Annotated in this window: 78 protein-coding genes and 1 other RNA gene; 37 read left to right on the forward strand and 42 right to left on the reverse strand. The window is 41.4% G+C overall.

Going from position 1 to position 88,327, the window contains the following annotated elements; translation table 11 throughout:
• Window positions 1–144 precede the first annotated feature (144 nt).
• Entirely contained in the window at window positions 145–1,644 is a 1,500-nt protein-coding gene (locus Q7U33_RS07025; protein WP_304859044.1) for a sensor histidine kinase, read from the reverse strand.
• Between the two features lie 273 nt (window positions 1,645–1,917).
• Here Q7U33_RS07025 and Q7U33_RS07030 point away from each other — a divergent pair, with 273 nt between their 5' ends.
• The 5 genes from Q7U33_RS07030 to recR all read left to right on the forward strand — a co-directional run bounded on the left by Q7U33_RS07030 (window position 1,918) and on the right by recR (window position 5,940).
• Entirely contained in the window at window positions 1,918–2,982 is a 1,065-nt protein-coding gene (locus Q7U33_RS07030; RefSeq protein WP_304859047.1) for an HD domain-containing phosphohydrolase, read from the forward strand.
• A gap of 108 nt (window positions 2,983–3,090) precedes the next feature.
• Window positions 3,091–3,187, forward strand: an RNA gene (ffs, locus tag Q7U33_RS07035) — signal recognition particle sRNA small type.
• Between the two features lie 90 nt (window positions 3,188–3,277).
• Window positions 3,278–4,984 carry a DNA polymerase III subunit gamma/tau gene (gene dnaX, locus Q7U33_RS07040; RefSeq protein ID WP_304859050.1) on the forward strand — a complete coding sequence of 569 codons (1,707 nt, stop codon included), beginning with the start codon at window positions 3,278–3,280 and terminating at the stop codon, window positions 4,982–4,984.
• A 19-nt stretch (window positions 4,985–5,003) separates the two neighbouring features.
• Complete coding sequence (locus Q7U33_RS07045; RefSeq protein WP_304859053.1) at window positions 5,004–5,312, forward strand: YbaB/EbfC family nucleoid-associated protein; 309 nt, start codon at window positions 5,004–5,006, stop codon at window positions 5,310–5,312.
• Between the two features lie 25 nt (window positions 5,313–5,337).
• Window positions 5,338–5,940, forward strand: a complete 603-nt coding sequence (gene recR / locus Q7U33_RS07050) for a recombination mediator RecR (RefSeq protein ID WP_304859056.1) — start codon at window positions 5,338–5,340, stop codon at window positions 5,938–5,940.
• 102 nt (window positions 5,941–6,042) lie between these two features.
• On the opposite strand, the gene Q7U33_RS07055 is transcribed toward recR, so the two are convergent.
• The 16 genes from Q7U33_RS07055 to gltX form a co-directional block, all read right to left on the reverse strand.
• Window positions 6,043–6,681 carry an HAD family hydrolase gene (locus tag Q7U33_RS07055; RefSeq protein ID WP_304859058.1) on the reverse strand — a complete coding sequence of 213 codons (639 nt, stop codon included), beginning with the start codon at window positions 6,679–6,681 and terminating at the stop codon, window positions 6,043–6,045.
• A gap of 2 nt (window positions 6,682–6,683) precedes the next feature.
• A complete protein-coding gene (gene ubiG, locus Q7U33_RS07060) occupies window positions 6,684–7,412 on the reverse strand; it encodes a bifunctional 2-polyprenyl-6-hydroxyphenol methylase/3-demethylubiquinol 3-O-methyltransferase UbiG (protein ID WP_304859060.1) in 729 nt (242 codons plus the stop codon).
• Window positions 7,379–8,731 carry a TRZ/ATZ family hydrolase gene (locus Q7U33_RS07065; protein WP_304859063.1) on the reverse strand — a complete coding sequence of 451 codons (1,353 nt, stop codon included), beginning with the start codon at window positions 8,729–8,731 and terminating at the stop codon, window positions 7,379–7,381. The genes ubiG and Q7U33_RS07065 overlap by 34 nt, the downstream gene beginning before the upstream one ends.
• A gap of 59 nt (window positions 8,732–8,790) precedes the next feature.
• Complete coding sequence (locus Q7U33_RS07070; RefSeq protein WP_304859065.1) at window positions 8,791–9,879, reverse strand: outer membrane beta-barrel protein; 1,089 nt, start codon at window positions 9,877–9,879, stop codon at window positions 8,791–8,793.
• A 126-nt stretch (window positions 9,880–10,005) separates the two neighbouring features.
• A complete protein-coding gene (locus Q7U33_RS07075) occupies window positions 10,006–10,692 on the reverse strand; it encodes a (5-formylfuran-3-yl)methyl phosphate synthase (RefSeq protein ID WP_304859067.1) in 687 nt (228 codons plus the stop codon).
• A 141-nt stretch (window positions 10,693–10,833) separates the two neighbouring features.
• Window positions 10,834–11,409, reverse strand: coding sequence for a DUF447 domain-containing protein (locus tag Q7U33_RS07080; protein ID WP_304859069.1), 576 nt, complete (start codon window positions 11,407–11,409; stop codon window positions 10,834–10,836).
• 68 nt (window positions 11,410–11,477) lie between these two features.
• A complete protein-coding gene (locus tag Q7U33_RS07085; RefSeq protein ID WP_304859071.1) occupies window positions 11,478–12,890 on the reverse strand; it encodes a DUF6513 domain-containing protein in 1,413 nt (470 codons plus the stop codon).
• A gap of 1 nt (window position 12,891) precedes the next feature.
• Window positions 12,892–13,449 carry a flavoprotein gene (locus Q7U33_RS07090; protein WP_304859073.1) on the reverse strand — a complete coding sequence of 186 codons (558 nt, stop codon included), beginning with the start codon at window positions 13,447–13,449 and terminating at the stop codon, window positions 12,892–12,894.
• A 177-nt stretch (window positions 13,450–13,626) separates the two neighbouring features.
• Window positions 13,627–14,958 (reverse strand): adenylosuccinate synthase, encoded by a 1,332-nt coding sequence (locus Q7U33_RS07095; protein WP_304859076.1) that lies wholly within the window; start codon window positions 14,956–14,958, stop codon window positions 13,627–13,629.
• A gap of 70 nt (window positions 14,959–15,028) precedes the next feature.
• Window positions 15,029–16,192: an ATP phosphoribosyltransferase regulatory subunit gene (locus tag Q7U33_RS07100; protein WP_304859079.1), complete on the reverse strand. Its 1,164-nt coding sequence runs from the start codon at window positions 16,190–16,192 to the stop codon at window positions 15,029–15,031.
• A 9-nt stretch (window positions 16,193–16,201) separates the two neighbouring features.
• Window positions 16,202–16,387, reverse strand: a complete 186-nt coding sequence (locus tag Q7U33_RS07105; protein WP_304859082.1) for a DUF2065 domain-containing protein — start codon at window positions 16,385–16,387, stop codon at window positions 16,202–16,204.
• 9 nt (window positions 16,388–16,396) lie between these two features.
• Complete coding sequence (gene hflC / locus Q7U33_RS07110) at window positions 16,397–17,269, reverse strand: protease modulator HflC (RefSeq protein ID WP_304859085.1); 873 nt, start codon at window positions 17,267–17,269, stop codon at window positions 16,397–16,399.
• Between the two features lie 9 nt (window positions 17,270–17,278).
• Window positions 17,279–18,484, reverse strand: coding sequence for an FtsH protease activity modulator HflK (gene hflK / locus Q7U33_RS07115; RefSeq protein WP_304859087.1), 1,206 nt, complete (start codon window positions 18,482–18,484; stop codon window positions 17,279–17,281).
• Window positions 18,485–18,625: 141 nt separating this feature from the next.
• Window positions 18,626–19,762, reverse strand: a complete 1,137-nt coding sequence (gene hflX / locus Q7U33_RS07120) for a GTPase HflX (protein ID WP_304859089.1) — start codon at window positions 19,760–19,762, stop codon at window positions 18,626–18,628.
• 3 nt (window positions 19,763–19,765) lie between these two features.
• A complete protein-coding gene (gene hfq, locus Q7U33_RS07125) occupies window positions 19,766–20,002 on the reverse strand; it encodes an RNA chaperone Hfq (RefSeq protein WP_304859092.1) in 237 nt (78 codons plus the stop codon).
• 123 nt (window positions 20,003–20,125) lie between these two features.
• Entirely contained in the window at window positions 20,126–21,520 is a 1,395-nt protein-coding gene (gene gltX / locus Q7U33_RS07130) for a glutamate--tRNA ligase (protein WP_304859094.1), read from the reverse strand.
• Between the two features lie 260 nt (window positions 21,521–21,780).
• On the opposite strand from gltX, the gene Q7U33_RS07135 reads away from it, so the two are divergent.
• A complete protein-coding gene (locus tag Q7U33_RS07135; protein WP_304859097.1) occupies window positions 21,781–23,439 on the forward strand; it encodes a hypothetical protein in 1,659 nt (552 codons plus the stop codon).
• A 21-nt stretch (window positions 23,440–23,460) separates the two neighbouring features.
• On the opposite strand, the gene Q7U33_RS07140 is transcribed toward Q7U33_RS07135, so the two are convergent.
• Genes Q7U33_RS07140 through Q7U33_RS07150 form a run of 3 tightly spaced genes read right to left on the reverse strand, consistent with a single transcriptional unit; the run spans window position 23,461 to window position 29,264 of the window.
• Window positions 23,461–24,903, reverse strand: a complete 1,443-nt coding sequence (locus tag Q7U33_RS07140; protein ID WP_304859099.1) for an efflux transporter outer membrane subunit — start codon at window positions 24,901–24,903, stop codon at window positions 23,461–23,463.
• A complete protein-coding gene (locus tag Q7U33_RS07145; RefSeq protein WP_304859101.1) occupies window positions 24,900–28,055 on the reverse strand; it encodes an efflux RND transporter permease subunit in 3,156 nt (1,051 codons plus the stop codon). Before Q7U33_RS07145 ends, Q7U33_RS07140 begins: the two co-directional genes overlap by 4 nt.
• Window positions 28,056–28,100: 45 nt before the next feature.
• Window positions 28,101–29,264, reverse strand: coding sequence for an efflux RND transporter periplasmic adaptor subunit (locus Q7U33_RS07150; RefSeq protein WP_370651996.1), 1,164 nt, complete (start codon window positions 29,262–29,264; stop codon window positions 28,101–28,103).
• Between the two features lie 265 nt (window positions 29,265–29,529).
• Between Q7U33_RS07150 and Q7U33_RS07155 the strand changes: the two genes are divergently transcribed.
• On the forward strand, window positions 29,530–30,153 hold the full coding sequence (locus Q7U33_RS07155; protein WP_304859105.1) for a TetR family transcriptional regulator: 624 nt from the start codon (window positions 29,530–29,532) through the stop codon (window positions 30,151–30,153).
• A 108-nt stretch (window positions 30,154–30,261) separates the two neighbouring features.
• Window positions 30,262–30,585: a hypothetical protein gene (locus Q7U33_RS07160; RefSeq protein WP_304859107.1), complete on the forward strand. Its 324-nt coding sequence runs from the start codon at window positions 30,262–30,264 to the stop codon at window positions 30,583–30,585.
• A gap of 4 nt (window positions 30,586–30,589) precedes the next feature.
• Here Q7U33_RS07160 and rimO read toward each other — a convergent pair whose 3' ends face one another.
• The 4 genes from rimO to rluD all read right to left on the reverse strand — a co-directional run bounded on the left by rimO (window position 30,590) and on the right by rluD (window position 35,010).
• Window positions 30,590–31,945, reverse strand: a complete 1,356-nt coding sequence (rimO, locus tag Q7U33_RS07165; RefSeq protein ID WP_304859109.1) for a 30S ribosomal protein S12 methylthiotransferase RimO — start codon at window positions 31,943–31,945, stop codon at window positions 30,590–30,592.
• Between the two features lie 199 nt (window positions 31,946–32,144).
• Window positions 32,145–33,038, reverse strand: a complete 894-nt coding sequence (locus Q7U33_RS07170; RefSeq protein WP_304859111.1) for a ZIP family metal transporter — start codon at window positions 33,036–33,038, stop codon at window positions 32,145–32,147.
• A 30-nt stretch (window positions 33,039–33,068) separates the two neighbouring features.
• Entirely contained in the window at window positions 33,069–33,863 is a 795-nt protein-coding gene (gene pgeF, locus Q7U33_RS07175) for a peptidoglycan editing factor PgeF (RefSeq protein ID WP_304859113.1), read from the reverse strand.
• 37 nt (window positions 33,864–33,900) lie between these two features.
• Entirely contained in the window at window positions 33,901–35,010 is a 1,110-nt protein-coding gene (gene rluD, locus Q7U33_RS07180) for a 23S rRNA pseudouridine(1911/1915/1917) synthase RluD (protein ID WP_304859116.1), read from the reverse strand.
• A 37-nt stretch (window positions 35,011–35,047) separates the two neighbouring features.
• On the opposite strand from rluD, the gene Q7U33_RS07185 reads away from it, so the two are divergent.
• From Q7U33_RS07185 to Q7U33_RS07195, 3 genes are all read left to right on the forward strand, one after another.
• On the forward strand, window positions 35,048–35,851 hold the full coding sequence (locus Q7U33_RS07185; protein WP_304859118.1) for an outer membrane protein assembly factor BamD: 804 nt from the start codon (window positions 35,048–35,050) through the stop codon (window positions 35,849–35,851).
• Window positions 35,852–35,883: 32 nt separating this feature from the next.
• Window positions 35,884–36,216, forward strand: a complete 333-nt coding sequence (locus tag Q7U33_RS07190; RefSeq protein WP_304859120.1) for a hypothetical protein — start codon at window positions 35,884–35,886, stop codon at window positions 36,214–36,216.
• Window positions 36,217–36,880: 664 nt separating this feature from the next.
• Window positions 36,881–39,955, forward strand: coding sequence for a methyl-accepting chemotaxis protein (locus Q7U33_RS07195; protein WP_304859122.1), 3,075 nt, complete (start codon window positions 36,881–36,883; stop codon window positions 39,953–39,955).
• Window positions 39,956–40,157: 202 nt separating this feature from the next.
• Here Q7U33_RS07195 and der read toward each other — a convergent pair whose 3' ends face one another.
• From der to ndk, 12 genes are all read right to left on the reverse strand, one after another.
• Window positions 40,158–41,612 (reverse strand): ribosome biogenesis GTPase Der, encoded by a 1,455-nt coding sequence (gene der / locus Q7U33_RS07200; protein WP_304859124.1) that lies wholly within the window; start codon window positions 41,610–41,612, stop codon window positions 40,158–40,160.
• Between the two features lie 104 nt (window positions 41,613–41,716).
• Complete coding sequence (bamB, locus tag Q7U33_RS07205) at window positions 41,717–42,895, reverse strand: outer membrane protein assembly factor BamB (protein WP_304859127.1); 1,179 nt, start codon at window positions 42,893–42,895, stop codon at window positions 41,717–41,719.
• A gap of 3 nt (window positions 42,896–42,898) precedes the next feature.
• On the reverse strand, window positions 42,899–43,525 hold the full coding sequence (locus Q7U33_RS07210; protein WP_304859130.1) for a tetratricopeptide repeat protein: 627 nt from the start codon (window positions 43,523–43,525) through the stop codon (window positions 42,899–42,901).
• Window positions 43,526–43,587: 62 nt separating this feature from the next.
• Window positions 43,588–44,391 (reverse strand): ATP-binding cassette domain-containing protein, encoded by an 804-nt coding sequence (locus Q7U33_RS07215; RefSeq protein WP_304859132.1) that lies wholly within the window; start codon window positions 44,389–44,391, stop codon window positions 43,588–43,590.
• Window positions 44,388–45,278 (reverse strand): ABC transporter ATP-binding protein, encoded by an 891-nt coding sequence (locus Q7U33_RS07220; protein ID WP_304859219.1) that lies wholly within the window; start codon window positions 45,276–45,278, stop codon window positions 44,388–44,390. Before Q7U33_RS07220 ends, Q7U33_RS07215 begins: the two co-directional genes overlap by 4 nt.
• A gap of 3 nt (window positions 45,279–45,281) precedes the next feature.
• A complete protein-coding gene (locus Q7U33_RS07225) occupies window positions 45,282–46,034 on the reverse strand; it encodes an SIMPL domain-containing protein (protein WP_304859136.1) in 753 nt (250 codons plus the stop codon).
• Between the two features lie 53 nt (window positions 46,035–46,087).
• Entirely contained in the window at window positions 46,088–47,353 is a 1,266-nt protein-coding gene (hisS, locus tag Q7U33_RS07230) for a histidine--tRNA ligase (protein ID WP_304859138.1), read from the reverse strand.
• Between the two features lie 21 nt (window positions 47,354–47,374).
• Complete coding sequence (gene ispG, locus Q7U33_RS07235; RefSeq protein ID WP_304859141.1) at window positions 47,375–48,682, reverse strand: flavodoxin-dependent (E)-4-hydroxy-3-methylbut-2-enyl-diphosphate synthase; 1,308 nt, start codon at window positions 48,680–48,682, stop codon at window positions 47,375–47,377.
• Between the two features lie 15 nt (window positions 48,683–48,697).
• Entirely contained in the window at window positions 48,698–49,696 is a 999-nt protein-coding gene (locus Q7U33_RS07240) for a RodZ domain-containing protein (protein ID WP_304859143.1), read from the reverse strand.
• The gene (gene pilW / locus Q7U33_RS07245; protein ID WP_304859146.1) at window positions 49,696–50,496 is read right to left on the reverse strand and encodes a type IV pilus biogenesis/stability protein PilW; all 801 of its coding nucleotides are present in this window, start codon (window positions 50,494–50,496) and stop codon (window positions 49,696–49,698) included. The genes Q7U33_RS07240 and pilW overlap by 1 nt, the downstream gene beginning before the upstream one ends.
• Window positions 50,497–50,511: 15 nt before the next feature.
• Entirely contained in the window at window positions 50,512–51,615 is a 1,104-nt protein-coding gene (gene rlmN, locus Q7U33_RS07250) for a 23S rRNA (adenine(2503)-C(2))-methyltransferase RlmN (protein ID WP_304859149.1), read from the reverse strand.
• 100 nt (window positions 51,616–51,715) lie between these two features.
• Window positions 51,716–52,123, reverse strand: coding sequence for a nucleoside-diphosphate kinase (gene ndk, locus Q7U33_RS07255; protein WP_304859151.1), 408 nt, complete (start codon window positions 52,121–52,123; stop codon window positions 51,716–51,718).
• 139 nt (window positions 52,124–52,262) lie between these two features.
• Between ndk and Q7U33_RS07260 the strand changes: the two genes are divergently transcribed.
• The 6 genes from Q7U33_RS07260 (at window position 52,263) to Q7U33_RS07285 (ending at window position 59,291) form a co-directional block, all read left to right on the forward strand.
• A complete protein-coding gene (locus Q7U33_RS07260; protein ID WP_304859153.1) occupies window positions 52,263–53,537 on the forward strand; it encodes a formylmethanofuran dehydrogenase in 1,275 nt (424 codons plus the stop codon).
• On the forward strand, window positions 53,534–55,210 hold the full coding sequence (locus tag Q7U33_RS07265) for a formylmethanofuran dehydrogenase subunit A (protein ID WP_304859156.1): 1,677 nt from the start codon (window positions 53,534–53,536) through the stop codon (window positions 55,208–55,210). The genes Q7U33_RS07260 and Q7U33_RS07265 overlap by 4 nt, the downstream gene beginning before the upstream one ends.
• Before the next feature lie 27 nt (window positions 55,211–55,237).
• Complete coding sequence (locus tag Q7U33_RS07270; RefSeq protein ID WP_304859159.1) at window positions 55,238–55,897, forward strand: pyridoxamine 5'-phosphate oxidase family protein; 660 nt, start codon at window positions 55,238–55,240, stop codon at window positions 55,895–55,897.
• A 6-nt stretch (window positions 55,898–55,903) separates the two neighbouring features.
• Window positions 55,904–56,812 carry a formylmethanofuran--tetrahydromethanopterin N-formyltransferase gene (fhcD, locus tag Q7U33_RS07275; RefSeq protein ID WP_304859221.1) on the forward strand — a complete coding sequence of 303 codons (909 nt, stop codon included), beginning with the start codon at window positions 55,904–55,906 and terminating at the stop codon, window positions 56,810–56,812.
• A complete protein-coding gene (locus Q7U33_RS07280) occupies window positions 56,809–57,618 on the forward strand; it encodes a formylmethanofuran dehydrogenase subunit C (protein WP_304859162.1) in 810 nt (269 codons plus the stop codon). The genes fhcD and Q7U33_RS07280 overlap by 4 nt, the downstream gene beginning before the upstream one ends.
• 128 nt (window positions 57,619–57,746) lie before the next feature.
• Entirely contained in the window at window positions 57,747–59,291 is a 1,545-nt protein-coding gene (locus Q7U33_RS07285) for a diguanylate cyclase (RefSeq protein ID WP_304859165.1), read from the forward strand.
• 171 nt (window positions 59,292–59,462) lie between these two features.
• Here the strand turns inward: Q7U33_RS07285 and Q7U33_RS07290 are convergent, their stop codons facing one another.
• Window positions 59,463–60,080 carry a hypothetical protein gene (locus Q7U33_RS07290; protein WP_304859167.1) on the reverse strand — a complete coding sequence of 206 codons (618 nt, stop codon included), beginning with the start codon at window positions 60,078–60,080 and terminating at the stop codon, window positions 59,463–59,465.
• 377 nt (window positions 60,081–60,457) lie between these two features.
• Here Q7U33_RS07290 and Q7U33_RS07295 point away from each other — a divergent pair, with 377 nt between their 5' ends.
• From Q7U33_RS07295 to Q7U33_RS07380, 18 genes are all read left to right on the forward strand, one after another.
• The gene (locus Q7U33_RS07295; RefSeq protein ID WP_304859170.1) at window positions 60,458–61,387 is read left to right on the forward strand and encodes a rhodanese-related sulfurtransferase; all 930 of its coding nucleotides are present in this window, start codon (window positions 60,458–60,460) and stop codon (window positions 61,385–61,387) included.
• The gene (locus Q7U33_RS07300; RefSeq protein ID WP_304859172.1) at window positions 61,388–62,062 is read left to right on the forward strand and encodes a hypothetical protein; all 675 of its coding nucleotides are present in this window, start codon (window positions 61,388–61,390) and stop codon (window positions 62,060–62,062) included.
• 84 nt (window positions 62,063–62,146) lie between these two features.
• Complete coding sequence (locus Q7U33_RS07305; protein ID WP_370651997.1) at window positions 62,147–62,638, forward strand: peroxiredoxin; 492 nt, start codon at window positions 62,147–62,149, stop codon at window positions 62,636–62,638.
• Between the two features lie 76 nt (window positions 62,639–62,714).
• Window positions 62,715–63,470, forward strand: a complete 756-nt coding sequence (locus tag Q7U33_RS07310) for an endonuclease/exonuclease/phosphatase family protein (protein WP_304859175.1) — start codon at window positions 62,715–62,717, stop codon at window positions 63,468–63,470.
• A gap of 5 nt (window positions 63,471–63,475) precedes the next feature.
• Window positions 63,476–64,630: a cardiolipin synthase ClsB gene (gene clsB / locus Q7U33_RS07315; protein WP_304859177.1), complete on the forward strand. Its 1,155-nt coding sequence runs from the start codon at window positions 63,476–63,478 to the stop codon at window positions 64,628–64,630.
• 196 nt (window positions 64,631–64,826) lie between these two features.
• Entirely contained in the window at window positions 64,827–65,900 is a 1,074-nt protein-coding gene (locus tag Q7U33_RS07320; protein WP_304859179.1) for a cyclopropane-fatty-acyl-phospholipid synthase family protein, read from the forward strand.
• Window positions 65,901–65,919: 19 nt separating this feature from the next.
• Window positions 65,920–66,429: a DUF2878 domain-containing protein gene (locus tag Q7U33_RS07325; RefSeq protein WP_304859182.1), complete on the forward strand. Its 510-nt coding sequence runs from the start codon at window positions 65,920–65,922 to the stop codon at window positions 66,427–66,429.
• Window positions 66,430–66,433: 4 nt separating this feature from the next.
• Window positions 66,434–67,207 carry a DUF1295 domain-containing protein gene (locus Q7U33_RS07330; protein ID WP_304859185.1) on the forward strand — a complete coding sequence of 258 codons (774 nt, stop codon included), beginning with the start codon at window positions 66,434–66,436 and terminating at the stop codon, window positions 67,205–67,207.
• A 33-nt stretch (window positions 67,208–67,240) separates the two neighbouring features.
• Complete coding sequence (locus tag Q7U33_RS07335) at window positions 67,241–67,888, forward strand: DUF6134 family protein (RefSeq protein ID WP_304859188.1); 648 nt, start codon at window positions 67,241–67,243, stop codon at window positions 67,886–67,888.
• A gap of 38 nt (window positions 67,889–67,926) precedes the next feature.
• A complete protein-coding gene (locus Q7U33_RS07340) occupies window positions 67,927–68,433 on the forward strand; it encodes a lipocalin family protein (RefSeq protein WP_304859190.1) in 507 nt (168 codons plus the stop codon).
• 45 nt (window positions 68,434–68,478) lie between these two features.
• Entirely contained in the window at window positions 68,479–69,423 is a 945-nt protein-coding gene (locus Q7U33_RS07345; RefSeq protein ID WP_304859193.1) for an acyl-CoA desaturase, read from the forward strand.
• 71 nt (window positions 69,424–69,494) lie between these two features.
• On the forward strand, window positions 69,495–70,748 hold the full coding sequence (locus Q7U33_RS07350; RefSeq protein ID WP_304859194.1) for an NAD(P)/FAD-dependent oxidoreductase: 1,254 nt from the start codon (window positions 69,495–69,497) through the stop codon (window positions 70,746–70,748).
• Window positions 70,735–71,529 carry a DUF1365 domain-containing protein gene (locus tag Q7U33_RS07355; protein WP_304859196.1) on the forward strand — a complete coding sequence of 265 codons (795 nt, stop codon included), beginning with the start codon at window positions 70,735–70,737 and terminating at the stop codon, window positions 71,527–71,529. The genes Q7U33_RS07350 and Q7U33_RS07355 overlap by 14 nt, the downstream gene beginning before the upstream one ends.
• 14 nt (window positions 71,530–71,543) lie before the next feature.
• Window positions 71,544–72,824, forward strand: a complete 1,281-nt coding sequence (locus Q7U33_RS07360; RefSeq protein ID WP_304859198.1) for a cyclopropane-fatty-acyl-phospholipid synthase family protein — start codon at window positions 71,544–71,546, stop codon at window positions 72,822–72,824.
• A gap of 129 nt (window positions 72,825–72,953) precedes the next feature.
• Window positions 72,954–73,700, forward strand: coding sequence for a tRNA (5-methylaminomethyl-2-thiouridine)(34)-methyltransferase MnmD (gene mnmD, locus Q7U33_RS07365; protein WP_304859200.1), 747 nt, complete (start codon window positions 72,954–72,956; stop codon window positions 73,698–73,700).
• The gene (mnmC, locus tag Q7U33_RS07370; protein WP_304859201.1) at window positions 73,693–74,931 is read left to right on the forward strand and encodes an FAD-dependent 5-carboxymethylaminomethyl-2-thiouridine(34) oxidoreductase MnmC; all 1,239 of its coding nucleotides are present in this window, start codon (window positions 73,693–73,695) and stop codon (window positions 74,929–74,931) included. The genes mnmD and mnmC overlap by 8 nt, the downstream gene beginning before the upstream one ends.
• Before the next feature lie 9 nt (window positions 74,932–74,940).
• Entirely contained in the window at window positions 74,941–77,049 is a 2,109-nt protein-coding gene (locus Q7U33_RS07375) for a tetratricopeptide repeat protein (protein ID WP_304859203.1), read from the forward strand.
• 132 nt (window positions 77,050–77,181) lie between these two features.
• Window positions 77,182–78,285, forward strand: a complete 1,104-nt coding sequence (locus Q7U33_RS07380; RefSeq protein ID WP_304859205.1) for a PilT/PilU family type 4a pilus ATPase — start codon at window positions 77,182–77,184, stop codon at window positions 78,283–78,285.
• 166 nt (window positions 78,286–78,451) lie between these two features.
• On the opposite strand, the gene Q7U33_RS07385 is transcribed toward Q7U33_RS07380, so the two are convergent.
• On the reverse strand, window positions 78,452–80,899 hold the full coding sequence (locus tag Q7U33_RS07385) for a chemotaxis protein CheW (RefSeq protein WP_304859206.1): 2,448 nt from the start codon (window positions 80,897–80,899) through the stop codon (window positions 78,452–78,454).
• Window positions 80,900–81,353: 454 nt separating this feature from the next.
• Between Q7U33_RS07385 and Q7U33_RS07390 the strand changes: the two genes are divergently transcribed.
• Window positions 81,354–83,477 (forward strand): bifunctional diguanylate cyclase/phosphodiesterase, encoded by a 2,124-nt coding sequence (locus Q7U33_RS07390; RefSeq protein ID WP_304859209.1) that lies wholly within the window; start codon window positions 81,354–81,356, stop codon window positions 83,475–83,477.
• 254 nt (window positions 83,478–83,731) lie between these two features.
• Here Q7U33_RS07390 and Q7U33_RS07395 read toward each other — a convergent pair whose 3' ends face one another.
• Window positions 83,732–84,625 (reverse strand): DMT family transporter, encoded by an 894-nt coding sequence (locus Q7U33_RS07395; protein ID WP_304859211.1) that lies wholly within the window; start codon window positions 84,623–84,625, stop codon window positions 83,732–83,734.
• A 14-nt stretch (window positions 84,626–84,639) separates the two neighbouring features.
• Here Q7U33_RS07395 and dapC point away from each other — a divergent pair, with 14 nt between their 5' ends.
• Window positions 84,640–85,842 (forward strand): succinyldiaminopimelate transaminase, encoded by a 1,203-nt coding sequence (gene dapC / locus Q7U33_RS07400; protein ID WP_304859213.1) that lies wholly within the window; start codon window positions 84,640–84,642, stop codon window positions 85,840–85,842.
• Window positions 85,843–85,911: 69 nt separating this feature from the next.
• On the opposite strand, the gene Q7U33_RS07405 is transcribed toward dapC, so the two are convergent.
• From Q7U33_RS07405 to miaA, 3 genes are read right to left on the reverse strand one after another with little or no spacing between them, the layout of a single operon-like run.
• A complete protein-coding gene (locus tag Q7U33_RS07405) occupies window positions 85,912–86,841 on the reverse strand; it encodes a DUF2157 domain-containing protein (RefSeq protein WP_304859215.1) in 930 nt (309 codons plus the stop codon).
• Window positions 86,842–86,850: 9 nt separating this feature from the next.
• Complete coding sequence (locus tag Q7U33_RS07410) at window positions 86,851–87,438, reverse strand: hypothetical protein (protein WP_304859217.1); 588 nt, start codon at window positions 87,436–87,438, stop codon at window positions 86,851–86,853.
• Window positions 87,438–88,322, reverse strand: coding sequence for a tRNA (adenosine(37)-N6)-dimethylallyltransferase MiaA (gene miaA, locus Q7U33_RS07415; RefSeq protein WP_304859223.1), 885 nt, complete (start codon window positions 88,320–88,322; stop codon window positions 87,438–87,440). The genes Q7U33_RS07410 and miaA overlap by 1 nt, the downstream gene beginning before the upstream one ends.
• Between the last annotated feature and the right edge of the window lie 5 nt (window positions 88,323–88,327).

The raw sequence follows: 88,327 nt of genomic DNA on the forward strand, positions 1-88,327 counted from the left end.
AAAATTGCATGATCATCCGCGATAATGACTTTTATTTTATGTTTTTTACTCATCACTCACACCATCGTTTCATTTTTGAACAACAATCCACGCAAAGCTATTGCATACACACGTAATAATATTTTTAGCAAAATTCTTCAGCCACTACTCTATGGGCAATGTGACCGTAATTGCAGTGCCATTATCTGCAAGTTTATCAATATCAAAGCTACCGTATAAGGCAGCAACTCGCTCTTGCATCCCTCTCAAACCAAAAGAGTTCGGTTTATAAGTATCTGCAAAATCAATGCCCACGCCATTATCACTAATTTTCATGATTATTTCACCATAATGTAGATTCAACTCCACATTCACAGCTGTTGCATTTGCATGCTTCGCAATATTAGACATCGACTCTTGGCAAATCCGAAATAAAGTAATTGCTTGATCAGGCGTCACCATAATCTCTGATTGATTGGTCGTAAAGGTACACGACACACCCACTTGCTTTTCAAACTCTTTAGCCTGCCACTCGAGCGCTGCAACAATCCCCAAGTCTAATATATTAGGCCTCAGATCACTCGATATTTTATGGATAGCTTCAAATGTATTATCTACAATAGACTCTAAACCTTTTGCCTGCTCAACAGAAACTGTCTGGCCTGCTGTTAATCGATTAATGATAGAGGCCAAGCTAATTTTAATTGCAGTTAAATTACCCCCTAAATCATCATGAATCTCTCGAGCGATTCTAGTACGCTCTAACTCTTTAATTTGATTCATGTGCACAGTTAGTCGGGCCAACTCATGGCGCGATTCTTGCAGTTCATACTTTTCATTTCTGCTTTGAGTGATATTAATCATAATACCAACCCATTGAATAACCCCATCATTTAAAACTTTTGGGATTGCTCGCAGATTAATCCACTTATTATCCTGCCAATCATTAATCCAGACTCTTCCCTCCCAATCTAACTGAGTAAGCTCATCTGCAGAAAGTTTTAAACGCTTTCTTAATGAGGCTCTATCTCTTGGGTTCATCATAGCAAAAAATAGCTTTGACTCCTGCATCAAGTCAGATGCATTCAAACCTAGCAATGCTTTACAAGCGTCACTAAGATAGCTAAAAACAACATCACCATTAGGATCAAGCTGTAACTGAAAAACTAAGCCTGGCGTATTCGAAATAATGGCCTCCACTCTTGACTCACTATCCATTAAAACTTGATTAAAATTACTTTTACACTCGCGGCAATCACTCACTGATATTGGTGAAAAATCATTTTTAATGATTAATAAAAAAGTTTTCTGGGCTAGCTCAATCAACTTAACACGTAACTGATCATGGCCTTTGTGTCCAATAATAGGCGTCTGATCCTGCATCAATCGTAAGAATTTTTTGTCATTTCGATGAGCATAAAAATGTGCTTTTAAAGTTGTGTTACTCACACCCAGTACATCTAAAAGCTTATGTGCTTGTAACTCATGCAAATCACAATTTGTATTGCTTATTACACTTTGATTGGCATAAATAAGCTTCATATCTGAAGCATCAAGCAGATAAATTTCATCCGCGATTGCATGAAATAGTTCATTCAGGAATTGTGGGTTCTCATTTAAAAACACAGGTAGAGACTCTTGAGGTACTTTAATCGAAACAGTCATTTGATTAAACCTTATATTTTCAATGAATGAGAAAAATACTAAATCGCAAAAATAAGCTTAGGCATAAAACTTATTATACATTTAAGTATTCATACAAAAGACCTAGGTATCACTCAAAGTGCTAATATTGACGATTGTGTTGGTACTTAAATTTTTATTTTTACATTCAAAGTGATTGATTGCAAATCTCAAAAAAAACACCTACACACTTTTTTTCTTACCCATTTTTAAGTCATAATTATGGGGTGTTTTAATACTAGCCGATGAGAAAACATGCGCATATTGTTAATTGACAACACTGAACTTAACATCACATTACTGAAGCATCTCATTAAAAAGATTCCAGAATACGAACCCATTGCATTTACTAATCCTCTCAAGGCACTTATCTGGTGCAGAGATAATGAGCCTGATTTAGTTGTCGTCAATTATGGAATGCCCGAAATGGATGGCATCCAATTCACTCAGCAATTCAGAGGTTTCGTCAACAACGCTGAGATTCCAGTCTTAATGGTGACAGCTAACAGTGACACGTCAATACGCCAAAAAGCACTTGCTAGCGGAGTGACTGACTTTCTCAACAAACCTTTAGATAATATTGAATTTATCACTCGCGCAAGAAACATGCTTGCATTACGCCAAAGCCAAAAAGCATTAATAGATCGTGCCGCATGGCTAGACGATGAAGTACGCAAAGCGACTGCAAAAATTAAAGATCAAGAACGTGAAACGATATTCTGCCTAGCAAAAGCCGCTGAATATCGCGACCCAGAAACTGGTGCTCACATTCAGCGTATGGCGCATTATTCTAAACATATTGCACACGTGCTTGGTTTGTCTCTTCAAAAACAGGAATTACTACTTGAAGCCGCGCCAATGCATGACATTGGTAAAGTTGGGATTCCTGATGCAATTTTGCTTAAACCAGGCCGCCTAACGCCAGAAGAGTTTGTAATCATGAAGCAGCATGCAACTATTGGTTACGAATTACTCAATGCAAACAGCACTCATTTGCTTAAAATCGCTGCGGAAATTGCACTGACGCATCATGAAAAGTTTGATGGGAGCGGCTACCCTAATGGCTTATCTGGTGAAAACATTCCTTTATTTGGCCGTATTGTTGCTGTAGCGGATGTATTTGATGCGCTCACCTCAGAACGCCCTTACAAAAAAGCATGGTCTATTGAAGACGCTTGCAAACTACTAAGAGAGGGTAGTGGCCAACATTTTGACCCCATCTGTGTGGATGCTTTCTTTAGTGACTTTGATGAAATCATGAACATTAAAAATACCTTCTTAGATGAAGCCATTGAAGCTGAAAACCACGCTCTATTTTAATGCAAACAAAAGACTTAACTAGCAGCAATATTTTTGAATCACAATAACATACACAAATATCAACAAAGCACTAACGTAAACCTAGCAAAGTATTGTAAAATTCCGTCTGGCGGGCCTCCCCGCATTGTGAAGTAGCCAATCTGGTCAGGTGCGGAAGCAAGCAGCCACAACTATTAAGCAAGTGCCGGGGTCAAGGCTCGCCTCCTCTTCTCTTTAGCCAAAGCACAATTAAAAAGTTAAAGAATCTCCTAATAATTTAAAGACGAAAATACAATTTTCAGCTAAAGTTTAGGCTATGTCATATCAAGTGCTCGCGCGTAAATGGCGCCCAAAATCGTTTGAAACACTGGTCGGTCAAGACCACGTAGTCCGTGCGCTCACCAATGCTCTTGAACAAAACCGATTGCACCATGCTTACTTGTTTACTGGCACACGTGGTGTCGGCAAAACCACACTAGCGCGTATTCTGGCAAAATCTCTCAATTGCGAAACTGGCATCACAGCAAAGCCTTGTGGTGTTTGCAATGCCTGCACAGAAATTGATAAAGGTCGGTTCGTTGATTTAATCGAAGTGGATGCGGCAAGTAATACCCAAGTAGATGCAATGCGCGATTTACTTGATAACGCACAATATGCGCCAACCGCTGGTCGCTTCAAAGTGTATATCATTGATGAAGTACACATGCTTTCAAAGAGCGCATTCAATGCCATGCTTAAAACGCTGGAAGAGCCGCCCGCTCACGTTAAGTTTATTCTAGCAACTACAGACCCTCAAAAAGTACCAGTGACGGTACTGTCACGTTGCTTACAATTCAATTTACGTCAAATGGCTGGCACTTCCATTACAGGCCATTTACAGAATATCCTGACCCAAGAAAACATTACCTTTGAACCAACCGCACTTCACTTAATTTCGCGTGCAGCTGCTGGCAGCATGCGTGATGCACTCTCCCTCACAGATCAAGCCATCGCTTATGGTGGTCAAACAGTGAACGAGTCAGAAGTCCGCGCCATGCTGGGAGCCATTGATCAAAGCTACTTATATCAACTATTAGATGCACTACTCGCTAATGACGGCAACAGTCTGATTAATCAAGCAAAAGCAATGGAAGAACGTAGCATATCATTTGATGCGGCACTTAATGATTTCGCTCAATTACTACATCAAGTTGCTGTCGCACAAACTGTCCCTGAAAGCGTCGCTAACGACCTTCCAGAACGCGAAGCACTATTAGGATTAGCACAAAAAATTCAGCCTGAAACTTTACAGCTCTATTATCAAATCGCCTTACTAGGACGTCGCGACATCGGCTTAGCACCTGATGAGTTTGCTGGCTTTACCATGAGTTTGTTGCGTATGCTAGCATTTACACCAAACGAGAATAGCGCATCGGCTAACAAGACTAAAACACCGAGCCCTATCAACAACACACCTGTTAGCAGTGCTCCAGATAGAAACGCACGTACAGCAACACCCGTCGTGCAAGCTGCAAGTCCAATCAAGCAGCAAGCAGTTACTGAGATTGAAGATGCTACACCTATAAACGAAAAAACACAGATAGAAGCTAACGTACCAGCGCCTATCGATGCTGAAAGCACCTCAGTTTCTACGCAAGCAAACAACAATACCTTTAATGGTAATTGGCGTGCCTTAGTTGACGCATTAAAACTTGGGCTTGCCAGAGAGTTAGCCAAACACTGTGAACTAGTTGCCTATGATGAACACAATATTTCACTAAGCGTGCCAGAAAGCCAAAAACACTTAGTTTCACCTAATTATCAAGAAAAATTAACAACCGCCATTGGTCAGCATTTTGACCGTAAAATCAAATTGCAATTTAGCATAGGCGGCACAGGTAACACCCCTGCTAAACAGATTTTTCAAGAAAAAGCACAAGCACAGGCCAATGCAGAAAACGCAATAGAAGAAGATAGCTTTGTACAAGCGCTGATTGATGATTTTGGCGCAACAATTATTCCCAACAGCATCAAACCAATTTAATTAAATTAAGGAGAACACTATGATGAAAGGTGGCATGGGCAATCTAATGAAACAAGCCCAGCAAATGCAAGCTAACATGCAAAAAGCGCAAGAAGAGCTCGCTAACATTGAAGTTGAAGGTATTGCAGCCAACGGCTTGGTTAAAGTACAAATGACCTGTAAAAATGAAGTGAAACGCGTTACCTTAGATGACAGCGTGATGGATGATAAAGAGACTTTAGAAGATTTATTAGTCATCGCACTCAAAGATGCTACAGCAAAAGCTGAGGCTACCTCTTCTTCGCGCCTATCAAGCTTTATGCCTGCTGGTATGAAACTGCCATTCTAAGTATCAGCCCTAATTTAAGACCTTGATGAAGAACCCGCCTGCCCTTGAACAACTGATTGATAGCTTACGTTGCTTACCAGGCGTGGGGCCAAAGTCGGCACAGCGCATGGCCTATTATCTTTTGCAACGTGATAGGCAAGGCGCAAATGGCTTAGCTTTAGCCCTAAACAATGCACTACAGGTCGTTGACCACTGTAAACTTTGCAATACATTTAGTGAGCAGCCGATTTGTCCGCTGTGTGAATCAGCACAACGAGACAAAACAGTGCTATGTGTAGTAGAAATGCCAACAGACCTTATTATGCTAGAAAATACGCGTGCTTACACTGGCATGTATTTTGTGCTGATGGGTAGGCTGTCTCCATTGGATGGTATTGGTCCTAAAGAGATTCATCTAGATAAACTCATTAAACGTGCCCATGATGGCATTGTAGAAGAAGTCATTTTAGCAACCAACTACACCGTAGAAGGTGATGCAACGGCTCATTACATCAGTGAGTTATTACGTGTACGCGGCATAAAAGTTAGCCGTATTGCGCGTGGCATGCCAATGGGCGGCGAGATTGAATACGTGGATTCAGGAACGTTGGCACAAGCCATGCTAGAGCGTAGAAGCGTATTCAAATAACGCTCAATCGATGGCAGCCTAACAACACAGCTAAGACTCAAGAACGAGTCTTAGCAAGTAGAAGCTATCAAAAAACCTAAACAAAATTAATGTTAACAATCGCTAGATTAATCCTAAAAAATCCAGTGGTTTATTAATCATCCTATCTGCACCCCAAGCTGCCGGTTGATCGGTCTCTGCCAAGTATCCATATAAAGCCACCACAGTTCGCATCCCTGCGGCCTTCCCTGCCTGAATATCACGCTCAGCGTCACCTACATACCAACATTGTGCTGGATTTACATCAACCTGCTTGCAAGCCATCAACAAAGTATCAGGATATGGTTTAGGTCGCGGTGCATCATCACCGCTAACTACGCATGCAGCACGCGCCAGCAAACCGATACTATGCATTAAAGGCTGTGTAAAACGGCGAGGCTTATTCGTTACAACCCCCCAAGGGATATGCTTAGCCTCCAGAGAAATCAACAACTCAGCAATACCATCAAAGAGAATTGGTTGTCGCGTTAAGACTTGGTCATAAATGGCGAGATATTCATCGCGCATCTCTGCAAAATCAGCATCATCAACTGTTAAATCAAATCCTACCGCTAACAAACCTTTAGAGCCATGTGAGGCGTAAGGCCTGATAACCTCTAACGACAACTCTACTAAGCCGTGACGCAATCGTTGCAAGTTGAGCGCGTAAGCAAGGTCGTGCGCGGTATCGACTAAAGTACCGTCTAAATCAAATAAAATCATGATTAATCATCACTAAGTTCTGTATGTATTAGATAGTTGACTGAAACATCATCACCTAAAGAATACTGCTGTGTAAAAGGCTGATAGCTCATTCCGCGCATACCAGATACCGTTAAACCATTTTGTCTTACCCAAGCTGACAGCTCAGATGGCTTAATAAACTTGGCATAATCATGCGTACCCTTGGGTAACATATTCAATAGGTACTCTGCGCCCAGTACCGCAAATAAATACGCTTTAGGGTTACGGTTAATGGTTGAAAAAAACACCGCACCGCCAGGCTTAACCAATTTTGCACACGCCGCCACGATAGAGGCTGGGTCGGGTACATGCTCTAGCATTTCCATACAAGTCACTACATCAAAACTCGCAGGCTGCTCAAGTGCTAACTGCTCTACTGACGTGAGCATATAGCTAACTTTTGCACCGCTCTCTAACTGATGCAATTTAGCGACATTGAGTGCTTTTTCACCCAAATCAATTCCTGAGACATCAGCACCTTTAAAGTACATGGATTCAGACAAAATCCCGCCACCACAACCAACATCAAGCACACGCTTACCACTCAAGCCAGCCAAGCTGTCGATGTAGTTTAAACGCAGTGGGTTAATTTCATGTAAAGGCTTAAATTCACTATTCTTATCCCACCATTTATGGGCAAGTTCGCCAAATTTCTGCAGTTCTAGTACATCTGCATTTAATGTTTGTATTGTCTTAGCTTCGGTTGCCATGTTTGGATAATTTCCTTTAACTCTACTGGTTCTATATTCGCAAATGTTCCATGACTGTAACGCAACTCACCTGCCACCCAAGTATGGGTTACATGTTCACGACCACAGCTATAAACCAAATGCGAGACTGGGTCATAACAAGGTGATATTGAAAAGTCGCTCAGTTTAACGGCCACTAAATCCGCTTGCTTCCCTATTTCGATACTACCAATCTTATGATCTAATCCCATCGCTTTGGCTGCATTAATCGTCACCATTTCAATTGCCTGATATGCAGGCAGTATAGAGGCATCTTCATTGGCACCTTTTGACAACAAAGCAGCAAGGCGCATCTCGCTAAACATATCAAGGCGATTATTGCTCGCAGCGCTGTCAGTACCGATACATACATTGACATTATTTTTTAATAAAGCATTGATTGGCGCAACACCGCTGCCTAACTTTAAGTTAGACGTTGGACAGTGTGCAATATGGCATCCATACTCGGCTAACATATCAATTTCATGTGGCAATAAATGTACGCCGTGTGCGGCGACAAAACCTGGCCCTAGCAAACCAAGATCAGCAATTCTTTTGATGGGTCTCACACCGTAGCCAGACTCACTCTGGCTAAGTTCATCACGAGTTTCATGTAAGTGCGTATGTATCCCCAAGCCCAACTGCTCTGCATAGGTCAATACTTTTTCAAAAGTCTGATTAGATATCGTATAAGGGGCATGTGGCGCCAATGATGAGCTTATCAATGGATTACTGCGCCAACTATCATGCGCTTCAAAACCTTTTTGCAAATAATCATCTGCATCAGCGGCATAATTCGTTGGAAACTCAAGCACAGTTAGCCCTAAATGCGCCCGAATACCAGCTTTGCTAACAGCCATCGCCGTAGCTTGTGGGTAAAAGTACATATCATTAAAACAAGTAGTGCCGCCACTTAACATTTCAGCACTGGCAAGCAAAGATGCATCTGCAACATAACGCTCTGTTACGATTGCACGCTCGGCTGGCCAGATATGATCATTTAGCCAAACCATTAGCGGCAGATCATCTGCAATTCCACGCATTAAGGTCATTGCAGCGTGCGTATGCCCATTAATCAAGCCTGGAATTAAAACATGATCATTTAAAACTACTGACTCACTTGCTGTATATTTCACTCGAGCTTGGGCTGTTGGTAGTACGTCCACAATGATTTGATGATTAATCACAACAGAGTAAAACTCATGTAATGAATTACTTGAGTCTACAGGAACAACCCAGCGAGCTTCTATCATCAGCTCAACGTGGGTAATGGGTATCGGCAATTGTTCTTGTTTTGTCATAGCATCTCATTCTACCAATAAAAAAGCCCCGCAGAGCGGGGCTTTTTAAAACCAGAAAATTATTTACAACCTTTTTCCATTGAACGTGTTGCTTCAATCTCAACACGGCGGTTTGGAGCTAAACATTCGATTAACGCTTTACGACCTTTTACGCCGTCGCAATCCACCAATGGAATCATCTCACCTTTACCAACAGCAACTAGACGATCAGCTTCAACACCTTGAGCAATCAAATAATCACGTACTTGGTTAGCACGTTTTTCAGAAAGTTTTTGGTTGTAAGCTTCACTACCAAGTTTATCTGTATGACCAACCACTTTAACACTTGCAAAGATTTTATTCTCTTTCATTTTAGGCACAACTTCGTTGTCTAAAACGCTAGTATCTTTTAGCTTAGCTTCATCAAAAGCAAACAATTTAGAAGCTTCAATCGTGATTGTTTCATATTGTGGTTCACACACTGGCGCTGGCGCAGGCTCTGCAGCAGCAACTGGCGCAGGTGCAATTGGTGCTGGCTCTGGCTCAACTGCAGCAACTGGCATTACTGCTGGTGCGCCAAAACGGAAGATACCGCCTAAGCTTACTAGCGTGTTACCAATTGTTCTTGTGTCTCTATCAAAAGCACCGTTATCTGTAGTTGTTTTTGCACGGCTCAATTGATGACGTACATCGGCTTGCAAGCCAAATGAATCACTAAACAAATACTGTGCACCTAAACCCACATTTGCCATCCATGAAGTTTTTTTAGCATCAACGTCTGCTGAAGCGTGGCTATAGTCAACATCGTTACGTGCTACACCTAAACCAGCTAACAAGAATGGACGGAATTTTTCACGGCTAAACATGTATAAAGCATCAACGCCTAAAGTTGTTTGTTTATAACGGCCACCAACACCAGCAATACCAGTATCTTCACTTGCGCGGTTATAACCTACTCCACCTTGAATATCCCAGTGCTCAGATAATTCTTTACCAAGCTTGATAAACGCGCCACCGCCGTTATTAGCTTCTAGGTCGTTATCTGTATCCATGTGACTAATACCTGGTAGTGCGTACCAAGCACCGCGGTACATATCTTCTGCAGATACAGCAAATGCTGCTAAACCTAATGTCGCTGCAACAGCGATATTTAAGATATTCTTTTTCATTCTTATTGCTCCTTGTTAATGAAACTTTTGTTGTATTGATGATACCTAGATAGGCGATGTAACGCAACCTACAACTTGTTGTATTTACTAGCTTTCAGCTAACTTTGTTGTTTAAATACAACAAAGTTACAGCCGTTTACGAATTAATTTTATTTTATCACCGTCTAAGCTTAGTTTACGTTGATCGCCTACACACACCCCACCTCTAAAACCAATATATGTTGGAGTGTACATAGCTACTTTTTCTAGATGTTGTATTTTTAGAGATCCCGCCAGTCCAAAAACCATAGCATGATCTTTAACTTGTCTAGAAAATGACATTATTTGCTTATCAGTATAATAATGCATGAAGGTTGCACCATTTTTCTGTGAGGTGTCTAACATTACCCCATAAAAACCTGCATTTTTAATTAGATCAACCAAATGTCTTGGGTACGTCGTTTCAGCAAATAAAACTGCAATTAACTTGACGCCATTCTTTGCAACTTCGGCCAAGGCATCCAAACATGGTTGATAGTCTTCTGATTCAAAAAAGCCTATCTTAACAAAATCAACGTTTGTGTTGGCAACGGCCAACACCTCTTGCAAGATTAAATCTGCTTGCATAGGCAAATCCCCAACCGTTGCACTAGTCAACTGTTGTGCGTGAGTTCTGTGCGTATTCACAAAATTCACGACTTCTTGGATAGTAGCAATAGGCAATGCACCTAATGCGCCCTGTTGAGGGTCTTTTAAATCAATCAAGTCAGCTCCATGCATCAAAGCTAATTGTGCTTCATCAATATCTGTCACGCTAATCAATAATTGTGTCATGCAATTGCAATTCTTAAACCGATGTTATTCATAAATTAGGCCGAATTTCCTTAAGATTAAGTATTCTTATGGCAAGTTCTTTTAAGCTAGATTCTCTTAAGCTAGGTATTCTTAAAGCAAACTCCATTAAACCAAGTTCATTTAAGCTAAATTTTCAGAGTTAAGCGCAGCTTTATGATTTTGCACCACTTCAATCAACCAACCCCAAGCTTCTAGCTCTCTTGGCCCAGCTGTTTTCTCAATGGCAATGGTTAGATAATCCATTTCTTGGCAAATTTTTTCTAGTGGCAATCTTTTTAAACGGCTAACTAGAACTGCTAGCTCAATCACTGCTGCCTGCGCTCGGTTAAATCCTTGAAAGGGTTGATGATAGGCCTCATGAACTACCTCTAGAAAAAGTTGCGGACGTATATCGTCGTCCTCAAATTTCACTAATTTCAGTTCTTTATGTGCTAATACCTCAGTTAATCTAACGCTATTAATCTTGGTAGCTGGCGTTAAACTGCCAACTGGCCTAGAAGTCAAGGTTGCAGCAAACACACGCACATCATCTGTTAAATTAACAACTGCATGCCCCGTTGCTAATATATTCGATAACGTTGTAGATGGTTTAAATGGCGAAATGACAACCAAGCCATCTTGCATACGTATACCAAACGGCGTAACGTGGGCGACGCCTTGGGCATCTACAGAGCTAACGATGGTTTCATAAATCATGCTTTAACTTTCATTGTACTGCGAGTGTTATTACGCTTACGGTTAACAATCACTCACTCGCAAATTTCCTAAACATCTTTTTTTGCACGCTTTTCTTTGATAGAAGTTTCACGATGCGCTACTTTAGCGCCAACATCGGTACGCTTAGCATTAATACCCCAGTCTAACTCCTGATCTTGCACGTAGCGTTTACCCAACTGCCATGCGATTTGCGCGCGAGCCAACTCAACGCCTAGATAAAAAGCATGCGAAGCATCGTTATCCACTTTTAAATCTGGATACAACACAAAGGGATCAAGCGCATCGTAGATACCATCTCGGTTGTAAACATGTAGCCCCTGCTCACTCACCTGAATGCGAAAGCTAGGGTCTTTGATTTGTGATGCAATCTCTTTGATCTCGTCTGCACTGTAGGTAAACGGACGTCTATCATGTAGCCCTAGCAAACTATTACTGTAACCACGTGGCAACCTGTCATCACGTTTTGCAGCATACATCGTGCGCCTGGCAATATCGGCCTCTGGTATAGCATTGATCGCGTGAGGACTCACTGAAGTTGCTAACACAGCACTCACATTAAGCTCACTAATCATCCCGAACAGCAGTGCATTGATTCCCGTTGTGTCTGCATCGGTCAGTTCCGTGAGGTTACCGATGCCCATCATGATATCTATATCAGGGTATTTCTTACGGAGCTGATGGTAGCGAACAATCGAATCAGTCAACCCAAAGTGTATAGGATCAAGAATTGCATCAGCAATAAAAGGTTTACCTAGTTTAATACATGCATCTATAGCACGATACAACGAAGGTAAGCTATGCGGCTTTGCTGGAATCAAGATTGGCGTAGCAGCCACTTCTTGCGCGATCCAAAGTGTTTTTTCAGTGAGACTTAACAGATAATCAGCACCAGCATGCCCAGCTTTGAGTAAATCATCCGTGTTTAGAGAGTCAACACTTACATTTATGCCCTCTAATTTAAGTGCCTTAATGGTTTCCGCAAGATGAGGAAATGGAACAGCTGGTAGACAGCCTAGATCAATGACATTTGCACCCTGCGCCTGATATTGCAGCGCTTTTTGCAAGATGCCTTCAACACTTAAATACGGTGCATCTACAATCTCAGCGAATATTTTTACTTGATATTGGCTCAAGTCTGGTACCGCGCCTTGATGCCCGAAATATTGGGGCAGATCTTTTAAATCTGCTGGGCCACGCTCTACAGGAACGCCATATTTAGCCTCAAGCATCGTCAAATCACCTTGGCACAAACCTGGCACAATCACTTTATCTGCATCACCAGTTTCTTTGACTCTACGCGCAATTAAATCTGGGGTCATTAACGCAGCAACAGAAACACCAATTTGCTCTACACGGTACTTAAAAGGCGGCGTTTTTGGGTTATTTTGTACTTCACTCAGCACCTTGTTCAGACTTTTTTCGGCAAGCTTACCCGTTAAAAAAAGTAGATTTTTCGTCATGCTAGTCAGTTTGCAATGCCAACTGCAAATGCTGTTGAATGCACTTACTTAAGCTATCCATATCTTCAACCACACTGGTCATTTCAAACGATTTAAGTTTTGTAATATTGTCTAAATCAATCTTACGTGGATAAACTTTAACAACGTTGTCTCGTGGTGCTTCTGACTCAAGCTCTGGCGCAGTATCACATGCAAAGACAATACTAGGCACACGTGTTTTTCCTGCTTGCGCAAATAAATTAGTGACTAAGCTATCAGAAAAACCATAAGCCATTTTAGCGATTGTGTTTGAAGTGGCTGGCGCAATCACTAAGCTATGATATTTACCTTGATAAAACAACTCAACAGGCACACTACTCGCTGTCTTATCCTGATAAATACGATGACCAGCAGCATTTAACTCTTGATGAAAACCATATTGCTGAATGATTTCTGCCCCAGCCCTACTTAGAAAAACATCAACGTTTTCTAATGTGTTTAAAATTGCAATTGACTCACGCAAATAGTGCCCAGAGCCTGTAATCGCCCATGCCAAACGTTGACTTTTCTTATCTATCATTTTTAACCAAACATATACTTTGAAGAACACATGACAATCACTACACAAGAAAAAACACCAGACTACTTCTTTGCAAAACATCTACAAAGATCATCTGGCGCACTGATTATTTTCAGCTTTTATTGTGTCAATAGGTGCTAATTAACTTTAATTGCATTCGCACCAAACAATTATTAATTAAGCAAAAGGATGCTCAATAACAATCGTTTCGTCACGTTCAGGGCCTGTAGAAACGATGGCAATCGGCACGCCACATAACGCTTCTAAGCGTTTCAGGTAGTTTTGTGCATTTTTAGGTAAACCATCCCACGTTTTTACACCAAAAGTGGTTTCTGTCCAGCCTGGAACAGTTTCATAAATCGGTTTACATCCAGCTACATCATCTGCACCAATCGGTAATAAATCGATTTTTTTACCATCCAACTCATAACCTGTACAAATATTAAGCGCTTGAATGCCATCTAACACATCTAGCTTAGTGATACATAAACCAGTTAAGCCGTTAATCATTGCAGAGCGACGCAATGCCGCCGCATCAAACCAACCACAACGACGTTTACGTTTAGTCACAGTGCCAATCTCTTGACCTTTATTCGACATTTGATAACCAGGTAGTCCCTGTGTTTCGATATCCAACTCACTAGGGAAAGGTCCGCCACCTACACGTGTTGTGTAAGCCTTAGTGATGCCCAATACATAATGCAACATATTCGCGCCAACGCCTGTGCCTGCAGATGCCTGCCCTGCAATACAATTACTTGACGTTACATACGGGTAAGTACCGTGGTCGATATCTAATAACGTACCTTGTGCACCTTCAAATAATAGATTTTCACCTTTAGCGTTAGCTGTATAAATTTCTGCTGATACATCAGCAATCATCGGTTTTAATGCAATTGCATGCTGCATACTTGCATCATATTGTTGATTAAAATCAACAGGTTTGGCATCAAGGTAATTTGTTAGCACAAAATTATGGTAATCCATTACTTCGCGTAATTTTTCTGAAAAACGCTCAGGATAAAACAAGTCATATACACGTAAAGCGCGACGTGCCACTTTATCTTCGTATGTTGGGCCAATCCCCTTACCTGTGGTGCCAATCTTTTTATCTGTGCTACGTTTAGCTTCGCGCGCAACATCTACAGCCACATGATGGCTCATAATCAATGGACAACCTGGGCTCACTTTTAGACGATTACTCACTTCTAAACCATCTTTTTCTAAAGCAGCAATTTCTTTAAGCAAATGCCCAGCATCTAAAACTACGCCATTGCCGATGTAGCAATTAACACCTGCACGTACGATGCCAGAAGGAACAAGATTAAGCTTATAGATACGTTGCGCATCACCCTGCCCAACCACTAAAGTGTGCCCTGCATTATGGCCACCTTGAAAACGCACAACACCTTGTGCATGATCCGTTAACCAATCAACAATCTTCCCTTTGCCTTCGTCGCCCCACTGCGTACCAATGACGACTACATTTTTTGCTGCTTTATTTGCCATAACGTTTACTTTGATTAAATATTAATTTTTAGAATAGAGATGTTGACTAAGACAAAACCGTTTACAACGACTAGTTATTCACCACATCAACAACATGCCAGCCTGAATTGTAATGCTCAAGCTTACGATTGCAATTAAGTTCAGCGAGGTCTACATCTGATCCAGCTAGCGCTTCAATCACAACATGACCTTCATTTCTTAGGCTTTCAATTTTACTTACAAGTGAAGTATCTTCTGAGGCTGGTGCATAAATTGCCATCTCAGATTTAGCAGGCGGCAAAGCACTTACCACACCACGTAAATCAAGGCTGAATCCAGTCGCCGGACGAGCACGTCCAAAAGATTGCCCAACCTCATCATAGCGACCACCTAATGCCAGCGGGCCTTTGTAACCTTGTGCATACGCAGCAAATACAATACCACTATGATAGTGATACCCACGCAACTCGCTCAGGTCAAAACTAACACTAGCACCGAGTTGACCAATCGCATTACTGACCTGTTGCAAACTATCTAACGCCTTTTTAATAGCTGGTGTTGCAGGTAAGACATTAAATGCTTTAGCTAAAATCGCCTTATCGCCATTAAGCTCTGTTAGGTTCAGCAACGCTTCTCTTGTTGTATGATCTAACGCTTTTGTCAACGATGCTACTGCGGGCTGATCTTTACTTTGCAATGCAGCGTATAAATCCTGCTCTAACTTTGGGCCGATTTGACTGGCTTCAACCAAGCTTCCAAATACATTAACATGGCTAAAATCAAGATGAACCTCATCAATACCAATCGCTTGCAATGCTTTAATCAATAAGCGTTGAATCTCAATATCACTTTCGATGCCAGCATGACCATAAAGCTCGGCACCAATTTGCAATGGCTCACGGGTCAACGCTAGCCCATCAGGTTTAGTGCGCAGTACGCTACCCGCGTAACACAAGCGCGTAATGCCTTGATGATTTAACAGGTGCGCATCAATTCTGGCCGCCTGCGGTGTCATATCCGCACGTACCCCCATGAGCCGTCCAGTTAACTGATCAACCACTTTAAATGTGGCTAAATCTAAATCATGACCGACCCCTGTAATTAATGACTCCATGTACTCCAACATTGGCGGAATCACATACTGATAGCCATGCACTTTAAACAGGTCTAACAATTTACGACGTAAAACTTCAATTCGCATAGCCTCTGCGGGCAATACATCTTCAATATATTCAGGTAACAACCAATTACGCATATTTATCAATCATTTACTTAAAAAAATTAAGAGCAAGCCGCCTACAATGGATATCAAACCAACGAAGCGGAGTTGCCCATCTTTTAATGTTACCATTTTTATAAAAGTTTCTCGCCAGACTTGAGGCATTAGCATCGGGAGCAACCCCTCAAGTATCAACATCAACCCTAAAGCAGCTAACAAATAGTCGCTCACCACAACCTGCTATTTTCTGTTTGGGTTACGCATATATTTAAAGAAGTCTGAATTAGGATCCAGCACCATTACGTCACTCTTACTCTTGAAGCTGTTTTTATAAGCCTCTTGACTACGATAGAACGCATAGAACTCTGGGTTACGGCTATAAGACTGATTGTAAATTTCACCAGCTTTTGCATCACCCTCACCCTTGGTTTTTTGTGCTTCACGATAGGCCTCAGCGATAATCACCTCACGTTGCTTATCAGCATCTGCACGAATTTTCTCTGAAGCAGCGGCACCTTCTGAACGCAATTGATTAGCTAAACGCTTACGCTCTGCAATCATACGATCAAATACAGACTTACTGATTTCCTCAGCATAATCAACACGCTTCAATCGCACATCGACAACTGTAATACCCATTTGACGAGCTTCAACATCTGCTGTCTTACGTAAGTTATCCATGACTGCTCCACGCTCACCAGCAATCACATCACGCACTGTACGTTTACCGAATTCAGTACGCAAACCTGCATTCACCACTTTAGATAACCTATCCTCAGCAGCAGCCTCGCCACCTTCTTTAATGGATACATAGTATTTTACAGGATCAATAATGCGCCATTTAACAAACGAATCCACCATCATGTATTTGTTTTCGCTAGTAATAAATTTTGCTGGCTGCTCCCAATCCAGTGTCAAAATACGATTATCAAAGTACTTAAGGTTATCCACAAACGGGACTTTAAAATAGAGGCCTGGATCTTTCTTAACAGATACAATCTCACCTAACCTTTGAACAATGACATACTGTGTTTGCTTCACTGTGAAGGCCGAAGCTGATAGCAACATCAACCCTACAATCACTAAAATAATAATATTTTTTGCCTTATTCATCACTTTTCCTTATCTACTTTCTCTATCTCGGCTGCGAAAAGCTTCTCTCGAGCGCTCTGTAGTAGCTGTTGCTGAATCAAAAGCTGCGCCTGATTCAGTTTGTGGATTTAATGATTGCATAGATTGAGACTGAGGCACATTAGATGCACCAGTTGCATTAATCAGTTTATCTAGCGGCAAATACAATAGGCTGTTACCAGCTTTTTGATCAACAATCACTTTACTTGTATTAGATAAAATTTGCTCTTGCGCATCTAAATACAAACGCTGACGTGTGACTTCTGGTGCATTGTTATATTGCGCTAAAATCTGATCGAATCGACTAGTATTACCTCTAGCTTCACTTTCAACTTTTAACTTATAACCAGCGGCTTCAGATAAGAGGCGTGAAGCAGTACCGCGTGCCTTTGGAATCACATCATTAGCGTAGGCTTGACCTTCGTTAATTTGACGTTGATTATCTTGGTTTGCACGGTTAACGTCTTCAAAAGCCTCTTGCACTTGCTCTGGAGGTTGAGCACTCTGTAGTGACACACTGATAATCTTAACACCTGATTTATAACTATCTAAGATTGACTGCATGCGCTCAGATGTATCAGCCAAGCCTTTCTGTAGCAAATCATCCAGTTTGTTTTTACCTACAACTTCACGAATAGCTGATTCAGCTGCGGACATCACTGCAGTATCGGTTGAACGGTTATTGAATAAGTAATACTTCGCATTGTTTAAGTTATATTGGACTGCAAACTGCAAATCAATAATGTTTTCATCTTCAGTGAGCATTAAAGCTTCTTTAGGCAACTTGGTTTTACCGCCTCCAGTGCCTTCTACACGGCTTCTATAACCAACTTCAAGCCTACGCACTTGCTCCATGTTGACGACTTCTACAGACTCAATCGGATAAGGCAAGTGCCAACGAGGACCAGGCTCAGTCGTCTCATCCAACGCTTTACCAAAACGTGTCACCACGCCAGTAGAACCTTGGTCAACAATATAGAATCCAGAACCAAGCCAAATAAGCAGGACAAGTCCAATAATCGGCACGATTGGCAAATTAATGTCCCCTGATGACGGACGTTTTGGCTGGGAATTTGATTGATTACTGCCGTTTTTCCCAAACATCGCATTAATCTTACGGCTTAAATCACGCATCACTTCATCAAGGTCAGGTGGCCCTTCATTATTTTGCTGTCTCCAGCCAGGGAATTTAATCATTCATCACTCCAACACTAAAAATTGAATTACTTTAAACTTTGAAACTTTAAACTTCGGCTTCAAGCCTAAATCTTAATTTAAGCAATGCACCTATTTAAAAAATAGCACATCAAACTTCATATCTTGCCATTTAATTACTACTTAAACAAAAGCACTTTCTTCAGTACTTTGCTTTTGTAGATACTGGTAATGTTCTGCCATGGCTAATCTCAGAAACTCTAGCCCTTCGCCTGTTTTTGCTGAAACATGTAAGCTTGTAATTCTATCATACTCATCACGGTCAATAGCAGGCTCCAAACCCACGCGATCTATTTGGTTATACACTAAAATCTGCGGCACTTCAGAAGCGCCGATCTCATGTAACACCTTATTCACTTGGGCAATCTGCTCATCACGGTTAGTGCTAGCTGTATCTACAATATGCAATAGTAAATCAGCCTGCACAGCCTCTTCCAGCGTCGCGCCAAAAGCCTCAACCAATGCATGCGGCAAATGTTTAATGAAACCAACTGTATCCGAAAGCACCACAGAGCCGCAATCTGGAATATAAATCTTATGTGTTGTTGTATCTAAAGTTGCGAAAAGCTGATCTGCGGCATAGATATTGGCTTTAGTCAGCCGATTAAAAATCGTAGACTTTCCTGCATTGGTGTAACCCACCAAAGACACAGTCATCACATTGGATCGTTTACGTGCTCTACGCTGCATGCCACGTTGCGATTTTAATTTAAGCAACTTCTCTCGCAATTGCTTAACACGCACACGCAACATGCGGCGATCTAGCTCAAGCTGTGTTTCACCGGGGCCGCCACGTACACCGATACCACCTTTTTGGCGCTCTAAGTGAGTCCAGCCACGCACTAAACGTGTGGAAAGATGCTCAAGCTGAGCGAGTTCAACTTGTAACTTACCTTCATGCGTCTGAGCACGCTGGCTGAATATATCTAAAATCAAGCCAGTTCTATCCACGACGCGCGCTTGTAACAAGCGCTCTAAGTTACGTTGTTGCGACGGTGTTAAATCATGATTAAAGACGGCAACATTGGATTCAGTTGCCTGCATCATTTGCGCCAACTCATCAGCCTTACCACTACCAATAAACAACTTAGCATCAGGGGCAGACCGCTTCCCCTCGACCTTACCCAGCACAGCAAGTCCTGCACTCAAGCTCAACTGACGAAGTTCTTCTAAACTTTCTTCGTAATCATTTTCGCCAAAATCAACACTGACCAATATGGCAGCTTCGCCACCGCTTGGTCTTTCAAATAAATCTTTCAACGCTTAATCATCACCTTCAGACATATTAATACTGACCGCACGCGCAGGTACAATCGTTGAAATTGCATGCTTATATACCATTTGTGTCACAGTATTTTTAAGCAGAATAACGTATTGGTCAAAGGAATCCACTTGACCTTGCAACTTGATACCATTTACAAGATAAATAGATACTGCCACATGCTCTTTACGTAATGCATTGAGAAATGGGTCTTGTAACATTTGCCCTTTTTGATTCATAACGTCTCCTATTGTTTGGAGTTAAATAAAATTGACCACTAGCGACTATTTAAGGCCGTATACAAATATCTTACTCTCGTTAAGATATAGAACAACCAAATTCGTTCTTTAATTTAATTAAATTTAAAATTTAGCGTCTTTAATTCGCGCCATCACCTCATCTCTGCCAAGTAAAACCATCACTTGGTCAATACTGGGAGACTGCGCGATACCAGTTAACATCACCCGTAAAGGCATTGCCACTTTTGGAAATTTTAACTGAAACTCAGTCACCACATCATTCAAGGCATGGTGAATTGCCTCTGCCTGCCACTCCACTGACACTAAAACATCGGTAAGTTTCTGCATGGCTGGCTTAATTTCTGCTGTTAAATGCTTTTCTGCCGCCGCTTGATCAACTAATGGTTTCTGATAAAAATAGACGACACTATTAGCTAATTCGTTTAAGGTATGTGCGCGCTCTTTGTATAGGTCAATCACTGCCGCTAGATTAGGGGTTACCGTGACCTGTACACCTAATTTAGCAAGGCGCTTAGTCACATCATTCACAAGGTAATCAGAGCTTGCCTGTTTAATATAGTGCGCATTAAGCCATCTAAGCTTTTCAGTATTAAATTGTGCGGCAGACGGCGTGATATGATCTAAATCGAACCACTCACAAAACTGTTGCATACCAAAGACTTCTTCATCGCCATGACTCCAGCCTAATCTCGCTAAATAATTAAGCACTGCTTCTGGCAAATAACCCTCATCATCGTACTGCATCACGCTCACAGCGCCATGACGTTTAGATAACTTCTGGCCATCATCCCCAAGAATCATTGATAAATGCGCATATTGAGGGATAGTTGCACCAAGGGCTTTAAGCATATTGATCTGGCGTGGCGTGTTATTCACATGATCGTCACCGCGAATCACTTGCGTAATGCCCATTTCCCAATCATCTACCACAACACAAAAGTTGTATGTAGGTGTTCCGTCGGCGCGTGCGATAATCAAATCATCTAACTCTTGGTTTGCGATGCTAATTTCACCTTTTACCAAATCATTCCATACCACATCACCGTCTTTCGGGTTCTTAAAGCGGATGACCGCAGGAACATCTTGCGGAGGTGCTGGCAAAACCTTGCCCTCCTCTGGACGCCAACGACCATCATAACGAGGCTTAACACCTTGCTGCATTTGAGTCTCACGTAGCGCTTCAAGCTCTTCTTTACTGCAATAACAATAGTAAGCACTGCCTTCATCCAGCATTTTTTGAATCACTTCTTTATAGCGATCCATACGCTGCATTTGATAAAAAGGCCCCTCGTTATAATCCAAACCTAGCCAATGCATGCCGTCAAGAATAGCTTGCACAGCCTCAGGCGTACTACGGGCAACATCGGTATCTTCGATACGCAGAATAAAGTCTCCTTTGTGCTTTTTAGCAAAAGCCCATGAGAACAAAGCGGTACGAGCACCACCAATATGAAGAAAGCCTGTTGGACTAGGAGCAAAACGTGTACGAACTGTCATATTTATTGATTTTTTACTATCTATGTTGTTAGGGCAACATTTTATCATGCTCACAAGGAGTCTAAAAAATTAAAAACAGATTAATACGCCAATCTATTAATGCTCTGCTATACAGTACTGTATTAATAAAAACTGTGAACACACTGCCAATTAAATAAAATATGGCACAATAGTTGCTTTTAGCACCATACCTAGTGAAAGAATGTAGTTAAAAAATGGCTTTTCTCCAAAACTTATTCAAGAATACATCGCAACCTAAGATGAAAACATCGATGGCATGGATGAGTCAAATCAAAGGCATGGACGACATCTCGACCATCGAATTCGCAACAGCTAAGTTAGGAGATGAATTCAAAACTAACGCTTTTAGTAACCCAGCTAACTTGGAAGCACTATTCACCATCGACGAAAATACACACATTATTGTCGAAAGAATCACAACACATTTTATTCATATTGAACATATCAGTGCTGAGTTAGAGGAGCGTGTATCTAATGCTGTGTTTTTTTATCATCGCCAGTTATTCTTAATTCACTTCTCGTTAATTGACCACTTTTACGATCAATACCAAAAACATATACATGTTTTACTAGCGCGCGCAATTAGAAATGCAACACAAATGATTAAATGGCGCTATTACAACTATCAAAGCGCGCCAGCAAATGTCTGGCTACAGGTATCTCAACTATATTTACTCGCTGAAAACCTATCTCTTTTAAACGCAAAAATTCAACCTTATACGGATCTTGAACCTACTTCAATATCTAACGCTTACATACAAGTTTGCATGCTGGGCACTCTTGAAAGCCTTAGCTTAAAATGTGAACAAATTGAATTGGTTTGTAAAATGCTTAGCGTATGGGCATCGAAAACCACTGTAGATAAAATATTTGATGAGCAACAGCATCTTTTTTATGTGGATACAACTAGTAACAAGCCCGCAAAACGTATCCGTACTTTTAAACCAGCTAGCACTTATCGTTACTGGAATTTTGATAACGTCATTTCAAAAATAGAGCTTTGCATGTCTCTAATTGAATTCAACATTTCACCCAAACAACCTTTTATGAAAGAACTGGTTTCTCATAAAGATGCCTTCACAACATTTGAAACCCTCAGTACTGAGTGGTCAAGGGTTGATTACAGCCGCCAACGTAGAACGGAGGAGCGCAACAATACCGCATCGGTTGCAACAGTATTTTTTGGTTTTAAAGAAGTTTGTGAACAGCTCAAGCAGGTTGAAAACATTAAGATGCAACGTGGTGAGCGTGGCTATCTAGGTGAAAAATCGTTTGAGGAAAGATTGGCGTCTCACAACATTAACCGCAACGAACCCAATATTATTTATATGGATTTAACTACGGACCATTCAAGCATCATAGACCAATCCAATAAAGGTTTAGGTTTACATGTCAGCAAACATGCCCATGAGGTGAGTTTGGGAATGCTAATCGGCATTTCTACCAAAGAGCAAAGAAACAACACAAAGCTTGGTGTTATTAAAAACATCAGACCCGTTGTAAATGGAGAGTTGCACTTAGGCGTAGAACTGTTAAGCAATATTGGCTTTTACTCTCAAGCAGAAAATATGGGGCTAAAAACACAGAAAGTAGCTATCACAACAGGCGAACTTAGTATTAAAGACAACTACTTTGCTAACACTGTGTTCGCTGACACAAGTAGCTTTTTAGACAGCAGTTTCGGCACAGACCCCAGCAATTTCATCTGCATTTTCTTACCTAAGGAACAATCATTGTCTAAACTAGAGACCCTGATTATCCCTAAGCTCCAATACAACAAGAATGATATTTTCAAAGTACAAATACTGGGTGAAGAGATACTTTTAAGATTCACCAAATCATTTGAACGTCATGGTAACTGGGTACGCGTTACATTTACCACAGACATCAGCAAATAATCAAAAGTACCGCGTTAGTGATTACTGAGTTTCTGCTGCTTGCCAACCACCACCTAACACTTTGAACAAATCTACGGATGCACTCAACCTTGCTTGGCGCGCTTGCACAAAAGCCAAGCTTGCTTCGTTATAGGTACGTTGTGCATCTAATACTTCAATATACGCAGAATAGCCAGATTGGTATCTATTTTCAGACAAAGTCAGCATTTTCTTGGCAGAATCTTGACTAGTTAGTAAAGACTGCTCACGTTGTGTTTGTTGACGCAAATTGACTAATGCATCATTTACTTCAGTAAACGCCGTTTGAATCGTACGCTCATAGGTGGCTAGCGTTTTTTTCTGTTTAGCGGCTTCTTGGTCAACTCTTGCATTTAGCCTTCCACCATTGAATATTGGCAGGTTTAAGCTAAGTCCTCCAGTCCAAATACGGGCTGCGGACTTCAATACATCTTGTAACTCAAGGCTTTCACCACCCCAATTTGCAGTGAGTGAAATGCTTGGATATAAGGCTGCTTTCGCTACGGCAATATTGGCATTTGCAGCTACCATTTGCGCCTCAGCTTGACGCACATCAGGACGCGACTCCAACAAACTAGAAGGCAAACCAATGGGTGGAACTGGGGGTATCGGCAATGCCATCATGTCTGCTTGAGCCAGATCCAATCCCCTTACTGCCAAATTCAAGTCGCCAGTTAACAGCGCCAATTGATTCAAGCTTAATGACTGTAAGCGCTTTAAATCTAAAATTTGTGCACGTAAATTGGCACCAGCAACTTCAGCTTGATAAACATCCAGCGCTGAAACAATTCCGCCTTCTAAACGACGCTTTGTTAGCGCCAAACTTTCGTCTCGACTGACTAAATTTTGTTCAGCAATCTGAATTTGCTTTTCTAAACTTCGCAATGACAGATACTGATTAGCCACCAAGCCAGTTAGAGATAGCTCAACGGTGTCTTTGGCATAACGAGTAGATAAAGCAGAAGCTCTCGCAGATTCTTTAGTTCGACTCAACTTACCCCAAAAATCCAGCTCAAAATTAGTACCAAATTTAAAGTTGTAGCTCTCGCGAGGATTGTCAGCAAATACAGGGAATGCGCCAGCCTCCGTTACTCGTGAGCGTGTGCCACCAGCATCTAGATCAACTGAAGGAAACAGAAGCGTACCTGCCTCTTTCATCACAGCATCTGCTTGCTCAATATTAGCGACAGCTACTTTAATATCAGTATTATGTTTTAAAGCATTAGAAATTAAGGTATTAAGCGTTTCATCTTGATACAGCGTCCACCAGTCTTTTTCGATCTGGTTCTGTGCTGCATCTTGGCTCATTTCAATATAACGATCTGGTGTATCGACTTTAGGTCTTAGATAATCTGGCCATACTAAAGACTGACATCCAGACAACATCAAGCTACCAACCAAATAGAAAACTGGTTTAATTAAATAGTTATTTTTTTTCTGTTTCATACAGCACCCTTATTCTCAGCATCTCCTGAAGTCACAACTGCTAGCTCGTCGTCGGGCACTTCATGGTGTTTTCTATGTACATTCTTATTACTTAGCCACGTAAAGAATAGTGGAATAAAAATCGTAGCGACAAAAGTTGCTAGCAACATACCACCAAACACACCTGTACCCATTGATTGTCGAGCAGCCGCACCTGCACCTGTTGCAATGACCAATGGCACAATACCTAACACAAACGCCATTGAAGTCATCACGATTGGCCTAAACCGCAACCTTGCAGCCTCAAGCGCAGCTTCAGCAACTGGCATGCCCTCTTCCATTTTCTGGCTTGCAAACTCCACAATCAAAATCGCGTTTTTAGCAGCCAAACCAACGAGTGTAATTAAACCAATCTGGAAGTAAATGTCATTTGGCATACCTCTTAGTAACACTGATAGCAATGCACCAGCTAAAGCAAAAGGCACGGCCATAATGACAGCAAGTGGTAAAGCCCATGTTTCAAACTGTGCAGCCAAAATCAAGAACACCATAATGATGGCAAAACCAAACGCAAACACAGCAGCCGAGCCTGTTCTTTTTTCTTGATAGGCTTGGCCTGTCCAAGCAATTTGATAGCCATCTGGTAAGCTTGCTTCTGCAATCTTTTCGACCATCTCAATGGCATCACCAGAGCTCACACCTGATGAACCTTTGCCTAAGACTTTAGCTGAAAGCAAACCGTTGTAACGCTCTAGTTGCTCAGCGCCAACAATATAACTCACTTTGCTCAATGCCGATAACGGCACCATCAAACCTTTATCAGAACGCACATAAACTTTACCTAAGTCCTCTGCTTTCATGCGGTATTCTGCTTCCGCTTGTAACTGCACTCGATAAGTACGACCTGATTTATTAAAATCATTCACATACAAGGACCCCATCGTGCTTTGTAAGGTATCGTAAATACTAGATACTGGTACACCCTGAGAAATCGCTTTAGCCTCATCCACTTCTAAAAATAGTTGTGGTACGGTAGGCCTAAAGAATGTATTAATCTCAGTCAACCTTGGCTCTTTTTTCAGCTCCTCAATCAAGTTATTCACAACAGCCGCCAATCTTGCAGGGTCTGAGTCACCTCGTGTCTGTACGTACAATTCAAAACCACCAGAACTACCCAAACCACGAATTGCTGGTGGATTAAATGCAATCGCCATTCCATCAGGCTGCTGCATGCCAATTCCAAACAATTTTTTCACAATGTCATCAGCCGTAGCCTCACGTGCAGACCAGTCTTTTAGTCGCACAAACATTGTGGCGGCACTAGTCTTATTACCACCTCCGATTAAATCGAAGCCATTTACAGCAAACTCATGCGCAACGGCAGGATCCTGAGCAATCGCAGCCCTTACATTCTCTGTCGTTTGGCTTGTGCGACTTAACGTTGCACCATCTGGCATGATTACTGCAGAAATCACATAACCCTGATCCTCAGGCGGCACAAAGCTTCCTGGTATCACTTTCAACAACACTGCCACCAAAGCAATAATTGCAGCAAACACAATAGTGCCGATTATTTTATGATGTAAAGTTAAATTGACTGTTGCGGTGTACAGATGGGTAAAACGTAAAAAAGTACGGTTAAACGCTTTAAAGAAGGCCGACTCTCCGTGTGTTTTCTTTAACAGTACGGCACATAATGCAGGGGTTAACGTCAATGCAACAACGCCTGAAATCACAACGGCTACAGCAACAGTCACCGCAAATTGCCTGTACATTTCACCTGCAATACCCCCTAAGAAGGCAACAGGAATAAACACTGCACACAACACCAGCACAATCGCTACAACCGCCGCTGAAACTTGTTCCATTGACTTAACTGCAGCTTTAATCGGCGACAGATTTTCTTCTTCCATCAACCGTTCTACGTTCTCCAACACCACAATCGCATCATCCACCACAATCCCGATTGATAGCACCATCGCGAACAATGTCAGCGTGTTAATGGAGAACCCAAACAACCATAAACCAGCAAAAGTACCAATTAAGGAAATAGGCACCGCGATAATAGGAATCAGAGTAGCACGCCAGCTTTGTAAGAATAAAAATACGACAAGCACAACGAGCACCATCGCTTCGCCCAATGTTTTGAGCACCTCTATAATAGATGCTTTCACAAAATCACTAGTGTCATAAGGCACTTCCCAATCAATACCTTCTGGGAAACGTTGTTTCAACTCCGACATTTGAGCTTTAACTGCCTCTGCCGTATCTAAGGCATTAGCACCAGTTTGCAAGAAAATAGGGATACCTACACCTGGTGTACCATCCAAAGTGGTACGAACGTTATAACTCTGCGAACCAAGCTCGATACGTGCAACATCTTTTAAATGAAGCACACCACGCTGACCATCAGCACGAATAATAATATTGCCAAATTCAGCAGGGTCAATTAAGCGGCCTTTTGCGGTCACGGTATACACTAATTGCTGATTAGATGGAGATGGATCCTGACCAATTTTACCTGCCGCGTATTGCGCATTTTGTGATCGAATTGCATTAGCAATATCAGTCGTTGTTACTCCTAATTGCGCCATACGATCAGGACGCAGCCAGATACGCATTGAATAATCTTGTGCGCCAAAAATAGTTGCATCACCAACGCCTTTAATACGCTTAATTTCATCAAGCACATTCAATGTAGCGTAGTTACTTAAAAATAAAGTGTCATACTTTTTCTGCTTATCTGTCAGCATCACAACCAACAAGATGTCGTTAGATCGTTTCTGAACAACTAAACCAGTTCTTCTAACTTCATCAGGTAAACGTGGCAGAGCGATATTCACCCGATTGCTTACGTTGAAAGTAGCCTGATTAACATCAGTACCCACCTCAAACGTAGCCGTAATCGTCAAAGTACCACTAGAATCTGCACTAGAGTTGAAATACAACAATCCTTCAACACCGCTTAACTGCTCCTCAATTGGAGCGGCCACTGTTTTAGAGAGTGTTTCAGCACTTGCACCAGGGTAAGTTGCTGTAATTAATACCGTTGGCGGCGCAATTTGCGGATACTGTGCAATCGGTAACTTTAGTGCTGCAGCTAAACCTGCAAGCACGATGATGATAGACAATACGCTCGCAAAAATAGGCCGCGTAATAAAAAATTTACTCATATAGATTCTCGATTAAGCCTGTTGTTTTAGCTATTAGTAATAAACTTATTTAGAACCAGCTGATTCATTAGTTTCCAGCGCTGAGCTAGCACCAGATTCGCTTAGCGGATGCGGAGATACTGTTGCACCAGGACGCAACTTGATAATATTATCGACGATTACTTTATCTCCAACTTCCAGACCACTTAAGATTACCCAGTCTTTACCAACCCAATTACCAGCAACAATCGGTTTAATCATCACTTCATTTTTATCATTGGCTATATACACAAACTTGCCTTGATCATTACTTAAGACTGCCGTTTGTGGCACAACAAACACACCATCTTTTTTCCCAGTGATGACTCTAATGCGAACAAACTGACCAGGTAACAAACGTTTATCATCGTTATCAAAGGTAGCACGTAGCAACTGAGTGCCTAATTCCGGGTCGATACCACTAGCCGCAAAGTTTAACTGACCTGATTTTGGGTACTCTTCCCCGCTAGGCAGAATCAACCTTACATCCTTAACGCTTTTTTGCGTCAACGGACCTCCCAACTGCGCCAACTCAGCATCAGACAAACTAAACCTTACCCAAATTGGACTAATCTGACTGACAGTGCTTAATAGACTTGTATTAGCGCTAATTAAAGCACCTTCTGACAACTCAAATCTGCCAGCCACACCAGATAAAGGTGATGTTACTGTCGTGTAAGATAAGTTCAACTCAGCCTCACGCACGGCAGATTCATATTGAGCCAGACCAGCTAACGCCAATGTACTATCAGAGCTAGCATTATCTGCCTCACGCTGACTTACTGACTGAGTTGCAACTAGCGCTTGTAAACGTTGGGATTCACGCTGTGCTTGGTCTAATCTTGCTTTTTGTTGTGCCAATTGTGCTTTGGCATTTGATAACGCAATTTGATAAGGCACAGGATCAATTAAAAACATTGCCTGACCAGCTTTTATTGGTGCGCCTTCTTCAAATAGCTTTTTAAGCAGAATACCGCCAACCCGCGGTCTAATCTCTACTTCTTTAGCACCTTCTGTTTGGGCAACGGCTTCAGCACTCATCGGTACACTAGTTGGCTCCATAGTAACTACACTGACTGGCATTGGTGGCATACCTTGTGCTGGTACAGGATTTTCCTGCTTACTACAAGCAGCAAGCATAGACATAGCGAGAATACCAATAAGCGCCAACATCATTCCAGATGTGACCATGATTCGTTTAACATGAGCACTATGTCCGTTTATAGACTGTATGCGAATATGCTGTTGATTATAATTTGCAGCCTTAGTTACCATTGAAAACTCCACGTTTATTTTTATAACTTATTAATTATTCTATGTTTTTATTGAAAACAATAGCCATCTGCACTTGCTTACATACAGATTTGTATGTATATTATATACAAACAGAAATGTATGTAAATGCCTAAATGATTTAAAATACGAACTAAATACAGTTTTTAACTACGGAATTAATATGGTCAGAAAAACCAAAGAAGATGCAGAACTAACTCGCCAAAAGATTGTAGATGCAGCACGCTCTGTATTTCTTGCACGAGGCGTGAGCAAATCTACATTGGAACATATTGCATCACAAGCCAATGTGACGCGCGGTGCCGTGTACTGGCACTTTAATAATAAAGCAGAAATTTTTCATGCAATTCGCGAGCAAGTGTTTCTACCGCTGATTGACCGTATGGATGACACATTAGCGATCACAAGTGATAACTCACAAAACCCCCTTGATCAAATTGAAGCAAGCCTATGCCATACAATACATGAGCTTAATGACAATATTGAGATGCGTGAAATCTACGAAATCATGATGATAAAATGCGAATACGTAGATGAGTTTGCATTGGTGCTTCATCAAATATTAAACAACTGCTCAAGCTTAATTCAAAAAATTGAAATTGCTTACGAGCGCGCACAATCACAAAATCTATTAGCCAGCAAACTGACACCCCGAGCACTTGCACTTGATACTCACCTGTTCTTTGGCGGATTGTTACATATGTGGATTAAAGATGCTGATGGCACTAAATTTAGATACCAAGCGATTGAACTCATTAAATCGCATATCAATTTACGTAGGAAATAGAATGTAAGAAATCTATAGAAAATTTTACAAAAATTCTTCTTACAGAAAATTCTTGTGGTTCAGTAATTGTAGAGATACCATACGCACATATTAAGCGTTGGAGGCATTGTGGCTATTTATACTGGTGAAATTTACGGTAAACAAACCGCAAGCAAGTTTGTGATGTACAACGTGCTAAAAGTGAGCAAGCAACTTGTTACTTTACAAAATATCGACAATCCACTAAGCCTTTTTGAAACAACTGAACAAAAACTAAGCGCATCAGGTTATATCCGTGTCAGTCAAACACCATTTATCGACTTGGAATCCACAACACCAAAACGTCGCAAAGCAGCAAAAAAACCCACTCGTTGCCCACTTACTTTTGATTTTTTAGAAGATCGTGCGGATAGTGAACGTCCTGCACCTATCATGCAGGACTTATTTGGCTAGCATTTTAGCTACGTGGAGGTCCACCTCTTAGATCATGACCATCTGCACTGTAAATTTCCACTTCCACAAAGTCACCCGGCGTTAAACCTTCAGCATCCTCTAAATAGACAACACCATCAATCTCTGGTGCATCTGCTTTAGTACGACCGATAGCTTCGATATTACCTTCAACATCGGTCACGATCTCATCAACTAGCACAGTTTGAATGCTACCAATTTTGGCGTGTACTTTAGCTGCACTAATCCGTTCCTGCACTTCCATAAAGCGGCTTAGGCGCTCTTGTTTCACTTCTTCAGGCACTTGATCTGGCAAGGCATTGGCTGCAGCACCATCCACAGCGGAATAAGCAAAACAGCCAACTCTATCTAACTGCGCCTCTTCCATAAAGTCTAGCAACTGCTTAAAGTCATCTTCAGTTTCTCCAGGGAACCCAGCAATAAATGTACTACGAATCGTAATATCTGGACAGATTTCACGCCACGCTTTAATGCGTGCTAAGTTACTTTCACTGCTTGCTGGACGCTTCATGGCTTTTAAGATGCGTGGGCTGGCATGCTGAAATGGCACGTCCAAATAAGGCAGAATCAGGCCATCTGCCATCAGTGGAATCACTTCGTCCACATGCGGATATGGGTATACATAATGCAGACGAACCCAAACACCCAGTTCACTCAAAGCTTGCGTTAACTCTGTCATGCGGGTCTTCACTGGGCGACCATTCCAGAAACCTGGTCGATATTTAACATCAACTCCATACGCTGAAGTATCTTGCGAAATCACTAAAATCTCGCTCACGCCAGCATTGACTAGATTCTCAGCTTCGTTAAGCACTTCACCAATCGGGCGACTAACCAAGTCACCACGCATGCTAGGAATAATACAGAAACTACAACGGTGGTTACAGCCTTCAGAAATTTTAAGGTACGCATAATGCTGAGGAGTAAGTCTTACACCTTGTGGTGGTACTAAATCAATAAACGGCTCATGCGGTTTAGGCAGATTGGCATGCACTGCGGTCATTACCTCTTCTAACGCATGCGGGCCTGTTACTGCAAGTACGCTAGGGTGAGCTGCTTCAACCACGCCCTTTTTGGCGCCTAAACAACCAGTCACAATGACTTTACCATTTTTATTAATCGCTTCACCAATAGCATCCAATGACTCTTCAACGGCGCTATCAATAAAACCACAGGTATTGACTACTACTAAATCGGCTTCATCGTAACTACCAGAAATTTCATAGCCTTCTGCCCGCAATTGGGTGAGAATACGTTCTGCATCTGAGCCAGCTTTAGGGCAGCCTAACGATACAAAGCCTACTTTAGGCGTGGTGTTTTTGCGTGTAGTACTCATTGTCATAAAAACCTATAAATCTTAAAAATTAATTCAAATGTATATTATTGCGATTGCTTGGATGTATGTTGTTATTTTAATGGCCGCGACTGAAAAATCAGTGACTGCAGGCTTACTTACGTTTACATTCTATGGACTACTTCCCTGCGCCCTACTGCTGTGGCTGCTTGGTGTAAAACATCGTCGCCATCAACAAAACAAACAATCAATGGATGAAATATCCCACCAACAGGATAGTACCAACCCCCAAGGCGATGAGTAGCACCTGACTTAACGTCGCTTTTAGTTCAGTGCGCTTATGTAAGCTAGGAATTAAATCAGCCACTGCCACATACAACATACTTGCAGCTGCCAACCCTAAAATATAAGGAATCCAACTCATCACATATTGCAATGCAAAATAAGCAATCAGGCCACCCACCAAGGTTGCCAAGCTTGATACTAAATTAAAAATCAACGCCTGTTTTTTACTATAGCCAGAATGTAACAATATTAAAAAATCACCCACTTCTTGTGGAATCTCATGCGAGATAATCGCAAGGGCTGTGACCACGCCCAACTTAACATCCACTAAAAATGCTGCTGCAATTAACACACCATCTACAAAGTTATGAAATGTGTCGCCAATCATAATCATCATGCCGCTACGACCACTATCATGCTGATGATGTGCATGTGCGTGAACTTGCATTAATGAGGGTGCTTTTGCCTTAGATGCCACCTTATACTTTGTGCCGCCCGCATCAGGTTGAGGATGTGTTAATGGACAATTTTCTTCACTATGGATGGCATGTACTTCACAATGATCACCATGACAATGCCGCCAAATCACCAATTTCTCTAGCACAAAGAACAGTAGCAACCCAAATAATAGCGTTGCAGAGATACTTTCTATACTACTCGCTTCACTAAAAGCATGCGGAAGAATTTCTAGAAAAACTGCCCCTAACATTGCACCAATTGCATAGCTAACAAGCATAGGAATCCAAGCAGTACGTAGGCTTAATGCGAACAATGCCGCTAAAGATACGCTCAACACTCCACCGATAAAGCTAGAAATGATGATCCATGCAAGAATGGGTAACTCTGGAATTGTCATGCAACACTTTTTATATATGAAAGACCGCTATTATAACTGAGCTACCGTCATATCAGCGTTTGATTCCAACCAAATCATGCTTGCCATACGTCCCGTCACGTTATCGCGCCTAAAAGAGAAAAAACGAGCTTCATCTGTGTAAGTACAAAAGTCTTCATTTACACTGGCACCATATACTTGCGTCACGCCAATGTTATTAAGTCGCTGCTGTGCAATTAGGTATAGATTACAAAGCCATTTGCCATTCGGATCTTGGTAATTAATCGATTTAAACGCCAATTCAGCTTGGCTATCTTTTTCGATAAACTGCTCACGAACATCAATACCTACTTCAAACGCATCTGGGCCAATGGCAGGGCCTAACCATACCAATATATCACTGGGCGATACCTGCATTTTATTAACGGCAGCCTCTATCACACCATCACATAAGCCTCTCCAGCCAGCATGCACAGCAGCAACTACTGTTCCCTTTTTATCACAAAGTAACACAGGCAAACAGTCGGCCGTCATCGTGACACACACAACATTTTCTTTTGTCGTAAATGACGCATCCGCGTTTTGCACACAAGTGCTTGTGGCAGCATCAATCACATCTACACCATGCACCTGATTTACCCAAACTGGCTCACTTGGTAAATATGGACTTAATAACTGACGATTTTTCGCAACTGCGAGCGGGTCATCTTGTACATGGGCACCCAAATTCAGATTAGTGAATGGAGCAAGACTTACACCACCAAGCCGTGTTGTTTGTAACGCCTTCACATTAGTCGGTGCAGGCCAATTTAGGTTAATGAATGTAATAGGTGCAAGATTTGTCATGGTTAATCCAGAGACTAGAATTAAACGTGATTAATAGTTAAGCGTCATCTTCTAAATCAAGATCAGCATCATCTTCCTCATCGCCATCGTCAAACAGATCTTCATCATCATATTCATAGTCCTCATCAGAAAGATAAGGCTCCATGCTTAACTCAAAATCTTCCTCATCATCACGTACATCTTCATGACGCATGGCTTCTAACAATACTTTCATATCATCTGCTAGCTCAATTTGCCATTCCACAAACTCATTAGTGGCAGGATGAACTAAGCCAAGCTTGATTGCATGTAGCGCCTGACGGTTAAACTGACTCACTGCATCACGCAACGTTTGCGTCATCGCGCGAATCGGTACAATGCCACGGAAGCCATAAACAGGATCACCAACTAAAGGCGCTTTTAGGTGCTGCATATGCACGCGAATCTGGTGGGTGCGGCCAGTTTCCAAGTTGCAACGTAGATAAGTTTGCACAGAAAAACGCTCTAATATTTCATATCGTGTAACAGCAGGCTTACCCATTCTGTTAATCGCCATTTTTGTGCGTGAGCGTGGATCGCGACCAAGTGGCTGATCGACTACACCATTACGCCACAATTGTCCCCAAACAATCGCACGATACTCACGTTTGACTGTGCGCGCTTGTAACTGACGCACCAAATTTGTTTGTGCACTTAACGTTTTAGCCACAACGAGCAAGCCACTCGTTTCCTTGTCTAAACGATGCACAATACCTGCACGGGGCACATCATGTAATTGCGGTGCATGGAACAGTAAAGCATTCAGCAAAGTACCTTCCCAATTACCAGCGGCTGGATGTACAACCATGCCAGCAGGTTTATTCACAACTAATATATGCTCATCTTCATAAACAATATCAAGTGGGATATCCTGCGCAGTAAATGCATAGGTCTCCGGTTTAACCTGCACATCAACCAACACTTTCTCTCCTCCCCACACTTTGGTTTTGGAAGTACTGGGTTTACCATCTACCGTAACTAACCCAGACTTAATCCAAGCCTGTAACCTAGAACGTGAATGTTCAGGTAGCAGACGTTGCAAAGCAACATCTAGACGTAAGCCGCCTAACTCGGAAGAAATGGTCAGTGAAATTAGGTTACTAAGAGATTGTTGAGTAGCGTCTGTCATCGGTTATAATTGTGTAAATTCTTAAAGGTGGTTTTGCATGAAGTATATCTCAATTTTAGCTTTTACCTTCCTAGTCAGTGGCTGTGCAATTTTTGGCGCACCAACCGAACTTGACGATACAAAAGGCTGGACAGCTGAACGCATCTATCAAGAAGGTGCTGCAAAAATGCAAGACAAAGACTATGACAAAGCCATCGTTTATTTCCAAAAGCTTGAGTCTCGTTATCCGCATGGCAAGTTTGCCACTCAAGCACAGCTTGAAACCGCTTATGCGCATTATAAAAAACAAGATCCTATTTCAGCCGTCGCTGCAGCTGACCGTTTTATTAAACTTCATCCGAACCATCCAAACGTAGATTATGCATACTACCTAAAAGGTCTAGCGGTATTTAACGAACGCGGCATCATAGAAAAATTTACTAAACAACAAGTGAGCGATCGCGACCCACGCGCCTTGAAGGATTCTTTTGCTACATTTAAGGAACTAGTCACACGCTATCCTAAAAGCCGTTATGTCAAAGATTCAACGCAACGCATGATATACCTTGCAAATAGTCTTTCAGACCATGAGCTTCACGTCGCTCGTTACTACATGAAACGACAAGCCTACGTAGCAGCAGTTAACCGCGCTAAGTATGTACTGGAATACTACCCACAATCACCATACATTGAAGAGGCCTTAGTGATAATGATCAGTGCTTATGATTTAATGGATATGGATGATTTAAAAAACGACACACTGAGAATCTTAAAAACCAATTATCCAGACAGTGTAATGCTGGGTAAAGGCGTACCTAATGATGAACGCGTTTGGTGGAAATTCTGGGAAAGTTTATATTGAACTAAATCAAACTATGTTTATCCATAATTTTAATGAAGTACTTTAATAAATTACCAGGTTTCATTAAAACGCCATCAGGGCTAGAGTGGATTTTATTCAAGAAAATACCACTAATTTTTAGCATTGGTACTGCAATACCATTCATCCCGATGCTATTCATCTATTTTGGTAGCGATTCTTTAAGTAGAGATCAACAACAAATAATCTATCAATTACTGGGCGTATTATTCAGCGTCTGGTTTTTTGTTGGAGCAATCGCGATTGGTTGCATTGTTGTGATGATCATGAAAGGACCTGCCTATGTAGCTGACCCCTATGAGCTCCCTAGCGAGAACAAGAAACTAGAACAACACCCTCATTTGTAATTTCACCTAGTTTAGTAGAAATTCCACTCACTGATTTTTACTGTAGCTAAAAAAGTTTTAGACATTACGTTAGTAATCTAATCAGCTATCAAATTCCCATTCTTAAGCTTCCATAATTTCTAAATTGATTTAAAACCCCATCTTCTTTACCATCACTATATTTCTCTAAAAAAGGCGATGATTGATTCTTTTTTAATCATTAGCATTTTTTAATATCCATGTAAAACTTAGTAATGATTGCTATTCATGAGTGAATTGTGTTTAATTACTACATTAATCTATAAGAGTGAATTAATTTTCACGCCACTTTAAGATTAACCAAGTTGTTAAATTAAGTTAGATAACCATCACTTTTAGCTACTTAATAACTCTGTCTAATAATATGTGTAATTTGCAACGACGCACTTTACATAGGCCTTGACTCTGAGCAATAACAACTTAAATGCTAACCTGCTCTCCAACGAGGGGGAGTTTGGACTGTGTGTTTAGGCAAGCAATCAACACAGTCAAATTTATTCCAACGTGGGAATAAGTCTTAATAAAGCATAATCATAACCAAACTAGGTGATGAATTGCTCCCATGGATGCTAGCAGTATTGCGTATACAAATGATTTCGATTGTATCGTTACACTGCGTCAATAAATTTAGGTTAAGGATATAACTATGAACAAAGTGAACTCTTTTAAAATTGGCAACTTGTTAAATCATCTAAGCTATAAAAGAAAATTCACCCTACTCGGTTTTGTCACGATTTTACCTCTACTGGTATTACTGTTCATCAACATCGACCGACTGAACTCAGACAAGAAAATTACGCAAACTGAGCTTCAAGGTATCACTTATTTAAACCCGCTACGTAACTTCATTGAAAATGTGCAAGCACATCGTGGCATGACCAACTCCTATCTATCAGGCAACGAAAGCTTTGCGGAAAAAATAGATGCTAACGAGAAAAAGTCAGGCGACTTTATTTTAAGTATTGATAAGATCGACACCAAACTTGGTGCAGAGTTTAGTACAACAGAAAATTGGAATAAGATTAAGAAGGACTGGGATAAAATAAAATCTAATTGGACACAAATAAAATCCCAATCATTAAAAGTCACTCCACAGGAAAGCTTTGCAGAACACACTGACTTAATTAACCAACTACTTGGATTCTCATTGCAAGTAGCCGATGCAAGTACACTTTCATTAGATCCGCAAATCAATACCTATTATTTAATGGATATTGTTTACTTAAGAACTATCAATGTGATTGAAAATATGGCAAAAATTCGTGGCTTAGGCGCTGGTGTTGCATCTAGACAATTTGCGGATAGTGACGAAAAACTAAAACTTTCCATACTCACAAATCAAGTAGAAGCCTCGTTAAAAAGTTACGAACACGATATGTTCGTACTTAAGGATTATGAGAGTACTTACAATCAAATCAAACCAGTAATGAGTTCATTGCAAAAATCAATTTCGGAACTAAACCTACTGGTTAAAACAGAAATTATTGACACTGAAGCCATAAATTTAGATTCAAAAATCTATTTTGACAACGCCACCCAATCCATTAATAAAGGCTATCAAGCCTATGATGAACTTAGCAGCCTACTGGATGGCCTGCTGATTGAACGTTTAGCGCAACAAGAAAAACAACTCTGGATAGTCTTGTCTATCGCAGCGCTGACAATTCTGATTGTAGGCTTCTTGTTGTTCACAGTTGCTAGAAATATTATTCAAGCGACAAGCCAAACTAAAGACTTAATGAATAACCTCGCACAAGGCAAACTATCACAGCATGCTGAGTCAAAAGTATTCAGTCGCGATGAAATGGGCGATGTCATGCAATCAGCCTACAGTTTAGAGCAAACTATTAAAAACCTTATCGATGCCATGCAAGCGGTTAGTCATCAACACAACATTGGTGAAATAGACGCAACCTTGAATGCTCATCAATTTAATGGCGTCTATGCTGAAATGGCCACGGGAATTAACAAAATGGTGGCTGACCATATTGAAATGAACAAAAAGTCGATTGCTGTTGTGAAGGCATTCGGAGAAGGTGACCTCACCCAAGAACTAGAAAAGTTCCCTGGTAAAAAAGCATTTGTTAATGAAGCTATTGAACAAGTAAGAACCAATATTAACGCACTTGTGGTTGACACTAACATATTGGTAAATGCAGCCATTCAGGGAGAACTCTCAACACGCGCTGATGCAAGCCGCCATCAGGGAGATTTCCGTAAAATTGTTCAAGGAATTAATAATACATTAGATGCCGTCATCAACCCATTAAACATGGCAGCCCAGTATGTTGATGACATTGCAAAAGGTAATATTCCCGCCAAAATTACAGACACCTATAACGGCGATTTTAACGCGATTAAAAACAACCTTAACCAATGTATCGATGCCGTTAATGCAATGATTGCAGATACAGCAATGCTGGTGGATGCCGCAGAAAAAGGTGAACTCTCAACACGCGCTGATGTAGATCGTCATCAAGGGGATTTCCGCAAGATCGTGGAGGGTGTTAACAATGCCTTAGACTACGTAATTAATCCACTAAACATAGCCGCTCAGTACGTTGATCGAATCTCAAAAGGTGACATTCCTAAACACATTAACGAACAATACAATGGTGATTTTAATGTTATTAAAAATAACCTTAACACCTGTATCGATGCGGTTAACCGCCTAGTATCTGATGCTAACATGCTAGCAGATGCAGCATCAGAAGGTCGCATTAGCACTCGAGCCGATGCAAGCCAACATCAAGGTGACTTCCGTAAAGTAGTAGAAGGTGTAAACGCAACACTAGAAACCATTGTAGAGCCTATCATTGCAGTCAAAGATGCCATTGAAACCATTACCACTGCTGCGAATGAAATATCTACTGGCAACAATGACCTTTCAAGCCGGACCGAGCAACAAGCATCTAGCCTAGAAGAAACCGCGGCCAGCATGGAAGAACTCGCAAGCACAGTTAAGCATAATGCAGAAAATGCAAAACAGGCTAATCAACTTGCACTTACAGCCTCAAATGTAGCGATTAAAGGGGGTAAAGTTGTTTCAGATGTCGTGACCACAATGATTGCTATCAACGACAGTTCTCGTAAGATCGAAGACATTATCTCGGTCATTGATGGCATTGCTTTCCAAACCAACATCCTCGCATTAAATGCAGCGGTTGAGGCTGCTAGAGCTGGTGAACAAGGTCGAGGATTTGCGGTAGTTGCTGGTGAAGTGCGGAGCCTTGCTCAACGCTCAGCAAGTGCTGCCAAGGAGATTAAAGACCTGATTACCGATTCAGTGAGTAAAACAACTGAAGGTACCACACTGGTTCAGAATGCTGGTCAAACCATGGAGGAAGTGGTTGTTTCAGTGAAACATGTAGCTGACATTATTGGTGAAATCGCAGCAGCATCGATTGAGCAAGCCACAGGCATAGATCAAGTCAATGAGGCGGTTACCAGCATGGACGAATCTACTCAACAAAACGCAGCTTTAGTAGAACAAGCGGCAGCAGCGGCTGAGTCATTAGTAGAACAAGCTAACCAATTAGCTACTGCAATCAGTGCTTTTAAACTAGATAGCACTAAGAACACCACTCATGTGCATAACAACTTGATACCCACTCACAATAATATTGCACTATCCGTTGTGAGGAGTCACCCTAGAACAACCCCTACAAAGTCGATAATGAGTAAACAATCGGACAGCAACGGAGATTGGGAAGAGTTCTAGTACAGGCCTCGGACGCTAGGCATATCAGATATGCTAGCGTCTGTGACAAGTTGAAATGATGACTACATAACATTTATGGCGTCACATACAACTATTAAGTACTAAATTACGTATTAAAAATATGAGTTGCCAATATAAGTTTATTAAATCCTCTTACTGAATTGATACGCTGAATTTCCTATCAATCAGTTAAAACAGAGTATTAATGCTTCTTCGCTTGACGATCTTTATCTTCAACTTCTTTTTTTGCTTTTAGTTCAGCACGTTGCGCAGTCTTACGACGACGCATGCTCACAATACCTTCACCAGACTTACGTTTATCCTCTTCTTCAGCAAACGGGTTGTGTCCTTGTTTATACTGAACGCGTAATGGAGTACCTGATAATTGAAATGATCTACGGAATGTTTTCTCTAAAAAGCGAGTATAAGCATCTTTAACACCATCTACATGGCTACCATGAATCACCACAATAGGTGGGTTGCTACCTCCCTGATGCGCATAACGTAATTTTGGACGAATACCTTTACTAATTGGCGGCTGATGCTGTTGCATTGCATCAATTAGAACACGTGTAAGTTGAGGTGTTGCAAGCTTAGCAAAAGCAGCTTTATAAGCCACATCCACTGATGTAAACAACTCAGGTAGGCCTTTTTTACGCAAGGCTGAAATGTAATGAAACTCAGCAAAATCTAAGAACTGTAACTTACGGTCAATTTCACGCTTAACCCAATCGCGCTCATCGTCCTTCAAACCATCCCATTTATTAATAGCAACGACTAAAGCACGACCCGCGTCTAAAATGTAAGCGGCTACGTGCGCGTCTTGCTCGGTAATACCTTCTTGGGCATCCACCACAAGAATCACCACATTTGCCTCTTCAATTGCCTGTATGGTTTTAATAACAGAGAACTTCTCGATAGCTTCAAAGACACGACCACGTTTACGTACACCAGCAGTATCAATCAGCGTGTAGTGTTTACCGTTCTTTTCTAAATCAATATGAATAGAATCACGGGTAGTACCAGGCTCATCAAATGCAATCACGCGCTCTTCACCCAGCAACGCATTCACCAAGGTAGACTTACCCACGTTAGGGCGGCCAACAATCGCTACTTTAGGAATTCTATCGCCTGTGTAATCGGTAACAGGCTCTTCTTCTACTACTTTAAAGTTTTCTAAAGCTAACTCAACTATGTCACGCACACCCTCACCGTGTGCAGAAGAGATTGAAAGCGGATAACCTAAACCTAATTCATGGAAATCAGCACTCACAATTGCTTTTTGCATGCCTTCAGTTTTGTTCACTGCCAGTAATACTGGGCACTTAGTTTTACGTAAGCGATTAGCGATTTCCATGTCCTGCGGTGAAACACCTTGACGTCCATCAACCAAAAAGATGATAGCGTCAGCTTCATCAATCGCTTGTAGCGTTTGTTTCGCCATAGCTTTAAGAATGCCACTGTCGGTATTTGGCTCAAAACCACCCGTATCTACTACTAAATAAGGCTGGCTTGCACCAATACCTCGTCCATAATGTCTATCACGGGTTAAGCCAGGTAAATCAGCGACAAGCGCATCACGACTTTTTGTTAATCGATTAAATAATGTTGATTTGCCGACGTTAGGTCGGCCAACCAAAACAATGGTAGGTATCATGTGAGCCTTCTATAAAGCATTGAAGCTAATCGATAAATTCAATCATCAATTAGCTCAATTAATTTTTAATTCTAATGAAAAGCGATTAAACCAAATAAATCATCTTACTTAATTTGGATCGCATACAATCCGCCACCACGAGACTGCGCTAGTAAGGTGTCACTGTTAATAGTGACTATCTGCGGCATAATCGGTGTGTCATCTGTTTTAATTCTGGCAGAAAATGCACCATCTTCACGTTTGAGAAAGTGAACGTAACCTTCTATATCCCCAACTGCGACAATATCACCCATCGGTAAAGGTGCAGTCAGCTGTCTATTTTTAAGTGCAGCCTGTCGCCAAAAAGTTTTACCTGTCGTGTAATCAAGTGCGTAAATTGAGCCGATCGCATGAGACACGTAAATACGTGCATCTTCATGGTTCAATCCAGCTAGGCTTGATATGTCTCGGTTCCAAACAAGCCGTCCAGTTGCACGATCTACTGCGGCAATACGACCTTGATAAGCAACCGCATACACCAGTGGCCCGTCAACCACAGGCAAGCTCGTAATATCTGCAATACGCTCAATCTCTGTGACGCCTTTAGGCTGTGCAACAGAAGCTTCCCATAGCAACTTACCATTATCAGCGCGAATAGCCGCTAATTTCCCGCCAGCAAAACCCGCATAGACTGCACCACCATCAACAACGATACCTGCACTACTGCGCAAGGTAAGTGCTGGACTAGTTCGGTCATATACCCACTTCCTACTACCATCATCTGCGTTAATGCCATAAATACGACTATCCCCAGTGCGTACAATGACCATACCATCGTAATATCTAGGTGCACTTAATACCTCACTACTAAGTCTCGACATCCATTGTAATTTACCAGCAAGATCATATGCATAGATTGCGCCTTTTTGGGTACCGACCAGCACTAAACTGCCGCCAACACCAACGCCACCTGTTAGCTTTTCTCCGACCTTAAGGTGCCATAATTCTTTACCGCTTGTCGCATCTAACTTCACAAGATCGCCTTCAGCACTGGCTGCATATACAAAGCCCGCCTCAACTAAAGGTGAGAAGTCATAATTACCAGCGGAGCCAAGCTTAGTCTGCCAAACCACCTTTGCTGTAGCACTAGTCTCAAACTCAGTTAAAGGCTCTATATCCACCAACTCTCGACCGAATACACGTTCTGATAAGTCAGTTTTGAGATCGGTAATTGCTGTACAAGCAGGCAATAGCACTAAGCTACATAAAACCAATAATATTTTTGATTGTTTAATAAAACACATTAATCACGAACCTAGCGAATCAAGTTTTTGTTGCGTCAGATGACGATATCTACCTTGTGCATCAAGCTGAGTAAGCGCATGTTCATAAGCGGCTTTGGCTTCGGCTGTTTTACCCATATCAAGTAATACATCACCCTTTAAATCAGAAAACAAACCATCAAAACCAGCATCGTGTTTTGCCTCTAGCACTTTTAAAGCTGCATCGAAGTTATTTTCTTCTGACAAAATATTTGCCAATTGCAAACTGGCAATAGCACTCACAGACGTTTCTTTCGCATTGCTAATCGCCCACTCCAACTGTGCTTTTGCACTTTTAATCTCATTTGCTTCGTAATTTGCTTTAGCTGCAAATACCGCTGCGCGTCCTGCATATGGCGTTGCACTGTATTTGTCCATGAGTACTGCAGATTTTGTTTGTATCGCTTTTAAATCTTTGGCATCAACCACTTGTAAAGCCTGGTACTCTGTAGAAGCATCAACAGCTTGTTTTGTTTGGTAGTATGTCCAGCCTTGGTAAGCTGCGTAAGCGACTAACAAACCAATCACAAGGTTACTTACCATTTTTCCGTAAGTTTTCCACCATGCTTTTAGCTCATCTATCTGTTCTTGTTCTTCTAAATCGTATGCCATTCTTCGTCCTAATTTATTTAATTCAAACCTAATATTTAATTCAAAAATCTATGCTTTTCTGGTCAACCATTCACCACTTTTTTACCAGGAATTGCTGCCAATAAATTCTGTGTATATGCATGTTGGGGCTGCTCATAAATATCAGCCACTTCTCCTTGCTCAACTACCCGCCCCTGATGCATCACCACAATGTCGTCCGCTATATGACGCACAACGCGCAAATCATGGCTAATAAAGATATAGCTAAGTGCCATTTCTTGCTGCAACTCTTTAAGTAACAACAATATTTGCGCTTGTATCGACACATCCAATGCAGATACAGGCTCATCACACACCACGACTTTGGGTTGCAACACTAAGGCTCGTGCAATACCAATACGTTGCCTTTGACCACCAGAAAACTCATGCGGATATTTTTGCATATCCGCTTCAGTTAAACCAACGCGATTCAACATGGCAACAACTTTTGTTTGCCGTTCAGCCGCGCTACCCAATCCATGAATCAGTAAACCCTCACCTACTAAGTCACCCACACGCATACGTGGGTTGAGTGAGGCAAAAGGGTCCTGAAACACCATCTGTAAATCTTTACGAACAGATCGAAGCGACTCTGCGTCCAGCTTAGCTAAATCTTTTCCAGAAAAAATCACTTCGCCACTATCAATGGATTGCAATTGTAACAGACATCTCGCCAAGGTGGATTTGCCACTACCAGATTCACCTACAACAGCCAATGTTTTACCTGTACGCAGCTTAATACTGACATCATTTAAAGCCTTTACCGAGCTTTTCCCAAAACCAAACCGCCCACTACGTTGCGTGTAGGTCTTAGTTAAATGATTGGCTTCCAGAATATATTCACTCATCTTACTGCACCAATAGACTGAGTGTTATTTTCTGGCAACCAAGCGTAATCAATTGGTTTTAAATCTTTTTTACCTTCAGCATCAGGAACGCAAGCAAGTAAGGCTCTAGTATAAGGGTGTTGAGGGTTAGTTAGCACCTGTGCTTTACTTCCTGCTTCAACAATTTCACCTCTAAACATCACGACAACATTATCAGCAATATCTGCCACCACACCAAAATCATGCGTAATAAAGAGCATCCCCATATTCATGCGTGTTTTAAGGTCATCCAGTAATTTCAATATCTGTGCCTGAACCGTCACATCCAGCGCAGTAGTAGGTTCATCTGCAATCAGTAAGCGCGGCTCGCAGGCAATACTCATGGCAATCATCACACGCTGGCGCTGTCCACCAGATAGTTCATCTGGATAGCTTCCAGCACGGTTAGACGGAATGCCGACCATTTCCAGTAAAGCTGCAATCTTAGCCTTTAGTGCTTCGCCTTTTAAACCCAAGTGCGTGGTCAAGCTTTCGCCAATTTGATAACCAACTGTCAATACAGGATTAAGCGATGTCATCGGCTCCTGAAAAATCATGGCGATCTTAGCGCCACGGATTTTTTGCAGTGCTTTCTCACTTAGCAATGCAATATCTTGCACACCAGACTCTTTATCGTTAAATAACACTTTGCCAGTATTAAGCTGTAGCTGCTGAGATAACAAACCCATGACCGATAATGCAGTAAGACTTTTACCACTTCCAGACTCCCCAACGACACAAGTAGTCTTACCAGCTTCAATCGAAAAACTGACATCATTGACCAATAAACGTGATGGAGATTTCTTGGGTGAAATACTGACATGCTGAAGCTGTAGTAAAGGCTGGACTGTATTAACAGGGTTGGTCATCATTTATTCAATGCTATAAACAATAGTCACAACAACGCGAGCAATTTTTTCGATAGTCGATTTATCGTAGACGCCGCCATAACTGTCATCACCTGCGTCACCGCCCACAGGTAAAATATAAAATGCACCCTGCGAAGCGGATTTCATCACCCCTACTTTTACACCGTCTTGTTTTACAAACTCAGTGGCACGGCTACGTGCATTTTTTGTAGCGGCTGCAATTAATGACATCTTAATATCCTCTAAGTCACTGACTAAGTATGACGGTGCTCTGGCAACTACAGGGTGACTTTCTGCCCGTAATTGCAACAAAGCTTTATTTGCATTGGTAATTTTGTTTAAATCTTTAGTCACCACACGAATCGTTTGATATGCGTCGAAGCCATTTTGCACTTGCCGTGGAATATCCTTAATAAACACTTCATCATAATGCGGATTCAAGGTTTCGATATCGACACTCCAAGTGTTAGCATCTAGCCCTTGCTTTAATAAAAAAGCCTCAACAACCTGACGCTCTGCTGCCAGCTTTTCTAAAGCCGCAGCCTGCGTAGCTTGGGTAACGCCAATACTTAACTCCCACTCTGCGCTATCTGCTTTAATTGGCTTTTCAGCCAAGCCTTTGACTGTAATCGATTGTTGACCAGACATCGCCCGCTTACCTTGTACGCCTAAGATAAAAGCGGCCGCAGACATACCGATTGCTAAAAAGATACCCAATGCAACCATCGCTTTAAACAAATTATTTTGCTCATTCATTGGACGTACCTTTTAATTAATTATTTAACTAAATTAGTTATTAAATATTGAGCTTAATTGGCGGTTAAATACTCAATCGCGGCCTCAACACTAAGCCTCTGTTGCTCGCCTTTCACAGTCGCTAACATCGGCTTTAATGTGACCTGATTATTAGCCACTTCATCATCACCCAATATCAAAGCATACTTGGCATGACTTCTATCTGCTTTTTTCATTTGTGACTTAAAGCTGCCACCGCCAGCGTGTAATACCACTTGAAGATTAGCATTGCGCAAGCACTCAGCAATACTAAATGCCGCACTTTCAGCTTGCTCACCTACGTTAACAAGATACACATCAGGTGCGTCATCTGCATGAATGCCGTATTCTTGCATTAACAAGAATACACGCTCTAAGCCAATGCCAAATCCACATGCAGGGGTTGCATCGCCACCTAAACGCTCTACCAAGGTATCATAGCGACCACCACCAGCAATTGTTCCTTGTGCACCCAACTTTGTTGTCACCCACTCAAACACCGTGCGATTATAATAATCTAAACCGCGCACTAAACGCGGATTGATTGTATAAGGCACACGAGCATCGTTAAGTCTTTTACACAGACCCTCAAAATGTGCGCGAGTTTCACCCCCCAAACAATCAATTAGCTTTGGTGCACTTTCGCACATCGCTTGCATACGGGGATTTTTAGTATCCAGAATACGCAATGGATTAGTATGCAAACGTCGCTTAGCATCCTCATCTAGCAAATCTGCATGTTGTTCAAAGTAAGCAATCAGCACATTACGGTATTCAGCGCGCTCATGCGCATCGCCTATGCTGTTGATTTGGAGCTCTACATCCTGAATCCCAAGTTCACGCCATAACCTAGCCAACAACACGATTTGTTCGGCATCCACTTCTGGTGTATCAAACCCAAAAGCTTCAACACCAATTTGATGAAATTGGCGCTGACGGCCTTTTTGTACATTTTCATGGCGGAACATTGCACCTGTGTACCATAAACGCTGCGGGCCATTATAAGTAAGGTTATGCTCAACAACAGCACGCACACAGCCTGCGGTACCTTCTGGGCGCAAGGTAAGCTTGTCACCGTTAAGCGCGTCTTCCCATGCGTACATTTCTTTTTCTACAATATCAGTGTGCTCACCGACACTACGTACAAATAACTCGGTAGGCTCCACTAAAGGCATACGGATATTTTTATATCCATATTGCGCCAATACACGACGAGCTGTGTCTTCAAGTTTGAACCATAAAGGCGTAGCCTCAGGCAGAATGTCGTAAAAACCTTTAATACTTTGAAATTTGTTACTCATGAACTTTTTTATTGCCTATTATTAATTGACTGCTTGTATTGGAATCGTCTTTTGTACAGTTGCCATGTTTTGCAGAGTTGTTAAGCGTAGCTTGCCACCTTCAGCATAGTTTTTTTGCACGTAAGCTTCAACAATCGCTTGAAACTCTTCTGCGATATGATCGCCTTTTAGTGTGACAGTTTTTTCACCGTCAACAAACACAGGTGCTACTGGCACTTCACCTGTGCCAGGCAAGCTAATGCCAACATTCGCTAATTTAGACTCACCAGGGCCATTCACCACACACCCCATCACCGCTACGCTCATATTCTCAACACCAGCGTACTGATCGCGCCAAATTGGCATTTGATTACGCAGATAGGTTTGAATTTGCATAGCAAGTTCTTGGAAATAAGTAGAGGTGGTACGACCACAGCCTGGGCAAGCGGTCACCAACGGCGTAAATGAGCGTATACCCATCGTTTGCAAAATTTCTTGTGCAACCACCACTTCTTTAGTCCGTGACTCATTTGGCTCTGGCGTTAATGAAACTCTAATCGTATTGCCAATACCTTGTTGTAACAACAAAGCTAAAGCGGCCGTTGAAGCAACGATACCTTTAGAGCCCATACCCGCTTCAGTCAGCCCCAAATGCAAGGGATAGTCACTGCGACTGGCTAGCTCTGTGTAAACTTTCACTAAATCTTGCACATCACTGACTTTGCATGAAATGATGATTTGATTAGGAGACAACCCTAAGGCTACTGCTTGCTCAGCGCTCTCAAGCGCAGACTGTATTAACGCTTCACGCATTAAAGCATCTGCAGTTAGCGGCTCTGACAGCTTGGCATTATCATCCATCATTTGCGCCATTTTGGCTTGATCTAAGCTGCCCCAGTTAACACCAATACGCACTGATTTTTTGTGCTTTATAGCTGCCTCAATCATTGCAGCAAACTGCTCATCACGCTTTGATCCCTTACCTACATTACCAGGATTAATGCGGTATTTTGCCAAAGATTCAGCACAATCAGGATATTGAGCAAGTAACTTGTGTCCGTTGTAATGAAAATCCCCAACCAGCGGGACATTACAACCTAACTTATCTAAGCCACGACGAATATTGCCAACTTGTGCAGCAGCCTCGGGAGAGTTAACGGTTATACGAACAACTTCTGAGCCTGCCTGCCATAATTCATATACTTGTTTAATGGTGGCATCAGCATCGGCTGTATCAGTATTAGTCATACTTTGCACAACCACAGGTGACGGCAATGTATTTAACAGTCCACCACCTACTGGCACATGGCCAACCATCACTTGCAAAGTGTTACGGGCTTTATTTTGCATAAACAAACTCAATGACTACTCCAAACTAATACGTGCAATATTGTTTCGAGTGTAACCAACCAAATCTACAGCTTGTCCAGAAACGTTAACCGTTGTGGCTTTGGCATTACCAATCACCACATTAAATGGTGGTTGAAAACTAAGCAATTGCGTTTCACCTGCGTTCAATGTACTTTCATAAAGCACTTGACCATCCTTACCACTCACACGCACCCAAGTTTCCTCTGTCACTGCCATACTCACTTTTTTTGCAGACAAAGCGGCAGCTTTAAGCTCAGACTTGGTTTGAGGCTCTAGTCTTGTTGCAGACTCAGGTTTAGCTTGCGCTACTGGCTCTGCAATAATCGCGGGAACAGCTTGCGCAGACACGGCTGATTGAGTCAGTTGTAATTGCTGATTACTATTAGACTGATTAGTAACACTTGTATCAGTAATCGAATGTGGTACATCTTCAGGCTGACGCTCTGCGGCTGGTAAAGCGACCTCAGGCAAAGAAATTTCTAATGAATTTTGCTCATCCATAGGCTGATCTGTCGTTAAGGCAATCGATTGCTGCACTTCGTTATCTGACAACTTGAATTGGTCTGGCAAATACTCAAGATACACAAACCAAGCGAGTAAAAAGAATAAAACTACAATACTACCTATAATATAAACAAGCCAATGCTGACTGTCTTTAGTAAGTGGCACTGGCTGCATCGAAGAATTAACGGCTAGTTGGCTAGGTGCTTGTGTTGGTGATAGTTGACGATAGATATCTAACAAGGGTGTAGCATCTATTTCTAATAGCCGTGCATAATTGCGGATAAAACCACGTGTAATCATTGCATCTGGTAGCAAATCAAAGGCATCTCGCTCAAGTGCATCAATTTGCTTCACACTGTAACGCAAACTATCTGACACATCTTGCTGCGACAGTTTCTTTTCATTTCTAGCTGCCTGTAAAATAGCACCTAATGACGCAGCCACTGGAGCTTCTGCACTTACCTCTTCAATCTGTTGTGTATCTGTCATTAATAATTTCCACTCTGTAACAACTTAGCTTGTTCTGAATCTGGATATTGACGCCTCAACTCAAGTGCATAACTTGACTCATCATCTCGATCACCCAGTAGTCGTGCTATTCTGACAGACAGCCATAATAGCTCTGGCCCAGGCCTACTGAGCATTGCGTTTTGCAAGGTAGTTTTTGCACTAGTCACATCATTTCGGTTAAATTGAATGAGCGCAAGCTGATAAGCTGCAGAGTGAAACAAAGGCTCAATTTGTAGAGCGCGCTGAAAATAAGCTTCTGCATTACGCATATCTTGTTTACGTAACGAACAGATACCTGCATTGGTGTAAGCCATTGCAGGCGTTGCGTATAATGGGTTTTTTACGGCAGCCATAAACTCTTTAATCGACTCATCGATTCGCCCACGAGAGCACAAGAAACTACCAAAATTATTATGTGACTCCGAGTTGTTAGGCTCAATCTGTATAGACTGCTTAAAGTTCTTTTCAGCCAAGTCATCTTGACCAAGGGCGGAGTGCACCATCCCTAAGCCGTTATAAGCCAAGCCGAAAGTTGGGTCGATTTTAGTGGCTATCGTAAACTCCTCCAACGCCACTTCAAAATTTCTCTGTTGAAAATAAACAGAACCTAAGTCGTTGTGCGCACGTGCGCGAGCTCTTGCATTTTCTATATCGTATGATTGCTGTTGTTGACTGACACATGCGACTAAAATACCAGAAACCAAAAAAACCAAAATCAACTGGCGGTCAAACAATTTAAAGGCTATAAATTGCCTAATTAATAACTGTATTAAGTTCATTTAACACTCACCTCTTTAGCCAACAGATTCTATAGGAATGTGCTTAGCTGTACGTTTTGTTTTATCTAGCACTTTACCTGCCAACTGACCACAGGCAGCATCAATATCATCACCGCGCGTTTTACGCACAGTCACAACATACCCTGCCTGCATCAAAATATCACGGAAAACACGAATATGATTTGGCTTAGACGTATCATAACCGCTATTAGGGAACGGATTAAATGGAATTAAATTAAATTTACAAGAAACGTTTTTCACCAACGCTAAGAGCTGATGCGCATGCTCAACCGTATCATTTACGCCGTCTAACATCACGTATTCAAATGTTACAAAATCTCGCGGTGCTTTCTCCAAATATCGATTACAAGCCGCCATTAATTCTTTAAGGGGATATTTTTTGTTAATTGGCACAATCACATCGCGCAATGCATCATTTGGCGCATGCAGAGACACTGCCAACGCAACTGGACAATCCTCTTTCAAACGATCCATCGCTGGCACCAAACCGCTGGTAGATAAAGTCACACGGCGACGACTTAAACCATAAGCACTATCGTCTAGCATAATTTGCATCGCCGTGACTACATTGTCGTAGTTAGCCAAAGGCTCACCCATGCCCATCATCACCACATTACTAATAATGCGATCATTGGCAGACAACATGTCGTAACCAGTCTCTTCTCGCAATGACTTGTTCGCAATGGCAAGCTGACCAATAATTTCGGCAACACTTAAGTTGCGATTAAAACCTTGACGCCCAGTAGAGCAAAACGTGCACTCAAGTGCACAACCAACTTGGCTAGAAACACATAAAGTACCGCGATCATCCTCTGGGATAAAGACAGTTTCAATACTATTTGCAGTATCCGTACCAATCAGCCACTTATGTGTGCCATCATTTGATACTTGTGCTAACTGCACTGTCGGCAAAGTAATCTCTGCATCGACAGCGAGTTTTTCACGCAGGCTTTTAGCAATATCAGTCATCTGCTCAAAATCATGCACGCCAAAGTGGTGCATCCAACGCATTAACTGCTTGGCACGAAAAGGTTTTTCACCTCTTTCAGCAAACCATTGAGCTAGCTGTGTTTGATTGTAATTGAGCAAATTGACCAAAATTATTTACGCCTTAATATTAACTTCCAATTAATTTCTTCTAGGTTGCAAAACACGCTTTTGTATAACAAAGTGATGTAACGCAACCTGAATAATTAAATTACTTACCGAAGAAGTAAGCGATTTCGATTGCTGCATTTTCAGCAGAATCAGAACCATGCACTGCATTTGCGTCGATGCTTTCTGCAAAATCAGCACGGATAGTACCAGCAGCAGCTTCTTTAGGGTTTGTTGCACCCATCAAGTCACGGTTAACTTGCACTGCGTTTTCGCCTTCTAATGCTTGAATCATTACTGGACCAGAAATCATGAATTTTACCAAGTCAGCAAAGAATGGACGCTCTTTGTGAACTGCGTAAAAGCCTTCAGCTTCAGCTTGTGTTAATTGCGCCATTTTCGCTTCAACAATTTTCAAACCAGCGTTTTCAAAACGTGTGTAAATTTTACCGATTACATTTTTTGCCACTGCATCAGGTTTGATGATAGAAAGCGTACGTTGAACTGCCATAATTACTCCATTAAATATACTTATTGAAAAGACCGTTAAAATACCATTTTTAGCACTTAAAATAAACCAACATTTTATGTTATGGTGTTAATTAAATGAGTTTTAGAATCACACTTGATGTGTCAAAATTGGCGTTATTATGAAAAACAATTTAAATTCACCCCTCCCGATCTCTGTTACTTGTCCTGCATGCGGCATGCTTTGTGATGACTTATCACTCAACGACATAACACCGGTATCAATTAAAAACGGTTGCGCCAAAAGCATTGCATTTTTTGAGCAATCTTTTAAATCAAGCAACGAAAGTGCCTGTACGCCAAGCTTATCTGGCAAGCCAACCGATTTAAACACTGCGATTAAAGCAGCCGCGGAAATCTTAGCAAAAAGTCAAGCACCGCTCTTTGCTGGACTCGGCACTGAGGTACAAGGCATGCGCGCCATCATGCGCCTAGCCGCAAAAAGCAATGCAAGCTTAGATCATATGCATAGCGAGTCAACCGTGCGCAACACGCTCACTATGCAAAACGGTGGTTGGCTAACAACGACGCTCTCAGAAATTAAAAATCGTGCTGATGTGATTTTAGCCATCGGGACAGATATTGCTAGTAGTCACCCACGTTTCTTCGAGAAGCTGGTATGGGACTCAACCAGCCTTTTCAGCAAACCGACACCTGAAGTCATTTACTTAGGTGTGCCTGAAGAAAAAGCTAAAGCAGGCACTTCACCTGACGGCAAACAGGCAAGCGTAATCGGCAACGACACTAGCAAAGTGCCTGAAATCATCAACGCACTTAATGCCATGTTAATCAATAAAAAAATTAACGCAGAAACTATTGGCGGCATTTCAGTAGCTACGCTTCAGGCATTAATAGAAAAACTAAAAGCGGCTCAATATGCAGTGATTGTATGGTCTGCAAGTAGCTTTAAATTCAGTCATGCAGAACTCACGATTCAAAGCATCGTGCAACTCATTAACCAGCTCAACGAAACAACCCGTGCTGCTGGCCTGCCACTCAACTCTGGTGATGGTGATTCTTCAGTGAACAATACAAGTGCGTGGTTAAGTGGATATCCAACCAGAAATCGCTTCGTAAATGGCAAACCAGAGTATGACAATTATCACTTCTCAACACAAAAGCAACTACAAAACAGTGATGCGTTGCTATGGGTCAGCACATTTAACCCAGTGAGCCCACCCCAAACAACATTACCTAACATCGTGATTGGGCACCCTGACACCAAATTTGATGGCACCCCTGATGTGTTTATTCCTGTTGGCATTCCTGGAGTTGACCATGCAGGCTCAATGTTCCGTATGGACAGCTCCATCACGCTACCATTAAAAAAATTACGCAATAATGAATTACCCAACTTGAGTGAGGTAATAAATAGAATTGAGGCAGAATTAGCATGATCACTTTACTCAAGAATGGCAAAATCTACGACCCAGCTCACAACAAAGATGGCGTGGTAGAGGATATTTATATCTATCAAGGCCGCATCGTACCGAAACCACTCGATCACACAAAAGTCACCCAAACTTATGATCTAAGTGGCAAAGTAGTCATGGCTGGTGCTATTGACATGCACAGCCATATCGGTGGTGGTAAGGTCAACATTGCGCGTATGATGTTGCCCGAGTATCAACAAAAACAAATGCAGGAAATTAAAAACCTGAGCGAACCAGAAGCGCATATCTGCACGCCATATTGCAGCCATCACGCTACACCAACGGCTACAGATACTGGATTTAGATATATCGAAATGGGCTACACCGCCGCTTTTGAACCTGCAATTTCGCCTATCAACGCACGTCAGGCGCATTTGGAGATGGGCGACACCCCGATGATTGATAAGGGTGGCTATGCGATGCTGGGTAATGATGATTACTTTTTGCGTATGCTGGCGGCTAAAAAAGACCAAAAAGCCATTAACGATTATGTCGCTTGGATATTACATGCCACACAAGCCATTGGCATTAAAGTTGTGAATCCAGGTGGCATTAGTGCGTTTAAATTTAACCAACGCAGACTTAACTTAGATGAAAATCATCAACATTACCAAGTAAGCCCACGTGAAGTATTGCAAAGCCTAAGTCGCGCTGTGCATGAACTTGGTATTGCTAAACCTTTACACGTACATTGCAATAACTTAGGTGCAGCTGGTAACTTTGAAACCACACTTAACACCATGGGTGCAAGTAATGGCCTGCCTATGCACTTAACGCATATCCAGTTTCATAGCTATGGTACTGAGGGTGATAAAAAATTCTCATCAGCGGCGGCACAAATTGCAGAAGCACTCAATAAAAACAAAAACATCAGTGCTGACGTTGGTCAAATATTGTTTAATCAAACAGTCACCGCTTCTGGCGACTCTATGATGCAGCACTTGAATGCTAAGCATGCCAATCCTAAAAAATCTGTGATTATGGATATTGAGTGTGATGCGGGCTGTGGTGTATTGCCATTTAAATATCGCGACCAAAACTACGTGAATGCATTGCAATGGGCAATCGGCTTGGAGATTTTCTTATCAGTTGAAGATCCATGGCGTATTTTCTTAACCACAGACCATCCGAACGGTGCACCGTTTACTAGCTACCCGCATCTGATTCGTTTACTGATGGACAAAACCTTTAGAAACGAAGCGTTTGCAAAACTGAACCTAGATGCACAATCAATGAGCAACCTCACCAGCTTAAATCGTGAATATAGCTTATACGAAATCGCCATTATGACGCGTGCTGGTGCAAGTAAACTAATTGGCCTAAACGACCGCGGTCATTTAGGTGTGGGAGCGAACGCAGACATTACGGTTTACACAGACCAAGAGAATCGCGAGGCTATGTTTGCCAAACCCGATTACGTATTCAAAAATGGTGAGTTAGTCGTTAAAAATGGTACCGTTGTTAAAGTGGTATGGGGCGCTACGCATACCGCAAAACCAGCGTTTGACATTGGTGTAGAAAAAGACCTAAAAGACTATTTCGACCGTTATCAAACTATAGGCTTAGACAACTTCAAAATTAGCGATGCCGAGATTTTTGATGACGGCAGAGGCAGTGTTGTCGTGAACAAGAACTAACAAGCTAACTTACTGAAAAGGAACGATATGAGTAGGTTATATGGCGAGCAACACCGTCAATTGCAAGATGAGTTTGCCACGCGAAAAATGGCAGACCGCGTTGAGGAGTTGGCTTGTAAAACTGAGTTTGATGAAGAGTCAAAAGGCTTTATCGAACACATGGACATGTTCTTCTTATCAACAGTAGACCATCAAGGCCGCCCTACGGTGTCTTACAAAGGTGGTGATGCTGGTTTTGTGAAAGTAATTGATAGTAAAACCTTAGCTTTTCCGAGCTACGATGGCAATGGCATGTTCTTCTCTATGGGAAATATCAGTACGCAGCCACAAGTTGGTTTGCTGTTTATCTCATTTGAAGCACCGCATCGCATCCGTGTACAAGGTAGTGCGACAATTTCTCGTACTGACCCGCTCATGGCTGAATACAAAGAAGCTGACTTTATTGTTCGTGTGACATTATCTGAGTTATGGCAAAATTGCCCGCGCTACATTCACCAGCGCACTAAAGTGCGTGATTCACGCTATGTGCCACGTGAGCATTGTGAAACACCGATTGCCGAATGGAAGCGCTTGGATTTGGTTCAAGATATACTGCCAGAAGCTGATGTTACTAAAGTAAAAGAACTAGGTACCATTCAAATTGAAGAATGGATTGATAAAATTAAAACTGCTGACCCTACGGCTTAAATGATGATGTTGCTAAATACTATACAAATTGACGATACTTTTGCCGAAGCTTTTAACATGCGCGGCACACGCGTAATTATTACCGCGCAAAACCTAAAATGGGCATATCATGCCGCCAACGCCATGACTGGCTTTGCAACCTCAGTGATTGGCTGTGGTGTTGAGGCTGGTATTGAACGTGAGCTAAGGACCGAAGAAACGCCAGATGGCAGACCGGGCGTAAGTATTCTTATGTTTGCAATGGGTAGCAAAGTGCTCATGCAACAACTAGAAACTCGGATGGGCCAATGTATTTTGACTTGTCCGACTGCTGCTGCTTTTTCAGGTATTGATGGCGAAGATAAAATCAGTCTAGGCAAACACCTACGCTATTTTGGTGATGGCTTTCAAACCTCTAAACTGATAGATGGAAAACGCTACTGGCGCATTCCAGTGATGGATGGTGAGTTTATTACTGAAGAAACCACCGGCATGGTACGTGCAATTGGTGGTGGTAACTTTTTGATTCTCGCCACATCGCAACCAGCCGCCCTAGCTGCAGCCGAGGTTGCCATTGAAGCCATGAAAAAAGTACCTAACGTGATTATGCCGTTCCCTGGTGGCGTGGTGCGGTCTGGCTCTAAAGTCGGCAGTAAATATAAAACCATGTTTGCATCGACCAACGATGCATTCTGCCCTACGCTAAAAGGTGCTACCAATACCGAGCTTTCACCAGAAATTGAAAGCGTGATGGAAATTGTGATTGATGGTTTAACTTTTGAAGACATCGCACTCTCCATGAAAGTAGGTATTGAAGCGATTTGTAACCTAGGTGCCGAAAGTGGCGTTAAACGTATTTCAGCAGGTAACTATGGTGGCAAGCTTGGCCCTCATCTTTTCAAATTACATGATATTTTAAACGGCAGCAACTCATGAACGCGCTCACCTTTACATTAAAAAATACACTCAATTTTTCGGTTAATTGCAGTGTGTTAACCCCAAATAGTTTAGAAAACAAATCAATCACCGATATTGCAAATATTAAAGTAACTTATGGCAATAGCACTTTACTAGTCAGCGATTTATTTGAAGTAACAGGTAGCGACTCAGCGCATATTGTCTTTAAAAACCCATCAAATAAGATGGACTATATTGGCGCCAATATGTCTTCAGGAAAAATTACGATTGAAGGTAACGCTGGTGCTTATTTAGGTTTTACCATGAAAAGTGGTGAAATTCACTGTACTGGCAGTGTTGAAAGCTATGCCGCATGCAATATGGTAGGTGGTTTATTAACAATCGACGCTAACGTAGGCGACTTTTTAGGAGCAGGCTCCGAAGGTCTACGCAAAGGCATGCGTGGCGGCACGGTTATTATTAAAGGTAATGCTGGTGACCGTGTAGGTGACCAAATGCGTAGAGGCTTGATTTTGATTGAAGGCAATGCTGGCGACTACTGCGGTAGCCGCATGATTGCAGGTACGATTGGTGTATTAGGTAATGTTGGTGCGTATACCGCATTTAATATGCACCGTGGCACACTATTACTGAAAAATACACCAAGCCTACATGCTACAGTTCAAGACTGTGGCACACACACATTGCCATACCTGAGCTTATTATTTAAATCGTTTAAAAAACACAATACGCCATTTAGCCAATTAAGCTCGCAACGTGTGCAGCGCTTTGTGGGGGATGCTGCCTATAAAGGCAATGGTGAGATACTCATTCTAAATGCCTAGCATTTAATCTAAGTACAAGAACATGCTGATTCGCAATATGAAATTAGTTGAGCTTTATACTGAGCCGCTTGTCGTATCGTATCAATTAAACTCAATATTAAGTTAGTAAAGCATTTCTTTATCAAACTATGCGTAGATGCTGCACATTCAATCAGTTAAAAATTGCAATTTTAATTAGTTGCGCTTACTACGCACTAGCGTTATTAGGCGTATATCAAACGGTAAGTGCGCAAGGCATCGCGATTGTGTGGCTTGCAAATGCAGTTATTTTATCAGCGCTTCTGATACTTCCTTATCGCCAATGGCCGCTCATTTTAATGGGCACCTTACTCGCTGAAATTGCTGCTGACATCCCCACGTTTCCATTGTGGACTGCCGCGTCATTTGGATTTACAAATATACTGGAAGTCACACTTGCCGCCACACTCATTCGCCGTGTCAGTGGCGAAAACTTTGATTTTGATAAATTAAGACGAGGTGGCTATTTTTTACTATTTGGACCGTTAATTGCATGTGCTCTTGCAGGCTTAATCGGTGCAACTATTAATATAAAACTTGGAAATTCTGTCCTAGACTATTCAAAATTTTGGTTAGTTTGGTGGTTTGGCGATGCACTAGGCTTAATTCTATTGACACCAATGATCGTAGTCGTTTGGCGTTTATTAGAAAAAGGTATCCCTAAAATACCTAACAAAATTATTTTTGAAGCGACACTATTTTCATTAACGCTTATTTTCATAGGCATTTATGCATTTTCTGGAAAACATGAACAGCTACAGTTTCTGATTAGCCCACTGCTATTACTATCGTTAGGTATTTACGCTGCCATTAGATTCGGTGTACTAGGTGCTACTTTTACCGTGACTATTGTGGCTATGCTGGCAGTATATCAACTCACACGCGAGATATACCCATACTCAACTACATCTGTGCAACAAGCGGTATGGTTAACACAAGAATATTTAGCACTTATCTCGGTTGTTTCAGTTGGGCTGGCCATTCTTATGCGTGAAATTAACAACCAACGCCGAGCACTTGAAGAAAAAGAATATGCATTAAGAATGCATAACAGCACGTTAGAGTCGCATGTCTATGATCGCACCTTACTGCTTGAAAAGGCTAACAATGCTTTGCATGAAGCAAATATACAACTTGCACACATTGCCTCAGTTGATGAACTCACTGGTATAGCAAATCGCCAGCACTTTAGAACTGAAGCGCAACGTGAACTTAATCGTTTGAAACAGGATAATCAAACAGCATCGATGATTTTAATCGATTTAGATTACTTTAAACGGGTTAACGACACGTATGGTCATGGCGCAGGCGACTTTGTATTGCAGTCAATCGCAGAGCCCATCCGGCAATCACTTAGGCCAAAAGACCTACTTGGCAGAATGGGTGGTGAGGAATTTTTTATACTGCTCTCTGAAACAGACCTCAATAGCGCAACAAATATCGCAGAGCGCATACGTCTCGCGCTTGAAAGTTTAGTGTTAAATTACGATGGCAACCTCATAAAGATTACAGCAAGTATGGGCGTGGCTGAATTAAATAAGCATGAAAATTGGAGCAATCTAGAGGATCTGGATGATTTAACACGCCGCGCAGACCAAGCACTTTACCGTGCAAAAGAGCATGGTAGGAATTGTGTTGAGACCGCAACAGAATAGTCCATATAGAATGAGTGGCAAAACTCGTATAACTTATATGGATCTATTAGTTACTAGATTAAGTCTAGTAACTAATATTTACTGTTTTTAATTAAGTCCTGTTTCAGCTAAAAATCGATTAAAACATTCATTCACAATCACTTCAGCATTGATATCCACAGCCTTATAGTTTTAAGCCTTCCATTTTTCAAGAGGCATTTTGTTATTTGCTGAATTGGCACAACTGAAGGTTTTAATTGCATGCAACTTACCTTCCTTTTTCTCCAGCACGTTTACTTGTAGATGATAGTTCAAAGCATAATCTTGGCTAGTAAGAAAAGATACATAACCTAACTCCCATAATGGTGTATTCACCGCAATAGATAGCTCGCGATTATTTGGGGTAGATGGTTGCGCTTTAATAGTGAGGTAGTCAGACAGTTTTTTGGCAAGTGCTAAATCAGCACCTTTGCCTGCCGATACTACATAACTATCTGGTAAGGCTTGTTGTAAGTTCTGACTAAAAGACTGCATAATCTGCATATTAGCTTGCATTTGTTGTGCATTTACAGCACCAGCACCACTACCTACAGCGCTGGAAATCACTGATGCAACCACAAAATTTCCCATCGCCTGTGCTTTTGTTCTTTCTGAAAGTTCTGCGGGTTTTGTAATCGGTGCAACTGCGACATAACTATTTAATATAGCGTCACTTAATGTACTTTTAGGTGTGACGGACGTTGTCGAACAAGCTGATATGCCAACCGCAAGTGATGCAGATATTACAAGGGCTAAAGCTGATTTTTGCATCGTTAGTTAATTCCTAAGTTTACGTTAAAAATAATGAGATAAAACTGCTCAACTTTATTCTTCAAGTTTATATTGCTGTTTGGTTTTAAAATTTAGGCGTCATGGCAATCAGCGATCATCTTTAATGCATCAAGATATGTTGTTTAATAAACATCATGATATTTTTCAGGGATGATATACGACACGATTGCTTCAGAGTTAATTAAGGCTTTGAGTTAACAATTGTTTACAATAAAAGTGTATTTAAATTAACCATAGGCTGATTTAAATGAAATACTGATACCACAAGTTTGATAGCACTGAGACATTGATGTAGATAAACATTGTTTTATAAAATCATCTGTTAAAATAGCGTATTACATATCACTGCAACTGTCATGCCTAAGTACTTAACCGCTGCCCTTTACAAATTTGTTAGCTTGCCTGAATATCAAGCTTTGCAAGCCCCTATTCTTGCTGCTTGCAAAATTCACCATATCAAAGGCACGTTGCTGCTAGCAGAAGAAGGCATTAATGGCACCATAGCAGGCTTATCAGATCACATTCATCTTCTACTGAACTATCTACGCACAGACCCATTATTTGCAGGTAAATTTTCAGATTTAGAACATAAAGAGTCTTTTGCCGATGAACATCCGTTTTATCGCATGAAGGTAAAACTGAAGAAAGAAATTGTTACGCTTGGTGTGCCTGGCGTCAGCCCTACTAAGAAAGTAGGGACTTATGTGAAACCTGAAGACTGGAATGCCCTGATTTCAGATCCTGATGTTGTATTAATTGACACTCGCAATGACTACGAAGTAGATATTGGAACATTCAAAGGGGCCATTGACCCCAAAACAACCACTTTCCGTGAGTTTCCAGAATATGTAGCCAAAAACTTTGATAAAACCAAACATAAAAAAGTCGCCATGTTCTGCACAGGCGGGATTCGTTGCGAAAAAGCATCTTCTTATATGCTGGACCAAGGTTTTGATGAGGTCTATCACTTACAAGGTGGAATATTAAAGTATCTGGAAACGGTGCCAGAAGAGCAAAGCATGTGGCAAGGTGAATGCTTTGTATTTGATCAACGTGTCGCTGTAAAACATAACTTAGAAGTTGGGAATTTTGATCAGTGCTATGCCTGTCGGCACCCGCTATCGCCTGCTGAAATGAAAAGTGAACAATACGTTGCTGGTATTTCCTGCCCTCATTGTTACGATAAAGTATCTGAGGAAAAGCGCGTAAGATTATCAGAAAGACAAAAACAAGTTGCCTTAGCAAAACAGCGTGGCGAAACGCATATTGGTGAAAAACAAAAATAAATGAGTACTGCTCGTGAAAAAGAAGCAGTCAGCGCCTACTTCAAGTTACTTGAGAAAAAAGGCGCAAAAGGTGGCATGCTTTATAAGCGCTCGTTGTTTTTAGATCAGTTTATTCCCTTACTAAAAAATCAGCCGCTTGAACGCACAAGCTATACTAAAGCGATTGAAAAAGTAATCAAAACGATTCCTGCGGATATCTGGCATGACAGCCTGAATACAGCTAGAGAGTTCTTCCCATTTTGGATGCAAGATATCAAAGCAATTGCAGCGTTCAGCCGGCAAGGTGGTTTTGATATACAGCCACTTAAATGGCAGCCTCTACCTACCTCACTAAAAACACTCACTGATCAATTAAAAACTGCGAAATTCGACATCACAGAAACCAGGCATTTGCACACTTATTCTCAGGCGTTGAAAGACAAAGGTGCAAATAAACAACTACTAGATAATAGGCTAAACCTTGCTAAAATATTAATTTTACAATTAAGAGGCGCGCCAACTGATGATGCAAGGATTTACCGTGTTGCTGTTGATGTGACGTTACCTTTATTTAAAATTGATGAGAACAAGCAGTTATTTTTATTAGTCATCCGTGAGTTTTATCAATATTGGATAGAAAATCCTGATAAGAATCTGGGCCCCAATCAGGGAGTAGAAGTAACATTTATTGAATGAGTTAATCATGTCTGACCTATCAATGCTACCAGCAGATCTTGTCGTACCAACCGATGACAACGCGGCACAACATCTCGAAGGAATATGCCTACCACCCCTACATTGACAGGCACAGACAAGGTTAATATTAATTTAGGTAAGCTAATGGGTAGATATGTTATATACATTTACCCGATGACAGGACGTCCAGAGACGCCCTTGCCTGATGGCTGGGATCAAATACCTGGAGCACGCGGCTGCACACCACAATCCTGTGCATTTCGCGACCATTATGCTGAGTTACAAGCACTTAATGTCAATGTATTCGGTCTTAGTAGCCAATCAACAGAACACCAACTTGAAGCCCGCAATCGGTTACACCTTCCATTTCAGTTATTAAGCGACCATACACTCCAACTGAGAGATCAACTCAAGCTACCAATCTTTTCAGTACTCGGCATGACGTTGTACAAACGTTTAACCATGATTATTAACAATGGACAGATTGAAAAAGTGTTTTACCCTGTTTTTCCGCCAGATCGCAATGCTGATGATGTGATCACTTGGTTGCATGCCCATCCGTTAGCTATTAAATAGAAAGTTCCATAACTCTGTGCTAGCATGGAACTAAGCATTATCTCAACTGCATCAAAATCAATGAAGTGAAATTAACGTGCACAACACACTCCGCATTGCCACTTTCAACATCCATAAAGGATTAACGCATTTTAATACCAGTTTCTCGTTACATCAGCAGCGTGACTTATTACGTAAACTACACGCAGATGTTGTGTTTCTACAAGAGGTCCGCGATGTGCACAATGAACATAGCAAACGTTTTGATGCTTGGCCAACTGCTGGGCAAATCGAGTTTTTAGCGGATTCCGTATGGAAAGATTACGCTTATGGCAAAAATTCGGTGTACCCCGCTGGCCATCATGGCAATGCTTTATTGTCTAAATTTCCGATTATCAAAACAACGAATATCGACATTTCTGCACACAGCACAGAGGAACGTGGCATGCTGCATACCGAAATCAGTATACCAAATTGGAATGAGCCCTTACACACCATCTGTGTACATTTAGGCTTATTTGCAAGGTGGCGTAAACAGCAACTTATGGTGATTAAAGATTATATTCAACAACATATTCCCTTACATTCTCCATTAATTGTTGCAGGTGATTTTAACGATTGGGGCATGCGCTCTGGCAAAGACTTTGCACATCAAGTTGGGTTACAGGAGGTGTTTGATCATCATACTGGCAAGCCAGCACGCAGCTTTCCATCTTGGCTACCAATTCTCAGGTTGGATCGTATTTATACGCGTGGGTTTAAAATTCAGCATGTAGAAGTTCACTCTGGTGCGCATTTTGTTAAACTATCTGACCACGCAATGTTGTCTGCAACCTTAATCAAAGGTCATTAAGCATTATGTATTTCATCAGCGGAAATCATATTCAGCTGTTACGAAGCGGTGTTGAGTACTTTCCTGCCCTAGAGCATGCAATTGACAATGCACAACACAGCATCTATTTACAAACCTATATTTACGAAGCAGATGAAGTAGGGACACGTATTGCTAATGCCATGATTAACGCTGTGAACCGCAGAGTTTCAGTGCACTTACTGATTGATGGGTTCGGCTCAAAAATGTTACCAAAGCCGTACATTGAATCTCTAAGAACCGCTGGCATTAATGTCATGGTTTATCGCCAAAAGGTATCGCCATGGACGTTTAAGAAAAACCGACTCCGCAGACTGCATCAAAAAGTAGCCGTCATAGACGATATAGTCGCATTTGTTGGCGGAATAAACATTATTGATGACCATAATGTACCGCATCAAACTGCGCCTAGAATTGATTACGCTGTCTGCGTACAAGGTGCCTTACTACCTATTATTTCCAATAACGTGAAAAAACTATGGCAACGTTTGGCATGGCTACACTTTCATAGCAAACCCATATTGACCCCTAACCCTCGGACGCCAACGCACTATACAAAAGTAAGCATTAAGGCTGCTTTTGTAACGCGTGACAACATATTACACAGAAGTGATATTGAGACTGCTTATTTACGAGCCATTGAGAGTGCTAAACATGAAATCATTATTGCCAATGCTTATTTTATTCCTGGCCGAAGATTCCGTAAGGCGTTAATCAGCGCAGCTAAACGTGGTGTAAAAGTCAAACTACTGCTGCAAGGCCGCAAAGAATACTTTTTAATGTTTGCAACCCATGCTTTTTATCATGTTTTTTTGAAGAATGGCATTGAAATTTATGAATATCGAAAAAGTTTTATGCATAGCAAAGTCGCAGTGATTGACCAAGAATGGTCAACTGTAGGCTCATCAAATATCGACCCATTTAGCTTATTTTTAGCAAGAGAAGCCAATGTCTTTGTGAAAGATAAACATTTCTCCACGGCCCTGCATGAAGACATTCATACGGCTATTCATGATGGCGCTTATCAAATTAAAGTCAATGAGTGGGCCAAAGGCAATAGTGCAAAACGCTTTCTTTCTTGGATTGCATATGGCCTAGTACGTTTATTTTTAGGCATCATTGGTTACACCGATCAGCATTAAACGCAACACACCTCCCAACTTGCGTTATCTCAATTAATAATCTTTCTTAGCTATAAAATTTCATTGAACTTAATCTAGCGAGACTTGACCAATAAGGTCGAGTATTTATAAAAATAACTGCACATTAGCTGTATTGAACCTCTATACAGCCAACGATATGTAGCTTCTTGCAAAAATAAAACAAAGAAAGATCACTATGCAGCTTACAAGCTTAGCCATTAATCTTGCAGAGAATGGTAAATTTCCAGATAGCTTAATCCGATATGGTATTCGAAGGCTTTCTAAACAGCGCTTAGCTGAAATCAATGCAACTGATTGTGAAAAAAGTGCTGAAATACAATCCAAGTTTATTGAGGCAATGAACACAGCGCCACTTGCTCTAGTACCAGAGCTTGCTAACGCGCAACATTATGAGGTTCCATCTGATTTTTTTTCTTTATGCTTAGGTACACACAAAAAGTACAGTAGTTGCTTTTGGTTGCCAGAAACAAAATCTCTAACGGAAGCTGAGGCGAATGCTTTAGATTTAAGTTGTACACATGCAGATTTAAAAGACGGGCAAGCAATACTAGAGCTGGGTTGTGGCTGGGGTTCACTTACACTGTGGATGGCTGCTCGGTACCCTAACAGTAAAATCACAGCCGTTTCCAACTCAAACTCTCAGCGTGAATATATTGCAGCACGCGCAAAAGAAAGAGGTTTGAATAATATACGCGTGATTACATGCGATATGAATCGCTTTGATCCATCTGATTACGCTAATGAGCAGTTCCATCCAAAAAATGGCTTTGACCGAGTAGTGTCAGTTGAGATGTTTGAGCATATGCGTAATCACAAGGCCTTATATAAGAAGATTCATGATTGGCTAAGTCCTGGCGGTAAATTCTTTATGCATATTTTTGTACATAGAAGTACCCCCTATTTATTTGAGGTACAGGGTGATGATGACTGGATGAGCCAGTTTTTCTTTTCTGGCGGCATGATGCCCAGTGATGACTTACCATTGAGCTTTCAATCAGACCTACAATTAGTCAAACGATGGCGTTGGGATGGCACGCATTATGAAAAAACAGCCAATGCATGGCTTGAAAACATGGATAAGCATCACGACGAGATGACTGCCATACTAGAACATACATATGGAGCTGAGCAGATTGAGCAGTGGCGCAACCGTTGGCGCATCTTCTTTATGGCTTGTGCTGAGCTGTTTGGCTATAAAAATGGTCAGGAATGGTGGGTATCGCACTACCAATTTGAACGTCCATCTTAATATATTGCAAAGATAACGCATGCTAGTACTTAATTTTATTCTATTCCAAATTGCATGGTTTGCCTGTGTACTTGGCGCTGCGATGGCAAAGCCATGGTTAGGTGTTTTGATAACGGCAGTGATATTGGCTTGGCATTTATACCAATCGAAAAATCTGAGTAGCGAGCTAAAGTTACTTGTTTACACAGTCATGATTGGTGCTTTATTAGATCAGGCCTTGGTTTCATTTAACTTAGTCAATTACTTATATCATGGCTGGCATCAATCTATCGTACCAGTATGGATTTTGGCGCTTTGGTTAGCATTTGCGACTACGCTGAATATGAGTCTTAGATGGATGCAGACGCGATATTTCGTAGGCTTTATTTTTGGCATGATTGGTGGACCTTTAGCTTACCTAGCGGCGGAAAAATTAGGTGCAGTAACAATCACCAGCCAGTTATCTTTCGTTGTACTGGCAATTGGCTGGGCTATGATTACTCCCACCTTACTTTACATTGCTCGACGCATTAATGCTGTGAAGAGGTGATGAGATGCCTTTATTAGATATTTATTTAAACGGTTTGTGGGCAATGTTAGGATTTGGCTTATTCGGCTGGATATTCAGTGTTTTCAGAAACAACGTGACGCATGTTGATAGCATGTGGAGTTTGTTTTTTCTAGTTGCGGGTTTCGCCTATATTGAGTCGTTCAGCACAATAAGTGACAGAGGCATACTTATTTCGTGCTTAGTGATTATCTGGGCGTTACGTTTATGCATTTATTTAACATGGCGCAACTGGGGCCCGCATGAGGACCACCGCTACGCTGCAATACGTAAAAACAATGCACCGAATTTCAAATGGAGCAGCATCTATATCATATTTGGTTTACAAGCTGTATTGGCTTGGGTTATTTCATTACCAATTTTAGGCGGAGTCACTTCTACAACACCTTTAAATATTATCGATATGGTGGGCATACTATTCGCTATGTTTGGTATTGCTTGGGAAACGACAGCAGACTGGCAATTAAGCAGATTTAAGCGAAATGTCGCCAACAAGCATAAAGTACTTAATACTGGGGTTTGGCGTTACACCCGACACCCTAATTACTTTGGCGAAGCTTGTGTATGGTGGGGATTCTTCCTGATTGCACTTGCAGGCGGTGCTTGGTGGTCAATTATTTCAGCGATATTAATGACCCTATTACTACTTAAAGTGAGCGGTGTTGCACTCTTAGAAAAAGATATTGCAGAACGCCGTCCCGAATATCTGCGCTACATCAAAACAACTAATGCATTTATACCTGGTAAACCAAGAAATTAGCACCTACAAATATACGATAGCGCCTAAAAACCAATGAAACGAATACCTTTATTTAATCATATGCTGTTTACACTGCTACTCTTAGTAGTATCTAGCAGTGCCTATACCAAAGAATGGGCATTTGATGTGTACTTGGATAAAACCAAAATCGGCGAACACACATTCAAATTAAGTGAAGACAAAACGCTCACTAGCGAAGCAAAGTTTAATGTAAAAGTACTGTTTATTAATGCTTACCAGTACGACCATCAGGCAATAGAAAGTTGGGATAAAAATTGCATTAAAAGTTTAGAGGCCGACACCTTAGAAAACAAAATAAAAACGGTGGTGAAAGGACAGCGCAATGCTGACTATTTTGAAGTAAACAATGGAAAAGAGACCAAAAGCCTGCCCTTTTGCACCATGACATTTGCCTACTGGAACCAAAAAATATTAGAACAATCCAAGTTACTGAATCCACAAAATGCTGAGTTTCTAGATGTCTCATTTAAAAAATTCGGTAAAGCGATATTAGATGTCAAAGGCAAAGCAACAGAAACACTTCACTATAAACTGAACGGCAGTTTGGATGGGAAACCCAAGCTCAACATTGAGTTATGGTACACAACGGATCAACAGGAGTGGGTGGGCTTAAAATCAGTTACGCCTGAAGGCTATAACATTTATTACCAATTAAAATGAATTTCTATATGATTAATATCAGTAAAAGGCTTGTCATTATGTCTCTATTAACAGGCCTGATAAGTGCTTGTGCAAGTAAACAGCTAAATCCTATCGCTACAGTGCCTCAAGTAGATTTGCCTAAGTTCATGGGGGATTGGTATGTGATAGCTGCCATTCCAACCGCTATCGAGACAGAGTCTTACAATGCGATTGAAAGTTACAAAATTGATAAAGACGGCACTATTGCTACTACATTCACGTTTAATAAAGGCAGTCTAAACGGACCGCATAAAAAATATGAACCTCGTGGTTTTGTAGTGAAAGATACAGGTAACGCAACATGGGGCATGCAATTTGTTTGGCCTATTAAAGCTGAATACCTAATCGCTTACCTTGATGAAAATTACACACAAACTGTGATTGCACGAAATGCCAGAGATTATGTGTGGATTATGGCTAGATCTCCGAAGATAAGCAAAGATGACCAAAAAAAACTGACTGACTTTGTCAAAGATTTAGGTTATGACGTGAGTAAACTTAGACAAGTGCCTCACAACAATTAATACAGTTAAGTATCTACAGACATCAGCAAATAAATAGCAATCACTATGTTTAAAAAATTAATTTCGTGGTTTGATAATCAATCAGTCCAACTTCATGCGCCTAGAGATATTGTTAAAAACCAATGGCAAACGATTGATTGGTTACGCGTAATTCCTTTCATTTTGATTCATGTCGCATGCATTGCTGTTTTCTGGGTTGGAGTAAGTTGGTTTGCAGTTAGCTTTGCTATCGGGTTTTATTTAATTCGTATGTTTGCAATTACCGCTTTTTATCATCGCTACTTTTCACACAAAGCGTTCCGCACTACCCGTTTCTTTCAATTCATTTTGGCACTGATTGGTGCCACTGCAGTACAGCGTGGTCCTATTTGGTGGGCATCTCATCATCGACATCACCATTTGTATTCTGATGAATCTGAAGATGCTCACTCGCCTGTGCAACATGGCTTTTTATGGAGCCACATCGGATGGTTTCTATCATCGAAAAATTTTACAGCTCACCTAGAGAACGTCAAAGAATTGTCTAAATTTAGTGAACTTCGCTTTTTAGATCGTTTTGACGCTGTTATTCCCGTGTTGGTAGCAATCAGTATCTATTTATTAGGATATTGGCTAGAAAGTACCTACCCAAGCTTAAATACTAACGGGATGCAATTGCTCATTTGGGGATTTGCGATTTCGACAGTGGTGCTTTATCACGCAACATTTACCGTTAACTCACTGTCCCATGTCTGGGGAAAACGTCGTTATGCCACGTCTGATCAAAGTAGAAACAACTTTTGGATTGCATTAGCCACACTTGGTGAAGGTTGGCATAACAATCATCATCATTACCCAGGTTCTGCCAAGCAAGGATTTTACTGGTGGGAAGTAGATTTAACCTATTACGGCCTAAAGATATTGGCAATGTGTGGGTTGATATGGGATTTACGTATGGTACCTGCATCGATAAGAGAGTCTCGTAAAATTAAACAAGAATCCAAGATTTAATAGTCCTAATTAACACTTAACCAAATAAGACCTACGCGGTTTTTAGTTTAACCTCTTTGAAAGACCTCAGTTTGAAAATAGCGATTATAGGAAGCGGGATTGCAGGTAATACGATTGCACACCACCTGCATGCAAAACATGACATCACCGTATTTGAGGCTGAAAGTCATATTGGCGGCCATACTCATACGCATCAAATTCAGCATGAAGGTAAATCTGTCAATGTCGATACAGGTTTTATTGTATTTAATGATCGCACCTACCCTAACTTTATCAATTTATTGAATGAGCTAAACGTTGCGTGGCAACCGAGCAGCATGAGCTTTAGCGTACGCTGTGAAAACACAGGCCTAGAATATAACGGTACTAGCCTGAATAGCCTGTTTGCACAACGTATTAATCTATTCAAACCTTCGTTCCACCGCATGATTCGTGACATTTTACGATTCAATAAAACATCACTGGAGCTATTGGATGATGGAAATGAAATAAAACTTGGTGACTACTTAAGACAAGGCAACTATAGCCAACAATTTATAGATCAGTATATTGTGCCAATGGGTGCAGCTATCTGGTCAACCGATGCAAAACAAATGCTTTCGTTTCCGGCGCGTTTTTTTGTACGATTTTTTCATCACCATGGCATGTTAACCGTCAATGATAGACCTCAATGGCGCACTATTTCAGGTGGGTCAGCCAGTTATGTATATGCATTAACGGCACCGTTTAAGCATAAAATCAGGCTCAACACACCAGTAGAAAGTGTACGCCGCTTAAAAACGTCCGTGCGTGTAAAACCAATCAATGGTGAAGAGGAAAAATTTGATTTTGTCTTTTTTGCGTGTCATAGCGACCAAGCACTGAAGATGCTATTAGATAAAACAGCAGAGGAAACACAAATACTTGGTGCAATCCCCTATCAAGAGAACACCATATTTTTACACCATGACACCAATCTGATGCCAAAAAGAAAACTTGCATGGGCAGCATGGAATTATCACGTGACTAACCTAGCATCAAACAAGGTTGCGGTGACTTACAACATGAACATACTGCAAGGTTTGCAATCCGTAGAGCCTTTATTGGTGACACTCAACCATACCCATGATATTCATCCAGACAAAGTGATTAAACGCTTAACCTATATGCACCCTGTCTATACCCTAGCAGGTGCCGCTGCACAGGCAAGACATGATGAGATAAGTGGCGTAAACCGCACTGCTTATGCTGGTGCTTATTGGCGAAATGGTTTTCATGAAGACGGTGTGGTGAGCGCGTTAGAAGCACTCAAGCATTTTGAGCAGTACATCAATGCATCTAAATAAATTATCTAGTAGTGCTATTTATGAGGGTTGGGTATCTCACAAGCGCTTCAAGCCCAAGGCCCATGGCTTTGGCTATCAGGTATTTATGATGTTTTTAAACTTAGATGACCTGCCATCATTATTTAAAAACAATACGTTTTGGTCTTTTGAGTCTAGAAATTTTGCATGGTTTAAACGTGCCGACTATTTTGGGGATCCAAACAAATTACTAAAAGACGAAATCAGCCAATTCGTTGAGGTCAACACAGGAAAAAAGCCAAATGGTCCAATCTGCATGTTAACGAATATGCGTTATTTTGGTTATTGTTTTAACCCCGTCACATTTTATTACTGTTTTGAAGATGACGGAGAAACATTACAGGCAGTTGTAAGCCACATTACCAATACGCCTTGGAATGAATCATTTGCCTATGTGCATGATTACTCAAAAAACAGAACTGTAAAATTTACAAACAATGGCGAACTTTCTATTTTTAAGTTTAGTAAAGCATTTCATGTGTCGCCATTTATGCCAATGAATATTGATTATGACTGGGCGTTTCAACTAGAAGAAGAACAATTGCATATACACATGAAAAATCTTCAAGACGAACATCTAATCTTTAATGCCACACTGTCGCTAACTCGAACAGAACTTACCCCGTATAAACTCAATATACTGCTCATCAAATACCCGTTGATGACAATTAAAGTAGTACTAGCCATTTATTGGAACGCATTAAAACTGTGGCTGAAACGATTACCGTTTCATTCACATCCGAACTCAACCCATCAACCTTGATGCTCTAAAAATTCATGACAACACCCACCCTACAACAAGAAAAACTAACTACCAGCCTACGCCCAAAGAATCGGGCAAAGTGGGTTGCTGATTTAGCAAAACATAAAATTCTGCAACGACTGAAGCATTTGCATACAGGTCAATTAACCTTGATAGATGGTGAAGAAATTCACAGCTTTGGCCAAGCATCCACTGAGTTGCATGCGGTGATTAAGGTTCATGATAGTCGATTTTATGGTGAAATTGCTTTTGGCGGCAGTATCGGTGCTGGTGAAGCTTATATGCTAGGCTACTGGACCACGGATCACCTCACTGAATTGGTCAGGATTATGTGTATCAATCAATCAGTGATGGATGCACTAGAAGGTGGCTACCAATGGTTGACCAGGCCGATTCTCAAGGTATTACATTGGCTAAATAGCAATACGACAGAAGGTAGTCGTAAAAATATTGCAGCACATTATGACTTAGGCAATGAGTTGTTTCAGTTATTTTTAGATCCAACGATGATGTACTCCAGCGCGATATTTAATCACCAAACACAGACATTACAACAGGCATCTGAATTAAAACTAAAAACCATTTGCGATAAACTCGATTTAAAACCAACTGACCACGTGGTTGAAATTGGGACTGGCTGGGGTGGTTTTGCGATTTATGCGGCAAAGCATTACGGTTGCAAAATCACGACAACTACGATCTCTAAGCAACAATATGCGCTAGCAAAATTGCGCGTGGAAGCGGCTGGGCTTAGTGACAAAATCACATTATTACTTGAAGATTATCGCCATTTAGATGGTGTGTTTGATAAATTAGTCTCCATTGAAATGATTGAGGCAGTTGGACATCAGTTTTATGACACTTACTTTGCAAAAGTAGGTGCATTACTCAAACCTGACGGGCTTGCCTTGATTCAGGCAATTACGATCACCGATCAACGTTACGAGTCGGCTAAATCTTCAGTAGACTTTATTCAACGCTATATTTTCCCAGGCTCGTGCATCCCATCTAACACTGCTATGCTTAATAGCATTACGCGGATGAGTGATATGAGATTAATTGATCTTGAAGATATTGGTCCACACTATGCAACGACACTGAGCATGTGGCGGATGAATTTCTTTAAAAATATCAACCAAGTACGTGCATTAGGTTACTCAGAAGAATTCATCAAAATGTGGGAGTTCTATTTCTGCTACTGTGAAGGTGGCTTTATCGAACGCGCCCTAGGCGATGTCCACCTATTGTTAGCCAAGCCAAATAATAAAAGAGACACGCTCACACTAAAAGACTAGAACTAGTATTCAGCGCTTCTTAGTTACCTGACTTGATAGTAGTCTGACTTGCGCTGCCTTTATGGTTTAAAATTGCGGTCAACTTGCTAATACGCTATTTGGCCTTAATTTAAATCGATATTAAAACGCATGTCAGACAACAGCACACCTCATTCAGGCAACGAAGATAGCACCATCCCTGCAGAACTAACATGGGTAGATGGTTTACCCTACTCATCCAAGTTTCAAGATGTTTATTTTTCTAGTGATAACGGCTTATTAGAAACGGAATATGTTTTTTTACAAGGAAACGACTTATCTACACGCTGGCAACAGGTTGATATAAAAAACTTTACCATTATTGAAACTGGGTTTGGCACAGGCTTAAACTTTTTATGTGCGGCTAAGCTATGGCTTGCAACAGCACCGGAGCATGCGGTATTGCATTTTGTTAGCGTAGAGAAATACCCACTTAGCTTGAGTGATATCTCAACCGCGTTAGCATTGTGGCCAGAACTCTCTGAATTAAGTACTCCTCTGATTCATCAATACGAGTCCTTGATGAATACAACATCTATTAGCCTGTACAACCATAGAATCCAACTGTCTGTATATACAGGCGATGCCACCGAACAATTAGCACGCATCACTCATGTTGCTGATGCTTGGTTTCTGGATGGTTTCTCTCCTGCTAAGAACCCAGAGATGTGGCACAGCGGCTTGTTCTCAGAAATGGCAAAACATGCCAAACGCTCAACCACATTCGCAACATTTACCAGTGCTGGAGATGTAAGGCGAGACTTAATCAACGCAGGTTTTAAGGTAAACAAGCGCACAGGGTTTGGTAAAAAACGTGAAATGCTTTGTGGGGAATTCATAGGTAAGCCACATGACTAATAGTGCAATTGTAATTGGTGGTGGCATAGCTGGCTGTAGCAGTGCTTATGGACTCGCTAAACAAGGCATTAAAGTCACGCTCATTGAGCGTAATTCAGAAATTGCCAGTGCTGCCTCAGGCAATCCGCTCGCGATGTTATACCCACGCTTAAGTGGTGATGATCTAAGTAGCCAATTTGCGTTGGATAGCTACCTATATAGCTTAGCGTTTTATCAATCTCTTAATCTGCCTGCCTCTGACTTTTCGATGTGTGGCATGTTGCAACTTGGGTTTAACGCTAGGGAGCTATCGCGCATTAAAAAAGTGGCCACGCGCAATTACCCAGCAAGCGTATTTCATTATGTGTCGCATGCCGAAGCTAGCGCCATCGCTGGCATCCCGATTGACCATGACGCATTATATTTCCCAACCGCGGCGTGGATACAACCAAAAAACCTATGTAAGCATTTAACCCAGCACCCAAACATTACGATTATCAATACACATCTAGTCAGTCAATTTATTAAACAAGCGTACGGTTTTGAGGTTTACAGTCAGAAACAATTACTAGCAACCGCAGATGTACTGATCATTGCGAATGCTAACGATGCACAAATACTATTGCCTGATCTACCGCTAAACACTAAAGCAGTACGTGGTCAGGTGAGTGTGCTGGATTCAACGATTAATAGCCGCAAAGTGAACACCATTATTTGCAGCGATGGCTACTTAAGCCCATCCGCTTATACCGCACAATCTCATTGCTTAGGAGCCTCATTTTCTGACACAGAAAACACCCTAGCCGAACCGCTTGATTTAACACTGGCAAAGGCAGACCATATTTCTAACTTAAATAAACTCAACAACATCTCACCAGCACTCTATCAGGACTTGAAACAAAACCTGACTGGGGGTCGCGTTTCTTACCGATGTTCCACCAGCGACTACTGGCCGTTAGTGGGTGAATTAATCGATGGTGCTAATCTCACAAAAAACCCTGTAAGACCAAGTGCATCGACTGAATCACTACCATGGGTATCAGGTTTATATATCAATGCAGCACACGGTAGCAAAGGGTTCACCAGTGCGCCATTATGTGCAGAGCTACTAGCAAGTATTATTTGCCATCAGCCTTTACCCGTTAGCAATGAACTGGCTTACCAACTTAACCCCAATCGATTCTTGCTCAAAACGTTAGGATTAAAGAAATTGGCAAAAACCATCGCCTCTCAGCATAAAATTTCAGGTTAAAATGAGTCTATGGCGCAATCTTATTATCTAGCAGCAGTTCAACATCATCGTGTAGGCCAATTAACAGAAGCAGAGTCGCTTTACCAACAAGTGCTGTCTAAGCAACCGAACCATGCTGATGCACACCATATGCTAGGCCTTGTGTATTATCAAACCAATCGGGCTGCACTCGCGGTGTCACATATTGAACAAGCGCTCGCCATTAGTCCTAAACAGGTGGAATATTTAAACCACTACGGTTTAGCATTACGCGAAAACGGCCAAGTTGATGCTGCTATCAAAAGTTTTCAACAAGCGATTTTATTGCAGCCTAAAGACCTAGACATCCAACTTAACCTTGGCAACACAATGCTGGCTGCTAACCGGTTAGAAGAAGCTGCAGGCTACTACCGGCGTGTATTAAGAGTGAGACCAAAAGCTGATGACATACGTGAGGCACTTTGTCACTGCTTATCATCACTGGGGAATCAAGCACATGCACTTGGCAATTTCATTCAAGCGGAAGCCTGCTTTCAGGAAGCCTTACTATTTAACCCACAAGATGCGGCACTGCTATATAACCTAGGTAACGCACAACGCGAGTTAGGTAAACCGAATGACGCCGCCAAGCAATACCAAAAAGCAATCCAACTGGCGCCTAATGATGCCGATACGCATAACAACTTAGGTAACGTACAGCGCGAATTAGGCCAGTTAGATTTAGCCGTAGCAAGTTATCAAACAGCGCTCACACTCAACCCTAAGCTACATCATGCAAAAGTGCATTTGGTTCACCAAAAGCAACATATGTGTAATTGGCAGGGGCTAGAAGAGGATATTCAACAGATTCGCAAGTGGGTAAAGCATGAGCCAAGCGCTCAAATATCCCCCTTTGCCTTTTTAGCGATGCCTTCTACCACCGCAGAAGAACAAAAGGTTTGTGCTAGCAACTGGGTCAATAATCGCTATGCCCAACTGATTCAACTTGGCAAACAGCTAAATTTTACGCATACAGCGGTCTCTAACAAGAAAATTAAAATAGGTTATTTATCAGCAGACTTTAGATTACACCCGCTAGCCTTTCTAATCAGTGAGCTGATTGAGCTACACGATAAAAGCCAATTTGAAATCCACGCTTTTTCTTATGGCATTAATGATAAAACCAACGCAAGAGCAAGGCTCGAAAAAGCGTTTAATCAATTTCATGACATTCGCTCACTTACTGAAATAGATGCCGCAAAGAAAATACATAGTTATGGCATCGACATTTTGGTGGATTTAACTGGTTTTACACAAACTAGCCGAAGTGGTATTGCAACACTCCGCCCAGCAAAAATCAACGTCAACTGGTTAGGATTTCCAGGCACAATGGGGGAAGTTCGTCTTAATCATGAACCAAGCACACCACTATTCGATTATCTATTAACAGATGCCTTCATTACACCGCCCACATCAGCAGGCTATTATGCTGAAAAACTAGCCTTACTACCCCAATGCTACCAACCGAACGACCGTAAACGCCCAGTAGGCAAAACACCCTCACGTCAAGAATGTCAGCTTCCTGAAGATACATTTGTACTATGTAGCTTTAACCAATCATTTAAAATCACACCCGATGTTTTTAGTGTGTGGATGCGCCTGCTCTCAACACAAACCAATAGCGTGCTCTGGCTGTTAGATTGCAACACTTGGGCTAAACAAAATTTATTGCGTGAAGCTAAAACTAGAGGCATTGAAGCTGAGCGCATTATTTTTGCACCAAGAGTTACTTTAGCAGACCACCTAGCAAGACATGCGCATGCTGATTTATTTTTAGATACCCAACCATACAACGCACATACAACTTGTAGCGATGCCTTATGGATGGGTGTGCCAGTATTAACGTGTGTAGGTGACACATTTGCATCACGTGTCGCAAGCAGTTTGCTGCATGCTGCTGGCTTAACGCAACTCATCACTTACTCGCTAGAAGCTTATGAAAATACAGCAATGAGCCTCATGCAGAATAAAGACACGCTGACGAGTATTAAAGAAAAACTAAGCACTGAAAATATGACATCGCCTTTATTTGACACAGCCAAGTTTGCAGAATCGCTTGAAAAAACATATCGAGCGATGTTGAAACAGCATGCTAAATAACCCATATTGGCAGGCTGAATAAAGCAGCACAACTAGCTAATGAGTTCAATTAAAATTATGCTAAAGTCTTTAATATGTGCAAATGCACTAAATGATAAAAACAACAAATTTGAGAACATTCAGGACACAATCATGGCAGCAATCGACATCACCCCTGTATTGAAGTTTATGCTGGACAAAGGTGGCTCAGACTTATTCTTCAGCACAGGGACCAGTATTCACATAGAAGTTGAAGGTGAAACTACACCCATCAACTCACAAATCATGAAGCCTGGCATGATCAAAGATATTGCTTACTCTCTGATGAACGCAGATCAGACTAAAGAGTTTGAATCAGAACTGGAGTCTAATTTTGCATTAGGTAAAAAAGATATCGGACGATTCCGCGTCAATGTATTTAAACAACGCGGTGAAGTCGGCATGGTGATTCGCCATATTAAAACTGAAATCCCATCTTTAGAAAGCCTAGGACTACCACCTGTGCTAAAAGATTTAATCACTCGCAAACGTGGACTTATTTTGATAGTTGGTGCAACGGGTTCTGGCAAATCAACCACACTTGCATCGATGATTGATTATCGTAATGAAACAAGCAATGGTCATATTTTAACGCTTGAAGACCCTATTGAATTTATTCACCCTCATAAAAAATCGGTAGTAGACCAACGTGAAATTGGCATTGATACGTTATCGTTTGAAAATGGCCTTAAGAATGCAATGCGCCAAGCACCTGATGTTATTTTGATTGGTGAAGTCCGTGATATGGATGGCATGAAAAACGCGCTTGCCTATGCTGAAACTGGCCATCTATGTCTAGCCACACTGCATGCTAACAATGCGAATCAAGCATTAGAGCGCGTTATTTCATTCTTTCCAGAAGATGGTAGAAATGGTTTACTGCTGGGAATGTCAATGAATCTAGTTGCTATCGTATCGCAACGCTTGATCCCAGGTAAGCAAAGTAAACGTGTAGCCGCCACTGAGGTTTTGATTAATACACCTTACATGGGTGAGTTGATACAAAAACAAAAAATGGGTGAAATCAAAGAAATCATGGCGGAACACGGCGACATTGGCATGCACACTTTTGATCAGTCCTTATTTAAACTACATGCCAATGGCAAAGTCGACGAAGATAATGCACTTGCCTACGCGGACTCTCGTAACGATTTATCACTGAAAATTCGCTTCGCAGCTGAGGGAACACGCAATGGGAATGGTGGTATCGGGCTGTAGTCAAAAAAGTTCGTTTCACATATATAGTTCAAATAGCCTGTATACATAAGGTATGGTTATCTGCTTCAGATAACCATACCAACAGAACATTAAACCTGAAACATTGCTCTTTATGCATTAACTATTACCAATACTCGTGAACGCATAATAAAATATTTCACCATATTTATTGTTGCTTTACTGGATCAAACGGATTTGTCAGCATTCTTAGTAAGAAATCCACATCCACACATTGAATAAACAAATTTCCTTCATTCGCTTTAATAATCCACTTAATCAAATTGCCTCGTTTATCATTCGCTAGCGGTGTCATACTTATCTGAGCCTGATTAAACTGAGCGACAGAGTGTAAGGCACCTACAAGCAAGCCAATTTTATGTCCGCCACACATAATCACTACCACCTGACTGTTACTATCAACCACTGATGGAACGCCACTCAATAAGTAACTGAGATCATAAACCCACACATAATTAGCGCCATTACCCTCATGTTGAACTGCAATCACACCGACACGCTCTGAACGACTACCTATCGACACTGAAGATATCTCTGATGCCGACAATGCCTCTAAAACTATTTCCGCCTCTAGGGCAAATAGTGTCTCATCCACAAAAAATGTTGCAAACTCAGGATCTGATGACTGCACAGACTCAGAATGAATAATAGAGGCTGAGTCATTACCAGAACTAAAGTGGTTTCTCACCTCGCCAAATGCATCATAAACAACAGCAATCACATCCTCTTTATATCCATCAGTTACTTTAAACTCACGGTAGCCGTTAGATACACTACAGCCAAGAATGCAGTAATGGCCATCGCGTATCACAATGCGTGAAGTGCATTTACCATTCGGCAACTGAAGTAAGTCTGGGTCTACATCTAAGACAGAACCTACTGGACGAGAAGGATCTGTACTAGAGATAATCTTAGCCTGTCTATCAATATAAAATGCCTTAATGGATTCATTATCGGCAATACCACCGAGTAACATCGCATTAAACTCAGGTGTTGAATCAAAGACCAATCCAATACCACCAACGACATCAACCCCATCAGGCGACATAATGGCCGCATGATAAATATAGGTAGGATCATTCTTATAGATTGAACTAGGCTCAAATGGTGAAACATAGTACTGCTGTTCATTACGCAGAGATAACACTTCAGTCAATGTGACATCATCAACTGATGACCCGATAATTGAACCACCTTCATCCACAGGGTTAGTACTCGCAACGATAACACCTTGTTTATCATAGACAAAAATACGCGTGTACACGGTATACAACTGGTTTATGTAGTTCAATATCTCTGTAATACGCGACACACTTGCAACATCCATACGTTCAGAAGCAAGTGCCACTCTGAGTTCAGGTGTCACAGCCCACCAGCGGCAGTCATCAGAGCGTTCATATAAATTACGATCAAGTAAGTCTACTAACAAATGTGACATAAACTCAGAGTCTTGCAATCGTGAAGCAAGCACTGTCTCATAAAGGTCATTAATAGATTGCGCAAATAGCTCGTTACTACGTGTACCAGTTTCACTAATCTGGTCTAGTATAGTTTTGAGTTTAAACAACTCCCCTGTCTGTCCAACAGTCATGACTTGGCCATTCCATACAACCCTGCGTATAGTTGAAGCCGCTGTCATTACCTCATAAAGTGGTGGGCAAAAAGACTGTGCATGAGATAACAACCCTCTCGCTACTTTTGCATCTAAAGACTTCAATGCACTTGTTTCCTGGCCTGTAAAGGCAATATCAACAGGCGTCATCACTTGACCTTGCCAGCCTATTGGCCCCATATAACCTTGGTAACCATTTGCTTTGAAAGTCGCCACTAGATACTCACGCCCACCATATATCATTAATCCAGGTTTAGCATCATGATTAACAGGCACTACCGCCCCTACAGGAATCCAGCGAGGATCACTGGTTTCAATCACCTGTTGCTGCTGATCTAACAACAACATCACCGACCGTAAGCTAGGGTCTCGATGAGATTGGAAAATACCAGCCATCTCTTCAACAAAATTAAAACACAGGCATAAAATTCCAACTACCGCACCAGTTTCAGGATGCAGCATACGTTTTGAATAAACCAGCGCTTTATCTTTTTTGGGGCGCAAATCAGTATGACGATAAGTTTCTACGTAATCTTCTGATGTTAAAGTTTCATGAATCAAAGGATCTAAACTGCCCTCTATTGGTGTTTCTTGGTTAATCTGCACCAAAACGTTGCCATGAACATCTAGTAGAATAATTTCATCATAGACCGTATATTTACTTCTGTAAGCGCGTAAGCGCAAACGTATATCATCAACATTTCCACCAACACCTGCCACAAAACTGCATAACTCACGGTCTGTCGCAAGAAACCCAACATCAGCGGTACGTTCGTAAAGATTACGCACCAAGATATCAATGACATATTTTGCCTTGGTGCCAATCTCGTTAAATACAGTGGCAACTTTTTCTTGCACTAAGCTTAAAACCAACTCTTTTTCTAACCGATTAAAGCCGTCTCGGGTTGCAGCCATCGTAGGCAATATGCTCTTTGCTTCCACTGGGCAGTTCATTTTTGCTGACGATTCAATAATTCTCCACATTAAATTTAGCTCATGTAAAGATTGTTCACAACGAACAACATCCCTCATAAAAGGCAGGTAATTATCGATTTGAAACGAAGAAATCTGATTCATTATTAGCTCACAGACAATAATTGATAATTGGTCGCATTACTTACATAAAACATTAATTTTATGATTTTAATATAAGCAATATATAGGCCAATACAAAATAAACACTTACTAACGTTTGATATCTATATAAATTTTAGTGACTTATTAACTTATAAATAAAACAATATGGTGCAACGCACCACACCATGCACTTTAAAAGTGCATAATAACTTAGCAAGTAGAATTAAGGATAGATAAGCATTTTCATTAAGTCCTTTTAAAAAGCAGCGTTTGAATGATTGAACACAAAATACGCATTCAATATAAGATGGCATAGTTAATGCTTAACTGACACAAGCATCAATTTTGGCATAACCAATCAATGAACCCTGCATCAGCACCATATCAACCTGAGACATCGATTGTCGCTTTTAAGAGTGATAAGCACATGCATGATGCGTTGATGCATAATCTTGAAGGAATGTTGTACTGCTGTCTTTACGATAAAGACTGGACCATGGTTTTTGTCAGTAATGGCTGCAAGGAGTTGACTGGTTATGACCCTGATGACCTGCTTCAGAACAAACATATTTCTTATGAAGCCGTGACATTGGAAGATGACCGAATCATGGTGCGCGACACCATCAACAATGCACTAAATGAAGGTACTCGGTACGAAGTTGAGTATCGCATCAAACATGCCAATGGCAGTGTTATTTGGGTATTAGAACGCGGCAATCCAATTTATAACGATGCAGGAGCAGTCATCGCCTTAGAAGGCTACATTCAGAATATTGCAAAACGCAAAAGCATCGAACAATCACTTCTCGCAGCAGAACTGAAATACCGTTCAATCTTCGAAAACACCCTTGAAGGTATCTTTCAAACAACCGCTGATGGGCATTATTTAATCGTTAATCAATCACTTGCGCGCATGTACGGTTACAGCTCCCCTGAAGAGCTTATTCTTGCATTCAATAACATACAAGAGCAGCTATATGTAAAGCCTGGCCGTCGTGAAGAGTTTGTACAATTACTTAAAGACAACGATAGCGTAGAAAAATTTGAATCATTAGTGTATCGAAAAGATAAAAGTACGATTTGGATCTCAGAAAATGCACGTGTTGTGCTTGATGAATCAGGCAATCTGCTCTATTACGAGGGAACGGTTGAAAACATCACTGCTCGTAAGAGCTATGAAGAAAAACTAGAATATCAAGCGATGCATGACAGCTTAACGGGTTTACCAAACCGGAACATGCTTAATGATAGGCTACAGTTATGTATTAATTTTGCCAATCGCTATAAAAATAAAATGGCGGTTGCATTTTTAGATTTAGACCAATTTAAACTCATTAACGATAGCATGGGACATGAGGTTGGAGATGAGCTGCTCATTATCATGGCAAATAGATTATCCAGCTCAGTCCGTGAAATCGACACTGTGGTAAGACTTGGCGGTGATGAGTTTGTCATATTACTCACCAATATTGATGACACCAATGATATTTTCCTTAGCATGCAACGTGTACTTGAAGCCGTTGCTGTCCCACTAACGATTAACAGTCTAGATTACTTAGTTACCTGTAGCATCGGTGTTAGCATTTACCCTAATGATGGACTTGATGCCAACGCATTACTTCGCAATGCTGATACAGCCATGTACAAAGCTAAGAAAGCGGGTAGGAATAACTTCCAAATTTACACGCAAGCACTGAACATCGCATTAACTGAACGCGTCACACTAGAATACAACTTACGCCAAGCCATTGAACTAGAAGAGTTCATACTGTATTACCAACCCAAGGTGAATTTTGCGACAGGTAAAATATGTGGCGCTGAGGCTTTAATACGCTGGCAGCCTGAAGGTGGCGAGTTGATATCACCACTTAAGTTTATCAACATTGCGGAAGAAACAGGTTTAATAGAAACAATCGGTGAATGGGTGCTCGCTACAGCATGCTATAAAGCCAAAGCTTTGCAGGAAAAAACTGGTCAATATATCCCTATCGCAGTCAATGTTTCCCCTAGACAATTCAGGCAATCCAACTTAGCCAACACCATCAAAAAAATCTTAACTGTCACTCAACTAGACCCTAGCTACCTCGAGCTAGAAATAACAGAAAATACACTGATAGATGATTCAACAAAGTTTATAGAAACGTTACATTCACTCAAAAAAATTGGGGTAAAACTAGCCATTGATGATTTTGGTACTGGTTATTCAAGCTTGGCTTACTTAAAAGACTTTCCAATCGACCGATTGAAAATCGATAAAGTATTCGTCAGTAGTATTGAAGAGGACCCTGCAAACAAGGCAATACTGAAAGCAATTATCGTCCTAGGACAAAGCCTTGGCATAGAGGTCATTGCTGAAGGTGTAGAAACGAAATACCAATACGATTACCTAAAATCTATAGGCTGTGATGAACTACAAGGATACTACTACAGCAAGCCTTTACCTGAGCAGAAATTCGAACAGTTCGTGATAGACCAAATTAGGTAGCTCAATTGATAGCAAAAAAATCAGTTAATAGACCGACGAGGCAGTATTTACATTAAATGCAATTGCCTTTTTTTGCTTGGCCTGGGGGGCAATGATGTCCGAAGTGATGACACCCACTAATAAAGATAGCAGAAACGAGTAGGACTATTGAGATTATTTTATTCATTCGGCTAAGGTAACACAGGTAACAAAATTTAGATAACTTATTATCTATATAGTATGCTTATCTAAGTATACGCCTTTCGCAATATCAATTAATTAGCATTATCCTGATGATGTATACCCGCAAAAATAGCAGCAACCACAATTAAGCTTCCACCAATCCACTCATTCAAATCCATGGTTTCATGGGCAAGATAATAAGAAGCGATGGCAGCAACCACCAATTCAAATAAAAATAATACAGAAGCTCTTGTGGCTTCAACTCTGGCTACACCATATTGCACGAAGAAAGTTGCAGCAATCAACAAGATTGCAATTAATATCATTACGCTCCAATCTATCAAAGTAAAGACAGTAGGGCTTGGTATAGAAGATTGGGCAACAGGCACAAACAACAAAGCAACAACAATGACACCTATCCATATGGCATAGGACTTAGCAGTCAAAGATAAATGGCTAGATTTTCTTGCAATCACATTCGTTAGCGCAAATCCTATCCCTGCAGATACTGCAAGCCACTCAGCGGCATTTCTAGGCAATGGTAAATAACCAAACTTAGGATCGTGAAGCATAATAAATGCACCAAGCAATGACGCAGCAATGGCAATATATCCCGTGAGTTGCGTTTTTTCTTTTAACCAAAAGTGAGCAAGGATTAAGGTCCAAAATGGTGACAAATAAAACAACAACATGACACGCATCACTTCACCATCAATAATGGCAAGTACATAACTTAAGTTTGTCCATCCTGCTACCAAACCAAGCCAAATGATACTTGCAGGAAGTTTAGCAGCCCCTCGCCAATGCTTACCTAAAAAAATAGTGGTAATCGCAATCGTAATCGCGTAAGTGTAGAAGCTAGAAGCAACGCCAGACACTCCAGCATCAGCCATCAAACGGTACGGGTACCAGATAATTCCCCAGCAAAAAGCGCCAAAAAGTAGGCCGAATACCGCAAAAAAGTTTTTATTATTGCTGTTGCTCACTATAATGTTACCTTATGAATCCAAATCTAAATTTATTACAACCCTACCCATTTCAACGTCTGCGTGATTTATTTAAAGGGATTACTCCCAATGCAGGTTATACACCTATTAACTTATCGATAGGTGAACCTAAACACGAAACTCCGCAGTTAATTAAAGACGCATTAGTAAACCACCTAACTGGTTTAGCTAATTATCCCACGACTATAGGCTCAATTGAGCTAAGAAGTGCGATTTCCAACTGGATTACACGTCGCTATCAAGTACCTACCCTTAGTCCTGAAAAAGCGATTTTGCCAGTAACAGGTAGCCGCGAAGCATTATTTGCATTTGCTCAAGTCATTATTGATAAAACAAAAACCGACCCTGTTGTCATTTCACCAAATCCGTTTTATCAAATCTACGAAGGTGCTGCGTTTCTGGCTGGCGCTACCCCCTACTTTCTAAATACACTGCCACATCAAGACCCAAACCATCACCACGTCATGGATTTTACTAGCGTGCCAACCGATGTATTAGCACGTACACAACTGGTATACATTTGTAGTCCTGGCAACCCTTCTGGCAAGGTAATGAGTTTAGACCAATGGCGCAACATTTTTAGCCTATCTGACCAATACAACTTCGTGATTGCTGCCGATGAGTGCTATTCAGAAATTTATTTTGATGAAAAATCACCGCCATTAGGTGCATTACAAGCTGCGCATCTATTAGGCAGAGACTACAAGAATCTCGTCGTATTCAGCTCGCTTTCTAAGCGCTCCAATGTACCTGGCATGCGTTCAGGTTTTGTTGCGGGCGATGAAAAAATTATTGAATCATTTACGCTCTACCGCACTTATCATGGCTGCGCGATGAATCCTGCAGTTCAAGCCGCCTCTATTGCGGCATGGGATGATGAAGCACACGTCATTGAAAACCGCAGGTTGTACGCCGCGAAATTTAAAGATGTAACGCCATTGCTGACTAAGGTATTGGACGTAACAGTCCCAGATGCCGCATTTTATCTATGGGCAAAGATTAATGACCCGAGCATTTCTGATACAGATTTTGCCGTAAAACTATACCGAGACCTCAATATTACAGTGCTTCCTGGCAGTTTTTTAGCGCGCGATGCGCACGGTGTTAATCCAGGTAAAAACTTCATCCGCATGGCGCTAGTCGCCTCATATGATGAATGCATTGAAGCTGCTAATCGAATCAGCGCTCATTTCTAACTGACTAACAATATGACTAATCTGTATTAATGCAGATTAGTCATATTGCAATTAATTTACCGCTCACATCTACTTAATGTATTGATTATTCAAGCGCACTGCCAGTGCACTCAGGCCAATTAAGGCAATGCCTATCATCACCAACGCAATAGGCCAGCCCACGGTGTTTGCGAAATGCTCTGCAGTATAGTATCCGATATATAACAACATCGTGATGGTACCTACCAGTAAGAGCGTTCTACTGCGCACATATGTACTTAAAAATATGATAAAAGCTGTAGCGCCAAGGTACAAAGGTTCCAACAAGGTATTTTCTACAGATTCAAATATTGACCATAATAGCAACACAGCCCCAACAAAGTACCAAAACGGGGCAATCGCAATATGCTTAGATTGATTAATCGCATACGCAATACACAATAAAGCGCTACCAATCACCATCCCAATCAACTTTTCATTCACGTCCCAGATATCAAATAAATTTGCAAAAAAGATACATCCGAACAATATTGCACTAAACGCCATCACCGTACGCTGTTTCCCCCAAAAAACTGCCCCTTGCTGAACCAGCATATAGCTAGCCATGAACAACAAGCCATGACGCACATCATCCCCTGATGAGTACTCCTGCAACATCACCATAATGCCAGTGGGTTGCAACACCGTCGATATTAAGAATAATGGCGTTGCAGCACGCTCATATTTAGCATCAGTCAGACAAATCAAGCCCATCACAAAAGCTGTCAAGCCCGTGCCTAGAGTCACAATCACACGTGAGGCTGAGCTAAAGTCATCCCAATACATTGATATAAAAACACCAATGCCTGCAAACACGAAAATACCGCCTATGTACCCAAACAACTTGGACAGCACTCCCGATGGCTCTTGGTTTGGCTGCTGCAACGATGCATTAAGTGCGTGTGCAATCTCAGCTAAGGTGATTTGATTATGTTTCGCTAGTGAAACGATATCTTGCAAAGCATCCTCTTTAAGTGACATGGCAGCTCCTTATTTTTTGATGACCCAACCAACAAATTTCACTTGGTTATAGTAATAATGCTGTTGTGTATTAGGGATTTTATAACCAATACTTCCTTTTCTAAGCCTAAAGCCATTATCGCGGTAGCCAGCACCAAACAACCCACCGACCATACCGCCCCCACCATAACTGGGGCCATCTAGTCGATATCCATCTGGTGAGACCATTGCCGTATCAATCATCATATTTTCCGTTTCTTGCAATACTGCAACACCATCAACTACGGATGCAGCGGCTTTAGAAATATCCACTGTAATTTCACGCACGCTGTCAGTCTTGGCATCGTAAACCATCAATCGCGTTAAATCATCGCTTCGGTCTTTATTCTCATTCTTGTTTACTTTAACCATTAACTTCTGGTTTTTAACTAAAAAATCAATCAAGTAGTCTGGCTTATTCTGGTAATCATATTGCTTGGTGGTGAACAACATTTCATATTGTGGTGGTGGACTCATTAACTGTGGAATCACAGTCGATGCAAAGAAAATAAAAATCAACAATATAGGCAAAGTCAGACCTACGACCAATACCAAGTTTTCTTTAATAAAGTTTTTCATTATTGTCCCTTAATAAATGCGGCAACAGTATTCAACACGTCCTCATGCATCAGTGTATTTAAACAATCTACTTGTTGTATATTTTCCATGCTACGCAACCATGTCAGCTGACGCTTGGCTAACTGACGCGTTGCAAAAATACCTCTATCGCGCAATTCAGCTTCATCATACACGCCTGCCAAATACTCCAAAGCTTGACGATAACCAACGCAACGCATTGAAGTACTATCAGGTGTCAATGCAGGATGTTTTTTCACTAATGCTTTGACTTCGTCAATAAACCCATCCGCTAGCATTTGATCAAATCTGACGGCAATGCGCTCATGCAACACTTTGCGATCACTAGGCACTAGCGCAATCTTAAGCAATCGATACGGTAAGGTATCACCACTTGTGGCCTGATGCAGTGACGTCATGGATCGCCCAGTAATTCGGAAAACCTCTAAAGCACGCTCTATTCTTTGCACATCGTTAGGCTGTAAACGTGCAGCACTTTCAGGGTCTATCAATGCTAGTTTTGCATGCATGGCAGGCCAGCCCACTTCTAACGCTTCTTGTTCAATTTGTTGCCTAACATCAGCATCCGCTTCAGGCAATTGACTTAAGCCTTCCTCTAGCGCTTTAAAATAAAGCATTGTTCCACCGACCAACAATGGAATTTTTCCACGTGCTGTGATATCAGCCATTAACCTTAATGCGTCACTTCTAAACTGAGATGCTGAGTAAACATCAGTGGGTGGAATAATATCAATCAAAGCATGTGGTGCCTCTGCCAATACTTCAGCACTTGGCTTTGCCGTACCTATATTCATGTCTTGATAAACTAGCGCAGAATCTACGCTGATCAATTCTATCGGCAGTTTTTTATATAGACTTACTGCCAAATCGG

Origin of the sequence: Methylotenera sp., from assembly GCF_030653755.1 — a bacterium.
Lineage (GTDB): Bacteria > Pseudomonadota > Gammaproteobacteria > Burkholderiales > Methylophilaceae > Methylotenera.

Coding starts and splice junctions, on each gene's coding strand:
- Q7U33_RS07090 (WP_304859073.1), bottom strand. CDS start 13,449: ATGATAGATAAGAAAAGTCAACGTTTGGCATGGGCGATTACAGGCTCT.
- Q7U33_RS07405 (WP_304859215.1), bottom strand. CDS start 86,841: ATGTCACTTAAAGAGGATGCTTTGCAAGATATCGTTTCACTAGCGAAA.
- gltX (WP_304859094.1), bottom strand. CDS start 21,520: ATGACAGTTCGTACACGTTTTGCTCCTAGTCCAACAGGCTTTCTTCAT.
- Q7U33_RS07355 (WP_304859196.1), top strand. CDS start 70,735: ATGCATCTAAATAAATTATCTAGTAGTGCTATTTATGAGGGTTGGGTA.
- Q7U33_RS07210 (WP_304859130.1), bottom strand. CDS start 43,525: ATGGCATACGATTTAGAAGAACAAGAACAGATAGATGAGCTAAAAGCA.
- Q7U33_RS07225 (WP_304859136.1), bottom strand. CDS start 46,034: ATGAATGAGCAAAATAATTTGTTTAAAGCGATGGTTGCATTGGGTATC.
- hflC (WP_304859085.1), bottom strand. CDS start 17,269: ATGAATAAGGCAAAAAATATTATTATTTTAGTGATTGTAGGGTTGATG.
- rluD (WP_304859116.1), bottom strand. CDS start 35,010: ATGACAGACGCTACTCAACAATCTCTTAGTAACCTAATTTCACTGACC.
- Q7U33_RS07295 (WP_304859170.1), top strand. CDS start 60,458: ATGCCTAAGTACTTAACCGCTGCCCTTTACAAATTTGTTAGCTTGCCT.
- Q7U33_RS07260 (WP_304859153.1), top strand. CDS start 52,263: ATGAAAAACAATTTAAATTCACCCCTCCCGATCTCTGTTACTTGTCCT.
- Q7U33_RS07220 (WP_304859219.1), bottom strand. CDS start 45,278: ATGACCAACCCTGTTAATACAGTCCAGCCTTTACTACAGCTTCAGCAT.
- Q7U33_RS07410 (WP_304859217.1), bottom strand. CDS start 87,438: ATGAAAAACTTTATTAAAGAAAACTTGGTATTGGTCGTAGGTCTGACT.
- hfq (WP_304859092.1), bottom strand. CDS start 20,002: ATGAATCAAAAAGGGCAAATGTTACAAGACCCATTTCTCAATGCATTA.
- Q7U33_RS07065 (WP_304859063.1), bottom strand. CDS start 8,731: ATGACAAAACAAGAACAATTGCCGATACCCATTACCCACGTTGAGCTG.
- Q7U33_RS07045 (WP_304859053.1), top strand. CDS start 5,004: ATGATGAAAGGTGGCATGGGCAATCTAATGAAACAAGCCCAGCAAATG.
- Q7U33_RS07140 (WP_304859099.1), bottom strand. CDS start 24,903: ATGAAACAGAAAAAAAATAACTATTTAATTAAACCAGTTTTCTATTTG.
- Q7U33_RS07085 (WP_304859071.1), bottom strand. CDS start 12,890: ATGACGAAAAATCTACTTTTTTTAACGGGTAAGCTTGCCGAAAAAAGT.
- ndk (WP_304859151.1), bottom strand. CDS start 52,123: ATGGCAGTTCAACGTACGCTTTCTATCATCAAACCTGATGCAGTGGCA.
- Q7U33_RS07215 (WP_304859132.1), bottom strand. CDS start 44,391: ATGAGTGAATATATTCTGGAAGCCAATCATTTAACTAAGACCTACACG.
- Q7U33_RS07330 (WP_304859185.1), top strand. CDS start 66,434: ATGCCTTTATTAGATATTTATTTAAACGGTTTGTGGGCAATGTTAGGA.
- Q7U33_RS07195 (WP_304859122.1), top strand. CDS start 36,881: ATGAACAAAGTGAACTCTTTTAAAATTGGCAACTTGTTAAATCATCTA.
- ubiG (WP_304859060.1), bottom strand. CDS start 7,412: ATGGCAACCGAAGCTAAGACAATACAAACATTAAATGCAGATGTACTA.
- clsB (WP_304859177.1), top strand. CDS start 63,476: ATGTATTTCATCAGCGGAAATCATATTCAGCTGTTACGAAGCGGTGTT.
- Q7U33_RS07340 (WP_304859190.1), top strand. CDS start 67,927: ATGTCTCTATTAACAGGCCTGATAAGTGCTTGTGCAAGTAAACAGCTA.
- Q7U33_RS07240 (WP_304859143.1), bottom strand. CDS start 49,696: ATGACAGATACACAACAGATTGAAGAGGTAAGTGCAGAAGCTCCAGTG.
- Q7U33_RS07030 (WP_304859047.1), top strand. CDS start 1,918: ATGCGCATATTGTTAATTGACAACACTGAACTTAACATCACATTACTG.
- Q7U33_RS07305 (WP_370651997.1), top strand. CDS start 62,147: ATGCCTACCACCCCTACATTGACAGGCACAGACAAGGTTAATATTAAT.
- hisS (WP_304859138.1), bottom strand. CDS start 47,353: ATGAGTAACAAATTTCAAAGTATTAAAGGTTTTTACGACATTCTGCCT.
- Q7U33_RS07145 (WP_304859101.1), bottom strand. CDS start 28,055: ATGAGTAAATTTTTTATTACGCGGCCTATTTTTGCGAGCGTATTGTCT.
- Q7U33_RS07155 (WP_304859105.1), top strand. CDS start 29,530: ATGGTCAGAAAAACCAAAGAAGATGCAGAACTAACTCGCCAAAAGATT.
- Q7U33_RS07070 (WP_304859065.1), bottom strand. CDS start 9,879: ATGAAAAAGAATATCTTAAATATCGCTGTTGCAGCGACATTAGGTTTA.
- dnaX (WP_304859050.1), top strand. CDS start 3,278: ATGTCATATCAAGTGCTCGCGCGTAAATGGCGCCCAAAATCGTTTGAA.
- Q7U33_RS07190 (WP_304859120.1), top strand. CDS start 35,884: ATGAAGTACTTTAATAAATTACCAGGTTTCATTAAAACGCCATCAGGG.
- rimO (WP_304859109.1), bottom strand. CDS start 31,945: ATGACAATGAGTACTACACGCAAAAACACCACGCCTAAAGTAGGCTTT.
- Q7U33_RS07385 (WP_304859206.1), bottom strand. CDS start 80,899: ATGTGGAGAATTATTGAATCGTCAGCAAAAATGAACTGCCCAGTGGAA.
- Q7U33_RS07320 (WP_304859179.1), top strand. CDS start 64,827: ATGCAGCTTACAAGCTTAGCCATTAATCTTGCAGAGAATGGTAAATTT.
- Q7U33_RS07080 (WP_304859069.1), bottom strand. CDS start 11,409: ATGATTTATGAAACCATCGTTAGCTCTGTAGATGCCCAAGGCGTCGCC.
- Q7U33_RS07280 (WP_304859162.1), top strand. CDS start 56,809: ATGAACGCGCTCACCTTTACATTAAAAAATACACTCAATTTTTCGGTT.
- Q7U33_RS07360 (WP_304859198.1), top strand. CDS start 71,544: ATGACAACACCCACCCTACAACAAGAAAAACTAACTACCAGCCTACGC.
- Q7U33_RS07345 (WP_304859193.1), top strand. CDS start 68,479: ATGTTTAAAAAATTAATTTCGTGGTTTGATAATCAATCAGTCCAACTT.
- Q7U33_RS07170 (WP_304859111.1), bottom strand. CDS start 33,038: ATGACAATTCCAGAGTTACCCATTCTTGCATGGATCATCATTTCTAGC.
- Q7U33_RS07095 (WP_304859076.1), bottom strand. CDS start 14,958: ATGGCAAATAAAGCAGCAAAAAATGTAGTCGTCATTGGTACGCAGTGG.
- Q7U33_RS07055 (WP_304859058.1), bottom strand. CDS start 6,681: ATGATTTTATTTGATTTAGACGGTACTTTAGTCGATACCGCGCACGAC.
- Q7U33_RS07075 (WP_304859067.1), bottom strand. CDS start 10,692: ATGACACAATTATTGATTAGCGTGACAGATATTGATGAAGCACAATTA.
- pilW (WP_304859146.1), bottom strand. CDS start 50,496: ATGAACTTAATACAGTTATTAATTAGGCAATTTATAGCCTTTAAATTG.
- pgeF (WP_304859113.1), bottom strand. CDS start 33,863: ATGACAAATCTTGCACCTATTACATTCATTAACCTAAATTGGCCTGCA.
- mnmC (WP_304859201.1), top strand. CDS start 73,693: ATGACTAATAGTGCAATTGTAATTGGTGGTGGCATAGCTGGCTGTAGC.
- Q7U33_RS07300 (WP_304859172.1), top strand. CDS start 61,388: ATGAGTACTGCTCGTGAAAAAGAAGCAGTCAGCGCCTACTTCAAGTTA.
- fhcD (WP_304859221.1), top strand. CDS start 55,904: ATGTTGCTAAATACTATACAAATTGACGATACTTTTGCCGAAGCTTTT.
- Q7U33_RS07135 (WP_304859097.1), top strand. CDS start 21,781: ATGAAAACATCGATGGCATGGATGAGTCAAATCAAAGGCATGGACGAC.
- Q7U33_RS07265 (WP_304859156.1), top strand. CDS start 53,534: ATGATCACTTTACTCAAGAATGGCAAAATCTACGACCCAGCTCACAAC.
- Q7U33_RS07380 (WP_304859205.1), top strand. CDS start 77,182: ATGGCAGCAATCGACATCACCCCTGTATTGAAGTTTATGCTGGACAAA.
- Q7U33_RS07290 (WP_304859167.1), bottom strand. CDS start 60,080: ATGCAAAAATCAGCTTTAGCCCTTGTAATATCTGCATCACTTGCGGTT.
- Q7U33_RS07025 (WP_304859044.1), bottom strand. CDS start 1,644: ATGACTGTTTCGATTAAAGTACCTCAAGAGTCTCTACCTGTGTTTTTA.
- bamB (WP_304859127.1), bottom strand. CDS start 42,895: ATGTGTTTTATTAAACAATCAAAAATATTATTGGTTTTATGTAGCTTA.
- Q7U33_RS07185 (WP_304859118.1), top strand. CDS start 35,048: ATGAAGTATATCTCAATTTTAGCTTTTACCTTCCTAGTCAGTGGCTGT.
- dapC (WP_304859213.1), top strand. CDS start 84,640: ATGAATCCAAATCTAAATTTATTACAACCCTACCCATTTCAACGTCTG.
- Q7U33_RS07390 (WP_304859209.1), top strand. CDS start 81,354: ATGAACCCTGCATCAGCACCATATCAACCTGAGACATCGATTGTCGCT.
- Q7U33_RS07100 (WP_304859079.1), bottom strand. CDS start 16,192: ATGCGTAATTGGTTGTTACCTGAATATATTGAAGATGTATTGCCCGCA.
- der (WP_304859124.1), bottom strand. CDS start 41,612: ATGATACCTACCATTGTTTTGGTTGGCCGACCTAACGTCGGCAAATCA.
- hflK (WP_304859087.1), bottom strand. CDS start 18,484: ATGATTAAATTCCCTGGCTGGAGACAGCAAAATAATGAAGGGCCACCT.
- Q7U33_RS07270 (WP_304859159.1), top strand. CDS start 55,238: ATGAGTAGGTTATATGGCGAGCAACACCGTCAATTGCAAGATGAGTTT.
- Q7U33_RS07150 (WP_370651996.1), bottom strand. CDS start 29,264: ATGGTCACATCTGGAATGATGTTGGCGCTTATTGGTATTCTCGCTATG.
- Q7U33_RS07335 (WP_304859188.1), top strand. CDS start 67,241: ATGAAACGAATACCTTTATTTAATCATATGCTGTTTACACTGCTACTC.
- Q7U33_RS07375 (WP_304859203.1), top strand. CDS start 74,941: ATGGCGCAATCTTATTATCTAGCAGCAGTTCAACATCATCGTGTAGGC.
- Q7U33_RS07285 (WP_304859165.1), top strand. CDS start 57,747: ATGCGTAGATGCTGCACATTCAATCAGTTAAAAATTGCAATTTTAATT.
- recR (WP_304859056.1), top strand. CDS start 5,338: ATGAAGAACCCGCCTGCCCTTGAACAACTGATTGATAGCTTACGTTGC.
- Q7U33_RS07325 (WP_304859182.1), top strand. CDS start 65,920: ATGCTAGTACTTAATTTTATTCTATTCCAAATTGCATGGTTTGCCTGT.
- ispG (WP_304859141.1), bottom strand. CDS start 48,682: ATGCAAAATAAAGCCCGTAACACTTTGCAAGTGATGGTTGGCCATGTG.
- mnmD (WP_304859200.1), top strand. CDS start 72,954: ATGTCAGACAACAGCACACCTCATTCAGGCAACGAAGATAGCACCATC.